Source organism: Sphingobium terrigena, from assembly GCF_003591655.1.
Taxonomy (GTDB): Bacteria; Pseudomonadota; Alphaproteobacteria; order Sphingomonadales; family Sphingomonadaceae; genus Sphingobium; species Sphingobium terrigena.
In genome coordinates, this window is sequence record NZ_QVRA01000001.1 from 230,687 (window position 1) to 343,397 (window position 112,711).

At 62.4% G+C, this 112,711-nt stretch carries 103 protein-coding genes, 1 tRNA gene and 6 pseudogenes (1 of these 110 only partly in view); 51 read left to right on the top strand and 59 right to left on the bottom strand.

Going from position 1 to position 112,711, the window contains the following annotated elements; genetic code table 11:
- Positions 1-6 precede the first annotated feature (6 nt).
- From D0Z70_RS01125 to D0Z70_RS01135, 3 genes are read right to left on the bottom strand one after another with little or no spacing between them, the layout of a single operon-like run.
- Positions 7-1,431, bottom strand: a complete 1,425-nt coding sequence (locus tag D0Z70_RS01125) for an efflux transporter outer membrane subunit (RefSeq protein WP_119743579.1) — start codon at positions 1,429-1,431, stop codon at positions 7-9.
- Positions 1,428-2,615, bottom strand: coding sequence for an HlyD family secretion protein (locus D0Z70_RS01130; protein ID WP_119743735.1), 1,188 nt, complete (start codon positions 2,613-2,615; stop codon positions 1,428-1,430). Before D0Z70_RS01130 ends, D0Z70_RS01125 begins: the two co-directional genes overlap by 4 nt.
- Before the next feature lie 5 nt (positions 2,616-2,620).
- Entirely contained in the window at positions 2,621-4,195 is a 1,575-nt protein-coding gene (locus tag D0Z70_RS01135) for an MFS transporter (protein WP_239018766.1), read from the bottom strand.
- A gap of 205 nt (positions 4,196-4,400) precedes the next feature.
- On the opposite strand from D0Z70_RS01135, the gene D0Z70_RS01140 reads away from it, so the two are divergent.
- Complete coding sequence (locus D0Z70_RS01140) at positions 4,401-4,955, top strand: TetR/AcrR family transcriptional regulator (protein WP_182913798.1); 555 nt, start codon at positions 4,401-4,403, stop codon at positions 4,953-4,955.
- Between the two features lie 119 nt (positions 4,956-5,074).
- On the opposite strand, the gene D0Z70_RS01145 is transcribed toward D0Z70_RS01140, so the two are convergent.
- A complete protein-coding gene (locus D0Z70_RS01145; protein ID WP_119743581.1) occupies positions 5,075-6,415 on the bottom strand; it encodes an ATP-binding protein in 1,341 nt (446 codons plus the stop codon).
- A complete protein-coding gene (locus tag D0Z70_RS01150) occupies positions 6,412-7,128 on the bottom strand; it encodes a response regulator (protein WP_119743582.1) in 717 nt (238 codons plus the stop codon). The genes D0Z70_RS01145 and D0Z70_RS01150 overlap by 4 nt, the downstream gene beginning before the upstream one ends.
- A gap of 157 nt (positions 7,129-7,285) precedes the next feature.
- On the opposite strand from D0Z70_RS01150, the gene D0Z70_RS01155 reads away from it, so the two are divergent.
- The 5 genes and pseudogenes from D0Z70_RS01155 to istA (D0Z70_RS01175) all read left to right on the top strand — a co-directional run.
- Positions 7,286-7,768 carry a hypothetical protein gene (locus tag D0Z70_RS01155; protein WP_119743583.1) on the top strand — a complete coding sequence of 161 codons (483 nt, stop codon included), beginning with the start codon at positions 7,286-7,288 and terminating at the stop codon, positions 7,766-7,768.
- A 78-nt stretch (positions 7,769-7,846) separates the two neighbouring features.
- Complete coding sequence (locus D0Z70_RS01160) at positions 7,847-8,272, top strand: EF-hand domain-containing protein (protein ID WP_119743584.1); 426 nt, start codon at positions 7,847-7,849, stop codon at positions 8,270-8,272.
- 1 nt (position 8,273) lies between these two features.
- The gene (locus D0Z70_RS01165) at positions 8,274-9,101 is read left to right on the top strand and encodes a sterol desaturase family protein (protein WP_119743585.1); all 828 of its coding nucleotides are present in this window, start codon (positions 8,274-8,276) and stop codon (positions 9,099-9,101) included.
- Positions 9,098-10,021 carry an alpha/beta hydrolase family protein gene (locus D0Z70_RS01170; RefSeq protein WP_119743586.1) on the top strand — a complete coding sequence of 308 codons (924 nt, stop codon included), beginning with the start codon at positions 9,098-9,100 and terminating at the stop codon, positions 10,019-10,021. Before D0Z70_RS01165 ends, D0Z70_RS01170 begins: the two co-directional genes overlap by 4 nt.
- A gap of 332 nt (positions 10,022-10,353) precedes the next feature.
- Positions 10,354-11,520: pseudogene (gene istA, locus D0Z70_RS01175) on the top strand (IS21 family transposase); the annotation flags it as partial.
- 84 nt (positions 11,521-11,604) lie between these two features.
- Here istA (D0Z70_RS01175) and D0Z70_RS01180 read toward each other — a convergent pair.
- The 6 genes from D0Z70_RS01180 to D0Z70_RS01205 form a co-directional block, all read right to left on the bottom strand.
- Positions 11,605-12,444, bottom strand: a complete 840-nt coding sequence (locus D0Z70_RS01180; protein ID WP_119743737.1) for a tyrosine-type recombinase/integrase — start codon at positions 12,442-12,444, stop codon at positions 11,605-11,607.
- Between the two features lie 252 nt (positions 12,445-12,696).
- A complete protein-coding gene (locus D0Z70_RS01185) occupies positions 12,697-15,279 on the bottom strand; it encodes a TonB-dependent receptor (protein WP_119743587.1) in 2,583 nt (860 codons plus the stop codon).
- A 161-nt stretch (positions 15,280-15,440) separates the two neighbouring features.
- Positions 15,441-15,749 (bottom strand): hypothetical protein, encoded by a 309-nt coding sequence (locus tag D0Z70_RS01190; protein ID WP_119743588.1) that lies wholly within the window; start codon positions 15,747-15,749, stop codon positions 15,441-15,443.
- 208 nt (positions 15,750-15,957) lie between these two features.
- Positions 15,958-17,601, bottom strand: coding sequence for an AMP-binding protein (locus D0Z70_RS01195; RefSeq protein ID WP_119743738.1), 1,644 nt, complete (start codon positions 17,599-17,601; stop codon positions 15,958-15,960).
- Between the two features lie 188 nt (positions 17,602-17,789).
- Positions 17,790-18,800: a cupin domain-containing protein gene (locus tag D0Z70_RS01200; protein ID WP_220475607.1), complete on the bottom strand. Its 1,011-nt coding sequence runs from the start codon at positions 18,798-18,800 to the stop codon at positions 17,790-17,792.
- Between the two features lie 94 nt (positions 18,801-18,894).
- The gene (locus tag D0Z70_RS01205) at positions 18,895-19,404 is read right to left on the bottom strand and encodes an antibiotic biosynthesis monooxygenase family protein (RefSeq protein WP_119743589.1); all 510 of its coding nucleotides are present in this window, start codon (positions 19,402-19,404) and stop codon (positions 18,895-18,897) included.
- A 188-nt stretch (positions 19,405-19,592) separates the two neighbouring features.
- Here D0Z70_RS01205 and pdxR point away from each other — a divergent pair, with 188 nt between their 5' ends.
- From pdxR to D0Z70_RS25295, 3 genes and pseudogenes are all read left to right on the top strand, one after another.
- Positions 19,593-21,077 (top strand): MocR-like pyridoxine biosynthesis transcription factor PdxR, encoded by a 1,485-nt coding sequence (gene pdxR / locus D0Z70_RS01210; RefSeq protein ID WP_275402201.1) that lies wholly within the window; start codon positions 19,593-19,595, stop codon positions 21,075-21,077.
- Positions 21,078-21,238: 161 nt separating this feature from the next.
- Positions 21,239-22,645, top strand: a complete 1,407-nt coding sequence (locus D0Z70_RS01215; RefSeq protein WP_119743591.1) for an aldehyde dehydrogenase family protein — start codon at positions 21,239-21,241, stop codon at positions 22,643-22,645.
- 28 nt (positions 22,646-22,673) lie between these two features.
- A pseudogene (locus D0Z70_RS25295) lies at positions 22,674-22,969 on the top strand (TraU family protein); the annotation flags it as partial.
- 640 nt (positions 22,970-23,609) lie between these two features.
- On the opposite strand, the gene D0Z70_RS01220 reads toward D0Z70_RS25295, so the two are convergent.
- The 15 genes from D0Z70_RS01220 to D0Z70_RS24770 form a co-directional block, all read right to left on the bottom strand.
- A complete protein-coding gene (locus tag D0Z70_RS01220) occupies positions 23,610-25,850 on the bottom strand; it encodes a TonB-dependent receptor (RefSeq protein WP_119743592.1) in 2,241 nt (746 codons plus the stop codon).
- A gap of 124 nt (positions 25,851-25,974) precedes the next feature.
- Complete coding sequence (locus tag D0Z70_RS01225) at positions 25,975-28,335, bottom strand: TonB-dependent receptor (protein ID WP_119743593.1); 2,361 nt, start codon at positions 28,333-28,335, stop codon at positions 25,975-25,977.
- A 254-nt stretch (positions 28,336-28,589) separates the two neighbouring features.
- Positions 28,590-30,203 (bottom strand): acyl-CoA carboxylase subunit beta, encoded by a 1,614-nt coding sequence (locus tag D0Z70_RS01230; protein ID WP_119743594.1) that lies wholly within the window; start codon positions 30,201-30,203, stop codon positions 28,590-28,592.
- On the bottom strand, positions 30,200-30,691 hold the full coding sequence (locus D0Z70_RS01235) for an acyl-CoA carboxylase biotin carboxyl carrier protein subunit (RefSeq protein ID WP_119743595.1): 492 nt from the start codon (positions 30,689-30,691) through the stop codon (positions 30,200-30,202). Before D0Z70_RS01235 ends, D0Z70_RS01230 begins: the two co-directional genes overlap by 4 nt.
- Positions 30,691-32,169: an acetyl-CoA carboxylase biotin carboxylase subunit gene (locus D0Z70_RS01240; protein WP_119743596.1), complete on the bottom strand. Its 1,479-nt coding sequence runs from the start codon at positions 32,167-32,169 to the stop codon at positions 30,691-30,693. Before D0Z70_RS01240 ends, D0Z70_RS01235 begins: the two co-directional genes overlap by 1 nt.
- The gene (locus tag D0Z70_RS01245; RefSeq protein ID WP_119743597.1) at positions 32,166-33,701 is read right to left on the bottom strand and encodes an AMP-binding protein; all 1,536 of its coding nucleotides are present in this window, start codon (positions 33,699-33,701) and stop codon (positions 32,166-32,168) included. Before D0Z70_RS01245 ends, D0Z70_RS01240 begins: the two co-directional genes overlap by 4 nt.
- Before the next feature lie 142 nt (positions 33,702-33,843).
- Positions 33,844-34,602 (bottom strand): enoyl-CoA hydratase/isomerase family protein, encoded by a 759-nt coding sequence (locus tag D0Z70_RS01250; RefSeq protein ID WP_119743598.1) that lies wholly within the window; start codon positions 34,600-34,602, stop codon positions 33,844-33,846.
- Between the two features lie 6 nt (positions 34,603-34,608).
- Positions 34,609-35,781 carry an acetyl-CoA C-acetyltransferase gene (locus tag D0Z70_RS01255; RefSeq protein WP_119743599.1) on the bottom strand — a complete coding sequence of 391 codons (1,173 nt, stop codon included), beginning with the start codon at positions 35,779-35,781 and terminating at the stop codon, positions 34,609-34,611.
- Positions 35,778-37,082: an enoyl-CoA hydratase-related protein gene (locus D0Z70_RS01260; protein WP_182913800.1), complete on the bottom strand. Its 1,305-nt coding sequence runs from the start codon at positions 37,080-37,082 to the stop codon at positions 35,778-35,780. The genes D0Z70_RS01255 and D0Z70_RS01260 overlap by 4 nt, the downstream gene beginning before the upstream one ends.
- A gap of 76 nt (positions 37,083-37,158) precedes the next feature.
- Positions 37,159-38,082: a 3,5-dioxohexanoate:acetyl-CoA acetone transferase gene (gene kce / locus D0Z70_RS01265; RefSeq protein WP_119743601.1), complete on the bottom strand. Its 924-nt coding sequence runs from the start codon at positions 38,080-38,082 to the stop codon at positions 37,159-37,161.
- Positions 38,079-38,846, bottom strand: coding sequence for an SDR family NAD(P)-dependent oxidoreductase (locus D0Z70_RS01270; RefSeq protein ID WP_119743602.1), 768 nt, complete (start codon positions 38,844-38,846; stop codon positions 38,079-38,081). The genes kce and D0Z70_RS01270 overlap by 4 nt, the downstream gene beginning before the upstream one ends.
- A 30-nt stretch (positions 38,847-38,876) precedes the next feature.
- Entirely contained in the window at positions 38,877-39,659 is a 783-nt protein-coding gene (locus tag D0Z70_RS01275; protein ID WP_119743603.1) for an SDR family oxidoreductase, read from the bottom strand.
- Entirely contained in the window at positions 39,649-40,524 is an 876-nt protein-coding gene (locus D0Z70_RS01280; RefSeq protein ID WP_119743604.1) for an SDR family oxidoreductase, read from the bottom strand. Before D0Z70_RS01280 ends, D0Z70_RS01275 begins: the two co-directional genes overlap by 11 nt.
- The gene (locus D0Z70_RS01285; protein WP_119743605.1) at positions 40,521-41,711 is read right to left on the bottom strand and encodes an acyl-CoA dehydrogenase family protein; all 1,191 of its coding nucleotides are present in this window, start codon (positions 41,709-41,711) and stop codon (positions 40,521-40,523) included. The genes D0Z70_RS01280 and D0Z70_RS01285 overlap by 4 nt, the downstream gene beginning before the upstream one ends.
- Positions 41,712-41,883: 172 nt before the next feature.
- Positions 41,884-42,498, bottom strand: coding sequence for a MarR family winged helix-turn-helix transcriptional regulator (locus D0Z70_RS24770; protein ID WP_182913801.1), 615 nt, complete (start codon positions 42,496-42,498; stop codon positions 41,884-41,886).
- A gap of 138 nt (positions 42,499-42,636) precedes the next feature.
- Here D0Z70_RS24770 and D0Z70_RS24775 point away from each other — a divergent pair, with 138 nt between their 5' ends.
- Together D0Z70_RS24775 and D0Z70_RS01295 are read left to right on the top strand one after the other, a co-directional pair.
- A complete protein-coding gene (locus D0Z70_RS24775) occupies positions 42,637-43,365 on the top strand; it encodes a nuclear transport factor 2 family protein (RefSeq protein ID WP_182913802.1) in 729 nt (242 codons plus the stop codon).
- Positions 43,366-43,457: 92 nt separating this feature from the next.
- The gene (locus D0Z70_RS01295) at positions 43,458-44,066 is read left to right on the top strand and encodes an NADPH-dependent FMN reductase (protein ID WP_119743607.1); all 609 of its coding nucleotides are present in this window, start codon (positions 43,458-43,460) and stop codon (positions 44,064-44,066) included.
- Positions 44,067-44,170: 104 nt separating this feature from the next.
- Here D0Z70_RS01295 and D0Z70_RS01300 read toward each other — a convergent pair whose 3' ends face one another.
- Positions 44,171-45,385, bottom strand: a complete 1,215-nt coding sequence (locus tag D0Z70_RS01300; RefSeq protein WP_119743608.1) for an acyl-CoA dehydrogenase family protein — start codon at positions 45,383-45,385, stop codon at positions 44,171-44,173.
- Between the two features lie 177 nt (positions 45,386-45,562).
- Positions 45,563-46,267 carry a glutathione S-transferase family protein gene (locus D0Z70_RS01305; RefSeq protein WP_182913803.1) on the bottom strand — a complete coding sequence of 235 codons (705 nt, stop codon included), beginning with the start codon at positions 46,265-46,267 and terminating at the stop codon, positions 45,563-45,565.
- Positions 46,268-46,384: 117 nt separating this feature from the next.
- Between D0Z70_RS01305 and D0Z70_RS01310 the strand changes: the two genes are divergently transcribed.
- Genes D0Z70_RS01310 through D0Z70_RS01335 form a run of 6 tightly spaced genes read left to right on the top strand, consistent with a single transcriptional unit; the run spans position 46,385 to position 51,919 of the window.
- The gene (locus D0Z70_RS01310) at positions 46,385-47,161 is read left to right on the top strand and encodes an enoyl-CoA hydratase/isomerase family protein (protein WP_119743610.1); all 777 of its coding nucleotides are present in this window, start codon (positions 46,385-46,387) and stop codon (positions 47,159-47,161) included.
- Positions 47,162-47,189: 28 nt separating this feature from the next.
- The gene (locus D0Z70_RS01315; protein WP_119743611.1) at positions 47,190-47,642 is read left to right on the top strand and encodes a MaoC family dehydratase; all 453 of its coding nucleotides are present in this window, start codon (positions 47,190-47,192) and stop codon (positions 47,640-47,642) included.
- Positions 47,639-48,532: an HpcH/HpaI aldolase/citrate lyase family protein gene (locus D0Z70_RS01320; protein WP_119743612.1), complete on the top strand. Its 894-nt coding sequence runs from the start codon at positions 47,639-47,641 to the stop codon at positions 48,530-48,532. Before D0Z70_RS01315 ends, D0Z70_RS01320 begins: the two co-directional genes overlap by 4 nt.
- The gene (locus D0Z70_RS01325) at positions 48,522-49,925 is read left to right on the top strand and encodes a coniferyl aldehyde dehydrogenase (RefSeq protein WP_119743613.1); all 1,404 of its coding nucleotides are present in this window, start codon (positions 48,522-48,524) and stop codon (positions 49,923-49,925) included. The genes D0Z70_RS01320 and D0Z70_RS01325 overlap by 11 nt, the downstream gene beginning before the upstream one ends.
- Positions 49,926-49,952: 27 nt before the next feature.
- Complete coding sequence (locus tag D0Z70_RS01330; protein WP_119743614.1) at positions 49,953-50,753, top strand: hypothetical protein; 801 nt, start codon at positions 49,953-49,955, stop codon at positions 50,751-50,753.
- 11 nt (positions 50,754-50,764) lie between these two features.
- Positions 50,765-51,919 carry an epoxide hydrolase family protein gene (locus D0Z70_RS01335; protein WP_119743615.1) on the top strand — a complete coding sequence of 385 codons (1,155 nt, stop codon included), beginning with the start codon at positions 50,765-50,767 and terminating at the stop codon, positions 51,917-51,919.
- A 95-nt stretch (positions 51,920-52,014) separates the two neighbouring features.
- Here D0Z70_RS01335 and D0Z70_RS01340 read toward each other — a convergent pair whose 3' ends face one another.
- Positions 52,015-52,278 carry a hypothetical protein gene (locus tag D0Z70_RS01340; RefSeq protein ID WP_220475608.1) on the bottom strand — a complete coding sequence of 88 codons (264 nt, stop codon included), beginning with the start codon at positions 52,276-52,278 and terminating at the stop codon, positions 52,015-52,017.
- Positions 52,279-52,605: 327 nt separating this feature from the next.
- Between D0Z70_RS01340 and D0Z70_RS01345 the strand changes: the two genes are divergently transcribed.
- On the top strand, positions 52,606-53,283 hold the full coding sequence (locus D0Z70_RS01345) for a nitroreductase (RefSeq protein WP_119743740.1): 678 nt from the start codon (positions 52,606-52,608) through the stop codon (positions 53,281-53,283).
- Between the two features lie 183 nt (positions 53,284-53,466).
- Here D0Z70_RS01345 and D0Z70_RS01350 read toward each other — a convergent pair whose 3' ends face one another.
- Positions 53,467-54,027: a TetR/AcrR family transcriptional regulator gene (locus tag D0Z70_RS01350; protein WP_119743616.1), complete on the bottom strand. Its 561-nt coding sequence runs from the start codon at positions 54,025-54,027 to the stop codon at positions 53,467-53,469.
- A gap of 105 nt (positions 54,028-54,132) precedes the next feature.
- On the opposite strand from D0Z70_RS01350, the gene D0Z70_RS01355 reads away from it, so the two are divergent.
- From D0Z70_RS01355 to D0Z70_RS01380, 5 genes and pseudogenes are all read left to right on the top strand, one after another.
- Positions 54,133-54,774, top strand: coding sequence for a glutathione S-transferase (locus D0Z70_RS01355; RefSeq protein ID WP_220475609.1), 642 nt, complete (start codon positions 54,133-54,135; stop codon positions 54,772-54,774).
- A 132-nt stretch (positions 54,775-54,906) separates the two neighbouring features.
- Positions 54,907-56,079: an ATP-binding protein gene (locus tag D0Z70_RS01360; protein WP_119743617.1), complete on the top strand. Its 1,173-nt coding sequence runs from the start codon at positions 54,907-54,909 to the stop codon at positions 56,077-56,079.
- A gap of 584 nt (positions 56,080-56,663) precedes the next feature.
- Complete coding sequence (locus D0Z70_RS01370) at positions 56,664-57,455, top strand: DUF2231 domain-containing protein (RefSeq protein ID WP_239018768.1); 792 nt, start codon at positions 56,664-56,666, stop codon at positions 57,453-57,455.
- Positions 57,456-57,629: 174 nt separating this feature from the next.
- Positions 57,630-58,767, top strand: a pseudogene (locus D0Z70_RS01375) (IS3 family transposase).
- Between the two features lie 267 nt (positions 58,768-59,034).
- The gene (locus tag D0Z70_RS01380) at positions 59,035-59,502 is read left to right on the top strand and encodes a YybH family protein (protein ID WP_037472261.1); all 468 of its coding nucleotides are present in this window, start codon (positions 59,035-59,037) and stop codon (positions 59,500-59,502) included.
- Between the two features lie 301 nt (positions 59,503-59,803).
- Here the strand turns inward: D0Z70_RS01380 and fliE are convergent, their stop codons facing one another.
- Positions 59,804-60,253: a flagellar hook-basal body complex protein FliE gene (gene fliE / locus D0Z70_RS01390; RefSeq protein ID WP_037472259.1), complete on the bottom strand. Its 450-nt coding sequence runs from the start codon at positions 60,251-60,253 to the stop codon at positions 59,804-59,806.
- Between the two features lie 533 nt (positions 60,254-60,786).
- Here fliE and D0Z70_RS01395 point away from each other — a divergent pair.
- Both D0Z70_RS01395 and D0Z70_RS01400 read left to right on the top strand, forming a co-directional pair.
- Positions 60,787-61,353, top strand: a complete 567-nt coding sequence (locus tag D0Z70_RS01395) for a polysaccharide deacetylase family protein (RefSeq protein ID WP_052027594.1) — start codon at positions 60,787-60,789, stop codon at positions 61,351-61,353.
- Positions 61,350-62,549: a carboxylate--amine ligase gene (locus D0Z70_RS01400; protein ID WP_088181955.1), complete on the top strand. Its 1,200-nt coding sequence runs from the start codon at positions 61,350-61,352 to the stop codon at positions 62,547-62,549. Before D0Z70_RS01395 ends, D0Z70_RS01400 begins: the two co-directional genes overlap by 4 nt.
- A 394-nt stretch (positions 62,550-62,943) precedes the next feature.
- Here D0Z70_RS01400 and istB read toward each other — a convergent pair whose 3' ends face one another.
- On the bottom strand, positions 62,944-63,753 hold the full coding sequence (istB, locus tag D0Z70_RS01405) for an IS21-like element helper ATPase IstB (protein WP_020818758.1): 810 nt from the start codon (positions 63,751-63,753) through the stop codon (positions 62,944-62,946).
- Positions 63,753-65,258 (bottom strand): IS21 family transposase, encoded by a 1,506-nt coding sequence (gene istA, locus D0Z70_RS01410; protein ID WP_020818759.1) that lies wholly within the window; start codon positions 65,256-65,258, stop codon positions 63,753-63,755. The genes istB and istA (D0Z70_RS01410) overlap by 1 nt, the downstream gene beginning before the upstream one ends.
- A gap of 463 nt (positions 65,259-65,721) precedes the next feature.
- On the opposite strand from istA (D0Z70_RS01410), the gene D0Z70_RS24780 reads away from it, so the two are divergent.
- From D0Z70_RS24780 to D0Z70_RS25810, 3 genes are all read left to right on the top strand, one after another.
- The gene (locus D0Z70_RS24780) at positions 65,722-65,997 is read left to right on the top strand and encodes a hypothetical protein (RefSeq protein ID WP_182913804.1); all 276 of its coding nucleotides are present in this window, start codon (positions 65,722-65,724) and stop codon (positions 65,995-65,997) included.
- Positions 65,998-66,114: 117 nt separating this feature from the next.
- Positions 66,115-66,615, top strand: a complete 501-nt coding sequence (locus D0Z70_RS01415; RefSeq protein WP_119743618.1) for a DUF4172 domain-containing protein — start codon at positions 66,115-66,117, stop codon at positions 66,613-66,615.
- 85 nt (positions 66,616-66,700) lie between these two features.
- Positions 66,701-66,859 (top strand): integrase core domain-containing protein, encoded by a 159-nt coding sequence (locus D0Z70_RS25810; RefSeq protein ID WP_220475610.1) that lies wholly within the window; start codon positions 66,701-66,703, stop codon positions 66,857-66,859.
- A gap of 124 nt (positions 66,860-66,983) precedes the next feature.
- On the opposite strand, the gene D0Z70_RS01420 is transcribed toward D0Z70_RS25810, so the two are convergent.
- Positions 66,984-68,093, bottom strand: coding sequence for an alcohol dehydrogenase catalytic domain-containing protein (locus tag D0Z70_RS01420; protein WP_119743619.1), 1,110 nt, complete (start codon positions 68,091-68,093; stop codon positions 66,984-66,986).
- 133 nt (positions 68,094-68,226) lie between these two features.
- Here D0Z70_RS01420 and D0Z70_RS01425 point away from each other — a divergent pair, with 133 nt between their 5' ends.
- The 3 genes from D0Z70_RS01425 to D0Z70_RS01435 all read left to right on the top strand — a co-directional run bounded on the left by D0Z70_RS01425 (position 68,227) and on the right by D0Z70_RS01435 (position 70,886).
- Positions 68,227-68,580: a DoxX family protein gene (locus D0Z70_RS01425; RefSeq protein WP_119743620.1), complete on the top strand. Its 354-nt coding sequence runs from the start codon at positions 68,227-68,229 to the stop codon at positions 68,578-68,580.
- A gap of 87 nt (positions 68,581-68,667) precedes the next feature.
- Complete coding sequence (locus D0Z70_RS01430) at positions 68,668-69,855, top strand: cytochrome P450 (RefSeq protein ID WP_119743742.1); 1,188 nt, start codon at positions 68,668-68,670, stop codon at positions 69,853-69,855.
- A complete protein-coding gene (locus D0Z70_RS01435) occupies positions 69,855-70,886 on the top strand; it encodes an amidohydrolase family protein (protein ID WP_119743621.1) in 1,032 nt (343 codons plus the stop codon). Before D0Z70_RS01430 ends, D0Z70_RS01435 begins: the two co-directional genes overlap by 1 nt.
- Here the strand turns inward: D0Z70_RS01435 and D0Z70_RS01440 are convergent.
- From D0Z70_RS01440 to D0Z70_RS01470, 7 genes are all read right to left on the bottom strand, one after another.
- The gene (locus tag D0Z70_RS01440) at positions 70,862-71,464 is read right to left on the bottom strand and encodes a TetR/AcrR family transcriptional regulator (protein ID WP_119743622.1); all 603 of its coding nucleotides are present in this window, start codon (positions 71,462-71,464) and stop codon (positions 70,862-70,864) included. The two genes, D0Z70_RS01435 and D0Z70_RS01440, sit on opposite strands and share 25 nt — an antisense overlap.
- Positions 71,465-71,552: 88 nt before the next feature.
- Positions 71,553-72,464 (bottom strand): ABC transporter substrate-binding protein, encoded by a 912-nt coding sequence (locus D0Z70_RS01445; protein ID WP_119743623.1) that lies wholly within the window; start codon positions 72,462-72,464, stop codon positions 71,553-71,555.
- 82 nt (positions 72,465-72,546) lie between these two features.
- Entirely contained in the window at positions 72,547-73,398 is an 852-nt protein-coding gene (gene purU, locus D0Z70_RS01450) for a formyltetrahydrofolate deformylase (protein ID WP_119743624.1), read from the bottom strand.
- A gap of 31 nt (positions 73,399-73,429) precedes the next feature.
- Positions 73,430-74,296, bottom strand: a complete 867-nt coding sequence (locus tag D0Z70_RS01455; protein ID WP_119743625.1) for a methylenetetrahydrofolate reductase — start codon at positions 74,294-74,296, stop codon at positions 73,430-73,432.
- Positions 74,297-74,368: 72 nt separating this feature from the next.
- Entirely contained in the window at positions 74,369-75,739 is a 1,371-nt protein-coding gene (locus D0Z70_RS01460; protein ID WP_119743626.1) for an aminomethyltransferase family protein, read from the bottom strand.
- 92 nt (positions 75,740-75,831) lie between these two features.
- Entirely contained in the window at positions 75,832-76,539 is a 708-nt protein-coding gene (locus tag D0Z70_RS01465) for a TetR/AcrR family transcriptional regulator (RefSeq protein WP_220475611.1), read from the bottom strand.
- A gap of 119 nt (positions 76,540-76,658) precedes the next feature.
- Positions 76,659-77,369: a 4-carboxy-4-hydroxy-2-oxoadipate aldolase/oxaloacetate decarboxylase gene (locus D0Z70_RS01470; RefSeq protein WP_119743628.1), complete on the bottom strand. Its 711-nt coding sequence runs from the start codon at positions 77,367-77,369 to the stop codon at positions 76,659-76,661.
- 286 nt (positions 77,370-77,655) lie between these two features.
- Between D0Z70_RS01470 and D0Z70_RS01475 the strand changes: the two genes are divergently transcribed.
- The 4 genes from D0Z70_RS01475 to D0Z70_RS01490 all read left to right on the top strand — a co-directional run bounded on the left by D0Z70_RS01475 (position 77,656) and on the right by D0Z70_RS01490 (position 82,773).
- On the top strand, positions 77,656-80,103 hold the full coding sequence (locus D0Z70_RS01475; protein WP_119743629.1) for a TonB-dependent receptor: 2,448 nt from the start codon (positions 77,656-77,658) through the stop codon (positions 80,101-80,103).
- A gap of 63 nt (positions 80,104-80,166) precedes the next feature.
- Complete coding sequence (locus tag D0Z70_RS01480) at positions 80,167-80,700, top strand: cupin domain-containing protein (RefSeq protein ID WP_119743630.1); 534 nt, start codon at positions 80,167-80,169, stop codon at positions 80,698-80,700.
- Positions 80,701-80,943: 243 nt separating this feature from the next.
- Entirely contained in the window at positions 80,944-82,014 is a 1,071-nt protein-coding gene (locus D0Z70_RS01485; protein WP_119743631.1) for an aromatic ring-hydroxylating oxygenase subunit alpha, read from the top strand.
- A 66-nt stretch (positions 82,015-82,080) separates the two neighbouring features.
- Positions 82,081-82,773 carry a GntR family transcriptional regulator gene (locus D0Z70_RS01490; RefSeq protein WP_119743743.1) on the top strand — a complete coding sequence of 231 codons (693 nt, stop codon included), beginning with the start codon at positions 82,081-82,083 and terminating at the stop codon, positions 82,771-82,773.
- Positions 82,774-82,780: 7 nt separating this feature from the next.
- On the opposite strand, the gene D0Z70_RS01495 is transcribed toward D0Z70_RS01490, so the two are convergent.
- The 3 genes from D0Z70_RS01495 to D0Z70_RS01505 are packed head-to-tail and all read right to left on the bottom strand — an operon-like array spanning position 82,781 to position 85,618.
- Positions 82,781-83,821 (bottom strand): Ldh family oxidoreductase, encoded by a 1,041-nt coding sequence (locus D0Z70_RS01495; RefSeq protein WP_119743632.1) that lies wholly within the window; start codon positions 83,819-83,821, stop codon positions 82,781-82,783.
- A gap of 20 nt (positions 83,822-83,841) precedes the next feature.
- Positions 83,842-84,723 (bottom strand): alpha/beta hydrolase, encoded by an 882-nt coding sequence (locus D0Z70_RS01500; RefSeq protein ID WP_119743633.1) that lies wholly within the window; start codon positions 84,721-84,723, stop codon positions 83,842-83,844.
- A gap of 52 nt (positions 84,724-84,775) precedes the next feature.
- On the bottom strand, positions 84,776-85,618 hold the full coding sequence (locus tag D0Z70_RS01505) for a fumarylacetoacetate hydrolase family protein (protein WP_239018770.1): 843 nt from the start codon (positions 85,616-85,618) through the stop codon (positions 84,776-84,778).
- A 184-nt stretch (positions 85,619-85,802) separates the two neighbouring features.
- Here D0Z70_RS01505 and D0Z70_RS01510 point away from each other — a divergent pair, with 184 nt between their 5' ends.
- The 4 genes from D0Z70_RS01510 to D0Z70_RS01525 all read left to right on the top strand — a co-directional run bounded on the left by D0Z70_RS01510 (position 85,803) and on the right by D0Z70_RS01525 (position 89,393).
- On the top strand, positions 85,803-86,339 hold the full coding sequence (locus D0Z70_RS01510) for a VOC family protein (RefSeq protein ID WP_119743744.1): 537 nt from the start codon (positions 85,803-85,805) through the stop codon (positions 86,337-86,339).
- A gap of 25 nt (positions 86,340-86,364) precedes the next feature.
- A complete protein-coding gene (locus D0Z70_RS01515; protein ID WP_239018771.1) occupies positions 86,365-87,492 on the top strand; it encodes an alcohol dehydrogenase catalytic domain-containing protein in 1,128 nt (375 codons plus the stop codon).
- Between the two features lie 12 nt (positions 87,493-87,504).
- Positions 87,505-87,921, top strand: a complete 417-nt coding sequence (locus tag D0Z70_RS01520; protein ID WP_119743635.1) for a nuclear transport factor 2 family protein — start codon at positions 87,505-87,507, stop codon at positions 87,919-87,921.
- An 86-nt stretch (positions 87,922-88,007) separates the two neighbouring features.
- The gene (locus tag D0Z70_RS01525) at positions 88,008-89,393 is read left to right on the top strand and encodes an aminomethyltransferase family protein (protein WP_119743636.1); all 1,386 of its coding nucleotides are present in this window, start codon (positions 88,008-88,010) and stop codon (positions 89,391-89,393) included.
- Here D0Z70_RS01525 and D0Z70_RS01530 read toward each other — a convergent pair.
- The gene (locus D0Z70_RS01530) at positions 89,374-90,306 is read right to left on the bottom strand and encodes a LysR family transcriptional regulator (RefSeq protein ID WP_119743637.1); all 933 of its coding nucleotides are present in this window, start codon (positions 90,304-90,306) and stop codon (positions 89,374-89,376) included. The genes D0Z70_RS01525 and D0Z70_RS01530 overlap by 20 nt on opposite strands.
- A gap of 100 nt (positions 90,307-90,406) precedes the next feature.
- Between D0Z70_RS01530 and D0Z70_RS01535 the strand changes: the two genes are divergently transcribed.
- From D0Z70_RS01535 to D0Z70_RS01545, 3 genes are read left to right on the top strand one after another with little or no spacing between them, the layout of a single operon-like run.
- A complete protein-coding gene (locus D0Z70_RS01535; RefSeq protein ID WP_119743638.1) occupies positions 90,407-91,591 on the top strand; it encodes an acyl-CoA dehydrogenase in 1,185 nt (394 codons plus the stop codon).
- Positions 91,591-92,730, top strand: a complete 1,140-nt coding sequence (locus D0Z70_RS01540; protein ID WP_119743639.1) for a CaiB/BaiF CoA transferase family protein — start codon at positions 91,591-91,593, stop codon at positions 92,728-92,730. Before D0Z70_RS01535 ends, D0Z70_RS01540 begins: the two co-directional genes overlap by 1 nt.
- On the top strand, positions 92,727-94,169 hold the full coding sequence (locus D0Z70_RS01545) for an aldehyde dehydrogenase family protein (protein WP_119743640.1): 1,443 nt from the start codon (positions 92,727-92,729) through the stop codon (positions 94,167-94,169). The genes D0Z70_RS01540 and D0Z70_RS01545 overlap by 4 nt, the downstream gene beginning before the upstream one ends.
- A gap of 183 nt (positions 94,170-94,352) precedes the next feature.
- On the opposite strand, the pseudogene ligD reads toward D0Z70_RS01545, so the two are convergent.
- The 5 genes and pseudogenes from ligD to D0Z70_RS01570 all read right to left on the bottom strand — a co-directional run.
- Positions 94,353-94,763, bottom strand: a pseudogene (gene ligD / locus D0Z70_RS01550) (non-homologous end-joining DNA ligase LigD); the annotation flags it as partial.
- Positions 94,759-95,142: a TonB-dependent receptor plug domain-containing protein gene (locus D0Z70_RS01555; RefSeq protein WP_119743641.1), complete on the bottom strand. Its 384-nt coding sequence runs from the start codon at positions 95,140-95,142 to the stop codon at positions 94,759-94,761. The pseudogene ligD and the gene D0Z70_RS01555, both read right to left, overlap by 5 nt.
- An 82-nt stretch (positions 95,143-95,224) precedes the next feature.
- Complete coding sequence (locus D0Z70_RS01560; RefSeq protein WP_119743642.1) at positions 95,225-95,563, bottom strand: aldehyde dehydrogenase family protein; 339 nt, start codon at positions 95,561-95,563, stop codon at positions 95,225-95,227.
- Positions 95,560-95,724: pseudogene (locus tag D0Z70_RS25775) on the bottom strand (Arm DNA-binding domain-containing protein); the annotation flags it as partial. The pseudogene D0Z70_RS25775 and the gene D0Z70_RS01560, both read right to left, overlap by 4 nt.
- A gap of 123 nt (positions 95,725-95,847) precedes the next feature.
- Positions 95,848-95,934: transfer RNA gene (locus D0Z70_RS01570), tRNA-Leu, on the bottom strand.
- Positions 95,935-96,064: 130 nt separating this feature from the next.
- Here D0Z70_RS01570 and D0Z70_RS01575 point away from each other — a divergent pair.
- Positions 96,065-96,820: an alpha/beta fold hydrolase gene (locus D0Z70_RS01575; protein WP_119743643.1), complete on the top strand. Its 756-nt coding sequence runs from the start codon at positions 96,065-96,067 to the stop codon at positions 96,818-96,820.
- On the top strand, positions 96,820-97,680 hold the full coding sequence (locus tag D0Z70_RS01580; protein WP_119743644.1) for a tetratricopeptide repeat protein: 861 nt from the start codon (positions 96,820-96,822) through the stop codon (positions 97,678-97,680). Before D0Z70_RS01575 ends, D0Z70_RS01580 begins: the two co-directional genes overlap by 1 nt.
- A 58-nt stretch (positions 97,681-97,738) precedes the next feature.
- Here the strand turns inward: D0Z70_RS01580 and D0Z70_RS01585 are convergent, their stop codons facing one another.
- Positions 97,739-98,446, bottom strand: coding sequence for an SIMPL domain-containing protein (locus D0Z70_RS01585; RefSeq protein WP_119743746.1), 708 nt, complete (start codon positions 98,444-98,446; stop codon positions 97,739-97,741).
- 102 nt (positions 98,447-98,548) lie between these two features.
- Between D0Z70_RS01585 and D0Z70_RS01590 the strand changes: the two genes are divergently transcribed.
- From D0Z70_RS01590 to D0Z70_RS01600, 3 genes are read left to right on the top strand one after another with little or no spacing between them, the layout of a single operon-like run.
- Positions 98,549-98,983, top strand: coding sequence for a VOC family protein (locus tag D0Z70_RS01590; protein WP_119743645.1), 435 nt, complete (start codon positions 98,549-98,551; stop codon positions 98,981-98,983).
- Between the two features lie 5 nt (positions 98,984-98,988).
- On the top strand, positions 98,989-99,711 hold the full coding sequence (gloB, locus tag D0Z70_RS01595; protein WP_119743747.1) for a hydroxyacylglutathione hydrolase: 723 nt from the start codon (positions 98,989-98,991) through the stop codon (positions 99,709-99,711).
- Positions 99,712-99,763: 52 nt separating this feature from the next.
- A complete protein-coding gene (locus tag D0Z70_RS01600; protein WP_119743646.1) occupies positions 99,764-100,165 on the top strand; it encodes a hypothetical protein in 402 nt (133 codons plus the stop codon).
- Between the two features lie 90 nt (positions 100,166-100,255).
- Here the strand turns inward: D0Z70_RS01600 and bla are convergent, their stop codons facing one another.
- Entirely contained in the window at positions 100,256-101,152 is an 897-nt protein-coding gene (gene bla / locus D0Z70_RS01605) for a subclass B3 metallo-beta-lactamase (protein WP_239018772.1), read from the bottom strand.
- A gap of 8 nt (positions 101,153-101,160) precedes the next feature.
- A complete protein-coding gene (locus D0Z70_RS01610) occupies positions 101,161-102,903 on the bottom strand; it encodes an AMP-dependent synthetase/ligase (protein WP_119743648.1) in 1,743 nt (580 codons plus the stop codon).
- A gap of 407 nt (positions 102,904-103,310) precedes the next feature.
- On the opposite strand from D0Z70_RS01610, the gene D0Z70_RS01615 reads away from it, so the two are divergent.
- Positions 103,311-104,342, top strand: coding sequence for an IS110 family RNA-guided transposase (locus D0Z70_RS01615; RefSeq protein ID WP_119743649.1), 1,032 nt, complete (start codon positions 103,311-103,313; stop codon positions 104,340-104,342).
- Between the two features lie 299 nt (positions 104,343-104,641).
- Here D0Z70_RS01615 and D0Z70_RS01620 read toward each other — a convergent pair.
- From D0Z70_RS01620 to ruvA, 4 genes and pseudogenes are all read right to left on the bottom strand, one after another.
- Positions 104,642-105,945 (bottom strand): annotated as a pseudogene (locus D0Z70_RS01620) (IS701 family transposase).
- Positions 105,946-106,025: 80 nt separating this feature from the next.
- Positions 106,026-107,048, bottom strand: coding sequence for a Holliday junction branch migration DNA helicase RuvB (gene ruvB, locus D0Z70_RS01625; protein WP_119743650.1), 1,023 nt, complete (start codon positions 107,046-107,048; stop codon positions 106,026-106,028).
- A 37-nt stretch (positions 107,049-107,085) separates the two neighbouring features.
- Positions 107,086-107,412, bottom strand: a complete 327-nt coding sequence (locus D0Z70_RS01630) for a GIY-YIG nuclease family protein (protein ID WP_119743651.1) — start codon at positions 107,410-107,412, stop codon at positions 107,086-107,088.
- A gap of 72 nt (positions 107,413-107,484) precedes the next feature.
- Positions 107,485-108,093 carry a Holliday junction branch migration protein RuvA gene (gene ruvA, locus D0Z70_RS01635; protein ID WP_119743652.1) on the bottom strand — a complete coding sequence of 203 codons (609 nt, stop codon included), beginning with the start codon at positions 108,091-108,093 and terminating at the stop codon, positions 107,485-107,487.
- Between the two features lie 127 nt (positions 108,094-108,220).
- On the opposite strand from ruvA, the gene D0Z70_RS01640 reads away from it, so the two are divergent.
- Complete coding sequence (locus D0Z70_RS01640) at positions 108,221-108,796, top strand: Clp protease/crotonase-like domain-containing protein (protein ID WP_119743748.1); 576 nt, start codon at positions 108,221-108,223, stop codon at positions 108,794-108,796.
- Positions 108,797-108,803: 7 nt separating this feature from the next.
- Positions 108,804-109,454, top strand: coding sequence for a DUF1345 domain-containing protein (locus D0Z70_RS01645; RefSeq protein ID WP_119743653.1), 651 nt, complete (start codon positions 108,804-108,806; stop codon positions 109,452-109,454).
- 6 nt (positions 109,455-109,460) lie between these two features.
- On the opposite strand, the gene D0Z70_RS01650 is transcribed toward D0Z70_RS01645, so the two are convergent.
- Positions 109,461-109,778 carry a hypothetical protein gene (locus tag D0Z70_RS01650; protein ID WP_119743654.1) on the bottom strand — a complete coding sequence of 106 codons (318 nt, stop codon included), beginning with the start codon at positions 109,776-109,778 and terminating at the stop codon, positions 109,461-109,463.
- Positions 109,779-110,072: 294 nt separating this feature from the next.
- On the opposite strand from D0Z70_RS01650, the gene D0Z70_RS01655 reads away from it, so the two are divergent.
- On the top strand, positions 110,073-111,374 hold the full coding sequence (locus tag D0Z70_RS01655) for a methyltransferase family protein (RefSeq protein ID WP_119743655.1): 1,302 nt from the start codon (positions 110,073-110,075) through the stop codon (positions 111,372-111,374).
- Positions 111,375-111,425: 51 nt separating this feature from the next.
- Here the strand turns inward: D0Z70_RS01655 and D0Z70_RS01660 are convergent, their stop codons facing one another.
- On the bottom strand, positions 111,426-112,711 hold the 3' portion of the coding sequence (locus D0Z70_RS01660) for a glutamate--cysteine ligase (RefSeq protein WP_119743656.1). The gene runs 88 nt beyond the window's last position; the window shows 1,286 of its 1,374 coding nt (coding positions 89-1,374); the start codon falls outside the window, past its right edge; its stop codon occupies positions 111,426-111,428.

Genomic DNA, 112,711 nt, shown 5'->3' on the forward strand with positions numbered 1-112,711 from the left:
CATTGATCAACGGAGCGCGCGGACGCCCAAATCTTTGGCCTGAACCTGTATGTCCCGATCCTCCCAGCCGCCGCCGAGTGCAGCCCAGAGCTGCACCAGATTGTTTAGTTGCGCCTCGCGGACGGCGATCGCGTCGAGATCGACCTGGAAAAGGTTCCGTTGCGCGTCGAGCTCCTCGATATAAGCGGCGTAGCCGCCGCGATACCGGTCACGCGCCAGCACCAGTGATCGCTGGAGGATCGCACGCCGCCGGGTAACGCGGTCGAACTGCTCGCGGAGTCGGCGCTCGCCTGACAGTGCGTTCTCGACCTCGCCGAAAGCGGTCAGCACCGCGCCACGATAGGCAAAAGCAGCCTGATCGCGCTGCGCGGTGGCGACGTCGAGCTGCGCGGTGAGCCGCCCGCCAGCGAAGATCGGGGCGAGAATGCTCCCGCCGATGTCCCACAGCGTCACGGGGTCCCAGCCGAGCGCTTCGACGAACAGCGCACCCGCCGAGCCGGTCAACTGGACGTTGGGGAGGAACTCGGCACGACGAGATGCGATCTGCCGGTCGGCAGCAACGATCGCATATTCGGCGCTGAGCAGGTCGGGTCGCCGCCTCAGCAGGGTGGAGGAGAGGCCTGTTGGCGGTGACGGCAGCGCCATAGTCTCGAGCGTACCACGGGCGACAACGCCCGGCAGATCGCCGGTCAGACGACGCAGCGCATTCTCCTGCACGCGATAGGCCTGCTCGATCCGCGGGATCGTCTGAGCCACCGCCTCGAACTCGGACTGCGCCTGGGTCAGTTCCAACTGCGAGCTGTAGCCCACGGTGGCACGGTCGGTGGCGATGCGCAGTGCCTCCTGCCGGCTGGCCAGCGTATTGCGGCTGACCTGCAGTTGTGCGCCGAGCGACAGCAGGGTGACGTAGCTGCGGACCGTGGATGACACGACCGAAAGGCGGGTTGCGTCGCGATCGGCCTGGCTGGCGACATATCGCGCACGCGCGGCGCCCTCCAGGGCGCGGACCCGTCCGAACAGGTCTAGGTTCCAGGCGCCCGCAAGCGCCGGCTGCGCGAAGACGGTCTCGGCTCCGGCGCCAGTCAGCTCATTGAGTGCGCGCTGCGCGCCGGCCGCACCCTGTGCGTCGAGCGTCGGCAGCCGACCTGCCCGGGTCTGGCGGATCGCGGCCTCCGCTTCCTCGACCCGCGCCACTGCGACCAGCACGTCGGTATTGTTGGCAAGCGCGCGTTCGACCAGCGGCACCAGGGCAGGATCGCTCAGCCGGCGCCACCACTGGGTATCCGCCGCGACGGCGTTCGCAGGCACCGGCTCACGCCAGTCGATGGGCGAGGCGACTGCGGCGGCGAGCGGGGCGCGACGGACCGACGGCGCACAACCCGCCACCAGCGCGGCGACGCTCAGGCCGACAATCAGGCTTACGCGCCTCATCGCTCCTGCTCCCGGGGCGAGGCCACGTCGGCAGTGTCGACCTCGGCCACCACCGACATGCCGGGGCGCAGCCGTGCGGCGAGTGGCTGGTTCTGGTCAATGCGGATGCGCACCGGAATGCGCTGCACGATCTTGGTAAAGTTGCCGCTGGCGTTGTCCGGGCGCAGGACGCTGAACTCCGACCCGGTGGCCGGCGCCAGTTGCTCGATACGCCCGGTCAGTTGCGCGTCGTCGAGCGCGTCCACCCGGAAGCGAGCGGGCTGGCCGATCCGCATCCGCGCGATCTGCGTCTCCTTGAAGTTAGCTACGACCCACAACTCGTCGGGCACCAGGAACATGAGCTGCGAACCTGCCGCGACATATTGGCCGAGGCGCACCGATGCCTCGCCGATCTGGCCGTCGCGTGGCGCGCGGATCAGCGTGTTGGCGAGATTGATGCGAGCGAGATCGACCTGTGCCTGCGCCTGCTGCACCTTGCCTTCCAGCGAAGCCCGCGAAACACGGGTCGATAGGATCGTCTGCTGCTGGCTGTCGATGTTCGCCTCGGCGCGGGTCACGCTGGCCTCAGCCGCAAGTTCGGTCGCGCGGACCTGATCGCGTTCGCGCAGCGACACCGATCCGCGCGCCGCCAGTTCGCTGACGCGCGCCAGGTCGGCGCGGGCGCGGATCAACTCGGCCCGCGCCTGGCCGCGATCGGCGACGCGGGTACGCAGTGTGGCCTGGTTCAGCGCCACCGTCTGCTGCCAGTTGGTGAGATCAGCCTGCGCCTGCTTCAACTGGGCGAGCGCCTGATCAAGCTGCTGGCGATAGATGCGGTCGTCGATCCGCATCAGCAGCTGGCCACGCTTCACGCGGGCAAAATCGCGAACCGTGACCTCGACGACATAGCCGCTGACCTGCGGCGCCATGGCGGTGATTTGCCCACGGACATAGGCATTTTCGGTCCTCCTGTCGTCCCCGGCAAAGGGCCACAGCTTCCAGGCATAGAGCACCACCAGCGTGCCGATGACGAAGACGAGCGCCATTATCAGCACGACGTTCCTGGTCGGCTTGATAGTCTTGGGCGGCGCTTCCGGCTCAGCATCCGGCGGCGGGGCGGTCTCCTCCGCGCGGGTCGATATCGCCGATGGGGGAGCATCGGTCGTCTCACGGTCAGGTGCCAGGGGTTCGCGTGTGTCGGTCATTGCATTCATACCGCGGCTGCGCCGGCATCCTGGCCGGCTGGTGGAGGCTGGTTGCGTGCCGCTCGCGCGGCCAACGCCACGCGGAACACCGACCAGACGAGGAAAAGGCCGGCAAGGATCGCGTTCAGCGTGAAGATGTCGTTGTACGCGCGGACGTTCGCCTCGCGCGTTGCGGTCCGCGCAAGCAGGCCGACGCCTTGCGCCTGGCGACGAACCGGATCGGTGACCTGCGCGGCGTAAACCTGGCCCTGCTGCGCGAGACGCTGAGCAACGACAGGGTCTCCGGGGTCGAGATTTGCGGTGATCTGGGCCGAATATTCATGCTCGCGCACCTGCTGGAACGTGCCGTAGATGGCAGAGCCGGCCAGGCCGCCGAGCGACTGGGTAACGGCGAACAGCACCGCAAAGGTGACGATATGGTCCGCGCCCTTCGACAGCGCCTTCATTACCCCGATCAGCAGCAGCGGTCCCATGAACAGGCCCGACGCCATCGCCAGCAGGAACTGGCTCACGATCATGGTGTTCGGCCGCGTATCGCTGGTCGCATCGTTGTCGAGCAGCGAACCGATCACGATCAGCGCTACCGAGCCGAGCAACTGCACCATCAACCCCTTCGGTCCAAAGGTAAGCGCGGAGACCGCAAAGCCGAAAACGATCCCGGCAAGGATCACGGCGTAGAAGAACTGGAGCTGGTCCGGCCCCATGCCCAGCGTGCGCAGCAGCCCGGCGGCGGCAAAAGTTTGCTCGGAGAGCAGCATCCGCATGCCGAATGCGCCGATGGCAAAGCGTATCGTCTCGCCCGTTCCCAGCCAGCGTGTCATGATGAGCGGATTGCTGCGGTGATGCTCGATCAGGAACGCGCCGAGAAATAGCGCCAGCGCGACGATCAGCGCCACCGCCATCCACAGCTGTTCCGTCCACCACTGGATACGTCCCTGCGCCAGCACCGCGCCGATCAGCGCAAATGCGGGGGCGAGCAACGCGAAGGTGAGCAGGTCAGTGCGCTCGAATACCTTGATCCGGATGCCGGGCGGGAGCTTCAGGACGACGCAAGCAGCGAGCGTACAGGTCGCCAACCCGAACTCGAATAGATAAAGGGTTTGCCAGTCGCCGAGATCGAGCAGCGCGGGCGACATCAGCCAGGCGACCGGCGTCCAGACCTGTGACAGCCCGAGCGCGACGCACAATCCTTGCCCCAGTTTCGCTTTTGGAAACACCTGCAGGATGTAGAACACCGATAGCGCGCTCATCGGCGCGGCTGCGAAGCCCGCGATCGCGCGCACTGCTACCGCCGCCTCATAGCTCTGGACCAGCAGGTAAAGTGCCGTGACAAGCAGATAGGCGAGCAGACCTGCCTCGGCGAAGCGGCGAATGCCGAACTGCTGGCGGCATTTGAACAGGATCAGGTTCGAAGAGACGTTGACCATGACATAAGCGGTGGGCAGCCACGCGCCCTGGACCGGCGTCAACCCAAGAGAGCCTTGAATCTCGGGCAGGTTCGCAGAGACGATGGCGTTGCCTAGGCCGCTGGTCGCGCTGACCAGCAGGCCGACAGCCAGATAGGCGATCCGCAGGCGCACGCTGTGCCGCGGCGTTGCGGGCGATCCCGGGATCGTCGGCTTCTCGTCCTCTTCCCAAGCGGGAAGCGGCTCGAGCGGCTGAACGGCGGCACTCACCGCGAGGTTTCGGCGGACGATGTCATTAGAAGAGAAATCTCTTACACTGAAGGCTGGAAACGGACATATAGTGTCCACTTCCAGCCTTGGATACCCATGGAGCGAAAAATTGCGAAAGGATGCCGCCGCCCGGCGAGACCGGCTGATCAAGGCTGCCGCCGACCTGTTCGAGCGTGACGGCTACGACATCGCACTGGAGGCGGTCGCAGCCGCTGCAGGCGTGGGACGGGCGACGCTATACCGCAACTTCCCCCACCGGGGGGGGCTGATGACGGCGGTCTTGACGTACAAATTGGAAGCGATGGAGCGCTTCGTCGCAACACACGACGATGACACGACACTGCTGCCCAGTTTTCTTCGACGTCAGGGTCTCGTCGCAACCGTTCACGGTCCGGCAGTCGCCCATCTTCTTGCCGACCCGGCGCAGCGCCAGGCGCTGCAATCATTGCGCGACCGCACGTCCAAACTGGTCCAGCAGATCGTCATGCGAGCCCACGCGGTCGGTAGGCTGCGGCCCGATGCTAATGTCGAGCATCTGCGGCTTGCCACGCGGATGTTGATGGCGGCGCGTGCCTGGCCGCACGATCCGGATGTCGGCAGCCTCGATATGGCTGTCGATATCATCGTCCGCGGCTTATTGCCGAGCAAGGGCGCAACCGGGTGAATGGCGGGATGGACTTGCTGCGTCCGCTCCCATCAGCAGCTTGGTTGCCACCATCCTTCGCGAACACGTTGCGGAACAGGGTAAAGAGCCGCGTGGCGGCCGCACACAAGCTGTCGCCATCAACCCTGGACGCGGGGATAGCGGATCATCACGCGCAGCCCCGCGGGCGATCCCGGCGTGAACATTACGTCAGCCTGGTCGCGGCCCGCGAGTGCGCGCACGATCGCGAGCCCAAGACCCGCGCCGCCCGTCTCGCGGCTACGAGAGGGATCGAAGCGTTGAAAGGGTATTCCAAGCTGCGCCAATGCGTCGACCGGGACGCCTGGCCCGTCGTCTTCGACGACGATGTCGACCGTCTCCCTGGTCGCATGGGCCGAGACCGCCACCGCGTTGCCGTGACGGAGGCCGTTCGCGATGAGATTGTCGAGGATGCGTCGCAGCGAGAGCGGCGTGGCGGCGATCGCGAGATCGTCGGGCATGGGCGCCAGCGTCACGGTTTCGCCGAGCTCGCGATGCGCGTCGACGATCTCGGCGAGCGCGTGTGCGACGCCCACGTGCTCGGGATGGCTCGGCGGGGCGGAGTCGCGGTCCGCCAGCAGCAGCGTATCGTTGATGAGCGCCGTCATCTCGTCGAGATCGCGCACCGCGCGGGCTTGATGATCGGGATCATCAATGAACTCGGCGCGTAGCCGCAGCCGCGTCAGATAGGTCCGCAGGTCATGCGCGATCGCTGCAAGCACGCGCGTCCGCTCGCCAATCAGCGCGCGGATCTGCCCCTTCATGTCATTGAACGCGGTGGCGAGTTCGCGCACCTCGCGCGGGCCGACGACCGGGAGGTCGGGCGTATCGAGATTGCCGGCGAACCGGCGCACGCCGCGCGAGAGCTGGCTGAGCGGGCGCGTGGTCTGGCGTACCGCGAGCATGAGAGCGATGAGCAGCACCAGTCCGCCCAGGGCACCGATCACCGCGCGGCCCTGCAGATAGGCGCGCGCAGAATCCGAAGGTTGGCTGGTGATCAGCAGCACGCCGCTGCCGTTCAGGCCGATCGCCACGCGGATCGGCGCGAAAAAGCGCGCGGGCCGCGCGGCGGAGCCGATCCAGCGACCGAGCCGTGGCCGCCGTCCGTCCACGTTCACCCGACGGCCAGGCATCGCCGCATCGTAGCTTGCCTCGAGATCCCGCAGGTCGTCCGAGCGGCGGCCAGGCGCCGGCGGCACCGGGACGAGCTTGATCGAATAAAGCGCGCCGTCGAGTGCATCCGCAAGACCCAAACGCTCGCTTTCAGGCGCCCGGTCGAGCGCGCTCGCGATTGCGGCCGCCTCCTCCGGCCTCGGGAGATTATAGGGCCGGCGGGCGTCGTCCGACGAAGGCAGGACAACGGCAAGCAGGAGTTGAAGCGCAATGAACCCGACCAGCAGGATGGCGGCGAGGCGCAACGACAGGTTCGATCCGATCGTCATACCCGCTCCACCTTCAGCGTGAACTGATAGCCGCCACCCCGCACGGTTTTGATGATCGTCTCGCCGCGAGGTGTTGCCGCCAGCTTGCGGCGCAGCCGACTGAGCTGGACGTCGACCGCGCGATCGAATGGCCCGACGCTGCGTCCGCGCGTCCAGTCGAGGAGCTGGTCGCGGTTGAGCACGCGCTGCGGATGGGTGACGAAGCAGAGCAGCAGATCGAATTCGCCCCCGGTCAGCTCCACGTCGTTCCCGTCCGGACTGGAGACCGCACGGGCGCCGACGTCGAGCGACCAGCCGCCGAAGCGATAGCGCTCGTTGGTGATCGCCGGGACCGCGCGGTGCTGATCACGCGTTCGCCGCAGGATCGCGCGGACGCGCGCGACCAGCTCACGGGGGTTGAACGGCTTGGGAAGATAGTCGTCCGCACCCACTTCCAGGCCGACGATACGGTCGATGTCGTCGCCCTTGGCGGTCACCATCAAAACCGGCACGTCGCCGGTGGCGCGCAGCCGGCGACAGAGCGACAGCCCGTCCTCGCCCGGCAGCATGATGTCGAGCACGGCGAGATCGATACGCCGCCGTTCGTTGAGCTGGTCGAACTCGCCCGCCGTTCGGCACCCGACCGCCTCGAAGCCTTCGCGGTTGAGCAAGTCGACGACAAGCGCGCGGATTTCTCGGTCGTCCTCGACCACGGCGATGCAACTGGTTTCCATGCATGCTGAATAGCGCCTGCGGCGGCGCCGGCGAAGGGCCCGCGTTGGCCGGATACACTCTGTTACGCTTCGTCACCCTCCCGACGCAGCCAGATTACCGCATACCTGCATAAGCCCGATGCGACGGCTGGACCGCCGTCTGTGCAAGGAGTGAGATATGTACAAGGTTGTTTTGAGTCTCGCCGCGCTCACCGCCGGACTGGCGGCGACCGCGGTTCCCGCCGAAGCGCAGGTGCGTCGTGGCCACGCTGCGAGCGTGCAGGGCGCGCGCGGCCACGGCTACACACAGTGGCGCTCGGCATCCCGCCAGCGCGGTTCCGCGACGATCAGCCGCGGCCTGCAGACTAATAGCGGGCGCGGCTATGAAGCTTCGCGCAGCCGCGACTATGGCCCCGGCCATTATTCGAGCGACCGCAGCGTGCAGGCGAACAACGGCCGTGGCCTGACCAACTCGCGCGATGCGAACTGGGGCGACGGCGCGTACAACGGCAGCCACACGATCGCCGCCAATGACGGCCGGACCCGCAACCGCACCACCTCGGCCGTCAACAATGGCGAGGGCACCGCGAGCTACAACAGCACGCTCACCCGCGCAGACGGCAGCTCGCGCAACGTGTCGGGCACGGTGCCGCGGCCCTGAACTTCCCCTGCGGCCGCGCTCCAAGCCCCCTCTCGTCCCACGGAGCGCGGCCGCACCCCCAAAGTCAAAGGAAGTGCGATGAAGAAGATGATGCTCGCCGCCGCAGCACTGCTCGCCGCGCCGGCTGCCTACGCCCAGTCGCAGGGCGACGGTATGAAAATGCTCGCCGCTGCCGATTCCAATGGCGACGGCGTCGTCACGCGCGATGAATATGCCCGGGCGCGCGCCGCCAATTTCGCCCGTATGGACCGCAACAGGGACGGCGCGGTGAGCAAGGCGGATTTCAAGCGCCTCGCGCGCTTCAAGCCGGAGGCTGCCAGTCGCCTCGATACGCTGATCGCCGCGATGGACGCCAACAAGGACGGCCAAGCGACGCGTGCCGAGTTCGAGGCGGCGCCGATGCCGCTGTTCGACAGCGCCGACGCCAATGGCGACGGTCGGATAGACGCCAATGAGATGGCCGCCGCCAAGGCGCGCATCGACGCGATGAAGCAGCAGCGTTGAGATGAACGTCGAGCGCTCCCCGTTGTGGCTGGCGGCGATGCTCGCGCTGGTGCTGGCCGAGGCCGGCTGGCGGATAGGGCGCGGGCGCGGTTATGACGGGCGCGCGGCGCTCACCACGCTGGGGCTGGTGCTCGGCAACCTGCCCTTCGCGGCAATGAACGCAGCCGTGTTGAGCCTGCTGTTCGGCGCGGTCTGGGCAGCGGCGCCGATCCATTGGTCGGCGGACCATTGGGCGACCTGGGCTGGCGGGTTCCTCGCGGTCGAGTTCGCCTATTACTGGTTCCACCGCGCGAGCCACCGGATACGCTGGATCTGGGCTTCGCATTCGGTGCATCATTCGGCCGAGCAGATGACCTTGCTCGCGTCGCTGCGGCTCGGCTGGACCAATCTCTTCTCGGCGGGCTGGGTGTTCTACGTGCCCCTGATCTTCGCGGGATTGCCGCCCTTCGTGCTGGTCGCGCTGCTGGCGCTCAACCTGCGCTACCAGTTCTTCCTCCACACCGAGGCGGTGGGAAGGCTCGGGCCGATCGAATTGGTGTTCAACACGCCCGCGCACCACCGGCTGCACCACGCCTCCAACGACGCTTATATCGACAAGAACTATGGCGGCGTGCTGATCCTGTTCGACCGGCTGTTCGGCACTCTCGCGCACGAAAAGGCCGGCGAACCGATCCGCTATGGGCTCGCGCATCGTCCGGCGACCGCCAATCCTTTGCGGCTCGCCTTCCGCGAATGGGCGATGATGCTCAGCGACGCCCGGCGCGCGCGGGGATGGCGCGCGAAGGCGCATGCGCTGCTCGCGATGCCGCAAATCAGGGAATTGCCATGACCAAGACGATGTTCCTTGCCGCAATGCTCGCGGCACCGGCCGCGGCGCATGCGGCGCTGGCCGACGCCATCACGACCTGCGACGCGGCGTGGCGCGACGATGCGCGCAACCGAAACGTGCCGGTGCGCATCCGCATGCCGGCTGGCACCGGCAATGCGCCGGTGATCCTGTTCAGCCATGGCCTGGGCGGCTCGCTCGAGGGCGGCACCAACTGGGCAGTGGCCTGGGCAAAGGCCGGCTTCATCGTCGTCAACCTCCAGCACCCGGGCAGCGACCGCTCGATCATCGGTTCGGGCCGGGTCGCCGCGGCGATGGCGCCCGCGCAGCTCGTTGCGCGCGTCGACGACGTACATTTCTTGCTGGATGAACTCGGCCGGCGCTCGCGCGAGGGCGCGTGCGACCTGCGCCGGGCCGACCTCGCCCATGTCGGCATGTCCGGCCACAGCTTCGGCGCGCACACGACCCAGGGGATCGCCGGCCAGCGCTTTCCGGTTGCGGGGATCGCCGCCGATCCAAGGGTGAAAGCAGCGATCGCGTTCAGCCCCTCGCCGCCGATGCGCGGATCGGATGATGCCGCGTTCCGCGCCATCGCCATCCCCTTCTTCTCGGTCACCGGCACCCAGGACGCGGCGCCGATCACCCCGAACGTCACCGCCAGAGATCGTGAGCGCCCGTTCCGCGCGATGCCGCCGGGGGACAAGTATCTGCTCGTGCTAGAAGGCGCCAACCACATGATGTTCAATGCCCAGGACGGACTGCGGGGGCCAACTTCAACCGCCACGCCCCACATCCGCGATACCGTGATCGCCGCGACCACTCTGTTCTGGCGCGCGACGCTTCCCGGCGACGTCGAGGCGAAGCGGCGGCTCGACGCATTCGCCAGGACGCTTCCACTCGGGGACCGCTTCGAGGCACGCTGACCGGCGGCCTCGGCGATAGTATCGCGGCGCGCGCCAGCGGCTTATTCGGGAAGAGCCCATCGACTCGGAGAAGGCGCCATCGAACTCCCATTCCGCCACTGGCCGCCCGGCCCACTACTTCAGCGTAGGCGGGGCGGCGTTAGAATAGAGAATGGTGGGAGTCGGCGGTATTTGGCGCGCCCGACGGGATTCGAACTATTTGTTGGTCGCGAGCCTATCAGAGTGAAGTTCGTCCGCTTATGGGTGCCAGTGCTTCAAGCCTGAACGACCGAGATTAGCCTCACTGGCCGGCAACTGCCAAAATTTGCGAATGGCCGGTTCCGGCGTGAGCCGAGACGTTCGTGCCGCTGGCGCACCCGCCAGGACATGCACAGGTGGATTTTGGCGAAGCGGTGGGTGTGATCGATGGTGTCCGCCGGAAGATGCACTTCTTCTGCATGGACCTGCCGCAATCGGATGCCTGCTTTGTGAAGGCCTATCCCGCGGAGACGACCGAGACCTTTCTGGACGGGCATGTATCGGCATTCGCCTTCTTCGGCGGCGTGCCGCTGTCGATCCTTTATGATAACACGAAGATCGCGGTTGCCAGAATCTGCGGGGATGGGAAGCGCGAGCGAACACGCGCGTTCACCGGGCTCGTCAGCCATTATCTTTTCACCGATCGCTTTGGTCGGCCTGGAAAGGGGAACGACAAGGGGAAGGTCGAAGGCCTGGTCAAGCACGCCCGATCGCACTTCATGGTGCCGATCCCGCATACGCCCAGCTTCGATGACTTCAATGATGAGCTGTTGGACCGCTGCCGGGCCCGGCAGGAAGAGCGGGCTGGCCGACATAGCGAGACGATCGGCACACGGCTCCTGGCCGATCTGGCGGTGATGCGGGCATTGCCAGCAGGGCAGTTCGAATCGTGCGAGACCAGGGCCGCTCGCGTATCGTCGACCGCCCTGGTGCGCTACCGGACCAACGACTACTCGGTGCCGACCCGGTATGGCTTCCAAGATGTCATGGTGAAGGGATTCGTCGACACGGTGGTCATCCTATGTGGCAATGAGGAGATCGCCAGACATCCGCGCTGTTATGGTGAGGCCATGTTCGTGGCGAACCCGCTGCATTATCTGGCGCTGATCGAGACCAAGCCCAATGCGCTCGATCAGGCCGCCGCGCTGCAGGACTGGGCTCTGCCGCAAGCGTTCCAGCATATGCGTCACCTCCTTGAGGCGCGTATGGGCAACAAGGGCAAGCGCGAGTTCATCCAGATCCTGCGCCTGTTGGAGGCGATACCGATTGAGATCGTCACCTTCGCGGTGAACGAGGCGATCTGTATCGGCGCAATCGGCTTCGATGCGGTCAAGCAGATCGCGCTGGCGCGCATCGAACGGCGGCCCGCCCGCTTGGACCTGGCAGCCTATCCCCACCTGCCGAATATGGACGTGAAGACGACGCGTGCCGCCGACTATGCAGCGCTCGTGCCCCAAACATCTCAGGAGTTGGCGGCATGAACCGGGGCACAGAGGACAAGATGCCCACCGGCACCATGGCGGGCCCTCTTCATATCGTCAGGCCCGCATCACAATGGCCTACTTTTACTCCGCCCCGATGGCCTGGAATCTGACCGCCGTTGTCACCGCCCGCATGGTCTTGCTCGACACCTGAGTGTAGATACCGGTCGTGTTGATGTTCACGTGTCCCAGCAAGACCTGGATGACGCGGATATCGACACCCTGCTCGAGCAGGTGGGTGGCAAACGAATGCCGCAGCGTATGTGGGCTCACCCGCTTGTGGATCTCGGCGCACTCGGCCGCTTCCTGCACGACGCGGTGCAGCTGGCGCGCTGAGATCGGGTCCGTGCCGTTGCGGCCGGGGAACAGCCAGCCATGTGGCAACATCACCCCGCGCCGCTTGCCTTCGCGCCACCATTGACGGAGCAAATCGAGCAGATGCGGTGAGAGCATGGCGTTGCGATCCTTGCGCCCCTTGCCCTGCTCGACACGGATGATCATGCGCTCGCTGTCGATGTCATCGACCTTGAGGTGGGCAACCTCCGAGACGCGCAGGCCCGCGCCATAGGCCACGCTGAGTGCTGCTTTGTATTTGATGCCTGGCGCAGCCTCGAGCAGCCGCGCTGTCTCCTCGACGCTCAAAACCACACGCAACTTGGGCGCGTAATGCATGACGACAAGCCCCAGCGCCATCTCCGGGCGCTTGAGTGTTATACCGAACAGGAAACGCAGTGCAGATACAGCCCCATTGATTGTTGCCGGACCAACGGCGCGTTCATGCTGATCAATCTGAAAGCGCCGGAGGTCTTCGATCGTGGCCGTATCGGGAGGCCGACCGAGAAACGCGGCAAATGATCGGACGTGCCGGATATAGTCCTTCTGCGTGTGCTCCCCAAAGCCACGCATCGTCATGTCCTGCAACATAAGTCCGGGGGATGCCGCAAGTTCGATCGGCGCACGCCGGCCAAGTGATACCCGAGGCCGCATTTCATTATGCTCCAGCCGCCAAGCTTTGAGCCTGTCGCGCTCGACGGCATGCGACAGGGACGCTTGCACGTGTCTTCACTGCTTACTCCAGATCATCAATCAACGGTTGTCGCCAACGGCTGGCCCTCATTCCCTTTTCAGCGGGGCCGAAAGGAGGAGGGGAGGCGGAGCCTCCCCTCCCAGTCGCCTTCAGAAGCGCAGCGTGACTTCGATCCCATAGGTGCGCGGCAGCGCGCGTACGATGTAGCCCGCACCGGTGATGCCCTCATTGGGATATCCTGCCGGGAAGTAGAGCTTGTCGGAGAGGTTCTTACCCCAGACAGACAGGGTGTAGCGGTCCGTCACGAAACTGATGCGACTGTTGAACACCCAATAGTCGCCTTCGCCTTGCGTATACCGCCCACTCGCGAGATTGGGCAGCACACCGCGGCTGTAATCCTTGAAGGTGTCGTAGTAGAAGCGCCCTGTATAGGCGGTGTCGCCATGCACCTTGATCTTGCCTTCGCCGATATCGATCGCATCCCAGTCGAAGGCGAGATTGACCGATGTCTTGGGTGCATAGGGGAAGGGGTTACCGCCCACGCTGACGTTGCCGGCCCCCGACTGCACACATGATCCGTCCTGCGCCGGGAATAGGCCGCTCAGATTGAGGCCGACGCACTTCGCCTGATCATAGCCCTTGTACTTGCTGTCCAGAATACCAAGTGATGCGCTTAACGTGAGGCGGTTGGTTGCGGCGAATTCGACGTCCAGTTCGAGTCCTTTCATCGTCCCGTCGAGGGTGATGATATTGGCGGTCACGCTCGGATCGACCACCTGGCTCTGCTGGTTCTTGTAGTCATAGTAAAAGAAACTGCCGTTGATCTGAAGCCGGTTGTCGAGGAAGCGGGTCTTGAAGCCGACCTCGAAGGCGTTAACCTCCTCGGGCTTGACGAAATAGACCTGCGGCGAGCTGATATAGGCGAGGCCGTTGAACGTGCCGGCGCGATAGCCACGGCTGTAGCTGCCATAGAACATCACGCCATCGATCGGCTTCCAGTCGAGGATCGCTCGGCCCGAGATGCGGCTCGTCTTGCCGCTCTTGTTGATGCCGCCCGGATTAGGGCCCCCAGTCGCGGGGATTACCACGTTCCCGCTCTCATCATAGACAGGCGCCAGGAAAAAGGGCGCGCCATACGCCGACACCGCAAGCATACGCGGATTGCCGGCATCGTCATAATAAGTGGTGAGGCCGTCCTTATAGTCAGTCGTGTCCGTGGTATACCGAAGGCCCGCGGTCAGCTTGACCGTAGGCGTGATCTCGTAGCTGCCTTCGCTATAGACGGCCCAGCTTTCCCGGTTCTGCTTGAAATGCTGTTTGCCGCGAACGCCGGTCGGAACCGAGCCGGCCGAGAGCGCGGTGCTGTTGAAGCCGCCGGCTGGGTTGAACCAGGTCGCGGGCAGGCCGACCGCAGCGCGCACGTCGCTCAGGAAATTGAAGATGTCGATGTCGTTGTCTGAGGTTACCCTGTCCCAACCATAATAGGCGCCCACGATCATCTTGAACGGCCCGCTGCTATAATCAAGGCGCAGGTCCTGATTGAAGGCCTCGAAGGACGAACGGTAGCCGTTCGAGCACAGACGCAGCGGGCTGCTGTCGCAATCTGTCGCTGTCTGGAGATAAAGGCCGGAATCATAGCCTGTGATCGAGGTCAGGTTGAGCTTGTCGGCAAGCTCGGTCTTCACGGTCAGGACGACACCTTCGGCGCGCGTCACTGCGCGGCCAATCGTATCCTGCTCGATTTGCTTGTCGGACAGACCCACGCGACTGTAGGTGCTGGGCAGCAGCCCGGTGCCATTGTCGCCGAGTAACTGGAACAGCGGCGCCAACGGGAAAGCCGGGTTTTCGTAGTTGATTACCCCTGGGTTGGCACGCGAGGGGCCCGCGCCCAGTGACGCGGCAACGCCGCCGGTCGACTTGGCTGCATAGCCTTTCAGGGTGACATCAAGGGTGTCGGACGGCGCGAAGCGCAGAGTTCCGCGGATGCCATAGCTCTCATCGCCATTGGGATCGCGCCCGGTTGCGTAGTTGAGGCCGGACGCGCCGCCGGCAGCCGTGGTGTTGAGCCCGGCGAGCATCAGATTATGGATATAGGGATCGGATTTGACATAGGTGCCCGCGATGCGGATGCCGAGTTGGCCTTCCACGGGCGTCAGCTCGATCGCGCCTTCAGCACTCTTGCGGTCGTAATTGCCATAGCCGAGCGTCAGATAGCCATTGGCGCCTTTCATCTCGGGCTTGCGAGTAATGAAGTTGATCGCGCCACCCGTCGTGTTGCGCCCGTAGAGCGTGCCCTGGGGACCGCGCACCACCTCGACCTGTTCCAGATCGTAGAGTTGCTGCCCTTGGCTTGCCCGAAAGGTCTGGTAGACCTCGTCGACATAGACGCCGACCGGCGAGGCCGCGCTGGCGCTCAGCTCGGTGCCCACGCCGACGCCGCGCAGCGTGAAATTGGGCTGCTGCGAACCATAGGCCGACGACACCTGGAGATTGGGCATCGAGGCATTGAGGTCCGATGTGTCGAACACCCCCTTGGCGGTGAGCGCTGAGGCGGAAATGGCCGATACGGCGACCGGCACATCCTGTAGATTCTCAGATCGCTTGGTCGCCGTGACGACGATCTCTTCCAGACCGCCCGATTGCGCCTGCTGCTCGTCGGGCTGCTGAGCGAGCAACGGCGCGCCAAGACACGCCGCGATCGCCAGAACGCTTGTGGATACAACCCTTTTCATACGGACCTCCCTGTTCGGACCACTGCATCCCAGTGCATTTCGTGGGCCAGTTTCGCCTGGACGCCGGCTTTGCGAGGGTGGGCGCTTCCCTTTGCCCTCGACTCCATCGTCAAGGTCCAAGGTGCCGGAGAACTGATACTCCTCTTAGTGCCTCTTTCTCGCTAATTGATGGTGCCAGATGAGATGTTCGGCTGGAAGCACCGGCCTTGGATTGCGGGCGCGCAACAGCGCGCGGGGCAGGTCGATCTGTGCCGCCTATCCTTCCCGGTTCGCCAGAAGCCGAGTTGCAGCGACCCGCTGGTGTGGTCGAAGGCCACCGGCGCGACCTCGCCTTTCACCTGAGGGCCGAAAAGCGGATCGTCCCAGGCGAAGGGCGCCCACTGCGCGGGATTGCTGTTGCGGTTGCCAATGCCCAAAGACCGGGGTGCGGCCGCATGGGAATTGCCCTGGATGTTCGGATCGCTCGCCATAGAAAAGCTCCTCGCTCGCTGCTGTCTCCCGGCCCGCTTCAAGGTGGCGCACATGCGCCCATACGGAAGCTGGAAGCCGTGATCAGGAGCCTATGGAGCAGCCGCGAGTGGCCCTAGAGCCTGACTGGGCGTTTGCGATGGTGCCAGTTTTCGCCGCGGGGCTTTTTGAGATATCGCGACAGCTTGTGTGAGCCTGCGTATGTGCTCCCTACAGGGTGCGCAGGATGAAGCGCTGGATCTTGCCGCTGGGTGTTTTGGGCAGTTCGGTCACGAACACGACGAGCCGGGGATAGGCATGCGCCGACAGGCGGCCTTTTACGTGGCGCTTGAGATCCTCCGCGAGATCGGGCGAGGCCTCATATCCCTGATTGAGAACGATGAACGCCTTGACCAACTCGGTTCGCTCCGGATCCGGCACACCGATGACCGCCGTTTCCATCACTGCCGGATGCTCGACCAGGGCGCTTTCGACATCGAAAGGACCGATCCGGTAGCCCGAAGAGGTGATGACATCGTCCGCCCGGCCGATGAAGCTGATGCTGCCGTCGCTTTCCCATTCTACCGTGTCACCGGTTCGGTAATAGCCGCCTGCGATCGCCGGGGTTTCCTGCTGCCAATAGCCGTCGAACCAGAGGAGAGGCGAGTTGGCGATATCGATGGCCAGTTCGCCGGGCTGGTTTGGTCCCAGTTCGCGGCCCGTCTCATCGAGCACTGCGATGCGGTACCCCGGCATGGGAAGACCCGCCGACCCGATGCGGATGCGATGGGTCAGCCCATGATGATTGTTCACCACCATGCCCATTTCGGTCTGGCCGTAATGATCGTGGATGGGGACAGCCAGATGCCTGTCGAACCAGCGGATCACTTCGGGGTTGAGCGGTTCGCCCGCGCTGCTCACCACGCGCAGGCTGCCCTTTGCCCGCGCGGCCGCCTCCGGTCCCGCCGCGATCAGCAACCGGTAGGCGGTCGGCGCCCCGGCGAGGTTAGTGATCCCTAGCCGGTCGATCACCTCATAAGCCACCTCCGCCGTAAACCCGCCATCATAGAGCGTTGTCGCATGACCAAGCAGAAGCGGCCCGGTGATGCCGTAATAGAGGCCATAGGCCCAGCCTGGGTCGGCAATGTTCCAGAAGCGATCCTGCGGCCTTAGATCCACCGCCCCGCGCATATAGGCACCGATGGCAAGGAGGCCGCGTAGCGGCACCCCCACGCCCTTGGCAGGGCCGGTCGTGCCCGACGTCGACATCATCAGGAAAAGGTCGTCGGGGTTGCGCAGAACCGGTTCGAACACAGCGCTGCGCGCATCGAGTTCGGCGCGGAAGTCGAGATCGCCATCCCGCAGCGTATCGCCGGGCGCTAGGACGGTCGCGATGCTGGGGCAATCCGCGATTTCGTCCAGCTTTGAACGATTGGCGCTGTCCGTGACGATGAGCGTCGCGCTGCTGATGCTCAATCGGTGCTGGATGGCCTTGGGGCCGAAGGCGGTGAAGAGCGGCTGGTATACCGCACCCGCACGCCACACACCCAGGATGGTCGCAAGAAGCTCCGGAATGCGGGGGAGGAGGCCTGCCACGCAATCGCCGGGACGTACTCCCGAAGCGACCAGCATGTTCGCCACCCGCGCGGAAAGGTCGCGCATTTGGGCGAAGCTATAGTCTTCTTGTTGCCCAATGGCCGACACCCAGATGAGCGCGGTTCGATCGTCGTCGGCATATCGGTCGCAACATTCGATACATGCGTTGAAACCTGCCTCGACGCTGCCTGATAGCCGCGCGCGTTCGGTCTGGATGGCGAAATTAACACGCGCAGCCCCATAAGACTGGGGTGTGGCGGATACCGGTCTGCCGGTCATGCCTTCATGGTCCTCTTTCGTGCTCGCGACTTTTACGCGATGCATTGTCTGTTGATCGAAAGCTCGATGATCGGGCGCTCGGCGATCAACATGAACGTGTCACGACCATAGCTGCCCAGACATGGTCGTGATCAGTCAGGTGGAGGAGCGGCACCTTGTACGGAAAGGGCCGCTCCGACGGCGCGCGCTTACTCGGGCAACACGTCGCGCGTGATGACCCAGAGCTTCTTGCTGAAAGGCCCCTTGGACGTCCACGTGACGTGCATACCCGAGGAAAGACCTATCACGTCTCCCGCCTTGAAATTATGCAACTTGCCGCTCTCGGTTTCGGTGACCTCGACCTCGCCTTCGAGAAGCAAGATAGTCTCGTCGCCCAGCACCCCGGTATAGGGTGTCGACATGGTGCCCTTGTCATCGACATCGCTTCCGGCAATTCCCTTGCCAGAACGCCATACGCCGCTCAGCATCGTGCCGGTCGAGCCGCCGGTGCGAATGAAATAGAGCTCGCCGGCAACCAGGGCACCTTCCGCCGGCTCGGTGAAATGATATTCCTGCCATTCCTCAGGATTGTCGCTGACATGCGTGATCAGCAGATCCTGCGGCGGATTGGCGGTGGGTTCGCTGCCGTTCCAGATACACCAGTATTTCTTGAACGCAGGACCCTCGATGTCCCACTGGACTTCGAGCCCCTTGGGCGAGCTGATGATCGAGCCGGGGCCGACTTCATAGCGCTTGCCGGTGGAGATGACGGTGAGGACGGCCGTCCCGTCGATCACGCAGGCGGTTTCATCGCCGAGCGGCGAAGAATAAAGAATCGTATGCGACCCGTCGGATGCTGCTCCGGGCGCGGTCGGCCCGCTCCGCCATAGACCCGCCGAAAGCGATCCGGAGACGCCCTCGGGCCGGATCACGACATATTCGCCATGCACCTGCGCGCCGAAGCGCGGTTCGAGCCATTCGAAGGGAGCCCATTTCTCATTGGGCTCATTCTGAACCCCGCCATGTACGGCGCTGCGGACAAGAACTTCCGACGTCATCCCCATGTCTCCTTTTCCCCGGCCGTGCCCGCTGGCTGAAAGCCGCTCGGACAAGGCTATCGGCCATATGCTGAAATCTGCGGTAGAACTGTCACAGCCACTAGCGCCATTACCGCTCTTTTTGATGGTGCCAGATTTGCGGTTGTTTCCCGCCATCATCATTTGCTTATGTGGTGTCCCTCCTGCGGGACCGCGCACGACGCTCCGCCTGTCTTCGCGGCATTTTAGTGCTGGCGCGCCGCTCGCGGTCGGGCGATCAGGTGGGTGACGGTAAATCTGCCTCCGCGCCCGATTCCTGCAGAAGCTTTGGCACGTCTTTGAAGACAGCGAAGCTGCTCGGCGTGTTGGGCATCACCGGAAAGTGGAATTCGCACTGTGGGCAGGGTTCAGCGAGCACCTTCTGCTCTTCCTGAAGGTCGAACGCCTTGTCCTCGACCAGGCCGCAGCAAGGGCAGACGCGCAGCAGCCGCGCGAAGGTCAGTTGGAAATTGGTGATGATGTCTTCCATGATGGCGCCGCGGGCGGCCCATTCCTTCGCATATTTATGGTAGACATTCATATGCCAGTCCTTGATCGATGCTCGATCGACCCAGAAGCTGACTTCGTTGAACCAGCCCGGGTCCTCGGGATGTTCCCACCATGTCAGATGCAGAAAGCCGGGCATCTTCATGAGATGGTTGCGGGTGTCGGCGAAGATCACCTTGAACTTTTCATAGCCGTCCGGACTGGAAAAGCGCACGCGCTGCATGCTGAGAAAGACGGACATTTTTTGTACTCCCCTCGATGAGTCCAGCCCTGCGAGCTGCCGTGAGAGGATTAGGTACGGCGTGGCCGTCCGGTAGGACCAAAACCCGGAAACTTTATGGTGCCAGAGCGCGACAGCTCTATCATTGAGCCGGGCAGGCGATAGGATGCGTTGACCTGCTCTCGAGAGGCATCCCGATCATGATGTCGATGAACCTCATCATCACCGTCGATCGCAACGACGAACGGTCGTTGCAAACGCAGCTTTATGAAGCGTTGCGCGAGCAGATCCTCAAGGGAAGCCTGCCTGCCGGCAAGCGCTTGCCATCCACCCGCAGCATGTCCGAGCAGCTTGGCATCGCCCGCAACACTGTCATGCTGGCCTATGAACGGCTGGCCGCCGAGGATTATATCACCTCGCGCGCCAAGGCCGGGATATTCGTCAATCACAAGCTTCCTGACGCAACGGTGCTGCTGCGCAACGGTCACGGCGCCGCGCAGCCTCTCCGCAAACGGCTTCGTCTGGGCAAGAACCCGACATTCACAGGTCGTTCGCCCCAGCTGTGGCATGAAAAGCGCACGCGGCCGCAATTCGACTTCTTTGTGGGTCGCCCCCATCCCGCCGGTTTCCCCACGACGTTCTGGCAGCGAGCCGTAACGCGCCACCTGACCTATGCGCGCGGCACCCAGACCGAATATGGCGACCCCCAAGGCCTTGCGGCGCTCCGCGAAGCGATAGCGGCCCATCTGGCGGAGACCCGCGGCATCAGCCCCGGCGCAGATCAGATTATGATCACGTCGGGCATCCAGGGCGCGCTGAATTTGCTCGCGCGGATATTCCTTGCCGGAGCGTCCAAGGCCAGCGTGGCGGTGGAAAATCCCTGCTACCAGGGCGCCGCCTATCTCTTTGGCAGCTACGGCGCCAGTATTTGCCCGATCGATGTCGACGAACAGGGCATCATCGTCTCGCAACTCGAGGGTTTCATGGGGAACCTCGTCTATGTGACGCCGTCACACCAGTTCCCAACGGGATGCACGCTCAGCCTCGACAGGCGGCTGCATCTGCTCGACTGGGCCTATCAGACCGGCAGCTATATCATCGAGGACGATTACGACAGCGACTTCCGCTATGACGGCCCGCCGCTGACGGCGCTCGCCGGGCTGGACCGCAACGGTCACGTCATCTATCTCGGCACCTTCTCCAAGTCGATCGGCGCAGGCCTGCGGATCGGCTATGCGGTACTCCCCCGCCACCTGATCGATCCGGCGCGAATTGTGAAAACCCTGACGGACAATGGCGCGCCCTGGCTGGAACAGGCTGTTATCGCTGATTTCCTGAAGGAAGGCGCCTTTCTGCGTCATCTGCGGCGCATCCGCCGGTCCTACATGGGCGCGAGGGACGCGGTGGTCGAAGCCGTTGCGAAGCATTTCCCGGGCGGCGAGCTTCTAGGTCAGGAGTGCGGCATGCACATGATGTGGACACTTCCACCCAACTTACCATCAGCCAACGAGATGCACCGTCTTGCCAGGAATTGTGGCGTTGGCCTGTATCCTTTTGCCGGAGCCGCCGTGCACGAATATGGAACGCCCGGGCGCTTTCGTGAGCGATCGCTGGTGCTCGGCTATACGGGTCTCGGCCAGGAAGACATTCGTGAAGCCTTCGGGCGCGTTGCGGATATTCTCGCCCTCAGCTGATCCTCAGCATCGTGACTGGCACCATGAATAAGGGGTCAAATGGTCCTATGTTCCCGACAGAACCGGGCTTAGCATCCGACGTCACCAAGAAATGACTGGTGCTGATCGCTGCCTTGTACCCACATGGCCTGGCGATTGGCGAAGCTCCCGGGAGGATGGCAATGGCGGAATATAAGCTTCTCATCGATGGCAAGCTGGTTGATGGCGCGGCCGTCATGGACGTTCTCAATCCGGCGACCGAAGAGGTTTTGGCGCGCTGCCCCCGCGCTTCCACCGAGCAGCTCGATGAGGCCGTCGCAGCCGCGCGGGCGGCCTTTCCTGCATGGTCACGGACGTCTATCGCCGAGCGCCGCGCGCTCATTCTCAAATTTGCCGACAACATCGAAGTCCATGCCGAGGAACTGGCGCGGCTCCTGACGCAGGAACAAGGTAAGCCGCTAAGCGAGGCAGGTGCCGAGATCGGCTATAGCGTTGCCTTCATCCGTCAACTTGCCAGCTATGACCTGCCTGTGCAGGTTCTTGAGGACAATGATACGCGACGCGTCGAACTGCACCGGCGCCCGCTGGGCGTTGTTGGCGCGATCATACCCTGGAACTTTCCTGTCCTGATCGTCGCCTTCAAGCTGCCGTTCGCGCTGCTGGCTGGCAATACGCTTGTGATCAAGCCAGCGCCCACCACACCGCTGTCCACCCTGCGTCTGGGCGAACTGATGGCGGGGATTTTCCCGGCGGGTGTCGTCAATATCATTACGGATCAGAACGACCTTGGGGCGCAGCTCACGACGCATCCGGGCATCGCCAAGATCAGCTTTACCGGATCCACCGAGACGGGTCGCAAAGTGATGGCCAGCGCGGCCGCCTCGATCAAACGTCTCACACTGGAGCTGGGCGGTAATGATGCCGCGATCGTGCTTGCCGATGCGGACCCCGTCAAAGTGGCGCCAGGCATTTTCAGCGGCGCTTTTATGAACGCCGGTCAGATCTGCCTTGCGATCAAGCGCGTCTATGCTCATTCCGATATCTATGACGCGCTCTGCGCCGAACTGGCGCGACTCGCCGAAGAGGCAGTGGTCGACGACGGCCTCAAGCAGGGGGCCCAGATCGGTCCACTGCAGAACAAGGCGCAGTATGAGAAGGTCAAGGCGCTTATCGAGGAAGCACGGGCAGACGGGACGATCATTGCTGGCGGCCGGCCCCTGGATCGCCCGGGCTACTTCGTTCGGCCAACCATTGTACGCGATATCACCGATGGCACGCGCTTGGTAGACGAAGAACAGTTTGGTCCCGTGCTTCCAATGATTCGCTTTGACGACCCCGAAGATGCGCTAACGCGCGCTAATTCATCAGATATGGGACTTGGCGGCTCCATCTGGTCTGCCGACCGAAATGCTGCGCATGAGCTGGCCACACGCATGGAGGCGGGCACGGTGTGGATGAACAAGCATCTCGATTTTGGACCGACGATGCCGTTCGGCGGCGCCAAGCAATCCGGTTTTGGCGTCGAGTTCGCGCAGGAGGGCTTGCACGAGTTTACGCAGGTCCATGTGATCAACGAAGCGAAAGCGTGACCAAACAGAGCTTTGTCGCTGCGGGTCGTGGGAATTGTCCTTCTCGATCACGATCAGCAGTATTCGGGTCTGAAGTTTCGACAAACTCGACAATGGCCTGGACGCTCAGTCTGCGTCCAGGCCATTTTGTGCCTGTCGCAAGGGAGCGACTTTATGGTTCGGCGTGCAGGTCAGCGTTTGGTCGCCCAACCGCGTGATCGATGTGGCGGTCGGGCCGGGTTACACGATAGCGCCGCGCGCTGATCTCCTACCGATTGGCGGTAAGCTCCAAGGGTACCCAGTCTTCGTACCAACAGTGAGAAGATGTTCTCCCACATGCATTACATTCGCCGGTCCTGCTCAATAGGATGGGAACGGCGGGTTTCAGTAGGAGCGACCATTCGCGCCCCCTGATCGAGGAACGGCTTAAGTTGGTCGCGTGCTGCTGGAAGGGGAACGCCGCATCGTGGGACTTTTCCGTCGTTCCTGGCGACAGTGACGAACGACAGTTTTCGACAGTAGCAGACCATCCAGGCGTTCACTGGGCTCGCAGCTTCGGACGGGAATGACTGGCCGATTCCGACTGGCGGCTTTCGGAGAGGCAGGCGCCAGCCGCCGCTGCCTAGCGCGCTCGGCCTTCCCGATTGTGATGGTATTGCGGGAATATGCCGATGTTGTATCGATGGATCTATCAGCGGGTGGCTATACGGCACAATAGCGATGACCGGTCGGCGCAGATTGATGATCGGACATACTGATATTGCAGTTATTCACGTGTCCGGATTTGATGTGTCTTTGAAGACGCGCTGCAGCCGAACCCGATGGATCATGCCGGACCGATATCTATAGAAAACGCTCTGATATGTGAGGAAAGCGCCGGGAGCGCGCTTGCAGTATCGGCCGGCGATGTGTCCTAAGCCTTCGTGAAGTTGCTCGCCGATAGCGCATCTTCGTCGACAAGGCGCTACCGGCGTGGTGTCGCAGACTAGAGCGACCAGCCGACTGAAACACCGTAGGTCCTCGGCGCGCCGGCATAGCCGATGAGTTGACCCGGTAGAGCCAAGACCGTCCGCCGGTAATATTGGTCCGTCGCATTGTTCACAAAGCCGCTGACGCGGAATTGACCCGCCCGGACCGTCGCACGGAGGTCCAGCAGCCCATAGCTCGGCTGTATAGTGAGCGGCGTCGTATTGCCGTAGATCGCCTTGCCCTCGCCAGGTTCAAAATAGAACTTGCTGAGCAACGCGTAATCGGCCCGCAACTGCAGCGAACTGCTGCCGATCGGAATCGTCCATTGTCCGCCAGCGTTGATCGAATGGACGGGCGCACGAACCAACCTGGTGCTTGAAAAGTCGGTCGTCGCGTTGAACGGGAATTTCTTATATTTTGCGTCGGTATAGGCGTAGCTCAGATTGAACTCGAGCGTATCCGAAGGACGGGCGACGAACTCGAGTTCGAAGCCCTTAACCTCGCTGCTCGCGGCATTGGTGATGAGCGTCGCCGCACCGCCGCCTGCCACCGCGACAACGCGCAACACCTGCAGATCCTTGTAATTATAGTAAAAGGCTGCGCCATTGAACGTCAGACGCCGGTCGATGAGCTGGGTCTTGAAGCCAACCTCATAGGCGTCGAGGCTCTCCGGCTGGAAGATCACGCTCGCTTGCGCCGCGGTAAACGGCACATATTGGAAGCCACCGCTTTTGAAGCCCTGATTATAGCTCGCATAGAAGTTCAGATCGCGGGTAGGCTGGTAGGAAAGGGTGATCCGCGGATCGAACGAGCTGAACTTGTCCTTGAGTGTTGGTGTCACGAAGGGCGCAGAAACCAGCGGCAGACCCGGGGCCGTCGTTGTTCCGAGAGAGATGGCCCGCTTGCGATCCTCGGTGTAGCGACCGCCGAGCGTCAGATCGACCGTTGGGGTGATGTGCCAGGTCGCCTGGGCAAAGCCGGCAATGCTCTTGGTGCGATAGCGGGTCGAGGCGACGTCGACCTGGCCGGGGCCGCGCGCAGCGGTGATGACGCTGTCGGCGCCAAAGGTGAAGGTGTCCACGCGCAGACTGCGGTCATCATAATAGAAGAGACCCGCAATCCAGTCGACTGCGCCGCCGAACGAAAGAGGCCCATTGGGGTCCGACGTGAAGCGCAGCTCCTGGGTGAACTGCTTGCTGCGCTCGTCGCTGCGCTGCCGCAGGACATCGAGCGACGTATTATCGAAATCCCGGTCGTCGATCGCCCGATTATGACGATAGGCGGTGATCGACGTCAACGTGCCGCCACCGATGTCGAGTTCGGCCTTGCCGCTGAACGTCTCGACGTTGCGGTCCAGGAGATTGTCGCCATTGATGAATTCGCCATAGCGGTCCGAAGATCGAGCCGGCGTGAGTCCGGCGCGGGCAAGGAACACGGCGTACGGGTTGGCAGTCGTGCCTTGGGTCTTGCCGGCGAAGGAGAAGCCGTCGTCTCGCAGCACTTCCGCGATCAGGCCTATCCGGAACGTAGAACTGGGTTCGATGTCGACGCGTAGTCGACCGCCATAATTGTTGATACCCTGCGCATCGTTGCCGGTCTGGAGGTTGCGCATATAGCCGTCGGTAAAGGTCCGCCAGCCTGCGAGCCTTACCATGACGACATCGCCGAGGACAGGTCCCGAGACGGCTCCGAACAGATTATAGGCGTCGAAATTACCGATACCGGCCTCGGCCTCCATCGCCAGATGGTCGGTCGGGGCCTTCGTGATCACGTTAATGGCACCTGCAATCGTATTGCGGCCATATAGCGTGCCCTGGGGACCTTTGAGCACTTCCACCCGCTCGATATCGCGTAACGCGCCAAGCGTGCCTGCAGTGCGGCCCAGATAGACATCGTCGACGAAGACGCCGACCGACGCTTCCGAGCCGGCATCGAATTGGCGACTGCCAATACCGCGGATGTAGAGCTGCGGGCGCGTCGCGCCAGCGCTGCCGCCGTAGAAGCCGGGTACCCGCGGTGCAATCTGGGTAAGATTGTTGATGCCGCTGCCTTCAAGCTGCGCAGCGCCGAACGCGGAAATCGACACCGGGACATCCTGCAGGCGCTCTGAGCGCTTCTGTGCTGTGACAATGATATCGCCAATGGTGTCAGGCGCTGCGGTATCTTGAGAAACCGTCGTTTGCGCGAAAGCCTGATGCCCGCATGATGCCGCCAGGGCGACCATCGACAGACGTGTCAAAGTGCTGAATTTCGGCATGCTTTGTTCCTCTCCCGTTCCGACGTTTTCGTCGTTGAATCCAGCGTCACGTCAGCGGTGCGGCTGAATCAGACGCTATCCGCAATCGACGCGGAGCGTGTCCCCGCTCCGCATCGACCGACCCTTAGAAATTGAACGAGGCGCTGACGCCGTAGGTCACCGGCATCGCCGCATAGCGTCCGATCACGTCTTGGGTGACGAACTGGTTGGTCCAATAATAGCTGTTCGTCACGTTGCGGCCCCAGACGGAGACCGACCATTTGTCGTCAGGCGCGTTGACGCCGGCACGCAGATCGAGCGTCGCGAACTTCTTGATGGCTGAACTGGCCGGATCGCCGACGGTCGAATTGGTGCGGCTGTTGAACAGGACGTTGCCGCCGACGAACGCGCTCAGGCTGCCGCCCAGATCGAAGCGATATTCGGCATCGCCCACGAACTGCCATTTCGGCGAGAAGGGCAGGGCGGATCCACGATAGTCACCCGTCACGCGGTCATTGTTGATGCCGACGAACTCGAGCACCTTCGAGTCCACATAGGTGCCCGCCGCGCGCAGCGTCAGACCGCTGACAGGCCGCACCGTGACGTCGATCTCGGCGCCGTTGATCCGCGACTTGGGGATGTTCACCAGCTTTTCGAGCTGGTTGAAGATCGGGTCGATGACGATGCCGCGGATCTGTTTGTCGTCATAGACATAGTGGAAAATGGCGGCATTGACCTGGAGCTTGCGATCCAGGGCTGTCGCCTTGATGCCTGCCTCATAGGCCGTCACCGATTCCTGCTTCACGGGTGCGAACTGGAAGGTTGTCGAGGCCGGGACCGTCGGGAAACTGCCCGATTTGAAGCCGCGAGAGGCGAGCGCGTAGAGCAGCAGATCGTGGTTGGGCTTATAGTTGACACCCGCGCGCCAAGAGAAATTATGCTCCTTCAGCCGGCTCTCATCTGGCGTCCCGATGAGCAGGAAAGTCGTCTGGTCGAGATTGACGCACGTGTTGGCATCGGGCGCCGGCTGCGTCACCCCGCTGATCAGCTGCGAAAGCTGCCAGAAGGTGAAGCGGTGACCGGGCGCGCCGCGCATGCACCCTGTAAAGTCGTTGCGGCTGTCGGTGTAGCGGGCACCGGCGAGCAGCGAGAGCGTGTCAGTCACCTTATATTCGACGTTGCCGAAGGCAGCGATGTCCCGAATGTCTTGTGTGATCGTGGTCGTCGCGCTCTCGATACCGATGCCGGGCAGGATGGCGGTGTTGGTTGAGTCATTGACGAGGAAATTGTCGGCACTGATGACCTTGTTCTTCGCGTAGTTGCCGCCGACGACCCAGTTCAGCCGATCGCTGTCGCCCGACAGGCGCAATTCCTGGTTGAAGCTCTTGACGTTACCACGAGATTCGACGCCGGCATTCTGTAGTGTCGTGCCGTCGCGATCGAGATTATATTTCTGATGGAAGCGCGTGTAGGCGGTCAGCGAGGTGAGCGTGATGCCCCCGCCAAGCTCGAGATCGCCGCGCAGCGAGAACTGATACAGGCTGTCGTCGCGGCTGAGATCACGGCCCGTATCCCAGTCGGCTGCGCGGGCATTGTCGGGTGCCAGCGGATAGGCCCGGAAGGCGGCGATCCGCGGTAGCGTTGCCACCGGATCGTAAAGTCCGGGGGCTGACGCGTCCTGCTGCAGCTTGATGCCGACGAGTTGGGCGGCCTGCGTGTCGGACTTATTGCGCCAGCCATTGGCGCTGAACAGGAACGATAGCGTGTCGGTCGGCTTCCAGTCGAGCAGGAAGCGACCGCGCAATATGTCCTGGCCGCCAAGCGAATCCTTGCGCGTATAGCTATATTGCCAATCATCGGACTGGGTGGTGCTACCGGCCAGACGGAAGCCGAGATTTTCGCTGATCGGGCCGCTGATATAGGCTTCGCCATCGAAGGTGTTGAAACGGCCGTAGGACGCCTTCACGCCAACTTCGAAATCCTTCGTCGGCTTGGCCGCGATATAGTTGATCGCGCCGCCGGTCGAGTTCTGACCGAACAGGATGCCCTGCGGGCCCTTAAGCACTTCGACCCGCTCGAGATCGAGGGTCGCCCCTTGGGTATAGGCGCTGTAGGTGAGCGGAACCTGGTCGACATAGACGCTGACGGCCGGGCTGGCGCCGAGCGTATAGTCGTTGAAGCCAACGCCGCGAATTGTGAAGAGCGGCGTTCCGTCCTGGCTTTTGGTGAAGGTGAGGCCGGGCGCAATCTTGACCAGGTCGCCTGTGTCCTTGACGCCGAGCCGGGTGAGTTGGTCGCCGTCGGCGGCATTTATCGAGAGGCCAACATTGTTGAGCGACTGCGACCGCTTCTGCGCCGTCACGATGATGTCGCCCAACTGGGCATCATTCTGCGCCGCAGGCTGAGGCGCGGTCTGCGCGACCGCCGGCGACATAAGGCCAGATGCCAGCAGCAGCGCGCCAAGCGAGCCGGACAACAGGTGATTCTTCAGAGACGGCGCTTTCATATGATCCTCCTCCTCCCGGCAGACAGCCGCTCAAAGGCCGTCCGCGGTTCTTAAATTTTGCCGGGCTATTCCGTCGAAAGAGGTTCGACTTCCCGATCGTCGATCAGCATATTACATCACAAAGGGAACAGTGCAATATAGAAACCGTTCTCATAGTGCATAATATTTGCATGGCGTGGCTGCTATGTCACGCCTCTAATCAGCGCTGGTCGGTCGTTCGCCTGGGCTTGGTCCGTTGTTTGCGCCTGGCGGCGTTACATACGGAAAACCCCATAATGCGGGTCTTCGATCGGCGCATTGAGCGCCGCGCTGAGCGCGAGTGCCACTGTCTCGCGGGTCGCCAGCGGATCGATCACGCCGTCGTCCCATAGCTCCGACGTCGCGTGCCAGGCGCTCGATGCGCGCTTGTAATCGGCAATCACCGGATCGCGGATTGCGGCGATGGCTTCGGCCGACAGTTCCCGGCCCTCGCGCTCGAACTGCCGGATCTTGACCGATGACAGCACGTCGGCCGCCTGTTCCGCGCCCATCACGCCGACCTGCGATCGCGGCCAGGAAAACATGAAGCGCGGATCGAACGCCCGGCCGTTCATGCCATAGGTGCCGGCGCCGAAGGACGCACCGCAATTGATCGAAATCTTGGGCACCGAGGCGCCCGCGACGGCCATGATCATCTTGGCACCGTCCTTGGTAATGCCCCGCCGCTCATATTCGCGGCCCACCATGAAGCCCGTGATATTCTGGAGGAACAGCAACGGCGTACGGTTCTGGTCGCACAGTTCGATGAAATGCGCGCCCTTGAGCGCGCTGTCGCTGAACAGTACGCCGTTATTGGCAAGGATGCCCACCTGCTGACCCCAGATATGCGCATAGCCGCATATCAGGCTACTGCCATAGGCGGGCTGATATTCGTGGAAGCGGCTGCCATCGACGATCCGTGCGATCACCTCGCGCATCTCGAACTGCACCCGGCTGTCGGCCGGCAGGATGCCGTATAGCTCTGCTGGATCATAAGCCGGCGGCTCGGGATCGATCGCCGCATTGCCGGCCTTGGGACGCTGGCGCCACTGGCTGACAATCTCGCGCGTGATAGCAATGCCCTGCATCTCATTGTCGGCCGGATAGTCTGCGACACCCGAGATTGCGGTATGCATGTCGGCGCCGCCCAGTTCCTCGACCGTCACCTCCTCGCCGGTCGCGGCCTTGACCAGCGGGGGCCCTGCGAGGAAGATCGCCCCGGTGCCGCGCACGATCACTGAATAGTCGCTGAGCGCTGGGATATAGGCGCCGCCAGCGGTACAGTTGCCGAGCACCAGTGCGACCTGCGGAATGCCCTTTTTCGAGAGGATCGACTGGTTGCGGAAGATGCGCCCCGCCCCGTAACGATCGGCGAAGAACTGGTCCTGCAGCGGCAGGAAGCCGCCGGCGCTGTCGCACATATGGACGACGGGCAGATTATTCTCGATCGCGATGTCGAGCGCGCGGACGATCTTCTTGACCGACAGCGGATACCAGGCACCGCCCTTCACGCTGCTGTCGTCGGCACGGATCACGACTTCCTTGCCCGATACGATCCCGATACCGACCATCTGGCCCGCCCCAGGCGCGTCGGCAGCGTAAGAGGACTCCCCTGCCGCCAGCGTCGACAGTTCGAGGAAGGGCGTGCCCGGATCGAGCAATTGCTCGAGTCGCGCCCGCACCGTCATCTTGCCCTGGCGCTCCAGGCGCTGAAGATCGCGTTCGGGCCGGGCGAAGCGCGCGGCCTGCTGGCGCTCGTCGAGTTGTCGCGCCAGGGCCCGGTTATGTTCGACATTGGCGAGGAAGGCAGGATCGCGGGGATCGAGCCTGGAGTGGATGCGCCGTGTCATGCCTGTGCCTCCAGCGGCGCGAGGGAAATGAGCGGGGCGTCGCGTTCGAACGATTTTCCGACGGCGAGATGCGCCGTCTCGATAACACCATCGCGCGGGGCGCGAATGGCAGTTTCCAGTTTCATGCTTTCGATCACCAGCAAGATATCGCCTTCCTTGACCGCCTGTCCCTCTTCGACCGAGAGCGCGACGACGACGCCAGGCATCGGCGCATGGAGCACGTCCTGCGAGCCCCTGCCGGCGCCCGCGGCGTGGTGTGCGACCGGATCCTGGTAGAGGAGTTCGTGCGAGTCGCCGCCGATGTGAATGAAGAGCCTGTCGCCCTCATGCGCGACATGGATGGACGTCTCGACGCCGTCGATCCGCAAACGTCCGTTGGCGAGCGCGATCGTCGCTTCGCCGCCATCCAGATGAAGTCTGTAGCCTTCGCCCGAGCGGGCAAGCCACAGGCGGTGCTCGACGCCGCCAATCTCGAAAATATGTTGCATCAGTTCCTCCAGCCGCCGATGGCGGCGTGAAGCGCTGGCACCACATCGGCGGCATCGACTACGGCGCGGGTCGAGAGCGCGGCAGCAGCCAGCACGCGGCGAAGGGAGCCGTCATCAGGGACCGGATCGGCCGCCAGATCGGGCTTTTCGCCGATAAGGCCGGTGTGGATAGCCCCCGCGCGAACGTCCGGGTCGCGCAGCAGACGTCGCAGGTAGCCAATATTGGTGCGGCAGCCGAGAATGACGAAATCGGCAAGGGCTGCGTCCGCCTTGTCCAGTGCTTCCGCGCGACTCGGCGCGTGAACGATCAATTTGGCGATCATCGGATCGAACGCGGCGGTCACCGCGCCGCCCTGCTCGACGCCTGAATCGATCCGGATGCCATCGCCCGACGGCGGGATCATCACAAGGAGCGGCCCGGTGGTCGGCACGAAGCCGCGAGCGGCGTCCTCGGCATAGACGCGCACCTCGATGGCATGGCCGCCGATGGCGAGATCATTCTGGCCGTAACCGAGCGGTTCGCCGGCCGCGACCCGCAGTTGCTCTGAGACAAGATCGACGCCCGTGACTTCCTCGGTCACCGGATGCTCCACCTGGATGCGGGTGTTCATCTCGAGAAAGAAGAACTCGCCGCGACCATAAATGAACTCCACCGTCCCGGCGCCGACATAGCCGGCCGCGCGTGCGATGCCCGCCGCGACCTCGCAGATCCGCGCGCGCTCATCGGGCGGAAGGGTGGGCGACGGCGCTTCCTCGACCACCTTCTGGAAGCGCCGCTGCAGCGAGCATTCGCGCTCGAACAGATGGACGACATTGCCATGCGCGTCGCCCAGAACCTGGACCTCGATATGGCGCGGACGTTCGACATAGCGCTCGGCGAAAAGCCGGCCGTCGCCGAAATAGCGCAGGCCTTCGTTCCGTCCGCGCTCGATTTCCTCTTCGAGCAGTGCCAGATCACGTACGATCCGCATGCCCTTGCCGCCGCCGCCCGCCGATGGCTTGATGAGCAGCGGCGCACCCACCGCGCGCGCGCGTTCCACGAAGGTCGCCGGGTCGTTATCCTCGATCGCCGAAGGAGCGACGGGGAAGCCGCGACTCTCGACGAAATTGCGCGCGCGGACCTTGTCGCCCATCAGGTCGATAGTCTCGGCGCGCGGGCCGATGAAGACGATTCCGGCCGCGTCGCAGGCCCGCGCGAACTCGGCATTCTCGGAGAGGAAGCCGTAGCCCGGATGGATGGCGTCGGCGCCGGCCGCAAGAGCGGCGGCGACGATCTGGGGTCCGTCGAGATAGGCAGCGACCGGGGTCGAGCCGGATATCGGCACGGCTTTGTCGGCCATCCGGACCGCCGGCGTGTCGGCATCGACCGCGTGATGGACGATGACACCGGTAAGCCCGGCCTTTCGAACCGACCGCAATATGCGCACGGCGATTTCGCCACGGTTGGCGACCAGAACGGATGAGATCGGACGGATCATGCGGCTGCCGCCTTTGCGAGATAGGCGGCGCGCAGCACCTTCTTGTAGAGTTTGCCATTCTCCTGGCGCGGAAGCGTCTGGCTGAGATCGAGCGAGCGCGGGACCTTGATCGCCGACAGATTTTCACGGCAATAGGCGATCAGCGCCTCTGCGAAAGCGGCCTCATCGGCTGGCCACGCGCGCGGCTGGACCACCGCCTTCACCTCCTCGCCAAAGTCGGGGTTGGGTACGCCGAATACGGCGACATCCTCGACATCCGGGTGCATGGCGAGCAGATCCTCGACCTCCTTGGGATAAACGTTGACCCCGCCGGTGATGATCATGAAATCCTTGCGGTCGCTCAGGTAGAGATAGCCCTCTTCGTCGAGGCGACCGACATCGCCGATCGTGATCCAGCCGTTGGCGTGCGTGACCGCAGCGGTCTTCTCCGGATCATTATGATAGGCGATTTTGGGGCCGTTGGCGAAGTAGATTTCGCCAACCTCGCCAATCGGCAGTTCCTCGCCATTCTCGCCCACGATATGGATTTCGCCCATCACGCACCGGCCGACCGATCCGGGATGCTGCAGCCATTCCTCGGACGTGATCGCGGTGAAGCCGATCGCCTCGGAGCCTGCGTAGAATTCGTGGAGGATCGGTCCCCACCAGTCGATCAACTGCTGCTTGAGCTCGGGCGGGCAGGGCGCAGCGGCATGAACCGCGGCCTTGTGGCTCGACAGGTCATATCTGGCCTTCACCTCGTCCGGCAGGCGCATCATGCGGTTGAGCATGGTCGGAACCCACTGGCTCTGCGTCACTTCATAGCGATCGATCGCCGCGAGCGCGCCCTCGGCATCGAACCTGGTCATGATCACATTGGTGCCGCCAAAGCGGTGGATCGCCATGGTGAATTTGAGCGGTGAGCCATGATAGAGCGGGGCAGGGTTCAGATAGACCGATCCCGCCTCGAAGCCGTAGAGTCGTGCCAGCAGCATCGAGAGCGGATCGGCCTCATCGCGGGTGCGGCCGAGCCGGGGCAATATGCCCTTGGGGCGCCCGGTCGTTCCGGACGAATAGAGCATGTCGGATCCGATCGGAGCGTCCGCAGCGACCTCCAGCGGTTCGGCGCCATCGATCAGCGACTGGATCGGCGCAAAATGCTCGTTGCCGGGCCCTGTCGTATACCAGTGCCGGACATGCGGCAGCGCCGCCTTCACCAGCGTCATCAACGGCTCATATTCCGGGGCGGTGACCACCAGCGTCGAGCCGCTGTCGGTGATGATATGCTCGACCTCGGCCTGCTGGAGCCGAGTGCTGATCGGGCTGAAATAGAGGCCTGCGAACCAGGCCCCCCAGCAGACGGGGTGATACCAGAGGCCATTGGGCAGCATCAGCGCGATGTGATCGCCATGGCGTAGGTCCAGGGCTCGCAAGCCCGCAGCGAGGCGCCGGCTTGTCAGATCGAGCTTGGCATAGGACATCGTCTCGCCGGTCTCGGCGATGATCGTGGCCGGCGCCTCGGGCCGGCTTTGGGCGATCACAAATGGATTCATCGTTTCGCTCTCCCAGGAGCCGCGTCTGTTGCTTCGATGGTCGAAGGCATCATGTCCGAGCGACTCCTCTCCATTATTTGATTGTGCATTATCATCACTATGCACTTTTTGCAAAGTGTCAGAATCATGAGCGGCGGCGGCATCACGGGCTTCTGCGGGCGTCCATCGATGCGAGCACCGCCTTGAAGTCGTCCGATTTGCCGGCCCGATCCTGGGCCTCCGCTTCGGCCGCCAGCAAGGCGTCGAGGTCCAGGGATTCCGCCTGTACGAGCAACTGCTTGTTGAGACCCAGCGCGAAGGCAGGTTGCGAGGCGATGCCATGGGCAACGGATAAAGCCGTCGGCGCCAGCGCTTCGACCGACACCACGCGTTCCACCATGCCGAGCGCCAAAGCCTGCTCGGCGCCGATGTGGCGGGCGCCCAGCAGGATATGCCTTGCCCGGTTGCGTCCGACGATCCGCGGCAGCAGCCAGGCAAGACCGCAGTCGGGCACGAGACCGATCCGCGTGAAGGCGAAATCGAACACGGCGTCTTCAGCCGCGATCACAAGATCGCAGGCCAGCACCAGCCCGCACGCGCCGCCGACGATCTTGCCGTTGACGGCGCAGATGACCGGCATCGGCAGGTCTAGCAGGGCGCGCAATGTGGGGTGATAGGCGTCCTCCAGCAGCGATGACAGGTCGCCGGCACGGGTTGATGGATCGGACAGGTCGCCCCCGCTCGAAAAGGCCCGCCCTTCCGCCGACAGGACCACCGCGCGCGCCGCTTCGGCCCGCGCGCGGTCGAAGGCCTCGATCAGGTCGGCCAGCAGCTCGCGGCTGAGGACGTTCAGCTTTTCCGGATGGGCCAGGACGATGGAGGCGATGCCATCATCGATCGTGAAGCGGAGGCGGTTGAACATGACGCGTCAGAGCGCTTCTACGATCGTCACGTTCGCGATGCCGCCGCCTTCGCACATGGTCTGGAGGCCATAGCGCAGTCCGCGCTTTCTCAATCCATGCACCAGCGTTGCCATCAGCTTGGTCCCGCTGGCACCCAGCGGATGGCCAAGCGCGATCGCGCCGCCATTGACGTTGAGCTTGTCCGGATCCGCGCCCACCTCGCGCAGCCAGGCGAGCGGCACCGGTGCGAATGCCTCATTGACCTCGTAGAGATCGATGTCGTCGATCGACAGGCCGGCTCGCGCGAGCGCCTTGCGTGTCGCGCGGATCGGCTCCTCGAGCATGATGATCGGATCGCCGCCGGTGACGGTCACATTGTGGATGCGCGCGAGCGGTGTCAGGCCATAGGCCTTGAGCGCCGCCTCGCTGACGACAAGCACCGCCGATGCGCCGTCGCAAATCTGGCTGGCATTGGAGGCGCTGATCACGCCGCCCTCCTGCAAGGTCTTTACCGACCCGATCGATTCAAGCGTCGCATCGCGCCGGATGCCCTCGTCGACGATATGAAGCCGTTCGTTACCTTCGGCATCGACAATCGTTACGGGCACGATTTCCGCGTCGAACGCGCCGGCGTCGACCGCCGCGGCGGCACGGCGATGGCTCTCCAGGGCGAAGCTGTCGAGCGTGAGCCGATCGAAGCCATATTTGTCGGCCATCATCTGCGCGCCGGTGAACTGGCTGAATTCTTCGACGCCATAACGCTGCTTGATCCGGTCGGCGAAGGGGGTGCCGAGGCCAGCTTGCGCGGGCAATGTTGTCGGGGTGAACATCGGCACGCGTGTCATGCTCTCCACCCCTGCGGCCAGCACCACGTCCTGCGTGCCCGACAGCACCGCCTGGGTGGCGAATTGAATCGCTTGCTGTGAAGAGCCGCACTGGCGATCGATGGTGACGGCGGGCACGGTTTCGGGCAGGCGGGACGCAAGAACGGCATGGCGGCCGATCTGGAAGCTCTGCTCGCCAGCCTGGCTTACACAGCCCATGATCACGTCTTCGATGACCGCAGGATCGATGCCCGTACGGTCGAGAGTCGCGTTGATCACTTCGGCAGCCAGTTCGACCGGATGCCACCCCGCGAGCGCGCCCTTGCGCTTGCCGCCAGCCGTTCGCAGCGCGCTGACGATATAGGCCTGGGTCATGGTCGAATCTCCGTTTCAGAGGAAGGATTGGCGTGCTCAAGCCGTTCCAGCCAGGCGATCGGGCCGCCCGACCATGCCGGGAAGCCGTGGAACCGAATGGCGGCGTGATCGACAAGAGCATGATCACGTTCGGGGAGCGCCTGCCGAAGAGGCCGGTAGGCGGCGGCGGCGGCGTTCATGAGGACCCGCGCGATCCGCCCTTCAGGACCGGCGCCGGCACGTTCGAACCAATAGTCTTCGCCCGCCGCCCGCTCGTCATTGGACCAGCGTGGCAGGGTCGAATCCGTAGATGGCGGCGTGTTGGCGAACCCGAGCCGCTGTCGCACCCTTTCGAGGGTTTCGGGAGAAATCCCGGCGACCAGGAGCCCTGAGCCGGCGGCGGTCAGCATGTTGGCGAGCGCATCGCCCATCGCGTCGATGCCCGACGGAAGACTGTCCGCTTTCCGCCGTTTGCCATAATCCTGGGCTCCGACGAACAGCGCCCGGATCATGTTGCGCGGCTCGGGCCGCTGGATCAGCGCCGCAAAAGCCTCGATCTCCAGGGCAATGCCCTCATCGATGGAGGCCGTGAGTCCCTTGTCGAGGCATTCGAAGACCGCGATGGGGGCGGGGAAATTGCCCCCCGTGCGCGACAGCATCGCTTCTTGCACGGACGTCAGGGTGGCGCGCCAGCTATCGGCATCCGGAAGCATCCAGCCGGGTCTGGTCCAGGGCTGGGCCGCAGAAGCGTTCTTCAAGACCCATGCCCGAGCAGCCTCGATTTCGGCGCCGGGCGTGACAAGCTCGTCCGCGATGCCTGTTTCGAGCGCGCGGGTCGAGGACAGGTTCACGCCATCGAGCAGAATCGGCAGCGCGACCTCTACTCCGATGAGCCGGGGAAGGCGCTGGGTGCCGCCCGCGCCCGGCATCAGGCCGATCGGAACTTCCGGCAATCCGAGCGCCGCCGACGGGACATCGACGAGAACCCTGTGGTGGGCCGCAAGGGCAAGTTCGCAGCCACCGCCAAGCGCCAGCCCCGCGATTGCCGCCGTCACGGGCTTACCGCAGCGCTCGAGCCGCAACAGATGGGCATTCATCGGTGCGAAATGGGCGCGGGCGGCCGCGGCACGTTCTGGCGGCGGAAGCGCATGGATGCGATCATAGGCCGCCCCGAGTTCGCCCAGGTCTCCGCCGGCGCAGAACACCTGCTTGGCCGATCGCAGGATCAACCCGCGGACATCGGCGGTCTCGAACCAGTCGACCACTCGTCCGATCTCGCCGATCGTTGCCTGGGACAGGACGTTGACCGGCGAACCCGCCATATCGAAGATCAGATGCGCAATGCCATCCGCGTCGATCTCGACGCGGAAATGGTCGAGAGCAGGCGGCGTCCGGGAATCAGAATCCGACATTGTCGCCTCCCTTGAGGGCGAGAATTTGTCGGGCTTCGGCGGGCGATGCGATATCGAGGCCGAGGCCTTCGAGGATTTTGCGTACCCTGGTGACCTGGGCGGCGTTGGTGGGGGCGAGCACGCCCTTGTCGAGCCATAGATTGTCCTCGAGCCCGACCCGGACATGGCCGCCCATCGCGGCCGCTTGCGCCGCCACCTTCATCTGCGATGCGCCAGCGCCCAGCACCGACCAGCGGTAATTATCGCCGAACAGCCGGTCGGCGGTGCGTTTCATGTGCAGCACCTCTTCCGGATGCGCGCCGATCCCGCCGAGCAGGCCAAAGCAGGTCTGGATGAACAGCGGCGCCTGCACCAGCCCCTCGCTCCAGAAATAATGGAGATTGTGGAGGTGGCTGGTGTCGTAGCACTCGAACTCGTAGCGCGTGGCCGTCGGGTTTAGCGTTTCGAGCGCGTAGCGGATATCCTTGAAGCTGTTGCGGAAGACGAGGTCATGGCTGCCTTCGAGCATCGCCGGCTCCCAGTCGTGCTGGAAGCTCTTGTAGCGCTTGAGCATCGGGAACAGGCCGAAGTTCATCGAGCCCATGTTGAGGCTGGCGACCTCGGGCTTCCACACCGCCGCCGGGCGCACCCGCTCCTCGACGCTCATATAGGGCGAGCCGCCGGTGGTCAGGTTCACCACCACGTCCGACGCCTGCTTGATCACCTTGAGGAACGGCTCGAACGCCTCAGGGCTCTGGTCCGGCCGGCCGTCCTGCGGGTTGCGCGCATGCAGATGGACGATCGCCGCGCCCGCTTCCGCCGCCCCCAGTGCAGACTCCGCGATCTCCGCCGCCGTCACCGGCAGATGTGGCGACATCGACGGCGTGTGAATCGAGCCCGTCACGGCACAACTGATGATGACCTTGGTCACCGCGGCTGCATCCGGATCGCGCCGTCGATGCGCACGACTTCGCCGTTCAGCATGTCGTTGTCGATCATGTGGAGCGCGAGCTTGGCGAACTCGTCGGGCTCGCCGAGACGCGGCGGGAAGGGAACCGAAGCGCCGAGCGAGTCCAATGCTTCCGGCGGCAGAATCTTGAGCATCGGAGTCATGAATATGCCTGGCGCAATTGTCAGCACACGAACTCCGATCTTGGCAAGTTCACGAGCAGCGGGGAGGGCGAGGCCGACCACGCCGGCCTTTGAAGCTGCATAAGCCGGTTGACCGATCTGGCCATCGAACGCCGCGACCGAGGCTGTGTTGATGATCACGCCCTGGGTCTGCTTGCCATCGCCCGGTTCCAGGTTGCGCGACACGGCGTAGGCCACGAGCCGCAGCATGTTGAAGCTGCCGACGAGGTTGATGCGCACGATCTTCTCGAAGGTGGCCAGAGGCAGCGGGCCGTCGCGACCAAGGATCTTGGCGGGGGTGCCGACGCCCGCGCAGTTAACGAGGATTCGGGGCGTACCCAGTTCGGCTTCGATCCGCGCGATCGCGGCTTCGGCCGCATCGCTATCCGCAACGTCGAAGCTGAGGCCTAGACCACCGGCGCGAGCGGCAACGTCCTTGGCAGCATCCGCGTTGAGGTCGACAACGACCACCTTGGCGCCGCCAGCCGCGAGTTGAAGCGCCGTTGCCTCGCCAAGACCCGAACCGCCGCCCGTGATGATTGCGACCTTGCCCTGAATGTCCATGATATGCTCCTGAAGTCTGAAGTTTTGCGCTCAGTCGGGCGCGTAGAGATTGCCGAGGCGCATGCCGCCGTCGCAGTCGATCGTGGTGCCGGTGACAAAGCTCGCACCCTCGCTGCACAGCCAGGCGACCGCGTTGCCGATATCGGCACGTGTGCCGAAGCGCGGCAGTGCGAGCGCATCGAGGATCTTTCCGGCCAAGGCCTCATCGGTCGCGAGGCGCGCCAGGCCCTCGGTGTCGGCGATCGGGCCCGGCGATACCGCATTGACGCGGATGCCTTCCGGTCCCCATTCGAGCGCGAGGCAGCGGGTCAGCATCTCGATCCCCGCCTTGGCGGCACAGGCATGCGCCTGCTTGGGCGTCGCGCGTTGCGCTTGCGGCGCGGTGATGTTGATCAGTACGGCGCCGGGGCGCCTCAGGTGCGGATAAGCCGCGCTCATCACATTGAAGGTGCCGATCAGATCGATGTCGATGATCGTCTTGAAGGCATTGGGCGACATTTTGGCCGCCGACACGAAAAAATTTCCCGCCGCGCCAGACGAGACGATGTCGATCGGACCCTTGGTCGCCGCGATCTCGGCCATAATCGCCTGCATGGCAGCGGCGTCCCGGACGTCGCCAGAATGGGCGGTGACATCAAGCCCCTCGGCCGCCAAGCCGGCAGCTGCGGCCTCGATACGCTCAGGCGTGCGGCTGACGATGGCAAGCCGGGCGCCGAGCGACCCGAGCTTGTGCGCAATTCCCAGATTGATGCCGCTCGAGGCGCCGACGACGACCGCGACACGGCCGGAAAGACTATTTGGATCAAGAGACATGGTCAGCGGCTTCCTGCTGGGTATCGGAGAAAAAGACGGGGCGCTCGATGGTCCAGAGGTCACCCCATAGAGCGCCTCCGCCATCGGCGGTGAGGGTCGCGCCGGTAACGTAGCGAGCACTGTCACTGGCTAGGAATCCAATGATCTGCGCCATATCCCAAGGATGGCCAACGCTTCGCTGGGGATTGGCCCTGTGAAAGCCTGCACGCGCTTCGGGCGGATAAACCGAGAGCCCGCCACTATCGACAAGGCCCGGCGCCAGACAATTGATCCGGATACCATATGGAGCCCATTCGACGGCCGCCGTCCGACTTGCATTGACCACTCCGGCGCGCGCGGCCGAACTATGCGCGATACCGGGCATCCCGCGCTCATTGGCTGCGGTCACATTGACCACCACGCCGCCACGGGAGGCTGCGATCCACCGCTGCGCGGCGGTTTGCATCATGAGCCAGGTGCCGGTCAGGTTGGTTTCGATGACCGCGCGCCATCCTTTCGGCGTGATCTTGTCGGCGGCCAGAGCGAACTGACCTCCCGCATTGTTGACGAGGATGTTCGGCAGGCCAAAACGCGCTTCGACCGCGTCGAACAAGGACTCCACAGCCTGTTCGTCACGGATGTCGCAGGTCTGCGCGAGCAGTGGCCAGCCACGGTCGCGAAAGGCGGTTTCGACGCCGAGGAGGCGTTCAGCTGTCCGGCCGCAGATCGCGACCTTGGCGCCCAGGCGCGCCATCATCCAGGCGGTCGCCTTGCCGATGCCGGATCCTCCGCCCGAGACCAGCACGACGCGGTCGCGGAAAAGCCCGTCAGCCAAGGTCATCGGCGCATCGTCGAGACCCGCCTCGCTCACTGGCAGCGCCGTCATTTCAGGAGCTCGCCGGCAATGATGAGCTTGCGGACTTCGGTGGTGCCAGCACCGATCTCCATCAGCTTGGTCGCACGGAACAGCCGGTTGATCTCGGACTCCCAGATATAGCCCGACCCGCCATGGATCTGGACCGCGTCGTCGAGGACCTTGTTCATGCTGTTGGCGGCGTAGAGGATAGAGGCGGCGGTGAGCGCGTGGATCTCGCCGCGGCCACCTTCGCCATGTCCGAGTTCGGCGCAGCGTGCGAGCACCTGATAACTGAAGCCGCGCAGCGTCTCGACCGCGACATACATGTCGGCCAGCCGCGACTGGATCATCTGGAACTCGCCGATCGGCTTGCCGAACTGGACGCGTGTCTTGGCATAGTCGATCGACAGTTCCAGCGCGCGTTCGCAAATGCCGAGGCACAGCGGGGAGATCATCGCGCGTTCGAGGTCGAGGCCGCTCATGACGACGCGGACGCCGCTATTTTCCTCGCCGAGGCGATTGGCGGCAGGCACCCGGCACTCGTCGAAGACGAGTTCGCCGGTCTGGCTGCCGCGCCAGCCCATTTTCTCGAGCTTCTGGGCAACGCTGAAACCCGGTGTGCTCGTTTCGACGACGAAGGCCGAGATCCCCTTGGGCCCCTTCGCGGGATCGGTCTTGGCATAGACAAGCACGATGTCAGCAACTGGACCGTTGGTGATGAAGATCTTGGTGCCGTTCAGGACATAATCGTCGCCGTCGCGGCGCGCCGTCGTGCGCATCGAGCCAAGCGCATCCGAGCCGGCGCCCGGTTCGGTCAGCCCGAGTGCGCCGATCCATTCTCCAGAACAGAGTCTGGGCAGGAAGCGCGTGCGCTGCTCGTCATTGGCGTTGGCGAGGATATTGTTGAGGCAGAGATTCTCATGGACGACCCAGCTGAGCGCCAGCGCGTGGTTCCAGCGAGCGAAGGCCTGCGCAATGAGGCCGGCGGTGAAAACATCGGAATCGAGGCCGCCGAGCTGGCTCGGCGTGGTGATCCCGAGATAGCCGGCTTTCCCCAGTCGCTGCATGATGTCGAACGGCCACCATTCCTCGGCGTCCATTCGCTCTGAAAGCGGATAGAGTTCGGCGCGCGCATAGCGATCGGCAGAGTCCAGGATTTCGCGGCGGTCAGCGCTCAGGCTGTGGGACCAAGCCGTGCTTTCGTCATTGTTACCCATTCTTGCGTAGTCCTCTCTTCCCCCGTTCGGCGAGGCTGAATCATCTCCTATCAAAACTGTTCATTTTGGCAAGTGTTCATGCATGACATCGTTCTTGCACAGTCTCGCGCGCCCGTCCGCACGTGCCGAATGCCGAAATCAAGGAGCGGAGAGGAAAATCAATAGCGAGAGATCAGGACTTGGTGGGAAGCGTCCGCTTGTTCGTGCCCTCGATTTCGCCCGGTGGTGGTGCGAGATGCGGCACCTTCCCGTTGAGACGCGCTTCGCGCGCAGAAGTGCGGAAGGACAGGGCGAAGAAGTCGACGCCCCAGCGCAACTCGTCACTGGTGATGTGGGATAACTGTCCCGCCAGATAGTCGACCGACGCCTGGACCATGCCATTGACGAACTCTTCGCCAAGCTCCGTCAGGCGGACCACTTTCTCTCGGCCTGAGTCGGGATTCTCGACCTGCGAGACGAGCGACAGTGGCGGCTTCGACAATTCACGCAACAGCTTGGACACGTTCGAGTTGCTCATCTCGAACCACGTCGCAAGGCGCGTTTCGATTTCCTTGCGGCGGACCCATCCATCGGCCTCTGCCCGCGAGTGGATGAGCCAGAGAATGGCGGCCTGTTTGCGCGAGATGCGCCCCTGGCACATCACCGTCTCCAGATCCATGCCGATGCGATAATGGATCGGATAAAAGAAGTTGAGCAATTCGCCGACGAGTGCGCGCGGCGGCCCCTCAACGCCCTTGGCCGCCGCCTTGCCCCGTTTCTTGCGCTCGGTCGCGATGTCGATCGTCATGGACTTCCTCAACTGGTCAGCGCCCAACGATAGGGCATTCATCGGCTTTTGAAAACAATGCAATATATGGACTGTGCTATTATTGCATAAAATAGCGATCGGAACTATGCTTATCCGAAATCGCCAGGAGGATGACCGATGGACGCAATCAACGCAGCTGCTCATAAGCCCGCGGGCGGGCTGATGTCCCCTTCCCGCCGGGCCGCCTTGGGAATGGGCGCGGCGGCCGCCAGCGCGCTCATGCTGCCATCGGCGGTCATGGCAAGTGGCTTCAAGGGTACCGGGCCGATGAGCTTTTCGACCGCGCAGGATTGGATCAGGACTTTTTTCAACAGCGCCGAAGAGATCATCGATTATTATGCCGATCCGTTCGTGTTCGAAGATACCACGCTTTATCAGACCATCACCGACCGCGATGAGCTCTATGCCGCATTCCTGCCCTTCGCCAACAAGGATCCCAGCAGTCCGATCGGCCTCCATTATTTCGATGTGATCCGTTATGATGGCGGCAAGTCCTGGCCCGGCCGCGGGCAACTGCGCGAGGGCAAGCCTGCCGAATATACCGACGCCGAATATGCGCGTGAGGCAGCCCCCATCCTGCTCGGTGGCGACTATGAATATGACGAATGGGGCATGATGCAGTGGATCTGGAAAGCGGTCCACAAGGCCGACTTCCTCGGCATGCCGGCGGCCGGCAAATCGACCGTGACCCGCGGCACCACCTTCCATCTCTATCGCGATCGCAAGATCGTGCGCGATTCGACCATGTGGGATTTCCGGCATGTCGCGGTCCAGCTGGGTGTCGTGCCGCCACCCCAGATGTTCTGGAAGAATCCCAAGACCAAGGCGCCGGCGCGTAAGCGCTAGTCCCATAGCGCTCCGTCTTATCAACATGACGCTAGGGGAGCCACGCACGACCCGCGTCGAGCGGGTGTGCGTCGAAGCCAAACGGAGAGTGAATGCCTGATACTAGCCCCCGTAAGCCCGTGGTCATCGGCATCGGGGGCACGGCCTCCGCCGGGTCATCGACCGAGCAGGCTCTCGCACTGGCATTGGCATCGGCCGAACGGCAAGGTGCACAGACCCGCCTGTTTGGCAGTGCCCATCTTCTTGCCTTGCCGCACTATCTGTCTCCGGGAACCGGTCAGTCGCCGGAAGGACAAGAGTTGGTGGCAGCGATCAGAGCCGCGGATGGCGTGATCATCGCCAGCCCGGGCTATCACGGCTCGATCTCGGGGCTGGTGAAGAATGCGATCGATTTTATCGAGGAAACCGCCAAGGATCCTCGCGTGTATCTCGACGGCGTGCCGGTCGGACTCATCGCGACTGCCTATGGCTGGCAGGCGACCGGATCGACGCTCGCCACGCTGCGAGCCATCGTGCACGCTCTTCGTGGCTGGCCGACGCCGCTTGGCGCTGCAATCAACAGTTCGGGCGGCATCTTTCGGGACGGGGCTTGCTCGGACCAGGCAGCGGCAAACCAGCTTGAACTCGTCGGGCGCCAGGTCAGCTATTTCGCGCAGCTGCGCCTGGGTGATCCCGATCTACTGGAGACCGAGCAGGTGTGATCGAGCGGCGCTTTCTGGCGCCGCAAGTTGCCCCCCCAACAAAGAAGCTCTGCCGCCGCTGGATGGACCAGCGGCGGCAGAGCCAGGGGAGAGTCAGGAGAGGATCAGTCCAGCACGCCGAGCTGCGACTTTCCGAGAAGCTCGTAGACAGCGTCGCCGGATAAAGGATGGTAGATGCCCGCGCGCGCGTCGCGGAACGCCCGCTCGAGCGGACCGCCGCGGCGGATCGCGCCGCCGCCGGTGAGGCGCATCGCGATATCGGTGACTCTAACCGCCGCTTCGGTCGCTGCGATCTTGGCGATCGAGATCCGAGCGGGGCGCTCCGCTGCGCTCCAGGCGGCGTCGCCGCCGGCTGTCATGATCGCTGCCGTGCCCTGAACGACGCGCTCGGCCATCTCCAGTTCGACGAGCGCCTGGCCCAGCTGATGCTGAATATGTCCGACATCGCGCACCATGACATTGTCGCCCGAAACCGTGTGTCCCAGCGACTTCTTCGCAAGCGAATCGCGGACGAGGCGGAACGCCCGGTCAGCGATGCCGAGATAGACGCCGGCAAAGGGAAAGGTCACCCATTCCATCTCGCCGATGAGACCGGTACGGAAAGGGCCACCATAGCCTTCGGCCGGAACCGGCACCTTGTCGAACACGCAGGTCTGGGTACCCGAGGCGCGCATGCTGAACGTGTCCCAGGTGCGCTTGATGCTGATGCCCGGCGCGGTCATCGGCACCATGAACACGGACTCGCGGGCGGCATGTTCCTTATAGTCTTCGGGAATCTTGCCGTCGGCATCGGTGATCGTTGCGTTGAACGTTACGATGTCTGCGCCTTCGATGAAGGTCGCCCAGTTCTTCTTGCCGCTGACGAGCCAGCCGCCTTTTCCGTCGGGCACGGCAACCGTATCGGCGATCGTCGAGAAGCCGGCGCGCTCCTCGCTGAAAGGACCTGAGAGGAGCGCGCTATTTTCGACCACTTCCTTGAACAACCGGACACGCGCGCTCTCCTCGAGCAGATCGCGGAAAATGCCCACCATGACATGGTGCATGTTGAACGACAGGGTGATCGCCGGATCGCCGTAAGACGCCAGCTCCTTTTCCACGAGCGCGACGGTCCACAGGTCTGCGCCGAACCCGCCATATTTCTTGGGGACGATGAGGCGAGCGAGACCACTCTCCTTGTAGAGCGGCACCAGTTCGAGCGGCAGCTCGTTCTTCTCGTCGGCAGACGGCCCCAGCTCGGCGAATTTCTCGGCGAGTTTGCGCGCGCGCGCGATCAGTTCGTCCCGTTCCGCCGGGGTGATCTCGATATCGTGTTTGGCCATGATGCTCTCCTTCGCTGTTGGGCCAGACCGTGGGCTAAGCAGCGCTTCGCGATCCTCGATCGTTCTGAGATGGCCTTCTAATCTGATTGTGCATTTTGGCAAGTGTTTAAAGAATGCAATATTCGTAATATGACGGAGGAGTAGCTGCGGCCTTTCCGCCATCTCACCGACATCGTGTTAGCGCAGTGCCGGGCCGCCCGTCTGCGACTCGACGCGTTCCATCCACGCGACCACGGCCGGCTGCCTGCCGACCGCAGCGAGCCCCTTGCCGGACCCGGCGACACATTCGAGCTGCGAAACGACGGCGATATCGGCGAGCGTCAGTGCGCCAGCGACCAGGTAATCGGCCCCATTCAACAGCTGGGCAAGCGCCGCGAGGTGCCGGTCGAGTTCGCGCAATATGTCGGCCTCGGTCCGGCGCGCGAGTCCCTGCTGGACGCCCTGCTTTCGCGTCAGAAAAGGGACCAGCGGCCGCGCCAGGCGGCGCATGACGGGACTATCATATTTCAGGATCTGGGTGACCCAGCGCTGACGATCATAGGGCCATGTGAAACGCATAGTCATCTCGAAGAAATAGAGGCTCTCGTCGGCCCAGTCCTCCAGGATATCGACCTGCGCGCGCGCGTGGGGATCCTCCGGGAATAGCGGCGGGGAAGGAGCAGTCTTGTCCAGAGCCCGGCATATGTCGCTCGAGTCGTGCAAGACCGCGCCGTCCAGTTCGAGGATCGGAACCTTGCCGGCCGGCGACAGCCGCCTGAGCTGGCCGAGCTTGGCCATCGGGACATTGCACACGCGATAGGCGAGGCCCTTGTACGCAAGCACCCGGCGCACCTTGTCGCAGAAGGGCGAAATTTCCAGCTGGTGGAGGACGATCTCCGGCATATCGCTCCGATCATGTTGTTCTAAACCGTGCATTGACGACACAGTTTATTGACGATAGGGTTTGCTCGAACTCAGGTCAATCCCGGACTACGGGAGCAAGCAGCAGAGAGCGATGTCATGAGCCTTGTCGAATTTCAGCAAACGGCCGATGTAGGGCGCATCATCCTCAATCGGCCAGAGGCTGGAAATTCCGTCAATCCCGCGCTGATCGCTGATCTTGGCAAGGCCGTAGACGCCGCTTGCGCGGCACCGGTGCGAGCCATCCTGATAGAGGCGCGCGGCGCGAATTTCAGCTTGGGCGGCGACGTTCGGCATCTCGCGGCGGTCGGAGACGGCGTGGCGGCGGAACTGCACGACATGGCGACCGGATTCCATATCGCGCAGCTGCGTCTCTGCCAGTTCCCCGTACCCATCATTTGCGCCGTTCGCGGCAACGCGATCGGAGGTGGTTTCGGTCTCGCCTTGTCGGCCGACTTCCTCATCTGCAGCGATGCCGCCCGCTTCTCGACCGGCTATTCGCGGCTTGGCCTCAGCGCCGACGCCGGCGTCAGCTATTTCCTGACGCGTGCCGTGGGTGCGCGCCGCGCCGCCGCGCTGCTGATCGATGCACGGTTCGTGTCGGCGGACGAAGCGGTCGCGACCGGGATCGCCGATCGCCAGGTGGCCGACGCTGAACTGGATGCCGCAGCGGAGCAATGGGCGACCGAACTCGCCGCCGGGCCGACGTCCGCCATTGCGGCGATCAAGCGCCTGTCCGACGAAGCACGCACCAATAGTCTCGCTCAGCAGCTCGATCGTGAAACCGCCGAGATCACGGCATTGGCCGGGCGCAAGGATGTTATCGCAGCGATCGGCGCGATCGCCGCCCGCGCGAAGCCCGTTTTCGAGGGCTGAAGACCATCACGAGGAATTTGGACGCATCATGGCTGGACTCTATTTCGAACAATTGCTGCCGGGCCACGCGATCGAACATGCGATCCGCCGCACGGTCACCGAAACCGACAATGTGCTCTTCACGACGATGACGATGAACCCGGCGCAGATCCATCTTGATGCCGATTATTGCGCGGGGACCGAGTTCGGCCAACCGCTGGTCAACAGCATCTTCACGCTCGGTCTGATGATCGGCCTCTCGGTCGGCGATACCACCCTCGGGACGACAGTCGCCAATCTTGGCATGACCGACGTGACATTTCCGGTCCCGGTGTTCGTTGGCGATACGATCAGGGCGCGCACGACCGTCGCCGGGGCGCGACCGAGCAAGTCGCGTGCCGACGCCGGCATCGTCACCTTCGAGCACCAGGCCTTCAACCAGAAGGATCAGCTGGTGGCCCGCTGCCTGCGTGCCGCGCTCATGCTGCGCGCACCCGCATGAGCCTGCGCTCGCTTCTTTTCGTCCCCGCCGACAATGAGCGCAAGATCGCAAAGGCTGAGGCGGCTGGCGCCGATGCGCTGATCTTCGATCTTGAGGATTCGGTGGCCCCCGAGCGCAAGGCCGAGGCGCGCTCGATCCTGCGCGATTATCTCTCGCGGTTGGAGACGGATCGCAGCTGGCGGGCCTTTGTCCGGATCAACCCGCTCGACAGCGCCGAAGCGCTCGACGATGTGCTCGCGGCGGCGCACCTGTCGGTCGCGGCCATCGTTCTTCCCAAGGCGACGGGCGTCGCGGATCTGCAGCGTTGCGCGCATTATCTCGACATCGCCGAACGTGCCGCCGGATTGGTATCGGGGAGCATCGCTATCCTGCCGGTCGTTACCGAGACGGCCGCCGCCGTCTTGCGACTGCCCGAACTCGCGTCGCCGCTGCCGCGGCTGGCGGCGCTGACCTGGGGCGGGGAGGATCTCTCGACCGTCCTGGGTGCGCTCGGCAACAAAAGATCGTCGGGCGAGTGGGACGACAGTTTCCGACTTGCCCGCGCCCTGGCGTTGCTTGCGGCCGCTGCCTGCGAAGTTCCGGCCATCGACACGCTGCACGCCGATTACCGGGACGGGGAGGGACTGGCCGCAGCCTGCGCAGCGGCGCGCCATGCGGGCTTTTCCGGCAAGATCGCGATCCATCCCGATCAGGTGCCGATCATCAATGCCGGCTTTTCGCCGCAGCCGGACGAACTGGAGCATGCCCGCAAGGTCGTAGCGGCGTTCGCGAACGCCCCGGGCACAGGGACGGTGGGACTTGATGGCCGTATGCTCGACCGCCCCCATCTCATCGCCGCCAGGCGGCTGCTGACATCCGCTGGTGAAAAGGTGTTGCCCGATGCCGACTGATCTTGAATCGGTGCTGCAGCGCCAGCGCGGGGCCTCGCGCGATCCGTCGCCGGCGACGGCGGCGATCCGGAAGGATCGGCTGCGCCGTGCGATCGACCTGCTGGTGACGAACGAGGCGGCGCTCACCGCAGCGATGGCCGAGGACTTCGGTGTTCGTGCGCGGGAGCAGTCGCAGCTCTATGACCTGGTCGCATCGATCCAGACGCTGCGCCACGCGCTCAAGCATGTCGATCGCTGGATGAAGCCGGAGCGCCGTCCGGTCGATCTTGCGCTGCGCCTCTTCGGCGCAACGGCCTGGATCGAATATCAGCCCAAGGGCGTGGTCGGGCTGCTGTCTCCGTGGAATTTTCCCATCTATCTCACCTTCACGCCGCTGGCAGGCGTTCTCGCCGCCGGCAACCGCGTGATGATCAAGCCGTCCGAGCACACGCCTGCCACGTCGGAAGCGCTGAAAAAGGCTTTTGAGGCTGGTTTTGATCTCGAAGAAGCCGCCGTGGTCACGGGCGGCGCCGACATGGCGGCCGCTTTTTCGGCGTTGCCCTTCGACCATATCATCTTCACTGGCTCGACCGCAGTCGGCCGCCATGTCATGCGTGCCGCCGCCGACAATCTCGTGCCCCTGACCCTCGAACTGGGCGGCAAGTCGCCGGTGATCGTGGGGACGAACCCCGATCATGCCTTGATGGCCGACCGTATCGTCACCGGCAAACTGCTCAACGCCGGTCAGATCTGTCTGGCGCCCGACTATCTTCTGGTTCCGCAGGCGCAGGAGGAGCGGATCGTTGCTGATCTGGTCGCTTCCGCCAACACGCTCTACCCAAATCTCGCCACCAACGCCGATTATGCAGCGGTGTTGGGGGACCGCAATCGCGACCGCCTCGGCCGCTATGTCGAGGAAGCGCGCCAACGCGGCGCCCGCGTGACCGAGGTTGGCACCCGCAGCAATGACGGGCGGTTGCCGTTCACGATCCTGCAGGATTGTCCACCCGATGCGGCCGTGATGACCGACGAGATTTTCGGGCCGGTGCTGCCCGTGGTGTCCTATCGTTCGCTCGACGAGGCGATTGCGTTCGTCAATGCCCGGCCCAGGCCGCTCGGCCTCTATTTCTTCGGACGTGACGATCAGGAGACACGAGCGGTCCTCTCACGCACGGTGTCGGGTGGCGTCACCCTCAACGACGTCGTTTTCCATGTGACGGTCGAGGAACTGCCGTTCGGCGGCGTCGGCGATTCGGGCTTTGGCGTCTATCATGGCGCCGAGGGCTTCCGCGAATTCAGCAACGCGCGATCCATATTCCGCCAGTCGAGGTTCGATGTGGCGAAGATTGCCGGCCTGCGCCCGCCCTATGGCGCGAAGCTGAGGAAATTCATCGCGAAGGGCCTGAAGGCCTAGGGCGATACGTACAGCCAGGAGAACGTCATGAACCCGCCGGTCGATCATCCGCTCAATCTTGTGACGCAGGCAGTCCTGACGTGGGGAAGCTGGGGGCTGACGTTCGTCACCCTGGCGGCGGCCGTGCGGCTCGGGATTAGGGAACGGACACCCTTCTATATGCTAGTCATTCTCGCGGCCATGGTCGGCGCTTTTGCGGAGCCGCTTTATGACGAAGGCCTGATGCTGTGGTTCTATGCGCCGGGCATGTGGTCGCATTTCTCGGCGTTCGGCATTCCGCAGCCGAACTGGACGCATAGCGGCTATGCGGTGCTCTACGGGAGTGCTGCGATGCTCATCGCGCGTCAGATCCACGCAGGGACGCTGACCCGCAACGGCCTGTTTGCCTGGGCCGGAGTCGAGCTTGCGATGTCCTGCACCTTCGAGATGGTCGGGATCAACGGCGGGGCCTATGAATATTGGGGGCCGCATGTCCTTCGCATTTTCAACTATCCGATCATCATCGGCATATTGGAGGCATGCCAGGTGACATGCTTCGCGGTCGCCGCCGCCGAACTGCGGCGGCGCAGCAGACACCCGGTGGCACTTCTCGGTCTATTCGCGATCTTCCCGATGACCTTCTATCTTGCCAATTTCGGTGCCGGCGCGCCGGTGATCATCGCGCTGCATCTCGACACGCCCTCGCCGACGCTCGTCGTGCTGGCTACGCTCGTCAGCATCGCCTTTGCCCTCGCCGCCGTTCGAATGGCCGCGAGTCTCGTTGCAGCGGCGCCGGGCGAAGCAGCGCTCAAAAGCCCGGCGCGCAACCGCGCTGCCGCTGCCCTGTAAGGGAAAAGCACATGTCCGCGACCGCCAATTCCGAACAGGTCGAACCCTTCATACTGGACGTGCCAGAGAGCCAGCTCGAGGATCTCCGCCGTCGTCTGGAGACCATCCGCTGGCCCGATCAGGAACTCGTCGACGATTGGTCCCAGGGCGCACCCCTTGCCAAGGTCTGGGCCTTGGTCGACCACTGGCGCGGCCCTTATGACTGGCGACGCTGCGAGCGGATCCTCAACGGCCTGGGGCAGTACCGCACGCGGATCGATGGCGTCGATATTCATTTTCTGCACATTCGGTCGCCCCATCCCGACGCGTTGCCTCTGATCCTGTCGCATGGCTGGCCTGGCTCGGTGATCGAGTTCCTGAAATGCATCGGCCCTTTGAGTGACCCGACGGCGCATGGCGGAAGCGCTGCCGATGCCTTCCATCTCGTCATTCCGTCCCTTCCCGGCTACGGCTTTTCGGGCAAGCCGCGCGAAACGGGTTGGACCGTGCAGCGCATCGCGCGGGCATGGCATGTTCTTATGGGCCGGCTCGGCTATAGCCGTTATGTCGCGCAGGGCGGCGACTGGGGCGCGGCGATCACCACCGCGATGGGCGCGCAGCGGCCCGAGGGGCTCGCGGCCATCCACCTCAATCTCCTCTTCGTCATGCCGGCGCAGATTGACGGGAATCTCGATCCTGCCGAGGCCGAGATGATGACCGCCCTGGCATATTATCAGCGCTGGGGATCGGGCTACTCGACGCAGCATGCGAGCCGCCCGCAGACGCTCGGCTATGGGCTGGCGGATTCTCCGGTCGGGCAGGCTGCGTGGATCTACGAAAAATTCAAGGAATGGGCCGATTGCGATGGCGCGCCGGAGAACGCGCTGTCCCACGATGAGATGCTCGACAATATCATGCTGTACTGGTTGCCGAACACGGGGACCTCGTCGGCTCGGCTCTATTGGGAGAGTTTTCACGGTGCCTTCGGGGCCACCGAACTCGACCTTCCCACCGGTTGCAGCATCTTTCCCAAGGACATTTATCGTGCTCCCAAAAGTTGGGCCGATCGATGCATGCGGCAACTCATTTATTGGAACGAGGTCGACCGCGGGGGGCATTTCGCGGCCTTCGAGCAACCGAGCCTGTTCGTGCAGGAGATCAGAAAATGCTTCCAGCTCATGCGCTGAAGAGGCAAAAAATCGGTGCTTTGACGGACGCTCAGATTCGATTTCAGATTGATCGAATCGATTGGGGATCGAATATCCGCCGAAGCTCTGGCGCATCATCGCTTGTCCTCGAAGGTCGGAATGCCGAGCATCCTTTGCGACCCATCCGCCTTGGGTATGTAGGTCCGTCGGACCGGCGGCGCACGATAACGGCCGGACTTGATGCGCTCCAGAAGGTCCAGAAGTCTGGCCTCCAGGTTAACCTCATAGTCCGCCGCCGTGACGCCGTCGATGCCGGGGGCACCATCCTTGCGGGTCAGCCGGTAGGCCTCCTTCATCCAGTCCAGATCGATGACATGGTGGAGCGAGCACACCGCCACTCCCCGTTTGCTTCTCGCCAGATTGGCTATCCGTTGTCGGTTCGTAGACAGGTTTGTGGGGTTCAGAGTCCCCTCCCATGTTTCAGGTCAACGGTTCTCTACACATGACGCCTCCCTTCGCTCCGTCGGGTCCCGGTGAGCCCAGTTCCCCGTCTTCGCCGCTACTATGAAGGCGCTACGACTTCCCGCTCACGCAATCCTGGTCCCGCTTGCAGCCCGATTAGCCAAATCAATCCGGGCGCAGGGTACTGAATGGTGTGCAAGACATCAAGTAGGGGATGACAATCCGATGTGCGTGGTCTCGCTTTTGTCGATGGAGAGTTGAACGTGTCTGAAGACAAGTCCTTCCATGAAGTGGTGCGTGCGCGCCACTCCGTGCGAAGTTTTCTGCCTGATCCTGTGCCCGAGCCGGTGATCCGTGCCGTGCTTGAAGACGCGCGACTTGCTTCCTCCAACTGCAATACCCAGCCGTGGGAAGTTCACATCGCGTCCGGCGTGGTCCGGAATCAGCTCAGCGATGCAATTCTTGCCGCCAATGGTTCAGGAAAGGTGACGCCCGATTTCAGCTTCTCGCTTGGCGATTATCATGGCGTCTACAGCGAGCGCTCCAAGGCGCAGGGCGCCGCCTATCACCAGGCGATCGGCGTAGCGCGCGCCGCTTTTGACGAACGGCGTAGCGCATCAGAGCGCAACTTGAAGTTTTTCGATGCGCCACATGTCGCAATGCTATTCATGCCCGTTACGGGGGATTGCGTGAGGGTCGCGGGCGACGTTGGCATGTATGGCCAGACGTTTCTGCTCTCGTTGGCAGCGCATGGTCTTGGCGGCGTTCCGCAGACGACGCTTGGTTTTTACGCGGACACCATCCGTGAAGTGCTCGGCATCGGTCCAACGCTTAAGTTGCTGTTCGGTATTTCATTCGGCTACCCGGACCCGTCGCATGCCGCCAACAGATATCGGATCGACAGAGCGCCGGTTGAGCAGAGCGTGTCGTTTCACCGCTGATCTCGTTTGGCGGTGATGTGGCCAGCGCAGCCCGCCGAAGTGTAATATAAGGCGCCGCATTGATGTAGCGGGTTGAACTCCGGCACCGTAGTGATCGCGCCGGCGGTGAATTCTGACGTGACCCCTGGTTTCCACCAGCACGGGTTGAGCCAGGCAGCTTTTTGACGTTCCTGCCTGTGCTCTTTACGGAAGCAGTCCTGACGCGCGGTAACTCCGGATGATGGTGTCATAGAGAGAGATGTCGGATCGCCCTCTTGCCATGAGCTGGGCACCGGTAATGGCAGCGAAGATAGCACGGGCTCGTCCTTCGTCCATCGCGACGCCGTAGACGCATGCCTCAGTAAGCTGCTCGTCAATCCAGGCAATGTTGGCGTCGGAGAACGCGGTTATCTCCAGCTTCACAATATCCGGCAGGCTGTCGAACTCAGCTGCCATGAAGCTGGCCAGACACATTCGACATTCGTCCTGAAGCGCGGCCTGGAATATCGTTGGATAATGGCGGAGCCGTTCGATCGGATCCGCAATCTTATCTGACAGTGCAGCCAGGAACGCTGTCGCATCCTCGCGATATCGCCTTGCCACGGCAGCGCCGAGATCTGCCTTACCAGGAAAATGGTAATAGATGCTCGCCGCCTTGATCCCGACCTCCTTCGCGAGGTCTCGGAAGTTCAGGCCGGCATAGCCATGCGCCTGCGCCGCACGGCGCGCTGCGGCCAAAATGAGCTCCTGAGTGGTAGCAGTCATATTCAAACCTCAATCGGCATGTCTGCCTAGTGGCAGATAGGCATTGACCTGGCGCTTCTGGATGGGATAGCCCCCTACCAACTGGCAGGCAATCGGGAATGAGGCATGATGAAGATCTATGATACTGCTTTGGGGCCATTTCCCGCGCGCGTACGTATCGCCATTGCTGAAAAAAGCCTGGAGCCGCGCATCGAATTCGTGCCGATCGATCTTCTGAAGGGTGAGCATAAGACCGCTACGTTCCGAGACAAGAATTACTCCGGCACCGTACCGGTCCTTGGGCTTGAGGATGGAACCTTCATCTCCGAATGCGTGGCTATAACCCGGTACCTGGACGTTCTTGACGGAATGCCGACCCTGACCGGCACGACGCCGAAAGAGCAGGGCGTCATCCACATGATGACCAAGCGCGCCGAGATGGAGTTCATCGAGGCCATCAGCATTTATTTCCACCATGCGACACCTGGGCTCGGGCCCCAGGTCGAAAAGTACCAGAACTGGGAGTGGGGCATCTACCAGCGAGACAAGGCTTTTGCCGGGATGCGGTATTTCGATAGCATACTGAGGCAGCAGCCGTTCGTAGCCGGAGATTTTTTCTCGATGGCAGACATGGCCGTGCTCGGCGGGCTCATTTTCGTCGATCATCTGGATGTTGAAGTTCCGACCGAGTGCTACACGCTGTCCTCATGGTACAAAGCAATGCAGGAGCGTCCGAGCGTCAAGAACCGGGTGACCATGTTCAAATAAGCGGAAACCTAACAATAGCAAGCGAAGCAGGTCATGCCAGAGTACACGATCGAATAATGTGGATCTTGCGCGGGTATCCAAGGGACGCAGAATAACCTTGCAAAACTGGAATTTCAATCCATAAATGCAAGGATGATCGAACGCAGAATCGCTGCCCAATTAACCGAGCGATTGGACACCACACCCGCCGTTGCCCTTCTGGGTCCGCGGCAGGTCGGCAAAACTACCCTGGCGCGCGTGATCGGCGAGCAGCGACCATCGCTCTATCTCGACCTCGAATCCGATGCGGATCGGGCGCGGATGGCAGACCCCGAACTCTATCTCGCAGGCCATGAGGACAAGCTCGTCATCCTCGATGAGGTTCACCGTCTCCCCGGCTTGTTCCAGATCCTGCGCGGCCTCATCGACGAGGGCAGGCGCAAAGGACGCCGGGCCGGCCGCTTCCTGCTCCTCGGATCAGCCTCGCTGGATCTGCTCCGCCAATCCGGGGAAAGCTTGGCTGGGCGTATCAGCTATCTCGAAATGGGGCCGATCGATGGATTGGAGGTTCCGGCCGAAGATTTGTCCAGCCTGTGGAACCGTGGTGGTTTTCCGGACAGCTTCCTTGCGGCCGACGATCGTCTCAGCCAGCGCTGGCGCCAGGATTTCGTCCGCACCTATCTTGAGCGCGACGTACCGATGCTGGGGCCGCGCATTGCTGCCGAGACACTCCGACGCTTCTGGACCATGCTGGCGCATCACCAGTCTGGTCTGCTCAATGCCGCCGAGTTCGCGCGTTCGCTCGGCGTCGACGGCAAGACCGTCGCCGCGTATCTGGATCTGCTCGTCGATCTGCTGCTGGTCCGAAGGCTAGAGCCGTGGCACGCCAACGCCGGTAAGCGACTGGTCAAGTCTCCGCGCGTTTATGTGCGCGACAGCGGTCTCGTCCACACGCTGCTTGGCCTAGCCACATTGGAAGACGTGCTTGGTCATCCGGTAGCCGGCGCAAGTTGGGAAGGGTTTGTTCTCGAGACGATGATCGCAGCCGCGCCAGAAGGGACGCAGGCGAATTTCTACCGCACTGCGGCCGGCGCCGAGATCGATCTGCTGCTGACCCTGCCGGGGGGGGCGCTCTGGGCGATCGAGGTCAAACGGAGCTTGGCACCGACTTTGGAGCGGGGCTTCCACCAAGCCTGCGCAGATTTGAATCCTCAGCAGCGAATTGTCATCTATCCGGGGACTGAGAGCTATCCATTGCGGAAGGGCATTGAGGTCATGCCGCTTCAAGTCGCAAGCACGGCTCTGGACGAGGCCGGACGCATATGAACATCTACGGACTCAGAAGAGCTTTCGGCCGGGCGACCTAAGCGATTGATTTCGCAATCAAATCATAGACTTGCGAATTCGCCGAGAGCATTATTAGCACGATCTGTATTCGTGGAAAAGGCTGGATGTGCCTGGATGCTCGGCTCAGGCCCGGGTCGAGCGCCAGCCAATTCTAGACCATGCGCGCGCGACGAGCTTCCATGCGTCGAGCAATAGCCTCAATTTTTATGACCGAGATAAGCTCATGGTATATTCATGGCATAAAATCCAAGATCATTCGGACGCTGGACATAAATCGACGGACGTGTAGCGCGACGATTACGGAGTCCGGTCGGCGTCAATTTTGATGGCCGATAGGTGGCCGCGCCGGTTGGTGAATTCTGGCTACCATTTGCTGTTGCGAGGAGCAACCGTCGAGCGACAATTACNGCACAGGCCTATGACGTGGTCGCCTTCGGCCCCGGGGGGCGCCGCCTGTTCGCCCGCCACGGCAGCTGATCGGCGGTTTTTTCAGGCTGGGGCGGCAGATGCGGTCGCCGCAGCTGGTGTAGCTCCACGGCCCAGTTCGTCTTGAAGAGCGGGCGATGGGTTTCACGAAAGGATTTGGCCGGGTGAGGCAAACGGGCATTGATGAACACGAAACAAGGGGTTGGGTGATGCGCGGTAAACGAAGCGGAGCCTTCGCTTTGCTCCTTGCGGTTGCAATGTCAGTAAGCACATCGGCAGCGGCGCATGAAGATCACGATGCGCTCGGGGCCGGGCCAGGTGCTAACAGCGCAGTCGAGACTCAGAAAAAGGATGGAGCAGACGCTGGCGACGGCCACATGGGCATGGGCTCTATGTCGACCGTGGACATGAACATGGGCGGCCGCGACATCGCCGGCGACGACATGGACATGGGCGGCATGCACGAGGAGACCGCCAACAAGAACAAGAGTTTCGGTGAACGGCTTGTGAGCTGGCTGGGCCGGCTGCACACCATGGTCATTCATTTTCCCATCGCACTGTTCATCGGTGCGTTCGGGGTGGAGCTGTTCGGGTTGTGGCGCCGCAACCGGGACTATCGGCATGTCGCACATATAATGTTGGTCGTCGGAGCGCTGGGAGCAATCGCGGCGGCGTTCCTGGGCTGGTTCGCGGGCGGGTTCTACCTGACCGACCGCAACCCGATCCTGATGACGCATCGCTGGCTCGGGACGTTGATCGCGGTCTTCGGCGTCGCGCTGGCTTGGATGGCAGCGCGCCACGGTAAGGTTCCCGAGCGGTCGCGGACGTTGTACTGGGTGGTGCTTGGCCTGATGACGCTCGCTATCTCCATCCAGGGGTTCCTTGGCGGAACCTTCATGCACGGCGGATTATACCACTTGGCATTCTGAACGGGTCCGTCTGTGCGCATAAAGCGGTCGTTTTCTGAACAGGGACGGCCGAGGGCGCGTCTTCACCGAGGACGCGCCTTTGACTGATCAGAGGTGGCCTGGCAAAACTGCACATCGGGATAAGTGGATTTTCTGCCTGCCGGCGGCCAGGATGGCCGCGTGACTGGAGTAGAGATGAGCAAACGACCACGCCGGAATCACAGCCCGGCATTCAAAGCGAAGGTGGCATTGGCCGCCGTGAAGGGCGAGAAGACGCTGGCGGAGCTGGCGCAGCAGTTTGACGTGCATCCGAACCAGATCACGCAATGGCGCGGGCAGCTTCTGGAAGGGGCTGCCGGTGTATTCGGGAGCGAGACGCGGAGCGAGGCTGCCGAGCCAGTGATCGACGTAAAGACGCTGCACGCCAAAATCGGTGAACTGACGTTGGTGAACGATTTTTTGTCAGGGGCGCTCGGGAAGGCGGGACTGTTGCCGAGCGCAAAACGATGATCGACCGTTCGCACGCACTGCCGTTGGCGCGGCAAGCCCGGGAGCTTGGGATCAGCCGGGGCAGCATTTATTATCTGCCCAGACCGGTGCCGCCTGCCGATCTCGCCATCATGCGGCGGATCGACGAACTGCACCTGGAGTTTCCATTCGCCGGGAGCCGGATGCTGCGCGACCTGCTCCGGCAGGAGGGCTTCAAGATCGGCCGCCAGCATGTTGGCACGCTGATGAAGACGATGGCGATTGAGGCGATCTACCGCCGCCCGAGCACATCGAAGCCCGCGCTGGGGCACAAGATCTATCCCTATTTGCTGCGCAAGCTGGCGATCGTGCGTCCCAACCAAGTCTTGGCGACCGACATCAGTTACATTCCGATGGCGAGGGGCTTTGTATATCTCGTTGCCATCGTGGACTGGTTCAGCCGCAACGTTCTGGCCTGGCGGGTGTCGATCACGATGGAAGCCGATTTTTGTGTTGAGGCTCTGGAAGAAGCACTGGCGCGCTTCGGCAAACCGGAGATTTTCAATACAGATCAGGGCAGCCAATTCACGAGCATGGCCTTCACCAGCGTGCTGCTCCGAGAAAAAATCGCCATAAGCATGGACGGCAGGGGCGCGTGGCGCGACAATGTCGTTGTCGAGCGCCTGTGGCGCTCAGTCAAATATGAGGAGGTTTACCTCCGGGCCTACGGCGGGTCAGCGAAGCCCGCGCGTCGATCGGTCGTTATCTGAACTTTTACAATGGAAGGAGGCCACATTCGAGCCTCGCCGCCAGGACGCCGGATCAGGCGTATTTTGACAACCTGCCGGTAATGATGGCAGCATGAATTTGGCAACCGATACGGGGCGTCACTCCGATCGGGCTACGCCCTCCCTGCATGACGCCCCGTATTGGCAAGGCAAGGAACCCGGCAGACGATCCACTTAACCATTGCCGATCCCTGTTCAGACAAACCCGGCCACCTCTCTTACCTCTCTTGTTCAGGTAGCAGGATTTGCTTGGTTTGATAATACTAGCGATATCGGTACAAGAATTCCTGAGGGCACCTTATGAATGGTGGCCTCAACCATCTTGCGGTATCAAAGGGGGAAACATGATTTTGGTATTGAGAGTAGCAGTAGCCACAGCGTTGGCCATGCCGATCGCAGTCACCGCGCAGCCTGAGCGAGTCGCGGATACAGGGGCCGTGGAGGCGGTGCTGTCACAGTACAAGGCGGCGATCAAGAAGCTCGACGCAAAGGGTACCGAGGATCTCTTCGCGGTCGACTCGCAGATATTCGAAACGGGTGGCTACGAGGGAACCTACACAACATACCTTGCCCATCATCTTGCGCCAGAGCTGGCGGCGTTCAAGTCGTTCACATTTTCTGACTACAAGGTCAGCGTTCGCTTTGAGGGACCGGTTGCACTCGCTACTGAGACCTACCGCTATCGGATCGAACCCAAGAACGGAGCCGTTGCCGAGCGTATTGGCGTCGCGACCAGCGTCTTAACGCGCGTGGGAAATAGCTGGAAAATCGTCAGCATGCACAATAGCGGTCGCAAGCCGAAAGGCTCCTGATCGGTCTGTGGCCGCTACTGCTTCTTCGCTGGATTTGGCGTAGGCGAGTGCGCTGTCGCGTTTGTAGAGTTCGTCGGGTGATCGTGCTCCGCTATGCCGGCATAATGGTTCATCTGATCCTCGGAGATGTCCGACGTTTTTTCGCTGCTGCCACAAGCCGTTACGGCTAGGGATAACAGAAACATGGCCGCGATAAGCGCCCTCGATCTTCTCATAACATAATACCCTTCGATGCCGAGCTGAACCATCATAGCTGATCCGGTGCTTGACTTGCTTACAATGATACGGTCGACAGCTTGCGCTAGACCGGCATGCTCATGATGTCCTTATACGCGGAAAGCAACCTATTGCGAACCTGCAGCGTCGCTTCGAAGGCGATCGACGACTCCTGCCGCGCGAGCATGACCTTTGCAATATCGACCTCTTCGCCGCGCTCATAGGCGACTGTCAACTGGCCGGCGCGAGCGTTGATGTCATTAATCTTTTGAAGCTGTGTTTGCAGTGTAGAGGTAAAGCCGCCTGGTTCCGTGCGTTCAGTCCCCAAAATCCTTTGGTTTGAGCCAGGGCCTGCAAGCGAGTCTGCACCGTCCGCCTTTCCAAGCACGGTATCCATCGCTGCTTCGAATTTTGCTCCCGCACCCCCGGGGCTACCAACAGAACCCGCGCTGCTTGCTACATTTCGAAGCGCCGCATTCCTGTCGAGGATGGCGCTTCGCATAGCCAAGAGGTCGTTGATGGAGATGCTGCTCATGTTCACCCCGGTGCGATTTTTAGCATTGCCATATAATGGCATCGCAAGCGTTAGAGGATAGTTAACGACGCTTAGGAATGATTGCTTGATCGTAAAAGCCGCGTGCCGATTCTCATAGGTTGTCCACCGTCAGCACCAATGGCACAGATTTGAGGTTGTGAATTAAGGAGGGTTGGGGCTTCGTCTTAATGACGAAGGAACGAAGATGAAGTCCAAACCCTCCTTGAAAAAATCGTCGCTGAAGGCCCCCTGTCCGCGATTTAGTGAAATATCTGTCCGGGATTTTCCGAAACACGCAGATCAAGCGACAGACCCTCGAGCATCGGCGCTTGCAGCACCGTAAGCTCGCCGCCTAAACATCAACCCCTGACGAGGCCCGCACTCCGCTAATTTACGCCGCGAGTTGCACCAAATGTTCTGACGACGGACAGACCGGCTATCGAATTTGTCGATGCACACCCGAACGTGATTCAACATCAGTGCGCCTTGGTATTGGCTAACAATTGGTAAGGCTATGATGCTATGCCCGGCGGATGACGCGCGCGCCCACTACGATCGACACGGCATTGCCCGCCAGCCGGCTGGCAACGGAAATCACGGCGGACAAGAATTTGCGGCTGTCCGTCACCGGCGAGCATGGAGTCGGCTGGCTGATGAAAAGGATGGAAGCGCGCGGGATCACGAGCATGTTCTTCGATCCCATGCCCGGCGTCGTCCGTGGCCCCGATCGTGTGACGCGGATGCTCGAGCCGATCATGGCGCGTGGGCATGGGGTACAGGTGCATTTCCACACCGAACGGCTGGAATGGTTTTCCGACTCGCCCGTAGACGGATGCCTAGGACGGCATATAGGCGATTTCGCGCTAGAGGGTCTGACGTTGCTGACCGGAAGGGCGCAGAATGCGCTGATCGAGGCGGAGGCGGCCGCAGGCCTGCGGTTCGCGGCCAGTCAAGGGCAGCATAGCTTCGTCGTGGCGACCCATAGTTTCGAGATGCTGTCGCATGACCGGCTCGCGCCCAGCCGGGTCCGCACGGACCCACGCATGGTTCAGCTGGCGTGGGCGGCAATCCGCTATGAAAATGCGCTGCAGTTCGCATGACCTTGCCCGTTGCCATCGTTCTGGGCGTGGACAGCGCCATCGGGCTTACGGTCGTGCGCGAGCTTGGCCGCCTTGGCGTGCCGGTTGTCGCCATCGGCAGGAGCGTAAAGGCGATCGGGCGCTATTCGCGACACACCGCGCGCTTCGTCGTGCGGCCTAGGGCGCGCGATCTGGCCGACTGGTTGCCCAAGGTGATTCGAGAAACGGGCGCGGCGGTGCTGCTGGCGATCAGCGAGGGCGATCTGATCGCGCTCGCTGATCTGCCGGAGGTTATCGAAGGCTGCCGCATCCTGACCCCGCGCGCCGACCGGCTGGCGGTGGTGCTCGATAAGACGCGCACGCTGGAAGCGGCTGCAGCTGTGGGGATCGCCGGCCCGCCAAGCTGGCAGCCGCTGACGGGTGAGGATTTCGCCGCGAAGGCCGCGACTCTGCCCTATCCTGCCATCCTGAAATGGAGCGATCCGCCCGCGATGTGGGCCGCGCTCGATGCGGCGGGCCTGCCGTTCGAGAAGATTGCCTACGCGACCGACGCCACCGACCTGCTGGCGAAGCTGGTACCCTATGATGCGCTGGCGGTGTGGCCGCTAGTGCAGGGCTGGTGCGGCGGTTACGGCTTCGGGCAGATGCTGATGATGGCGGGCGGGGAGGCTCGGCTGCGCTTCCAGCATCGCCGACTGCGCGAATTTCCCGCGAGCGGCGGCGTGTCCACCCTGTGCGCAACCGTTCCCCTGTCGGACCATCGCGCACAGATGGCGAAGTCCGAGGCACTGCTGCGTTATATCGGTTGGGAAGGGCCAGCGATGGTGGAATATCGCCATGATCCTGCGACGGGTACTTACTGGCTAATGGAGATCAACGGTCGCTTTTGGGGCAGTTTGCCGCTGGCCAGCCAGGCGGGGGCGCAATTCGCCTGGGAACAGTATCGCGCGGCGGTGCCCGAAGCTGGCGATGCCGCGCCGCCTCTCTATAGCAATCGCCGCGCCCGCTACGCGATCCCGGATGCCAAGCGGCTCGTACAGATATTGCGCGCACCCGCTGCCGTGTCCGTGCCGGGGCAGAGGCCACCGAGCCGTCTGCGGGAGAGCATCGCCTTTGCGGTGGAGTATCTCCATCCGCGCACCGGCTATTATGTGTGGGACTGGCGCGACCCGATGCCGCTGGTCGGTGACATCATTAGGATTTTGCGGGGACAGTAAGCATGAATCTTCCCCTGCAAGTGGAGAATTTATGCTTGAACAGTCCTCTCGATCAGCCCGCCGCCCAGCATGGGCCGTGTCCACGGGGTTCTCTAATCGCCACCGTCAACAGCTGATCCTTAGCGTTTCAGCGGGTGTAGCGCGACGATTACGGAGTCCGGTCGGCGTCAATTTTGATGGCCGATAGGTGGCCGCGCCGGTTGGTGAATTCTGGCTACCATTTGCTGTTGCGAGGAGCAACCGTCGAGCGACAATTACGACGCTGGGTAATTGTCGCTGGCGCTGGCCGGAAGCGAGGGTTTGAAGCGCATGGGATGGTTGGCATGTAATTGCCGCTGGCGACAATTACCCGTTGCCTCAGCAAGGGTGCTCCCGAGCGCGAAGCCAGCGACAATTATGATGGCCGGTCCGGGGCGCCATTGGGCGGGTCGTAATCGCCGGCGTTGATGCGGGCGACGGCGGAACGCTTGCGGTAGCTTTCGCCGTTCATCTCGATGATGGTCGAGTGGTGCACGAGGCGGTCGATCGCGGCGACAGCCATGGCGGGATCAGGGAAGACGTTGTCCCATGCCGAAAATGGCTGGTTGGCGGTAATGGCGAGCGAGTGGCGTTCGTAGCGGTGGGCGATGAGCTCGAACAAGGCGCTGGTTTCGACCTGGTCCTTGCGGACGTAGGACAGATCGTCGAGCACGATGAGATCGAACTTGTCGAGCTTGTCGAGCATGGCGGGCAAGCTGAGGTCGCGGCGCGCGGACTGGAGCTTCTGGACCATGTCGGTGGTGGAGCAGAACAGGACGCGCCGCCCCGTGTCGATGAGGGCATGGCCAATGGCGGCAACTGCGTGCGTCTTGCCGGTCCCGCTCTGGCCGAACAGCAGCAGGTTGCCGCCGTTCTCGATCCAGTCGTCACCGGCGGCGAGGGACAAGAGGTGCGGTTTGCGGATGCCGGGGGCGGCGTCGAAATCGAAGGTGGCGAAGGTCTTGCCTGCGGGCAAGCCGGACTGGTCGCGATGGCGCTGGATGCGCCGGGAGGAGCGATCAGCCATCTCGATCTCGAGAAGCGAGGCCAGCAGGTTGGCGGCCGGCCAGCCATCGCGATCGGCGGTGTCGGTGAGGTGCTTCCAGTTGCGGTTGATGCTCGGCAGGCGCAAGGCCTTCAGCAGGGTAGGCAGTACGGCGGCGGCCTGATCCTTGGTGCGGGTCATCAGTGCACCTCCCCGCTGGCGATCAGGCTGTTGTAGCTGTGCAGATCGGGTGGCGGGATAGCGACATCGCGCTGCGATCTTGCGGTTGGCAGGAACTCGTCCCTGAGCGCATCGACATCGGGCAAGCGCCCGCTGTCGAGAGCCTCATCGATCCGCCGGGCCAGCACGTCGACACAGTCGCCCCTGGCGGCGATATCGAGCAGCGCGACGGCATCGCGGCAGGCCTGCCGTCCATCGAGTTGGGCATCGAAGGCTTGCCAGGCCCGCCGGTAGGCGTGATCGGGGAAGAGGGCTTCGCGGTAGACGAGGTTGCGCAGTGCACCGGGCTTGCGGCGCAGGTTACCGATCATGTGCCGGAAATCGATGCTATGCCCCCGGTGGGGATGACTGATCCGCACACGCGGCGTGGACATTACCCTGTCCGGACCGAGGAAGAGCTCGATGCGATCGTCAAAGAGATGCGCGTTGAGGCGCCGTCCGACGAGGCGGGAAGGCACCGAATAGGTAACCCGATCGATGGCGACGGTGCCGTTGCGGGTGACATCGACGGTGACCATGGCGAAATCGGTGGTTCGCCTTGCGGGCAGCGCCTTGAGTACCCTGCGTTCTGCATCGATGCGCGCAGCATGTCGCCGGTTCTGTCTGGCGACCTGCGCCTCAACGAACTCGCGCCAGGCCTCGATGCTGACGAAATCGCGGCTGCCCCGCCGGCGTAAGGCCTGATCGAGCCGTCGCTTGAGATGGGCATGGGGACCTTCGATCGATCCGTTCTCGTGCGCCTCGCCGCGGTTGTTGCGGGTAGCAAGCATGCCGTAATGACGACACAGCTCGTCATAGCTTCGGGTGAAATCCCGCTGCGCATCGGCGTTGAGGTTTTTGTAGGCGGCTGACAGGGAATCGCTGCGGTGTTCGGCCGGCGCACCGCCCAGCTTCCACAACGCATCCTGCAGGTGCTCCGAAAGGGCGGCAAAGCTCTCCCCGCCCAGCACGACAGCCGCATGCTCCCAGCCACTCGCCGCCAAGCGGAAGTGGTAGAGGCGATAGGCCAGGGTCTCGCCGGCAACAGTGACCTTGAGACTGTCGCATACCGTGAAATCCGACAGGCCCTGCCGACCGGGCTCATGATGCTGCGGGAAGAAGATCTCCTTCTCGCCGCCGTGCAGTGCCCGCCAGCGGGCGATCCGGCGTTCCAGTGTTCGTCGTATCGCATCGGGAACAGCATCCTCGCCGAACTCGTCCTGGAGCGTCTCGAAGACCGTGACGGCAATGATACCGTCGATCTGGAGCAACTCCTCTATACGTGGCCAGAATGGCTCGAGCGGATCGGCGCGGGTGCGCCAGTGGCGCTCCTTCTTCTTCTGGGACGGAAGCTGCGGATCGTTCTCGATCCGGCGTGCGCTGCGTTCGCTGATACCGGCCTTGGCAGCCGCGACGGCCTGGGTGTGTTGGCGACGATGGGTCATGAAGAGAAATACCTGCTGATCGGAAATGTGGTGGCCCGGCATCGCAAACCCATCGCTCGTTGTTCGATGAGTGTTCCGATACCACCGCCCGCCACAGCCCCGATCTGCCCCCCGAAAGAAGGGGAAAAAGATCGCCACCGGTTGTCTGGTCCGCTCTCCGGTCGGGGCTGCGCCCCTCCCTACGATCAGACCAGACAACCGATCCTACCGGCCATCATAGTCGCCGCTCAACCGGCCATCGTAGTTGTCGCCGCGCAGGACGGATCGTATCTGTCTGGGCATTGGATTGGCCGAAATATGGCTACATATTTCGGCCAACTGAGGGGGATCATCGCACCCGCTGAACCTGATAACCTAAAAATCGTGCAGCAGAAAAACCTAATGGCTGCGCATGACAAGGTGAACGTGGCGACCACTCCCAAAGGAGCTTCGTCGACGCACTCTTTGCGCTTCGCGCGGTCCGGAGAGCAAGGCGCGGTGTGGGTGATATCGACAGAGCAATGCCGTGCGTGATGATCATGCGGCCGGTTGGTTCGACGAGCGCTGGAGCGCTTCGACGGTTGCGAGGACGTCATCGCGGTCTGACAGATTGCAAAGCTTATTTGTCAGATTCATGATGCATTTTTCTGACAAAATTTGCGCCGGACAGGATGAAGATAGCAGGATTCTGGAGAGGGGAAACCTCAAGGACCCTCTTGAAACCCTAGTGACGCCCTTTGAGACCGAACGCATGGATTGCTCGGCTTATGTATCGCCCAACGACGCAAAACGGGATGCATGACCCACTTGCCCGAGCGAACTGCAGCGCGACTGACGCGCTCAAAACTGAGCGATAAAAAGAGCTTTTATAAATCAAATTTGGTAATATCATGATCGATAGAAAGGTAGTCTATCGATCATGCGTTGGAACTGGCAGCAACCCGACTGGCCCAACTTCACTTATGACGCGCAGCGTCTGAAGAGTCGCGAGGACCGGTTCCTGAGAGGCGCAGGCGTCCTCATCGGTGTCTTGTCCCATCTCGACACCGGGGATCGTCAGGATTTGTCCATCGAACTCTTGGCTCAGGAAGCTGTCGACAGCTCAGCGATCGAGGGTGAGATTCTCGATCGGGCGAGCGTGCAGTCATCGGTTGCAAAGCATCTCGGAATCAAAACGGACAATCGGCGCGCCAATGCCGCAGAAGCGGGAGCGGCCGAGCTTATGGCGAACCTGTTTCGCGGCTATCGCGAACCACTTAGCGACGCCCTACTGTTCAACTGGCATTCCCTGCTCATGAACGGCAGGCGAGATATTGCAAACATAGGCCAATATCGAAGTCATGCCGATCCGATGCAGATCGTCTCAGGCGCACTACATGCGCCCAAGGTACATTTCGAAGCTCCCGCGAATCATGCCTGATTCCAGGCGAGCAACGCTCATGCGGCCAACGGAATCGCGCTCGCGATCACTTGTGGGTAATTGAAAGCCTCAGGCCCCGCTTACGTTGAGCCATGCCCTCTCGGTACTGAGCCGCTGGCGCCTTGACTACAACCATTCACGACCGCGTAGCGGGACAGGCGGGCTGACGCCCACCGATGCTGCTGGACGGGTTTTGCAACCTCGCCCGCAAGGGCACGATGACAATCTTGGACTCCAGTTATGACCGGAGGAGAAATGGGGAGCACGTTAAAGTTGGCAGACAATTCATTTAATCGTTGCCGATCCCTGTGCAGACCAGCCGGCCACCTCCTAATACCCAAATTCACCTGCGACGCTCCGCTACAAATTCACAGCGTCACCAGATAATTGGTGAAGCCGCCGTCGCCCGACGCTGCGCCGTTGATTGCTTCATTGATCGCCGCCAGCGGCCACATTCTGGGTTCAAAGACGGACAGATCGACAACCTTATTGGCAAACAGGCTAGCCATTTCCAAACCATCGGCGGCCGTGAACCAGACCGATCCGATCAATTCCATCTGCTCGTCCATCCACCATTTGACATCGACCGGCAGATCGCCCGCTGCGCCTCCGATATTGACGATCCTGCCGCCGCGCCGGACCCCCTGCATGGCATCCTTCATCGATTCCAAAGGTGCCTTGGCCCCCATCGTGTCGAGCATCAGGTCTACGCCGACCCCGTTGGTCAGGCTCTTGACCCATTGCGCGGTTGAACCATTGCGGTTCGAAAATGTTTCGATCCGGTCGGGGGCCAACTGCTTCAGCCGGGCGAGCAGATCGTCACCGCGTGCGACCGCGTAAATCTTGCCGATTCCCAAAGCGAGCGCGAACAATGTCGCGCCGACACCCAGCGTCCCCGTCGCCCCGTTGATGATGATCGACTTGCCGGTCAGCGAGCCGCATTTTTTGAGCGCCGCATAGGACGTCCCCAGATAGCCAAAGCGCGTCGCCTGACCCAGTGTAACAGTGTCGGGCAACCGCACCAGCGCATCCTGCGGCGCCCGCATATATTCGCAAAAGCCGCCTTCGGGATAGAGACGAAACATCTCCAGACTATTGGGATTGTAACCGAAATAGCCGCCGAGCGTCCAATATTGGCAATGTTGCGGTGTCCCCGACAGGCAGGCATGACAGGTGCGGCAAAAACGGCCGGGATTCACATAGACCCGGTCGCCCGGCTGGTATCCGACCACCCGATCGCCGACCTGATGGACGACCCCTACCGGATCAAGGCCGAAAATGGCGGGCAGCGGCGGCAGGGGCATTTGCGGATACCATGTCTGCCAGTTCGCCAGCACATTGGCGAGATTGGGCACCATGCCGCATCCCTGCACCTGGATGACGACGTCGGTTCCGGTGGCGACTGGTTTTTCGACATTATCGATCGTCATCGGCTGCCCCACCTTATGGAGCCGCGCGGCTTTCATGCTTTCTGCCATATTCTGATCTCCTCATCCCCCACGTCACAGAAAACCGCGATTTCGCAGCGCGATATGCGACTTGACGTTCCGACTGATATTCGGATACCTATTAGTATGTCAATGATAATGGCGGTGTTCAGGGGAGAAGCGCATGACGAATTTCGATGATCCGCAGACGATCCTGCGCATATTGTGCGGCATCTGGTTCCTGCCGCATCTGATCGGCAAACTGCGCCATGCGAATCTGGCGTATCTCACATTCGAGAAAGTGGGCTTCAAACCGGGCAAGCTGTTCCTCTACCTGACGGCGGCTGCCGAAGGCCTGGCCATGTCTGGGTTGGTGTCCGGTTTCATGCCCCATCTGTCCGCCGCGCTGGCCGTTTTCGTCCTGGCGGGCGCTGGATTTGCTGTGGTCAGGATCAATGGTTGGAACTGGCGATGGCAGAAGCAGGGGCCGGAATACATCCTGTTCTGGGCAATATGCTGCGTAATTTCCATAATTTAGCAGGCGGGGCAACGATCGGCCCAAGCCGGTCTGCACACCCCGGACAACAACAAAACTGCCCCGGCGGCACAAATGGGAGTGATGGTGATGGCCAATGATGATCTGACCGGCGACAATCTGTTCAACGATCCCTATCCGGTTTACGCCCGGCTGCGGAAGGAAGCGCCGGTCGCCTTGTTCGAGGCGTCACACGAATATTTCGTGACCCGCTGGGCGGACTGCCAGACCGTGGGCGCCAATGACGCGGTGTTCGGCCCGTCGGATTCAGAGCTTCGCCCCGAAGCGCGGGTTTTCGGTATGCCCAATGTCCTGTCGATGTCCGGCCCGGAGCATCAGTCGCTGCGCGCAGGCATCGACTATGAAGTCCAGCAGGCAAGGGTGGACACTTATGTCGAGGATCTGGCCCGCCCCATCGCCAACCGCTATATCGACGCGATCCTGGCGCGGGGCGAGGCAGACCTGACGCAGGAACTGTTCGAACCGATCAGCGTGCGTCTGATCGGCGACCTGATCGGACTGGGGCATGTCCCCAACGACACGCTGCAAGGCTGGTTTCATGCGATCAATGGCGGCTTGCAGAATATCGTCGCGCAAGACCCGGCGATCTGGGCGCGATGCGATCAGGCCATTGCCGACATCGACGATGTGATGGGCAAGATGTACGAAGCCGCTTGCGCCACGCCGGACAAATCGCTCTTCTCGCACGTCATCCATGGCGGCCTGCCGGACGGCCAGCGTCGCGCTTTTGCCGACATCATGCCCACCATGCGCGTGATCATTCTGGGCGGGTTGCAGGAGCCGGGCCATGGCGCGGCCAATGCGACCTTCGGCATATTGGGCGATGCAAACCAGACCGCGATGATGCGATCCGATCCAGCCGGACGGGCGCTCAAAGCCTATGATGAAGGGCTGCGCTGGATCGCGCCGATCGGCGTCACCCCGCGCGTCGCCTATCGGGATTTCGAACTGGCCGGCACGAAGATCGCCGAAGGTTCATCCGTCGCCATCGTCCTTGCTTCCGCCAATCGCGATGAAAGCCGCTGGGACAATGCGGAAGCCTTCGACATGGATCGCAAACGCAAAAGCCACGCCGCGTTCGGCTATCGTCCGCATTTCTGCTCGGGCCATTATCTCAGCCGTGCTGCCGGCCGGATCGCGCTGGAGGAAACATTTAATCGCCTGCCCAATCTGCGTCTCGACCCCGAAAAGCCAACGTCGAGCAAGGGCTGGCGCTTCCGTGGCGTCACCAGCCTTCCGGCGCGGTGGGACGCCTGATGATCATCGACTGTCACGGCCACTATACCACCGATCCGCACAGCCATGGCGCGTTTCGCACGACGCAACTTGACAGGTTTCGACAGGGCCTTGGAACGCCCGCTTATGCCGCGATCAGCGATGATGAGATCATAGAGTCGATCGAGATCAACCAGTTGCAGGCGATCCGGGAGAGGGGAGCGGACATGACGCTCTTCTCCCCCCGCGCCGTCGGCATGGGCCATCATGAAGGTGACGCGGCGACCAGCGCAATCTGGACGCGCCATTGCAACGACTTGATCAAGCGCGTGGTCGATCTGTTTCCGCGCCATTTTGCCGGTGTGTGCCAATTGCCCCAATCGCCCGACATATCCATCGCTAACGCCATTGGCGAACTGGAACGGTGCGTGCTGGAACTGGGCTTTGTGGGCTGCAACCTCAATCCCGATCCATCGGGTGGCCATTGGAGCGGTCCGCCGCTGACCGATCGCGCCTGGTATCCCTTTTTCGAGAAAATGGTCGAGCTGGACGTTCCCGCCATGGTCCATGTGTCGGGCAGCTGTAATCCCAACTTCCATGCGACCGGCGCCCATTATCTCAACGCCGATACGACTGCGTTCATGCAATGTCTGGAAGGGGATCTGTTTCGCGACTTTCCCGACCTGCGGCTCATCATTCCCCATGGTGGCGGGGCTGTGCCCTATCATTGGGGCCGCTTTCGGGGCCTTGCCGATCGGCTGGGCAAGCCCGATCCGCGTCAGCATCTGCTGGGCAATATCTTCTTCGATACCTGCGTCTATCACCAGCCCGGCATCGACCTGCTGTTCCGGGTTATCCCGGTCGAAAACATCCTGTTCGCATCGGAAATGTTCGGCGCGGTGCGCAGCGCAGACCCGGATACCGGTCATCCCTATGACGACACCAAACGCTATATCGACGCGCTGGACCTCAGCGAGGCAGACCGGCATCTGGTGTTCGAGCGTAACAGCCGCCGCGTCTATCCCCGACTGGACGCGCTGCTCAAGTCTCAGCTAGCGGATGGTACGCCATAAGCCAGGTGAATGGAGGTCAGCGCCAGACGGACCAGATCACCAACGCTCGGTCCGTTACCCTGATTGAAGGCGGAGGCGGCGCCATAGGTCAGTTCCAGCACCATCGCGCCCAGCAGTTCGTGGTCAGCATCGGGCCAGCGCGGGGCCAGCGGCATCAGCAATGCGCCAACGCCGCGCCACTGTTCGCGAAACAGGTTGGCGTGCCGGGCGGTGAAGATCGAATCCCGTCTGGCCTGACGGAACAGTTCCAGCGGCAATATGCCCCAGGTCGGGTCGGACGCCTTGTCCGCCGCCCATTCTGTCACCCGGTCGATAATATCATTCGGGATAGACACATCGCCCAGCAATTGCGCGATTTCGACCACATCCTGCCCGGCATGACGTTCGAGCAGCTCCAGGAAAAATTCATCCTTGCTGGCAAAATTGGAATAGAAAGCGCCTTTGCTATAGCCCGCCGCATCGGCGATCTTGTCGATCGACGCGCCCTCATAGCCTTCACGCGCCACGACTTGCGGGGCGGCCGCCAGCAATCGCTCGCGTGTCAGCGCCTGGCTCTCTTCCCTGGTTAGTCGCGCCAAAGGCTGCTCCTGTCGCCATATCGCGTTGTCATCGCTGGCTGATATGACAGCTGAGCCGTGAAACCAAGCCCGCGTTCCCAGCCCGCGCTTATTCGGCCAGGGCAGCGAGGCTGTCAGGCTGAAAAACGCCCATTGCAGCCGCGCTCTTGTCCTGCGCCAGCAGACCGGCGCGGACCATCAGGTCGACCGTTGTCGCCAGCGCTGTGTGCGGCACCGCCATATGGCGCGGCCACATGCCCAGATCGCGCATGTAGATATAGCCACGGCGGGCGAGATCGCGGCTATCCTTGGTCGTGATTTCCTGAAAAATATCGATATTTTCCGCTTCATGCGCCGGATCATTGACGAAATCATAGGCCTGATCGAGCGCGCCCAGCAGCCGCGACAGGACAGGCCGGTGTGCGTCGATCCATGGCTGGCGCGCGATCAGGGCAGCGAACAGGATTTCGGGAATATAATCCGATACTTCGCCCAGCAGCCTATAGCCCTGATCCTGCGCCAGAAAATTCCAAGGGGCGGGCTGCGGTGCGGCGGCGATTTCGCCCTTTTGCAAGGCGTCCCACCGGGTGGTGTGGATGCCCGCCAGCGCAAATTCATAATCGCCCGGATAGGCCAGTCCATGCTCGGCGAGCATGATCTGGGTATAGATGGCGGTGCCCTCCGTCAGGGAGGATGTGCCGATTTTCTGGCCCCGCAGATCGGCGATGGTGCGGATTTCGGGCCGGGCCACCAGCGACATCGGCAGCCGGTTGGAATTGGAAGCGACGATCCGCAGCGGCCCGCCTGACACGAAGTTCGTAACCGCGCCTTCGGGCGGGGTGATGGCAAGGTGGGCCTCGCCCTGGGCCACGGCGGCCGTCGCCTTGTCCACGCTACCCAGACGTTCCAGTTCGACTTCGATGCCTGCGTCGGCGAACATCCCTTTTCGGATGGCGACAAAGACAGGGAGCCAGTTGAAACCCTGCGCTCCGCCTACGAGCTTGATCTTGTCAGCAGCCATGGCTCAAATCCTGTCGAAAATTCCAGATACCTATCGGTATTCAAATTAGAAGGCCGGGTCAAGATTACTTCGACGCCGCACTTCAGTCGAACACGACTGTCCGCTGGCCATTGAGCAGGACGCGATCCTCGATATGCGCCATGACCGCACTTGCCAGCACGCGGCGTTCCACGTCGCGCCCCTTGGCCACCAGCTCGTCGGGCGTTTCGCGATGGTCGCACCGTTCTACATCCTGATGGATGATCGGCCCTTCATCCAGATCGGCCGTGACATAATGGGCGGTCGCGCCGATCATCTTGACCCCGCGCTGGTGGGCCTGATGATAGGGTTTGGCCCCCTTGAAGCCGGGTAGAAAACTATGATGGATGTTGATGCAGCGCCCGGAAAGGAAGCCGGCCAGATCGTCCGAGAGGATCTGCATATAGCGCGCCAGCACCACAAGGTCGGCACCCGTTTCCTCGACCAGCGCCTTGATGCGTGCTTCCTGTTCGGAACGGGTGGCGGCAGTTATCGGGACGTGATGATAGGTTATGGTATCGGGCAGGGGAATGGACAGCGCCGATGCCGGATGATTGCCGATGATACCGACGACGTCCATCGCCAGTTCGCCGATGCGATGGCGATAGAGCAGGTCGCCAAGACAATGGTCGAATTTGCTGACCATCAGCAAAACCTTCATCGGCGTGTCGCCGCAGCGCAATTTCCAGTCCATGTCCAACTCGGTGCCGAGGGGAGCAAAGGCATTGCGCCACGCCGTGACGGACAGGGCCGCTGGCGCAAATTCTATGCGCATGAAAAAGCGGTCGGTCAGCGTGTCGTTGAACTGCTGGGCATCGATGATATTGCCACCATTGGCAGCGAGCAGTCCGGCGACACGGGCGACCAGACCGGGACGGTCGGGGCAGGACAGGCTGAGTATGCAGATAGCCGACATGATGGGCTCCGTCAGGCGGGGAGGGCACGCGTCATGGCTGACGCGCGTTGATCCAGTCGGCGGTCTTGTCCAGGCCGCCGAACGGGTAGAAATGCAGCGTGACCCGGCCGCCAGCGTCGGCGGACAGGCCCGATGACAGCCTGTCCACCATCCGATCCGGTCCGCTGGTTCGCATCAGTGCGGTCAGCGACAGGCCATATTTGCGCAGCACGCTGGTCGACGCGCCGACCCCGCACCGCGCGGCAAAGGCGATCAGCTTGCGGGCCGATGTCGGCCCCGGCACGCCCAGCGCCACCGGCACGCTTATGCCCATGCCGCGCAACCGATGCAGCCAGTCGAGCATCGCGTCGGCATCGAAACCGAACTGGGTGACGATGTCCGGTGCCATGCCGCGCAAGACGATCGCGTCGATCTTGCGCGCCAGCCAGTCGTCGCAGCCATGTTGGTCCATGGCCGGATGCCCTTCCGGGTGGCCACCGATCGACACCCGGTCGATGCCGCTGGCTTCCAGCAATCCGGTCTGGATGACCGACAGCGCATCGGCAAACGGCCCGATCGGAACGTCGGCATCGCCAGCGATCACCAGCACCTGTTTCAGGTCCGCCGTCTCGGCCAGAGCCTCCAGCAGGCGCGCCAATTGCGCTTCGGACTGGATACGCCGCGCGGGCAGATGCACCTTCGGCTCTAACCCCAGCGACCGGACGTAGCCGGCGACCGCGATCCTGCTTTCCAGCGCTTCGCCGGGCAGGAAGGCGATGGCGACGCTTGTTCCGGGGACCAGATCTGCCGCCACCGCATCCAGGGCGGCACATTCCTTTATGGTCATTTCCAGCGAGTAGCCATTGAGCAACGATGGCCTGCTGGTGGCGTAGACGAGGGTCCGCTCCGTAGCAGTCATAAACGACTCCTGCGTGTGAAGGGTTGAGGCCGCCCGTTTCGAGGGGGGCGATGAGATCAGGCTTTGGCGCGATCAGGTCTGGGCGCGGTAATCGCGGCGAATATCCTCGGCGATTGGCCAGGGAGCCACGGTGCAGCCAATCGAAATCTGGCGATGGCGGTGGACCGAGGGTTTCGCCGTCCCGCCATCGGGTTCGCCCCACAGGATCGACAATTGCCCACCATGCGCGGCATGATCGGGATCGACCACCGCCACCGACAACCATGCGCGCTGGTTGACGCTGTAAAGCGGATAGGTGGAAATACCGACCAGTTGTCCGTCCTTCTCCACCCGGTCATAGGGGTGGATGGCATAGTCGGAGGATGGAAGGTCCATCCACATGCACATCTCGCCTTCTTCCATCAGGCTGGCGAAAACCTTCAGCACATCTTCTTTGCTCCACACCAGCGTGACCTTGGTGCGATGGGGCTTGTCCTTCATCGCCCACAGGGCGTCGCGACCCAGAAAATCATGCTCCCAGTGGATCAGCCGACCATAGTCGAGTTCGAACGGAGTCAGATAATAGTCGCGCACATCTTCCGGCTGGAATGATCCGCCGACCGAACAAAAGCCCTCGAAATGATGGTCGGTCAACCATTCGCGATAGGGGCGCATCTCCTCGCCATCATAAATTGCCGGGAGCGGGGCAGCCAGCCAGCCCGATTCCGCTGCGGTGATACCATAGGCGCGCCCGCCACCGCGCACCAGGTCATGTTTGCGGCCGACTTCCAGCAGCTTTGCCTCGACCCGCGCCTTGTCGGCATAAGGCCCCCAGATTTCCAGCCCCTTCGCGCCGCCCATCGCGTGGACCAGCGTGTGGGCCTTGCATCCCGCGATCGTGATTTCGCCCATGCCGAAAAAGCGGGTGGTCAGCGGTGCGCCTTCATTCACCTCTTCCAGCAGGGCCATAGCGGTCGGTCCCTGCACCTCGAAACGGTAATGGGGTCTTTCATTATTCGGATCGTAACCGCGCAGATGGTCGATATGGGTTTCGACATCATAGCCGCCGGTTTCCGCGTTAAACTGGAGCCAGTTGGGCACAACCGGTCGCCCCACCACCAGCACCTCGTCATCGGCATAGCCAAAGATGATCGCGTCGCTGATCAGATAGCCGTCCTTGTTGCAGCAGACGATCTGCTTGGCCTTGTTCGCGCCGAACCCGGCAAAATTATTGACGGCAAAATCGCTCAGCAGCCTTTTGGTATCCGGCCCCTTGATGCGCAACTCAGTCATGTGAAAGGACTGATCGAACAATATGGCGCTTTTCCGCCATGCCTGCCCTTCGTCGATCAGGTTGGAATGCATCGACTGTACCGGAAATTCGAAGGCGCCAACCTGCGCATTTTGCAGCAGCCGCGCCGGTGAACCGGCATGTTGGATCATCTGCTCAAGCGATTGAGACATCCCACTCTCCTTGTGATGCGATCATTGATCGATCGTCTGGAGATGTGAATATCAACGATTCGTCAAAATGACAATATGTTTAATTCGATTTGCTAATTGAGCAGACCGAACTCATCCGCAATACCCATTTCTGGGGCTGCACCGTGATTTGCCAGAAAGTCGAATGGGTCGGGCAGCGCTGGACTGACGCATTTTGCGATCAGCGGTTCGTTCACCCCCAGGCCGCGCAATATCTGGCCGACGACCGCTTCGGGATAGTCCTGACCCGGATCGCCCCGGACGATCGTGATCATGGCTGACAAGGTTGCGCCCATCATCAGATCCCGCCCGATATCCAGGCTTGGGATGTTGAACTGGCCGGTGATCATCCCTTCCTGGATGGATTGAGTCGCGTAACTATAGGTTTCCTCGCCGAAAATCGGCCCGCCCGCGCTCAGATTGACCATCGCCCATCCCCATTCGCGGTCGGCATAGGCCTTGTGCAGATAATAGCGCAGGGCGAAGGCGGATCGGATGGCCCCGGCCGGCACCCGGCGAATCACGGCGCGAGTCGCGTCGTTGAAATCATGACTGATGTCGAAGGTCAGCGCCTTGAACATTTCATCGACGCTGGTGAAATAATTATAGAATGTGCCGCGTGCGACATTGGCGGTCTGGCATATCTCCTCGATCCGCGCCGAACGCCCGCCTTCCTTGCCCAGCAGCTCGAACGCGGCCTTGAGAAGCGTCACGCGCGTTTTCGCGCGTCTGGCGCGCCCGATTTCGGCGCGTCTCTCCAGATTTACCTTGCTGCCAGCCACCGCCATCTCTCCGATCCCATGCACCCCACGATTAGCGCGGATATTGCCTTGCCCGCAACCTTTCCGGGCCGCTCGTGTCAATCGGCTGTTGCGCCATGTCGGCACGGGCGTCGAGTCCATCAGGGATTTTCGATATTTTCCGCGCGATGACCAGTGCGCACATAGCGTAATCCGGCGTCGTCCAACTGTTTACGCATGGCGTTGATGTCCAGACTGAGTTCGCCGCGCGCATAACACAGACGCTTTTCCTCTTCATTGGCGGCCCGCGCCAAAGCGCGGTCTAGAACGCTGGGAATTTCAAGACGCGGCACGATGCAAATGCCATCCTCATCCGCCACGACCGCGTCGCCGGGATGGATAAGTCCACCCGCGCACAGCAGCGGGAACTGGACTTCGCCCAGCGTGGCCTTGACCGTACCCTGCGCGAAGATAGCGCGGGACCAAACCGGGAAGCCCATCTCCCGCAGCGTGGCAACATCGCGCACGCCGCCGTCGATCACAAGGCCGACGATCCCCCGTGCCATGGCGGACGTGGCGAGAAGATCGCCAAAATAGCCGTCACTACAGGGGGATGTCGGGGCTACAACCAGTATATCACCCGGCTGCGCCTGTTCCAGCGCGACATGGATCATCCAATTATCCCCCGGCGCCACCGAACATGTCAGCGCCGCGCCCGCGATGGCGGCAGGAAAAAGCGGGCGCAGGGCAGGCAGGAGCAACCCGCGCCGACCCATGGCTTCATGAACGCTCGCGGCGCCCAATCTGCCCAGCTGGTCGATCGAAGCCCTGTCGCCACGTTCGATGTCGATCGCCACTTGTCCTGCCGCCATAATCCCCGCCTCACTTCCATTTGACACATATCTTCATTTGAGATACCTATCGGTATTCCAATAATGAGCGGTCCGTCAAGCAGCGAGGTCGCCAGTCAGGGAGGAAGAAGGGCTGTCAAAACAGCATTGCGCCCCGATCAGCGGCCTTCGCGCCCGCCATCGTTCAGCGCTGCGCCCCTGAATTTGGGCCGCAAAAAGCCGTTCACAAAAAATTACGAAAATTCTTGTTGCGAACTTGCTGTTGTCGTGGATATAAATTTCGAAAATAACTGTAGGGGAGAATGTCATGTTCAGAAATGCGCTTTCACTCGCGTCGGCATGCTATCTGGCTATCGCCACGCATGGCGTCGCTGCCGCGCAAGAGGCTCAGGTCGGTGCCGACCCGTCGCTTGACGCGGCGATCATCGTAACCGCCAATCGGCGTGCCCAGAATGTTCAGGATGTCGGCGCGGTGGTCGCGCAATTTTCGGGCAATGAGTTGCTGGCGCGCGGCGCAACCGATTCCACCGACATCGCCCAGCTTATTCCCGGCGTCTATGTGTCGGGTGCGTATGGCGGGCAGAGCCAGCAATATACCATCCGAGGCGTGACCCAGTCGGACTTTCTCGACACGATCGAAAATCCCGTCGCCTTCTATATCGACGATGTCTACATCACCTCCGCGCAAGGCCAGACCATGTCCTTCATGGACATTGAACGGGTCGAGGTGCTGAAGGGACCGCAGGGTACACTGTTCGGCCGCAACGCGACCGGCGGCCTCGTTCATAATGTCGTCGCCAAGCCAAAGCTGGGCATTGTCGAGGGCTATGGCAACCTGACCTATGCGCGCTTCAACGAATTGAATGCGCAGGGCGCGGTCAACCTGCCTCTGGGGGACAAGGCGGCGCTGCGTGTGTCGGGCCTGTACACGCGCATCGATAATTTCTGGAAAAATGCCTATCCCGCCGGCGCGGCAGGCAGCAAGTCGATCCTGTCCTTCGATGGACCACAAGGCAATACGCAGGGCGTTGGCGTCAGTCCTCGCGGGCAGGATCTGGGCGGAACTGAGACGGCCGCCGTCCGGGGCCAGCTGCTGTTCGAGCCGACGGAAAATCTGACGATCCGCCTGACCGGGGGCTATTCCAAGACCCGTCTTTCGACAGCGCCCTACACGCAGGAAGCGACCATCGCCATCCTCGACGCCAACGGCCGGGTCATTGGCTCCGAACGGGTCGGACCCAACGAAACGCGCATCGCGATCGGCCCCGGTGGTGCCAACGTCCCCGAATTTGTCGCGCTCGCCAATGGCGTATTCGTGCGCCCGGCTCCAGGCGGCAATTATTTCGGCTACGTGCCGCTTGACCCCGGTTCACTGACCCTGTCGGAAGATTTCGCGCGGTCCGATCATGGTCAGGTGTCGGCGCAGGTCTATGCCGGCCATGTCACCTATGATCTGGGCGGTGTGCAGTTCCATTCGGTGTCCTCCTACCAGAAATATGGCAAGGAAACCTATCTGGGTGACGGTTCGCCGGTCAACATATTGGGCTTTGCCTCCAGGTCTGACACACGCGCATGGTCGCAGGAACTGCGCCTGAGTGGCGAAAGTGATCGGGTGCAGTGGCAGGCCGGCCTTTATTATCTGGATAACAAGGTCGACGTTCTTCAGGGAATTCTGGAACCAAAGGGGTCGGCGCTGGCCAATATCCCGGCTTTCTTCGGCAATTTCCTGGCGGTCGAAGCGGGCAATGATCTGGTGGCGACAGTTGCCTTCCGTTCCAGGTCCATATCGGGCTTTGGTCAGGCGGAATTCAAACTATCCGATCAGTTCACCGTCATCGCCGGTGCGCGCTACATTTATGAGAAGCAGACCAACGCTTATCGCCATTTCAACGCCCGCAATCTTGATGACTACAGGGTGGAAGGCACCTTCGTCTCCCCCGCGTTCCAGCCCGACTTTAATAACCGCCGCTCGTTCAACCTTTGGACTGGCAAGGTGCAACTGGAATATCGTCCGGTGGACGATCTGCTCGTCTATGTCGGGGTCAATCGCGGCGTCAAAGCGGGCAATTACAACGCCCCCTTCACCTTCAGCCCGGCCGATACCGTGGCCACGGCCGACATGTCCTACGCGCCAGAGAAATTGCTGAGCTATGAGGGCGGTTTCAAGCTGACCACCGGTCCTCTCCTGCTCAATGCCTCGGCCTTCTATTATGATTATAAGGATTTTCAGGCTTACGTGTTCAACACGGCCAGCGGCGTCGTGCGGAATGTGGACTCCAAAATCTATGGTCTGGATCTGGAGGCATCGCTGCGCGCGACCGACGAACTGCGTTTCGGGGCTAATTTCGGCTATTCCCATGCAGCGATCAAGAATTTCGCTGTCGCGCCGGGCGTTCTGCGCACGGTGCGTCCGCCCTATTCGCCGCGCACGCAGATAACCGGCACGATCGATTACAGTATCCGTAGTGTTGCCGGCGGCAATGTCGCCCTCAACGCCACGGTCAGCTATGCCAGCGCGATCTACCATAATATCCGCAACTTCGAATCCCATCGCTTTGCGGGCCGCACGCTGGTCAATCTTTCGGCCTCGTGGGAAAGCGAAACCAGTGGATTGTCGCTGTCGATCTTTGGCAAAAACGTCTTTGACAAGCGTTATGGCCAGATTGGATTCGACAATACGACGGTGTTCGGTGGGCAAAACGTATCCTATGGTAAACCGGCCAGCTACGGTGCCACAATCGGCTACAAATTCTGATAATCTAAGAGGCGCGGGGCAGGCTGGTTCGGCCTGCCCCGATGCCGCCAGAGGATAGGTGCGATGCGTCGAGTCATTACCGGAGTTGTGGGCGGCAATGCGGTTTTTCTGGCCGATGGCGAACCGTCCAACCGCCACGAATATGCGGGGTGGCCGGGGCATATGACGTCCGTGATATGGGCCACGGCTGCCACGCCCGCCTTGCCGGTCAGTTTGGGGGGTGAACCAAAGCCCGGCATCGTCGTCAGCCCGGCGCCCGGCGAAACCCGGCTGATGCTCGTCCGCTTCCCGCCCGACAGCATCTTCGCCGACCCGCGTTTCGACGGGCCGGGCTATGCGGCCGAAGCGGGTGTCCACCTCAAGGGGCTGATCGACGCATTCGAACCCGACGGCAACGGGATGCACCGCACGGACAGCATTGATTATGACGTGGTGATCGATGGTGAAATCTGGCTGGAACTCGATGACGGGGTCGAAACATGCCTCAGGACGGGCGATGTCGTGGTGCAGGGCGGCACGCGCCACGCCTGGCGCAACAAAAGCGCGAAGGACGCCGTGATGCTTTTCGTGCTGGTCGGCGCGAAGCGGGCCGACTGACAATGTAGCGACACAATGTCCATCTCCAACCTCTCTGACGACCGGCGCAGGCATCTGCGCCGGTCTTTTTTCATATGAGCGACCATCCCGCCACGCGGTATGGACTTCGGGATTAATATCGAAAATATATGGAGTGTCGGGCCGGAAATGTCGCTGACATCTCTCATAAAGCCGACCTTCCCCTTGCGCGTTGTTGCGATATGCGATAATTTCGAAATAATAAGAACAGGGTGAGGTATTTGCATGTTTCCGCGTAACAGTTGGTATGTCGCAGCTATGTCGCATGAACTGGTCGATGGGGGCGTGCTGGCGCGCACCGTCTGCAACCTGCCGCTGGCGCTGTTTCGCAAAAGCGACGGCACGCTTGGCGTCGTCATCGACCAATGCCCGCATCGCCTCTATCCCCTGTCGAAAGGCACCGTCGTCGATGATGGCCTGCGGTGCGGCTATCATGGTCTGGTTTTCGGTACGGACGGGATATGCCGTGAGATTCCCAGCCAGACGGAAATCCCCGCTCGCGCCTGCGTCCGCTCCTTCCCCGTGCGGGAAGCGCATGGCCTGGTCTGGATATGGCCGGGCGATGCCGCCCTGGCGCAAAGCGCGCCGTTGCCGGCCTTCGATACCGGTCCGGGCTATCAGGCGGGTCTGGATTTCACCTGTCTTGAACCATCCGCGACCTGGGGCGTGGCCGGGCCGCACCATATCGCGATCAACGCCAATTATATGCTGGCCGTCGATAATCTGCTCGACCTGACGCACACCGCCTTCGTCCACGCGGCGACATTCGACAATGCGGGCGTTCTCGATTCCGAACGGACGATCAAGGCGCTTGGCGACCGGCAGCTGGTGGATTTCTTCGGCTTCAAGAACAGCATGTCGGCGCCGCTGCGGACCGGCTATATGCTCGACGACGCCGTGCCGTTGTTCGACAATTATCTCGAAACCTATTGGTATGCCCCCGGCATCATGATCTTGGTCCATGGCGCCGTGGCGCAAGGCGGCGATCGCGAGACGGACGGTGCCATCGTGCTGAACACCAACATCATCACGCCCGCGACGGAAACGAGCTGCCACTATTTCTGGGCGCAATCGGTCTATCGCAACCGGGGTGAAGGGAAAGTGCGCGATCTGTGGGATGTCATGACCAGAGCGGCATTTGCCGAGGATGAAGAAACGCTGCGCAATCAACAGGCTAATCTTGAAGCCTTTGGCTCGGCTTCCCTCGACGACGATGTGGCATTGGTATTAAAGGCGGACAAGGCTATTGTCCTGGCAAGAAGGATCGTGTCCCGGTTGACAAAGCTCGAAGCCTGATCCGTTCAGGCTAGCGGCGTCGCGCATCGAAGGAATTGCGGATTGAAGAACGGTTCGGAAGGCAATTTGCGTTCCCAAAGCCTGGTGGGCGGAACATTGGCGAACGATGTCCTGCATCGACTTCGCGAGGATATTATCAGCTGTATCCTCAAGCCCGGCGAAAAACTGCGGTTCGAAGCGATGAAGGATATTTACGGCGTCAGTTTTTCGACGCTGCGCGAGGCGCTGTCCCGCCTGTCGTCCGAACGGCTGGTCGTTTCGGAAGGGCAGCGCGGTTTCAAGGTCGCACCGATTTCGAGCGAGGATTTGGGCGACCTGACCAATGCGCGTGTGCTTATCGAGAAGGAATGTCTGCTGCGCGCGATGGAGCGCGGCGACGACGAATGGAAATCACGGATTCTCTCGACTTTTCACCGGCTTGACCGGCTGGAAAATGAGCTGGAAGGGCAGCGCCGCGTCACCCCGGAATGGGACCAGTTGCACGCCGAATTCCACGAGGCGCTGGTGGGCGCGTCCGCGTCGCCCACGCTGGCCGAGATCCGCGACCGGCTGTTCGAGCGATCGCGCCGCTACCGCCGCATTTCGGCGATGGTCCGCAAGACCCCGCGCGCCAAGACCGACGAGCATCGCATGATCATGGAAGCCGTGCTAAGCAACGATGTCGATCATGCGATGACCCTGATCGAGCGCCATGTCCGCGAAATTGCCCAGAATATCATGGAAAATGGCCTGGAGGTCACGCCCGTACAGGCCGCCTGAGCGCACTTCACTCAGCCAGACCTGCGGGCAGTTCCACGCCCAGACCGCGCGCGCAGTCGATCAGCCGATCGACCGTGCCAGAAGGCAGCATTATGCCGTCCCTCTCGCGCAGTCGCCGCGTTTCATACCCCCGCTCACCCGGCAGGCGGACGCGATCGAACCCCGGCGCCGGTTCCAGTCCGCCGATCGCGGCCATCAGCGCACCCACATCCTCGCGGAAAATCTGCGGATCGCCAAAGGCGCGCGGATCGATAGCTAGGACCATGCCGTTAAAGCCGCCGGCCTTGCCGCCGGTCAGGGCAGGAGCGATGGCCGGATTCCCGTTCAGCACGCTGCATAGCATTTCGATCATCAGCGACAGGCCGCTGCCCTTGGCACCCGCCATCGGCAGCAAAGCAGCGACCTTGTGCGGATCGGTGGTTTCAGCGCCATCGGCGTCGATCGCCCAGCCCAGCGGAATGGGCCGGTTGGCGTCCTTCGCACTCATCACCTTGCCCAGCGCCACCGCCGCCGTCGACATGTCCAGAATCAGGGGATCGCCGCAATCGGGCGACGGGATGCTGATCGCCAGCGGATTGGTCGACAGCGCTTCGCCCTTCGCACCGAAATAGCTCATCAACGGCTTGGATGCCGTCATCGCGATGCCGATCATGCCCGCACGGGCCACCTGTTCGACGAAATAGCCGACCGCGCCGGCGTGGCTGGTCCGCCGGACCCCGCACCAGCCCAGCCCGAACCTCGTGGCCATCGCCATCGCCTCCGTCACCGCGCGGTTCATCGCGACCGCGCCCGGTGCCATGTCGCCATCCACGACGCGAATCGCGCCAAAGGCATGGGCAATGCTGATCTGGTGGTCGGCCTTGACCTGACCCAGCGCCAGCATTTCGATGTAACGCGGAATACGCAGGACGCCATGCGAGTCGGCACCCCGCAAATTGGCCCACACCAGCAGGTCGGCCATGGCATCGGCGTCCTGATGGACAAACCCCCCGCCCGTCAGCAGAGCGGAGGCAAAACGGCGCAGGGCCGGGGCGGAAATAGCGGACATGGTTCGACTCCCTTGGCTGGTTACGCCGCGCCGATGGGCGAGGGGAAGAATTTGTCGAGCCAGCCCTTCATCATCGCCTTGGTGCGCGGCGCATCCGCTGGCGCCAGCGGGAAATGCGCGGTGGTGTCGATCAGCATCAATTCGGTCGGCTGGCCCGCTTTCTCGAACATCCGCACCGATTCGATGGTGGGGGTGATCGTATCGTTCGCCGTGTGGAACAGCAGCAGCGGGCGGGGGGCAATATTGCCGACCACATCGTCCGCCCGGAAATTCATCATCGACCAGGCCGTTTCGGTCGGAATTTCCATGATCGCCTTGGGCGACAGATTCTGGCGCAGCGCTTGCGGGATCGGCACCGCGTCGAAGCGCGACATCCACAGGCTTTCGCCTGTTTCCTGTTTGTGGCGCCGACCATTGTCGAGAATCCCCATAAACTTGTCCCAGCTTTCCTGCGTCGGATGCTGGCCCCGGAACTTGCGTTCGCCATTACCCCAGCCGCACGATGACAGGCAGCAGGCAATGCGATCATCCACACCGGCGGTATAGACGGATACGGCCGCGCCGAAACTATGGCCGGTAATACCGATCCTGCTGCCATCGACCTCCGGCCGTTTCGCCAGCCATGTCACGGCATTTTTCGCGTCGGCGACCTGATCGAAGCAGCGCACCTGCGCCCGCTCCCCTTCGCTTTCACCACAGCAACGAAAATCGAAGCGCAGCGCGACATAGCCGAAATTCTCCATCATCTCGGCCTGGATCTGGGCGTGGCTTTCATCCTTCGATCCGACAAAACCATGGCAAACAATGAAAGCGGGCAATGGCTCCCCGGCATAATGGTCAGGGACATGCAGCACGCCCGACAATGTCAGCCCATCGGATTCAAACGTAACTTTTTCCTGCATCGAACGCCTCCAGCGAATATATATCTGCATGCCCGTTTGCGGGGGGAGGGCGTTAGCCCGCATCCTGCCGCACAATATTGGTGAGGGTGCCAAGCCCCGAAATTTCGACATCCACCCTGTCGCCATCGACCAGAAATTCCGGCGGCGTGCGGGTCGATCCGAAGCCGGACGGCGTCCCCGTGGCGATGACGTCGCCCGGCGCTAATGGGGTGAAGGTCGAAAAATAGCTGACCAGCCAGGCGACATCGAAAATCATCCTGGCCATGGATATGTCCTGTTTCACCACGCCGTTGACCCGTGTGCGCAGTTCGATCGCGGCGAAATCGTCGATCTCGTCAGCGGTCGTCAGCCATGGTCCCATGCTGCCGCTGCGATGGAAATTCTTGCCCGGAATGAACTGGCTGGAATGTTTCTGCCAGTCGCGTACGCTGCCGTCATTGAAACAGCTATAGCCCGCGACATGGTCTAGCGCCTGTTCGCGCGCGATTTTATGGCCCGGCTTGCCGATGATGACGGCCAGCTCGCCTTCATAATCATATTTCTGCGACACCGCAGGTTTCAGCAGCGGTTCGCCATGCCCCACGATCGTGTCGGCAAAGCGGGTGAAGGTCAGCGGAAATTCGGGATCAGGCTTGCCCTCGCGAAAATTGGTGGCGACGCACAATATCTTGCCCGGTGCCGCAATGGGCGGCAGCAGTCGCACGGCGTGCAGCGGGATTTCCTCGCCCGAAACAGCGGTAGGCCAATTACCGCAATGGCGGGCGATATAGCCGCACAGGTCGACGGGCGCACCCGGCGTCTGGTCGAGCCGAACGACATGGTCGCCATGAACCGCGCCATAGGCTGATTGATCTGCATGGACGAAGCTTGCCAGCCGCATTGTCGAACCCTTCATCGTCTCGGCCGCGTCAGCGCCTCTTCGGCGGGTTGTAACGGCCTGCCCATCCTTTGCCTGCTGTTTTTTCGAAAATCAACCATCTAAGAGAAAATTGTGCGAATAACGCCATTCTTTGGCGTATTGGGCTTGACCTTTTTTTCGAAATAATAAATCAGGAATGATGAATGAAGCGGAGAGAGCCATGCCCAATGATCGCCCGTCGCTGGCGCACCTTGGTATTTTTGTGACCGACATCGCGCTCATGGAGCGCTTCTATACCGACGTGTTCGGCCTGCTGGTGACCGATCGCGGTGTCGGCAAAGTGTTTCGCAACCAGCTTGTTTTCCTGTCCGGCGCGCCAGACCAGCATCACCAGCTGGTCCTGTCATCCGGCAAGGCACCCGAAACACCCAGCACGGTGATGCAGCTTTCCTTCAAGGTGCCCTCGCTCGATGCCCTGCGCGCACGGCGGCAGCAGGCGCAGGATCATGGTGCAAAGGACGTGATTTGCCTCAATCATGGCAATGCCTGGTCGGTCTATTTCAACGACCCGGAAGGCAATCGCATCGAGCTCTATCTCGATACGCCCTTTCACACCCCGCAGCCCTGCGGCGAGCCGCTGGACCTCGACCTCAGCGACGACGCCATATTGCAGGAAACCCGGATTTTGATCGAGTCGCTGTCCGGCAGCATGTCCAGCGAGGCTTTTGCCGCGCACATGACCGAGCGGCTGGCTTGAACGCGATACTATAATAGACAGGAGAATGATGATGCTTCCGGCCAAGATGCGCGCCGCGCGTATGTATGATGTGGGTGCCCCCATGGTGATCGAGGAAGTCCCGACACCCCGGCCCGAAGCCCTCGATGTCATCGTCAAGGTTCATGCCTGCGGCATCGTGCCCAATCTCGGCAATGTCCTGAAAAACTGGACCAACTGGTTCCCGCGCCTGCCTTTGCCGACGTTGCCGGCCACATTCGGCCTCGATCCGGCCGGCACCATCGTGCAGGTCGGCAGCGCCGTAACGGGGCTGAAGGTCGGCGACCGCGTCTATGTCAATCCGGGCCGCGCGTGTGGCACCTGCCGGGCCTGCCGGGCTGGCAATCCCACCGGTTGCACATCCATGATCCTTCAGGGCTATTTCGGCTATTCGGAATCGTCGCAGCAGACCTTCGATCGCTACCCCTATGGCGGGCTGTGCGAATATATGGTCGCGCCCGCCAATGGCTGCATCAAATTGCCCGATAATGTGACGTGCCAGCAGGCCACGCGCCTCGGCTACACCGGGACCGGCTATTCGGCGCTGCGCAAGGGCGGGGCCGGACCCAACGTCACCACCCTGATCAACGGCGCGTCAGGGACGTTGGGGCTGCCGACGGTGATGTGCGCGCTGGCGATGGGCGCAACGAAGATTCTGGCCGTCGCGCGCAACCGCGACTTGCTCGAAGAAGTGCGCCAGCTCGCGCCGCGCCGCATCCATACCCATTCCACGCTGGACGGCCCGGTGCGGCCGTGGGCGATCGAAATGACCGATGGGGAGGGCGTGGATCTGGCCGTCGATTGCGTCGGGCCGGGCGGCACGGGCGAACAGATGCTGGAATTGTCGCGCTGCCTGCGGCGGACCGGGCTGCTCGTCAATGTGGGCGCGGTCGCCCAGCCAGTGCCGTTCAATGTCCACAAGATGATGGACTGGAATCAGGGTTTCCAGGGGTCGGTCTGGTTCACCACCGCCGAAGGCATGGACATGGCAGAGATGATCCGCGCGGGCACGCTCGATTTCGACCTGTTCCGGCAACAATCCTATCCTCTCGACAGCATCAATGACGTGCTGGCGGGAATCGAAAACCGCCATGGCGGCTTTTCCAATTTCACGGTCGTGCCCAACCCCGAATAGCGGCGCGCCACTATGCGCCGTAACACCCTGAACAAGAAGGATCAGCCCTTGACCCAGAACCGTATAGAGCGCGTGCTGGCCAATGAAGATCGGCGCTTTGCCGCCATGGCCGCCAGCGATCTCGACGAACTGGCAAACATGCTTGCCGACGACCTCCATTACACCCACGCCAATGGCATGGTAGAGGACAAGGCGGAATTCATCCGCAAGATCGCCAGTGGTGAACGGCGCTATCAGGCCGTCCGCCTGCTCGATCGCACAGTGTCGGCCCAACCCGGATTCGTCGCCATATTCGGGCAGGTGGATGTGGAGGTCATGCGCGCCTCCGGTCTTTTGACCAACCGGCTGGATTACACCGCCATCTATCGCGATGACGACGCGATCCTTTTTGCCTGGTCGGCAGTGTTCGCACTTCGAATTGAACATTAAGTCCAACTTGACATTCGGTTTAATCCGAATAAGACTCCTGTTTGAAAATTCCGAACGGAATCACATGTGGGAGAGTGACCTTGGCAATGAATTTTGGTGCCGCACAGCAACGGACTTCGCTGGAAACCCTGATCGACAATGCGGGCGGCGCGGTGCCGCTGCTGCGCGGATCGTCGATCGGGCCTTATGTTTTCCCCGGCATCCCGCCGGAATTTACCAACTGGCAGGAGGAAGTGCGCGCCTGGCACCACGGCGTCGCGCTGCTCGAACTCTCCTACCATATGGCCGAACTGCATCTGCGCGGCCCTGATGCGCTGGAATTGCTCAAGCGCGTCGCCATCAACAAATTTGATCCCTTCCGGGTGCTGCGCGGCAAGCAGGTCGTTGTCACCAGCCCCGAAGGCTATGTCATCGGCGACGCCATATTGTTTCGGGAAGAAGAGGAATTTTTCCGCGTGGTCGGCGCGCCGTTCGCCGCCGACTGGATCGAATATCAGGCATCGATCAGCGGCCTGCAGGTCGAAGCGACCCGGCATCTGTCCTGGTCAGTGGTGCAGGCGCCGCGTGACGTATTCCGTGTCCAGGTGCAGGGACCATCGGCGCTGGCGCTGATGCGCGAAGTGACGCAGGGCAGCCTGCCGGAGATTTCCTTCTTCGGCATCGGCGAATTTCAGATTGCTGGCGTCGATGTCCGTGCCCTGCGCCACGGCATGGCAGGCGAACCGGGTTTCGAAATCTATGGTCCGTGGGACAAGCAGCAGGCGGTGCGCGACGCGCTCGAAAAGGCGGGCGAAAACTACGCCATGCGCAAGGTCGGCGCTTTGGCCTATTCGACCACCGGCACGCAGTCGGGCTGGATGCCGATGCCGCTGCCTGCCATTTATGATGGCGACGGGACAAAGCCCTATCGCGAATGGCTCGATCAATATTTCCTTGAAAGCGTCGCCTCGCTCGGCGGTTCGTTCCAGTCGGACCGGATCAGCGACTATTATGTCGATCCGGTCGAACTGGGCTATGGCATGTTAGCCGATCCCAACCGCGACTTTATCGGTCGCGACGCGGTGCTGGACCGCGTTGCCAACCCCCGTCGCAAGAAGGTGAGCTTCGTGTGGAATCAGGACGATGTGATCTCGGCGCTCCAGTCCGGCCTGTTCGAAGGGCCGGAGACGCGGGCCAAATCCATCGCCATTCCCAATCCCATGTATTCCACCTTCCAATATGATGCGGTGATGAAGGGCGGCGACGTGGCCGGCATTTCGCAATGGTGCTGCCACACGCCCAACGGCCCGACCTTCCTGTCGCTTGGCACGGTCGACATCGCGCACGCCGCGCCGGGAACCGAACTCACCTTGCTCTGGGGCGATCCGGGCAGCAAACGCCGCACGGTCGAAGCCCATAATTTGCGCGAAATCCGTGTCACCGTGGCTCCGGCCCCCTATTTCGACAAGGTCATCAAGTCGGGCCAGCAATAGGATTGCGCGCCGGCGGGGACAGGTCGATCGCCCGTTCCCGCCACGCTTTCACCGCCGTTCGCACGGGCATCGGCAGGTCGGCGGCTTCAACCAAGACAAGGTCTAGCAACGCATCATAGTCCGAAATGCCCAGATAGCGGATATTGGGCAGGTCAAGCGCTGCCAGTGAAGCGGGCACCGGCGCCACGCCCATGCCCGCTGCGGCAAGGCCAATGCTGGTGATGAAGTCGGCGGTGGGGATCACATCGGGCAGAGGGAATTGCCCGATCCGTGCGATCGCCCCGATCACGTCGATCAGCCCCACCTGCTCGTGAAATTGCGGGATGATGAAGCGATAATCCCGCAACTGGGCGCATCCTATGTCGCCCCTGTCGGCCAGCGGACTGGTGTCCGCCACCGCCAGCAGCACAGCTTCGCTATGGATTGCCCATATCGACGCCCCGACCGGATAGCTTGGGCGCGGGCGAATGAAGCCGATGTCCATCCGGCCGTCGGCGATCGCCGCAATTTGTTGTGGCGATTCCATTGCTTCGGCGGCAATATCGACGTCCGGCAAATGCGCGCGCAAATGGCTGACCAATTGCGGCATCAGCCCCGTCATGATCGCGGAAAAGACGAAACCAACGCGCAGCCGTCCTGCCTCGCCTTGCAGGATTTTCTGCCCGTGCCGTTCGGTCGCTCTCAGCTCGGCCAGTAATTGCCGGGCCAATGGCAGAAATTGCGTGCCTTCGCGGGTCAGCGCAATCCGGCTGCGCTGGCCCCGCGACAACAGCCTGCCGCCCAGCTGATCCTCCAGCCGTTGCAGGCGCTTGCTGACCACCGACTGGGTGCAGCCCAGCCGGTCGGCCGCGCTGACGAAATGCTGCTCCTCCACCACGGCGACGAAGGCTTCCAGGCAATCAGGTTCCAGCATGGCTTATCAATTCCAAAATGCGATTAAAAACAGCATAGAAACCTGTTTTCTGGAATGAAACAACTATGCATCATCGGCCGCGAAAAAGGGGAGGCTTCAGGTGGCAGATATTATCGGATTTGATTGGGAAGATGCGCTCGGCCTCGATGCGGCCCTGAGCGAAGATGAACGGCTGATTGGTGCTGCGGCGCGGGCCTTTGCACAGGATCGGCTCCAGCCGCGCGTGACCGATGCGTTCGAACGGGAATATACCGATCCCGATATTTTTCGGGAAATGGGCGCGCAGGGGCTGTTGGGCCTGACCCTGCCGGAACGTTTCGGCTGTGCCAATTCGACCTATGTCGCCTATGGCCTTGTCGCTCGCGAAGTCGAGCGGGTCGATTCCGGCTACCGGTCGATGATGTCGGTCCAGTCGAGCCTCGTCATGTATCCGATTTTTGCCTATGGCTCGCCGGAGCAGGCCGACAAATATCTGCCGGGACTGGCCAGCGGTGAGCTGATCGGCTGCTTCGGCCTGACCGAACCCGATGCCGGATCGGACCCCGGCGGCATGAGGACGCGTGCCGAGAAGGTTGAAGGCGGCTATCGGCTGAACGGCAACAAGACCTGGATCAGCAACGCACCGATCGCGGATGTGTTCGTGGTCTGGGCCAAATCGGACGCGCATGGCGGTGCCATTCGCGGCTTCATCCTCGAACGCGGCATGAAGGGGCTGTCGACGCCGAAGATCGAGGGCAAGCTATCGCTGCGCGCCTCGATCACCGGCATGATCAATCTGGACGATGTGATCGTCCCCGATGACGCGCTGCTGCCCAATGTCGAGGGGCTGAAAGGGCCGTTCGGTTGCCTCAACCGGGCGCGCTATGGTATTTCGTGGGGTGCGATGGGCGCGGCCGAAGCCTGTTTTGCCGCCGCGCGCCAATATGGCCTCGACCGCAAGCAATTCGGGCGACCGCTGGCCGCGACCCAGCTCTATCAGAAGAAGCTGGCCGACATGCTGACCGAAATCACGCTCGGCCTCCATGCGTCGCTGCGGGTAGGGCGCGTCCTCGACGAAGGCAGTTTCGCGCCGGAGATCATCAGCATGGTCAAGCGCAACAATTGCGGCAAGGCGCTCGACATTGCGCGGGTCGCGCGCGACATGCACGGCGGCAACGGCATTTCCGCTGAATATCAGGTCATTCGTCACATGGTGAACCTGGAAACGGTCAACACCTATGAAGGCACGCACGATGTCCACGCCCTGATCCTGGGCCGTGCCATCACCGGCATCGCGGCCTTCTGATGGATCTGCCCCCGTTGCATGGCGTCAAGGTCGTGGAATTTGCGCGCATATTGGCCGGTCCCTGGGCTGGCCAGATCCTCGCCGATCTGGGCGCGGATGTCGTCAAGGTCGAAAGCCCCGCCGGTGACGACACCCGCCAATGGGGGCCACCCTTTATCGACAATGGCGACGGGTCGCGCGATGCGGCCTATTTCCATGCCGCCAATCGCGGCAAATCGTCGCTCGTCCTCGATTTTCGCACCGAACAGGGCCAGCAGGCCGCCCGTAATCTCGTTGCGCAGGCCGATGTGCTGATCGAAAATTTCAAGGTCGGCAATCTCGCCCAATATGGGCTGGATTATGCCAGTCTCGCCGCCATCAATCCCCGGCTGATCTACTGCTCGATCACCGGCTTCGGGCAGGACGGTCCCTATGCGCAGCGGGCGGGCTATGACTTCATCGTGCAGGGCATGAGTGGCATCATGGATCTGACCGGCGACCCGGACGGCCCGCCGCAAAAGATTGGCGTCGCCTATGCCGACATATTGACCGGCCTCTATGCCGTGATCGGCATCCAGGCCGCGCTGGCAGATCGCGCCCGCACCGGGCTTGGCCAGCAGATCGACATGGCGCTGTTCGACGTCATGACCGGCACGCTCGCCAATCAGGCAATGAACTATTTCGCGTCCGGCCTATCCCCCCGGCGGCTGGGCAATGCCCATCCCAACATCGCCCCCTATGAGGCGTTTCCGACCGCCGATAGCTGGTTCATCCTGGCTGTGGGCAATGACGCCCAGTATCAACGTTTCTGCCGCGTCGTCGGCATCGATCCGCCCGATCATCACGCCACCAATGCGCAGCGCGTGGCCGATCGCGCCGCCGTCAGCGCGATGGTGTCGGCCGCCACGCGGCAGTGGCAGCGCGACGCTCTGCTCGCCCAATTGGAGGCGCAGGGCGTTCCCGCCGGTCCGATCAACACGGTGGGTGAATGTTTCGACGATCCCCAGATCATCCATCGCGCCATGCGACAGACGATCGACCGCCCCGATGGACCGCCGGTCGCAACGGTGCGGCTGCCCATCACCTTCTCGCGATCCCCGCTCGCGCCGCCGCGTCCCTCGCCGACGCTGAACAATCATGCGAAGGACGCAGGCCAATGAGCGAGCGCCATTATATCGGCGGCACCTGGGTCGCCGGGCAGGATCATCAGCCTGACGTCAATCCCTCCGACACGCGCGATAGTGTCGGGCTTTTCCCGTCAGGCGGCGCGGCGGAAGTCGATGCCGCCGTGGCAGCCGCCACCGCCGCTGCGCCGCTTTGGGCGCGCAGCAATATCCAGCAGCGCCACGATATGCTGCGCCGGATTGCCGACGGAATCGCGGCCGCCGCGACTGAAATCGGCACCATCCTGGCGCGGGAGGAGGGCAAGCCGCTGGCCGAAGCTGTGGCCGAAGTCCAGCGCGCCAGTCAGATATTCGGCTTCTTCGCGGGCGAATGTCTGCGCCAGACCGGCGACAGGCTCGCCTCGATCCGCGATGGCGTCGATATAGAGGTGACGCGCGAGCCTGTGGGCGTGGTCGGCATCATCACGCCTTGGAATTTCCCGATCGCCATCCCCGCCTGGAAGATCGCGCCGGCGCTCGCTTATGGCAATGCGGTCCTGTTCAAGCCTGCCGACCTGACCCCTGCCACGGCGCTGTCGCTGGCCCGGATCATCGATCAGGCAGGGGTTCCGCCGGGCATATTCAACATGATTTTCGGCAAGGGGCGGGTGGTCGGCAACGCCATCCTGTCCCACCCCGGCGTCGACGCGATCAGCTTCACCGGCTCCGTCAATGTCGGCAGGACGATCGCCGCCGCCTGCGTTGCATCGTCGCCGATGAAGAAGTTTCAGCTGGAGATGGGCGGCAAGAACCCGTTCGTCATTCTCGATGATGCCGACCTCGACCTTGCTGTCTCGATCGCGGTCAACGCCGCCTATATGTCCACCGGCCAGCGTTGCACCGCGCCCGAACGGTTCATCGTCACCAATGCCATTCACGATCGCTTTGTTGCGCAACTGATCGAACGACTGCGGCACCTGAAGGTCGGCCACGCGCTTGGCTCCGACACATTTGTCGGACCAGTCGTCAGTCAGGCGCAACTAGACAGCAACCTCGCCTATGTCCAGCGCGGCTGCGACGAGGGTGCGACCCTGGCCTTTGGCGGGCATCGCGTCGCATGTGATACGCCCGGCTTCTACATGGCGCCCACCCTTTTTACCGATGCGACCAACGATATGGCGATCGCGCGCGAGGAGATTTTCGGTCCTGTCGCCTGCGTCATCCGGGCCAAGGATTATGCCTACGCCCTGGCGCTGGCCAACGACACGTCCTTCGGCCTGACCGCCGGTATCTGCACCGCCAGCCTCAAATATGCCGCTGATTTCAAACGGAACAGCCGCGCGGGCATGGTGATGGTCAATCTGCCGACGGCCGGGGTCGATTATCATGTCCCTTTTGGCGGACGCGGCAGTTCCAGCTTCGGTCCAAGGGAGCAGGGCCGCTATGCGGCGGAGTTCTACACATCGGTCAAGACCGCCTATGTTGATTCGGGGTAGCCTCCCCATGATGATCGGATGCGCCTGTCCACTCTTGCATGAATGAACGAACCCATCATTGACCCTGCCCCTCGCTTTCCGGCCTCTCTGTGGTGCTGGCGGCGTGAAGGGATGGATGCGACACAAGCGGCCATTCAACGTGACGAGGGAACGGCGTGAGTTGGTCGTTACGTCGAATTCGGATTAAATCTCAGGCAAAGCCTGCGTTGCGAACCCCCAGCCGTTAAGCCCTGCGCTCCTCTTCATGAGCGTTTCGAGATGCTCGATCGAGAGGGGATGTGCGTCCTTCATTCTGTCCAGTTCATCCCAATCCATCGGGACGGCGACTGGAGCACCGGGGCGGGCGCGGACGGAATAGTGTATAGCGGTACTGCCGCGCTGATTGCGCAGCCAGTCGATTAAGATGCGATCCTAGCGCTTGGCCTCGCTCATCGTCGCGGTAAAGCGGTCAGGCTCCGCGGCGCTCAGGGCCTGGGCAAAGCGGGATGCGAAATCCTTGTGCGTGTCCCAGTTGTGACCGGGCGTCAGCGGCACAATGACATGCACGCCCTTGTTCCCCGAAAGCATCGCGAAGGAGAAGAGGCCGATGTCAGACGGGGATGGCCCAGAAAGATGCCATCGACGAACAGGCCGATGGCCTGTTCGAAGCTGTTGGGCTTGAGCCTAGACCGCGCATCATCGGGTTGACCAAGCCGGCAGGTGCATTCTGGATGCGGACACCGGGCACGATCGAAGTCAATTGCTCGATCGACGCTACGTTGGCCGTTGCCAGCGCATCGCCGCCCACCACCGACACGGTGGTCGGCACGGTTTGCAAGGACTGGTTGCGCTTGAGCGCGGTAACGATGATCTCATCCGACACCGGCGCTTCGGCCGAAGCCGTATCCTGTGCCCATGCGGCTGAAGGACTGGCCAGCAGCGCGGTCCCAAGCATGAAGCGCGTGGCTGCATTACGATTATGCATTTCGCTCATTTTGAGACCTCCCTTTTTAGACGCAAAAATTCGTCGTCGACCCCGGCGGGAGCGACGTTGGGCAATCTCAAATTCGCGTTGGCTAGGCGGCTTGGCCGATAGCCCACGAATTGGTCACGATCGTCTGGGCATTGGTGTATTCCGCCAGCCCCTCCAGCGCGTTTTCGATGCCGAGCCCCGATTGCTTGTGCCCGCCGAACGCCACGTGGGGGGAAAAGCTGTGGATATCGTTGATCCAGACCGTGCCGGCCTCGATCCTCTCCGCCACCGCGCGTGCGGCCGCAATGTCCTTGCCCCAGACCGAGGCCGCCAACCCGTATTGGGTCGCGTTCGCGCGGGCGACGACATCATCCAGATCGGTGAAGCGCCCCCGAGATGAAGCTTCTTCTGCTTGTCCAGAAAACGGTAGTTGAAGCGCCATAGCTTCGAACCGTTGGGCTGGATGACGAGATAGAGGTTCTGTGAATCGGTAAGGTTCCAGGCCTTCGCTCTCGGCTTGGCGGCATTGATCTGGATGTAGGTCAGCATGGTCGTTTTCCCAGCAAGGCCGGGTCGATCCGAGGGCACCAAAAAGAGCAGCATTTTGTGGTCGCTGCTGGTGCCCTTAGACGGATTTCGCCGGACGGTGTCTGGCGATTTTCGGTCAAGAAATGCTGTGAAACCAGCCGCTTACTGGACTTATCTGGACGCTGCCAGAGCCAGTATTGGTGCCCAGAAGAGGACTCGAACCTCCACGACCTTGCGATCGCCAGCACCTGAAGCTGGTGCGTCTACCAATTCCGCCATCTGGGCACGGGGTAGGAGCGCGCAACTAGCCGCTGCCCTTGGGGCTGTCAACGCAGGAAAGCGGATAATTTTTGTGGTTCGGGCAAAAAGCCGGGTTATGGGCGATCACGCCCTTTGCCCAACAGGAAGCCCTGCCATGACCCATGCCGATTTCGCGCCGCCCGCCCTGTTTGTCCGGCCTGACGGGTTGCGTCTGACCTATCGGCAGCGGAGCGGGGTGGGACCAACGATCGTCTTTCTGCCGGGCTATATGTCCGACATGGAGGGGGGCAAGGCGGTCGCGCTGGATGCTTGGGCGGCGCAGACCGGGCGGGCGATGGTGCGGATGGACTATGCCGGGTGCGGGGCGAGCGAGGGGCGCTTTGTGGACGGGACGCTGGCCAGTTGGCGGGACGATGTGCTGTTGCTGATCGATGCGCTGGTCGAGGGACCGGTGGTGCTGGTGGGATCGTCCATGGGTGGCTGGCTGGCGCTGCTGGTGGCGCTGGCGCGGCCGGAGCGGGTGGCGGGGCTGGTCGGCATCGCCGCCGCGCCGGATTTTACCGACTGGGGCTTTACCGACGCGGACAAGGCATTGCTGATGACCGAGGGGCGGATCGAGGAGCCGACGCCCTATGGCGACCAGCCCTATGTGACGACGCGGGGTTTCTGGGAATCGGGGCAGGCGCTGCGACTGCTGGATGCGCCGATCGCGATCGACTGCCCGGTGCGGTTGCTCCAGGGGCAGCGGGACGATGATGTGCCGTGGGAGACGGCGCTGCGGATCGCGTCGCAACTGCGTTCATCCGATGTGCAGACGCTGCTGGTTAAGGACGGCGACCACCGCCTTTCCCGCGACGGCGACATCGCCCTGCTGATCCGCACCGTCGCCAGCCTGCTGGATAGTCTCTGATGCCCCTTTTGCTGCCGCTCCTGCTGTTGGCCCAGGCCTATGACCCGGAAATCGAGGCGGTGATGAACCGCAGCCGCAAGGAGAAGCAGGAGGCTGCTGCTGCGGCGGTTGCGGCACCCAGGGCGACGGCGGCGCGGGAGGATGGGCGGATTCCGGTCCCGGCCAAATTTGCCGCGCCTTTTCAGGCCTGTCTGGATCAGGCGGTCGAATCGCCCGATGCGGCGGTGGCCTTTGCGCAGAAGTGGCGGATCGAGGGCGGGAGCTTCTATGCGCGCCACTGCATGGGCTTTGCCTATGCGCGGGCGGAGCGTTGGGCGCCGGCTATCGTCGCGTTCGAGCAGGCCGCCGAGGAGGCCGAGCGCAGCGCCGAGATGGCGCAGAGCGCAAGGCTGTGGGCGCAAGCGGGTAATGCGGCGCTGGCCAGTGGCGATGCGGCCAAGGCGCGGCAGGATTTTGACGCGGCGCTGGCGCGGGGGTTGCCCGACGGCATGGAGAAGGGCGAGGTGCATCTCGATCGGGCGCGGGCGCTGGTGGCGCTGGGTGACGGGGCGGCGGCGCGGGAGTCGCTGGATGTGGCACTGGCGCAGGCACCCAGGGATCCGCTGGGCTGGCTGCTGTCGGCGACGCTGGCGCGGCGGTCGGGTGAGATGTCACTGGCGCAGGCACATATTGCCCGCGCGGTGCAACTGTCGCCTGATGATGCGTCGGTGGCGCTGGAGGAGGGCAATATCGCCGTCCTGACTGATCATGAAGATGTGGCGCGGTCGGCCTGGCAGCGGGCGGTCAGACTGGCCCCGACGGCCACGGCGGGGAAGGCGGCGGCGGACAATCTGTCGCGATTGCCCGCCGCTGGCCGATAAAAGCCGACACTGAGCCGTACATATGTAGCGGTTTTATCTTGATATATTTAAGTCATTGTTATTTAAGGTAAAAATCTACAGTTGTGACGACACGGACCTTTTTATAGGGGGTGTCGCTTGATCCGTCGCCGCCTTCGCCGTCGCGCGCCTCGATCGAGAAATAGCCCTGGGTTGCGCTTTTGATGCTGCCGACGCTGATGCCGCTGTCCTGCGCAAATTGTTCGGCGGCGTTGCGCGCGTCCTTGGTGGCGGCGGCGACCATGGGCGGCTTGAGGTCATTCAGCTTGGTAAAGCTGTAGCGCATCCCCGACCCTTCCTGGAGCGTCACGCCGCGACGCACGAGGTCGAATTGTTGCGCCACGGCGCGCTGGGCGCGGGCGATGTCGGTGGTGCGCAGCAGCATCCGCTGGGTGATGGTGATATTGTTGACGCCATTGTTGAGATATTGGTTCACCCCCGCGCCGACCGGGGTGAGCGCTTCGGGCTTGAAGCCCAGGCTGGCGAAATAGGCCTTGAGTTCGCGGGTGTTATTGTCGATTTCGGCGCGGACCGAGGGCAGGTCGAAGCCGGTCGCCGAATAGCTGATCGACCAGGTGGCAAGGTCCGCCGTCACATCCTTTTCAGCCAGGCCGCGGACAGTGACCGATCGGTCCGCCGCCTTGGCGCGCTTCAACCCGTCGCCCAGCAGATAGCCGCCGCTCATCACGCCCAACGCCAGCAGCGCGGCGCTGCCCAGAAGAACCTTGTCCCGCAATTCCAATGCCATCATGCTTTCCTCTTCCTTCGGGAGATGCGCGACCTTATCTATAGGGCTGTCCTGCCAGTCCTGAGATGAACCGTTGCTTTATGGCGACGAATGGAGTGACCTTTGCCCAAATATCTGCATAGCATGATCCGCGTGACCGATATCGACAAAACGGTCGCATTTTTTGCGCTGCTGGGCCTCCAGGAAATGAAGCGCATCGACAGCGAACAGGGCCGCTTCACTCTGGTCTTTCTGGCTGCGCCGGGGGATGAGGAGGCGCAGGTCGAGCTGACCTATAACTGGCCACCGACCGATGGCAGCCCGGCGGAAGTCTATGATGGCGGGCGCAATTTCGGCCATCTCGCCTATCGTGTCGAGAATATCTATGAGACCTGCCAGCGCTTTTTGGATGCGGGTGTGACGATCAACCGGCCTCCGCGTGACGGGCATATGGCGTTCGTGCGCACGCCGGACGGCATTTCGATCGAGCTGTTGCAGGACGGGCGGCTCGACCCGGCCGAACCCTGGCTGTCGATGCCCAATATCGGCGCGTGGTGAGCGCGATGCTGGAAGTGGTCCGCATCCCCGTGCTGAGCGACAATTATGTGTGGCTGATGCATGACGCGGCGAGCGGCGAGACGGTGGTGATCGACCCGGCGGTGGCCGATCCTGTGCTGGCGGCAGCGGCAGAGCGCGGCTGGACGATCGGGCAGATCTGGAACACTCACTGGCATGGCGATCATGTTGGCGGCAATGCGGCGATCAAGGCGGCGACGGGTTGCACTATCACCGGCCCGGCGGCGGAGGCGGAGAAGATCGGCACGCTCGACCGGACGGTGGGCGAGGGCGACAGGGTGCGGATCGGGACACATGTCGCGACCGTGATGGAAGTCCCCGCCCATACCGCCGGTCATATCGCCTATCATCTGGCTGACGAGCATATCGTCTTTGTCGGCGATACGCTGTTTGCGATGGGCTGCGGACGGCTGTTCGAGGGGACGGCGGCGCAGATGTTCGCGAATATGGCGCGGCTGGGCGCGTTGCCGGAGGATACGGCGGTCTATTGCGCGCATGAATATACGCTCTCCAACGGCCGGTTCGCGCTGGGGGTGGAGCCGGACAATAGGGCGCTCGCCGCACGGATGGCAGAGGTCGAGGCGGCGCGCGCGCGGGGCGAGGCGACGGTGCCGACCACGATCGGGCTGGAGCGGGCGACCAACATCTTCATGCGCGCGCGGGACGTGGAAGAGCTGGCGCAGCGCCGCGCCGCGAAGGATGCGGCCTGACGGAACCTGCGCTATGCTGCCGTCCTGTCGGCAGAGAATGAGGAGAGCCGTGATGCGTGCCTGGATATGCCTGACGCCCCTGATGCTGGCTGCCTGCACCGGCAGCTATACGCCCACGCCGCTGACCGACAAGCAGGCCGCAACGCTGGACAAGGCGCTGGCGGGGAAGGTCGCGGGCGAGAAGGTGAGCTGCATCAACCGCGAGCCGCAGACCAATTTGACGGTGATCAGCAATAATGTGCTGCTCTACCGGGTCAGCAGGCGGCTGACCTACAAGAATGAGCTGATCGGCAGTTGCAACGGCCTGAGCTATGGCGACACCATGATCGTGCGCAGTTTCGGGTCGCAACTGTGCCGGGGCGATTTTACCACCAGCGCCAATCTGGTGACGGGGATGACGACGGGTAGCTGTGCGCTGGGGGATTTCATACCCTATCGCGCGCCGGGGAAGTGAGGGTGCTGGCGGGAATCCATGTCTCGTCACGCGATTGGATTGCCGGAGGCGAGCTGGGTCCCCGCCTGCGCGGGGACGACGCAGATGCTGTTACCGCCGTTTTATGGCGGCGGCTTCGCGGGTGAGTCTCTGGCCGAGATTTTGGCGCGCGGTGGCGGCGTAGGTGGCACAGGCCTTGCTGTCGATCAGCGGGGCTTTTCCGGCGAGGCGATCGTAGAGATTGCTGGAGGCGGGATGCGGGGTGATGAGCAGGTCGCAGCGCAGGGTCGCGACCTTGGCGATGGTGGCGCGCAGGCGGGCGACATAGGCGGGGTGATCGGCAAAGCGATAATCGTCCGCCGACACCGCGCTCAGGCTGTCGGCATGGACGATCCTGCGGCAGCTCTTGCCAGCGCAGGCGGTCCAGGACCAGCTGGTGCCGCCCGGCGAATGGCCCGGTGTCAGATGGGCGGTCAGGTGGAGCGACCCCAGCGCGACGGTTTCGCCATCCTTGACGATGCGACCCACGCGCGCGCCGGCGAAGTCGGGGATGGTGCCGCGTTGCGGATCATCGCTGGCCGGGGTGCCGCTTTCCAGCATCGGCCGCGCCGCTGCCGATGCGATCAGGGTTGCGCCGGTGCGTTGCTGGATGGCGTGCAGGCCGCCGACATGATCGACATGTTCATGGGTGGTGAGCAGATATTTGACGTCTGTGGGGCGGAGACCCAGCCGCTCGATATTCGCGATGATCGACGGGACGGCCTGCACGGTGGCCGCGTCGATCAGGATGTGGCCCGTCGACCCGGTGATGAGCAGCACGGTGATGCCGCAACTGCCCACATCATAGACATTGGCGAAGATGCGGACGGGCGGGGCGGGGTCGCTCCAGCCATCCTTGCCCGCGCATTGGCGCTGATGCTCGGCGATGCTGGCCGGGCCGGATGGCGCGGCAGAGAGTGGCGCGCTGGCGATGATCGCCGCCGCTATGGCCATGGGACGCAATGCCATCAATCCCCTCACCCCTTATACAGCGCGTCCATCCGATCGGCATAACGCTTGCGGATGATATGGCGGCGGATTTTCATCGACGGGGTCATTTCCTCATTGTCGATGCTGAACGGCTCGTCGGCCAGGATGAAGCGGCGGACCCGTTCGATCACCGACAGGTCAGCATTGACCCGGTCCACTGCCGCACGCAGCGCCGCCATATAGGCAGGGTTTGCCGGGGCATCGGCGGGCGCGACGCCATTGGCCTGCGCCCATTCGCGGGTCCATTCCGCGTCGGGGACGATCAGGCCGACCAGATAGGGCCGCCGGTCGCCATGGACCATGGCCTGGCCGATCTCATTCTGAAGCGTCAGCATCCCCTCGACCTTTTGCGGGGAGACATTGTCGCCCTTGTCATTGACGATCAGGTCTTTCTTGCGGTCGGTGATGCGGATGCGGCCTTTGGCGTCAAATTCGCCAATGTCGCCGGTGTGGAGCCAGCCATCTTTCAGCACCTTCTCGGTTTCCACCGGGTTGCGCCAGTAACCGTGCATGACCAGTTCGCCGCGCACGAGGATTTCGCCGTCATCGGCGATTTTCACTTCGACCCCTTTGAGCGGCGGGCCGACCGTATCCATCGCGATGCCCGCGCGGGGGCGGTTGCAGCTGACCACCGGTCCCGCCTCGGTCTGGCCGTAGCCCTGAAGCAGAGTGAGGCCCATCGCGTCGAAGAACAGGCCGACATCGGGGTTGAGCGGCGCGCCGCCGGACACGAGCGCCTTGAGCCTGCCGCCGAAGCGGGCGCGGATCTTGGGGATAAGCGTGCGAGCGAGAACGGCCTTCAAGGGCCGGTCGAGGATCGAGGCTTTGCCCTGCTGCTCCTTCGCGCCGATGCGCAGCGCCTGCGCCATCAGCCAGGTCGGGAATTTGCCCTGCTTCTCGATCGATTTGATGATGCGGGCGCGCAGCACCTCAAACAGGCGCGGGACTACCACCATGATGGTCGGCCGGGTTTCCTCGATATTGCTGGCGAGTTTTTCCAACCCTTCGGCATAATAGATTTGCCCGCCCAGCAGCATGGGCAGGAACTGGCCGCCGCTATGTTCATAGGCGTGGGAGAGGGGCAGGAAGGAGAGGAAGCTTTCTTCGCCCCAGCCGAAATCCTCCGCGACGATGGTGCCGGCCCCCTCGGCATTGAGCAGGATCGCGCCATGATGCTGCATCACCCCGCGCGGCGCGCCGCCGGTGCCGCTGGTGTAGATGATACAGGCCTGATCGTTGCGGGTTGCGGTCTGGGCGGCGGCGCAGGTGGCGATGTCAGTAGGGTGGGCGGCGATCAGATCGTCCCACAAATGGCAGGTCGCCTGTCCCTGCGCGCCGCGCAATGGCTCCATGCCGATGACGAAGCTGGCCTGCGAGCGGACGACGGCGGGCATCAGCGCCTGCGCCAGCTTGGCGGTCGAAACGATGACGGCGCGGGCGCCGCTGTCGGTCAATATATGCTGGTGATCGCGGGTGGTGTTGGTGGTGTAGGTCGGCACGGTGATGCAGCCCGTCGCCATGATGGCAAGGTCGGCGATGCAGAATTCCGGGCGATTTTCGCTGACCAGCATGACCGGGTCGCCGGGTTTGAGGCCGAGGGACCGGAGCGCGGTGGAAAGGGCGGCGACTTGCGCGGCGACCTCATTCCAGCTCAAGGGATGCCATATGCCCTCGCTCTTGCGCCACAGGAAGGGCTTGTCGCCCTGCTCCGCCGTGCGGGCGAAGAACATGGTGACGAGGTTGGGAAATGTCTCGATGGCCCGCAAGGCTCGACTCCTGGGTTTTTGGCGCATCTGTCGTGCGCCTAGTCTTGGCCATGACTATAGCCGCGCCATGCCGTAGGGGCCAAGGTTTTCTAGTGTGGTGGATTTGAAATTCGCCACATTTTTCGGCAAGGTGGGGAGCGAATTTCAAATCCCTAAACCACACTAGAATCAAATATTTGCTAGTGACCCTTATGAATCTGAAGTTCGTTCAATGCCTGCCAGACAAGGTGACGAACTTCAGATTCGGGTCACTAGATGCCGTAATGGGCCGGCGTTTCAAGAGTAGCCAAGTTGGGTGGCTGTCCCTCAGAATGATGGTGTTGGAAACGGGGTCCGAGTGATCGGCCCCAAGCATCATGAGAGGAACAGCCATGGAGTATTATGCCGGAATCGATGTCTCTCTGAAAGAGAGCAGTGTGTGCATCGTGGACGCAAAGGGTAAGATCGTCCGTGAGGTTAAGGTCGCCAGCGAGCCCGAGGCGCTGGTGCGGTATTTCGACGATCTGGAATTGCCGGTGTGTCGGATCGGGCTGGAGGCGGGGCCGCTATCGCATTGGTTGCATGCTGGGCTTGTTGCCGCTGGTCGGGACGTTGTTTTGCTGGAGACGCGACACGTGAAGGCGGCCCTTTCCGCGATGACCGTGAAGACCGACCGAAAAGATGCCCGCGGGATTGCCCAATTGCTGCGGATGGGCTGGTATCGGCCGGTTCATGCAAAATCGGTGGCATCGCAGGATACCCGCGCCGTACTCGTCGGTCGCAAGCTTCTGCAGAGCAAGCTGCTCGACGTCGAACTCAGCATCCGTGGGATCCTACGCGGATATGGACTGAAGGTCGGCGAGGTCAGCCGCGGTCGGTTCGAAGCGCGTATAGAGGAACTGATCGTCGGGCACGCCACTCTGGAGACGGTGATCGGCGCGATGCTGGCGGCACGGGCAGCGTTGTGGGGGGAGTTCACCAGGCTCCACCGGGAGATGCTGAAGATCGCGCGTGCTGACAAGATTTGTCACCGGTTGATGAGCACTCCCGGGGTCGGTGCGTTGGTCGCCCTGACATATCGGTCGGCGATCGACGATCCGACACGCTTCGGAAAATCGAGTACGGTCGGCGCCTACTTTGGGCTGACCCCCAAGAAATATCAGTCCGGCGAGACCGACCGGGATGGAGGTGTCAGCAAGGTCGGCGACGCGATGGTCCGAACCGCGCTCTTCGAGGCGGCGCATATCATGCTGACGCGAGCGACGCGGTTTTCCAGCCTGAAGCGCTGGGCGCTCGAAGTGGCGAAACGTCGCGGCATGAAGCGCGCCAAGGTTGCCCTGGCGCGCAAACTCGGCGTCGTGCTCCATCGCATGTGGATGGACGCCACCGACTTTCGCTGGGGGGCAACCGCAATGGCCGCTTGAAGGGAAAAATGCTGATCGAGGCGCGTCGGGAACGACACGCTTCTAATGAGGTCCCGTCGCTGGGACGAGGGCTTGGCAAGATCGTGTGTAGTGCTGTGAATGCTTCGGCAAACCACGCTTCCTAGATTGATCTGCCGGTTCTGGATCTGATGGCATGGTGTGGCGGTCTTCGTGCTGACCACGGACAGAAGCATGATCCTGGCGACGAGATAATCATTCGGAGGGACTTGACGAACAAAGGCCCATTACAGAAGCACTACTTTGGCACTGTAAGATCGACTGGGTCGGAGAGAGGCTTCCTACAGTGAGGGCAGCGCGTTGGTGGGGGCTGGGCGAAGAGGTTGAGGATCGCCTGCCTGATGGCTGGCATGGTCGGTTGAGGCGGCGGCCCACTGGCTCTTTTTTTTCCGTCCCGCCGCCTTGAGGCGGCGGGATTGGAGGAAAGCGTAGGCGATCATTGTCATCAAGGTGTGTCGATGTAATCCTGTCCAGGATCTGCCTTCGAAGTGATCGAGACCTAGCTCCTCCTTGAGCTGCTGATGCGCCTGCTCGCAGATCCACCGCCCCTTGATCGCGGCGGCGAGTGCTTTGAGCGTGGCGTCGGCCGGCAAGTTCGACACGTAGTATTTCTGCTCTCCGGTCGATCTCCGCTCACCGACGAGCCAGACCTCGTCGCCCGGCATGCATTGCATGCGGTTGTCGAGCATTCGGTGCTTATGTCCTTCCGCGATGCGGACCCGTTGGGCCGCAAAGAGGCAGGTCAGCCGGCCTTTGGTGCCGCGCCGCCAACTGATCTTCCGCCATTTTTGGCCAGACAGCATCGCCTCAGCTGAGACCGGGGGTCGGTCGGGCATGTGGTACTGGCGGCGCCTGCCAGTCCTGGCGACCGGGAAGATTAAGCCAACATCGGCTGGATAGAAGTTCTGGCGGCGCGATAGCCGACCGCCCACAGCAGGCCGCGCTCGCTCAGTGCCTGGCGGAAAGGGCCGCTCGATCCATATCCCGCATCGGCAAGTACGCAGCCAAAGCGCACTCCGCAGGCGATGACGCGGTCAATCTCCTCTATCGCGATCTCGGGCTTCGTCAGAGCCTTCTGTCGATCCACGGGGACACCCGCCCGCTTCATGCGCTCGGCATCGTCCGTCCAACTCTCGGGCAAGAAGAGCCGCAGACCCACCATCACCGGCACTTCTCGCGAGGCCAAAGTCACCGACACCAGCGATTGGCAGTTGGACGTCTTGCCGAGCGACGATGCATATTGGGGCGCGACACCAACAGAGTGCTGCCCCTTTTTCGGCAGCGCCGTGTCGTCGATGACCAAAAATCCCGACGGATTACCGACCAGGCGATCCGCCTCTTTCAACAAGGCCACCTCGAGCGGAACGCTATCCCACACACCGGCGGCAACAAAATGATGCAGTTGATCGTAACCAACATCGCCAGCCCGCGCGGCCATCGGCTGAACGCTCTTACGGTCCCCCGGTCCGATCAAACCAGCAATATAGAGCGGGCACATCCTACGTCGTGCTGGATGAGACAGCCCCGCCAAAAACGGCTCAAACCATCGCTCCAGATCAGTCCGCCAGCTCTCGTCCACCACCATCGTCGTAAGTCCGTCAGCCTATACTGACAAACGGGAATCAACGACGATTCCAGTCGGTTCCCTAACCTGCCAAAGTAGTGCTAGTCGAAAAGCGTGTTTTGGATGTCCTGCGGCGGGTTGAGGCCCAGATGCTTCCAGCCCGGCCCATTGAGGCAGCGGCCACGCGCGGTGCGGGCGATCAGGCCTAGCTGGATGAGGTAAGGTTCGATCACTTCCTCGATCGTGTCACGCGCTTCGGAGAGGCCCGCCGCGAGGGTTTCGACGCCGACCGGGCCGCCGCGATAAATGTCAGCGATCATCATCAGATAGCGGCGATCCATGAGGTCGAGGCCCAGCTCATCGACCTCCAGCCGGCGGAGCGAGGCGTCGGCGACCTTGGCGTCCACTGCCGGGACGCCCGCGACATTGGCGAAATCGCGCACCCGGCGCAGCAGCCGCCCGGCGATGCGCGGGGTGCCGCGCGAACGGCGGGCAATCTCCATCGCGCCGTCTGGGGTGATGGCAAGGTCGAGCAGGCGCGCGGCGCGGCGCACGACCAGTTCGAGTTCGGCGACGGTGTAGAATTGCAGGCGCACCGGGATGCCGAAGCGATCGCGCAAGGGTGTGGTGAGCAGCCCCTGCCGTGTGGTCGCGCCGACCAGGGTGAAGGGCGGCAGGTCGATACGGACCGAGCGGGCGGACGGGCCTTCGCCGATCATCAGGTCGAGTGCGCGGTCCTCCATTGCGGGGTAGAGGACTTCCTCTACCGCAGGGTTGAGGCGATGGATTTCGTCCACGAACAGGACGTCGCCCTCGTCCAAGTTGGTGAGCAGGGCGGCCAGATCGCCCGACTTGGCGATGACCGGGCCGGACGTGGCGCGAAAGCCCACGCCCATTTCCTTGGCAACGATCTGCGCCAGCGTGGTCTTGCCCAGACCCGGCGGCCCGAAGAAGAGGACATGGTCGAGCGCCTCGCCCCGCGCTTTCGCCGCCTCGATAAAGACACGCAGATTGCCGCGCGCGGCCTCCTGCCCGATAAATTCGTCGAGCGACTTGGGGCGCAATGCGGCGTCGACATCCTCGACGCGGCGGGCGGGGGTGAGGAGGCGGTCAGGTTCGGTCATTGGCGACCCTCACCAACTTCGTCATGCTGAACTTGTTTCAGCATCCATCGTGCGTCAAACGCTGATGGATCGGTGGCAAGCCGAGGTTGACTGCCAGATCGACCCAATCGGGATTTTCCGCCTCGATAAGATTGATCTTCCACTGACGATGCCAGCGCTTGAGCTGCTTCTCGCGCAGGATGGCCTGCTCCATCGTATCGCACATCTCGAAGCGAACGAGGCGATGGACGCCATATTGGCTGGTGAAGCCGGGGATTGCCTCTGTCCGATGTTGTATCAGCCGAGCGATCAGGTTGGACGTCACGCCGATGTAGAGCGTGCCGTAGGGCTGGCTGGCGAGGATATAGACGCATGGTTGCTTCATCGACACCCCCCTTCGGCTTGTGCGGCCCAATGGATGCTGAAACAAGTTCAGCATGACGGGTGGAGGCGCACATCACTTCGCCGCCTTCCGCAGCGCCAGCCGCACCAGTGCGTCGAGGCTGGCGCTGTCGCCGAGATCTGCTTCGGCGGCGGCGACGGCGGTGCTGGCTTCATGGGGTTTGAAGCCGAGATTCTGGAGCGCGGAGAGGGCATCGGCGGCGAAGCTGCCGGTGGGGAGGATGGCGATGCCGCCTGCGCCGACCGGGCCGCCAGCCGGGGCCGCGCCGATTTTGTCCTTCAGTTCGTTGACGATGCGCTGGGCGAGTTTGGGGCCGACGCCGTTGGCTCGCGCGATCATCGCCTTGTCGCCCATGGCGACGGCGCGGTGGAGTTCGAGCGGTTCGAGCGCGGACAATATCGCCAGCGCCACCCGCGATCCCACGCCCTGCACATGGGTGAGCAGCCGATACCAGTCGCGTTCCTCCGCGCGGGCGAAGCCGACGAGGCGGATCGAGTCGGCCGCGACCAGCATTTCGGTGTGGATCGTCACCGCTTCGCCGATGCTGCCCAGCGCCGCGAGCGTGCGCGAGGAGGCGCCGACGAGATAGCCCACGCCCCCGACATCGATGATGGCATGGTCCAGCCCGGTGCTGTCGAGCCGTCCTTTCAATTTTGCGATCATGTCCGCTGCCCCATGGTCATGATCTGTTCTTTACAGCCTCCCGCGCGCGGCGCCAGCGCAAAAGCGCGGCACCTTTTGCCCGCCCATGCGTAGTGCAGCGCGAAACCGCAATTTTAGGGACGTGATGATGTTGATGACTGCGCCGATGCTTGGCCCCAGAGATTTTGAATATCCGTCGATCATGCTGTCGGGCGTGGTCGATCATGGCATGTATCTGCATTTCAAGAATTGCCTGGCCAATGCGCCGCAGCAGGGGCTGGTGGTGGTGGAGATTTCCACGCTGGGCGGCGACCCGGAGATTGCCCGGCTGATGGGCGAGGATATCCGCTTCCATTCCGACCTCTATCCTGAGCGGCGGCTGGTGTTTCTGGGGCGCACGGCGGTCTATTCGGCGGGCGCGACCTTCATGAGCTTTTTCGCGACCGAAAATCGCTATGTGACGCGCGGCACGCGGATCATGATCCATGAGCGGCTGATCACGAAAAATATCCAGCTGGCCGGGCCATTGTCCACCTGCATTGCGACATTGAAGGCGACGCTGAACGAAATCCAGTCGTCGATCGCGATCCAGAATGAGGGGTTCCAGAATCTGATCCTGGGATCGGACATCACTATGGAGGAGCTGCTCGAAAAAGCGCCGGAAAACTGGTATATGGAGGCCAATGAGGCGCAGGCGCGCGGATTGATCGCCGCCGTGCTATGATCGGGGCATGAGCCGCACCCGTCCCCGCCAACCGATCTTCCCCTGGCGCTATGGCATGTTCCTGGCGCTGCTGGCGATGGCAGCGCCGCTGGCGCTGTGGCTGCGCTGGCATGAGGCGGTGATGGCGGGGTTCGATATTGCGGCGCTGGCCTTCATGGCGTCGGTCGTACCGCTGATCCGCGCCGATCCCGACGCGATGCGGGCCAAGGCGAAGGCCAATGACGCCAATCGCGAACTGATGCTGCTGCTGACCGCGATCGTCAGCCTGGTCATATTGGTCGCGGTCGGCGTGGCGGTGAGCCAGCATGGCGGGCCTAAGACGGCAGTGGTCGCCTTGCTGCTGGTGACGCTGCTGATCGCCTGGCTATTCTCCAACCTCGTCTATGCCATGCATTATGCCCATATCTTCTACCGGGCGGACAGGTCTCAGGCGGATGGGGGCGGCGGCGATTGCGGCGGGCTGGATTTCCCGGAGACAAAAGAGCCGGGCTATTGGGATTTCCTCTATTTCGCCTTCACGCTGGGGATGACGTTCCAGACGTCGGACATATCGGTCACCGACAGTGGGGTGCGGCGCACCGTGCTGTTTCAGTGCCTCGCCGCTTTCCTGTTCAACCTTGGCATATTGGCCTTCACCATCAACGTGCTGGGCGGCTGATCGGCCCTAGGCGGCTGTGTCGATGGGGCCGCGGCCTTGCGACTGGCGCTGTTTGCGGGCGCGGGGCGTGCCGTCGTCCATATTCATGTGGCGGACGGTCCGCCACCATTCGGGCAATATGGGCTTGAGCAGCGAAAGGCTGCCGCTGCGGGGCGTGGCATACCAGTCGTCGCCGACGCGCTGAAAACGCCAGACCGGATCGCAGTTGAGCGGCACGCGCTCAAAGCCGGGCTGGCCATCGGGGCTGGCAGGGTTTGGAATTTCCTTCAGCTGGGCAGGGATGTTGCGGACGCTGCCATCGGGAAATCGCACCGCAATCGTCATCTCCTGTCTCCATTGTCGAAGGTTATGCAATGGGTAACGCACTGAGATACAAAGGGTTCATCGCCTTGCTATAGGTTAAGATGATTCTTGTCGGATGCAATCCAACGTCATGCTGAACTTGTTTCAGCATCCATTTCTCGTCACGAGCGACGGCTTTTGGGGCACGATGGATGCTGAAATAAATTCAGCATGACGAAGGAAAGCGGGGTAGCGTTTCATATGCGATCCTCCCTGTCGGATGGGGCGAGGTCAACCTTCACCGCTTGCTTACCCTTTTGCGCTAGAGCGAGGATCATGCGCGATTCTGCCGATCCCTGCCCCCCATCCGCCGTCAGCCATGGCGTGGGCATTGCTGGCCTTGTCGGCCTTGGCCTGTGGACGCTGGTGGCGCGCCATTATGGCATGGACGGACCCAATGCCGGGCTGGCCGCCGTGGTCGCCTGCGGCCTGCCGATGATATTATGGTCGCTGGTGGTGGACAAGGTGCATCGCAACGCATCGACCGGGATCGACTGGCGCGGCCCGGCAAGGCCAGTGCGCGACGTGATCGACATCAGCATCGTCAAAATCGCCGGGCTGTGGGCGACCTGGCTGACCATCGCGATCTTCTATTGCATCGCCCGCTGGTACTGGAGCGGCAACTATCGTTTTTCGATGGACCTGTTCACCGCGGCTGCGCCGTGGCTGCTGGCATTGTCCATCCCTTACATCCTCTGGATCGACCGGCGGCTGGTACAGCCCAAGGATGCCAGTTACAGCTTTGGCCAATGGGTGATCGGTGGCGCGGCGGGCGCGCCCGATATGGCACAGGTCGCGCACCACGCCCGCGCCTGGACCGTGAAGGGCTTTTTCCTGGCCTTCATGGTCTCGATCGTGCCGGGCAATTTTGCCAGCGTGGTCAATTGGCGGATCGAGGAGGCCTTTGCCAATCCGGTGGCGCTGGCCGGTTTCCTGATCGCGGTCATGTTCATGATCGACGTCTGTCTGGCGACGGTCGGCTACATACTGACCTTCAAGCCGCTCGATTCGCACATCCGCACTGCGAACCCCTATCTGGCGGGCTGGGTCGCGGCGCTGATCTGCTATCCGCCCTTCGTGCTGATGGGCGGTGGCGGGCCGCTCGATTATCATGCGGGCGGGGCGGAATGGGACTATTGGACGCAAGGGTCCGGGGTGCTGCAATGGATGCTGGGAGGGTGGCTGGTGCTGCTGACCGGCCTCTATGCCTGGGCAACGGTGGCGTTCGGCCTGCGCTTTTCCAACCTGACCCATCGTGGGATTTTGACGCACGGGCCGTATCGCTGGACCCGGCATCCGGCCTATCTGGCGAAAAATCTGTTCTGGTGGTTTTCGGCGCTGCCTTTCCTGAGCGTGTCCGGTTCGATGGCCGACATGGTGCGCAATTGTGCGATGCTGGCGCTGACCAACGCGGTCTATTATTGGCGCGCGCGGACGGAGGAACAGCATCTGTCCGCCGACCCGGACTATCGCGCCTATAGCGACTGGATGGAGCGCAACGCCCCGGTGCCGCGCTTCTTTGCGTGGGTGACGGGGCGCAAGCGGGCGGTAGCACAGGTGATTCAGGCGGCTGAATAACTCTAAATCCTCCCCTTAAAGGGGAGGAATTTCGCTTGATCCAATGCGACTCTAAAAACTTTCTTCCGCATAGACTTTGCTGACGTCGCCACCCCATTCGCCATGATAGCGATCGAGCAGCCGTTCGGCATGGGTCTTGCCGGACGAGACGACCTCTTCCAGATCGGACAGGTAGCCGGTTTCATTGTCGCCTGCCGCATTGAGGCGACCGCGTGCCGCGAGGCCTGAGCGCGCGATGTCGAGCGCGGGGCGGGCGATGTCGCGCAGGGTGCGGCCCTTGCCGATCGGTGCGTCGAGGCCGAGCTTCGGCACGGAATCGCGCAAGATCTGCCGATCTTCCATGCTCCAGTCCTTGACCAGATCCCAGGCCGCATCGAGCGCGCCCTGATCGTAGAGCAGACCGACCCAGAGCGCAGGCAGGGCGCAGATGCGACCCCAGGGGCCGCCATCGGACCCGCGCATTTCGAGGAAACTTTTGAGCCGGACTTCGGGGAAGGCGGTGGAGAGATGATCCTCCCAATCCTTCTCGGTCGGCTTTTCGCCCGGCAGGACCGAGAGTTTGCCATCGAGGAAATCGCGGAAGGACAGGCCGGAGGCGTCGATATATTTGCCGTCGCGATAGACGAAATACATCGGCACATCGAGCGCATAGTCGGCATAACGCTCGTACCCAAAGCCTTCCTCGAACACGAAGGGCAGCATACCGGTACGCCCCGGATCAGTGTCCGACCAGATATGGCTGCGGTAGGAGAGGAAGCCGTTGGGCTTGCCTTCGGTAAAGGGCGAATTGGCGAACAGCGCCGTGCCGAGCGGTTGCAGGGCGAGGGAGACGCGGAATTTCTTGGCCATGTCCGCTTCGCTGCCATAGTCCAGATTGGTCTGGATAGTGCAGGTGCGCAGCATCATGTCCAGCCCCATGGAGCCGACGCGCGGCATGTGCCGCAGCATGATCTCGTAGCGCCCCTTGGGCATGATCGGCAATTCCGCGCGCGTCTTGTCGGGCCACATGCCCAGGCCGAGGAAGCCCAGGCCCAGCATGTCGCCGACATATTTCACCTGTTCCAGATGGCGACCGGTTTCAGCGCAGGTCTGGTGAATATTGTCGAGCGGCGCGCCGGACAGTTCCAGCTGACCCGCCGGTTCCAGGCTGATCGTGCCGTCGGTGCCGGACAGGGCGATGATATTTTCGCCCTCAAACACCGGGTTCCAGCCATAGCGGGTCAGGCCGATCAGCAGCGTGTGGATGCCGCCCTTTTCCTCATAGGAAGGGGCGTGATGATCCTTGCGGCTATAGACGAATTTTTCATGTTCCGTGCCGATGCGCCAGCGATCCTTGG

What these genes read in the sequence shown, in the direction of transcription:
- D0Z70_RS01125 (WP_119743579.1), bottom strand. Translation starts at nt 1,431, where the DNA reads ATGAGGCGCGTAAGCCTGATTGTCGGCCTGAGCGTCGCCGCGCTGGTG.
- D0Z70_RS01130 (WP_119743735.1), bottom strand. Translation starts at nt 2,615, where the DNA reads ATGACCGACACACGCGAACCCCTGGCACCTGACCGTGAGACGACCGAT.
- D0Z70_RS01145 (WP_119743581.1), bottom strand. Translation starts at nt 6,415, where the DNA reads ATGACGATCGGATCGAACCTGTCGTTGCGCCTCGCCGCCATCCTGCTG.
- D0Z70_RS01150 (WP_119743582.1), bottom strand. Translation starts at nt 7,128, where the DNA reads ATGGAAACCAGTTGCATCGCCGTGGTCGAGGACGACCGAGAAATCCGC.
- D0Z70_RS01155 (WP_119743583.1), top strand. Translation starts at nt 7,286, where the DNA reads ATGTACAAGGTTGTTTTGAGTCTCGCCGCGCTCACCGCCGGACTGGCG.
- D0Z70_RS01160 (WP_119743584.1), top strand. Translation starts at nt 7,847, where the DNA reads ATGAAGAAGATGATGCTCGCCGCCGCAGCACTGCTCGCCGCGCCGGCT.
- D0Z70_RS01165 (WP_119743585.1), top strand. Translation starts at nt 8,274, where the DNA reads ATGAACGTCGAGCGCTCCCCGTTGTGGCTGGCGGCGATGCTCGCGCTG.
- D0Z70_RS01170 (WP_119743586.1), top strand. Translation starts at nt 9,098, where the DNA reads ATGACCAAGACGATGTTCCTTGCCGCAATGCTCGCGGCACCGGCCGCG.
- D0Z70_RS01180 (WP_119743737.1), bottom strand. Translation starts at nt 12,444, where the DNA reads ATGTTGCAGGACATGACGATGCGTGGCTTTGGGGAGCACACGCAGAAG.
- D0Z70_RS01185 (WP_119743587.1), bottom strand. Translation starts at nt 15,279, where the DNA reads ATGAAAAGGGTTGTATCCACAAGCGTTCTGGCGATCGCGGCGTGTCTT.
- D0Z70_RS01190 (WP_119743588.1), bottom strand. Translation starts at nt 15,749, where the DNA reads ATGGCGAGCGATCCGAACATCCAGGGCAATTCCCATGCGGCCGCACCC.
- D0Z70_RS01195 (WP_119743738.1), bottom strand. Translation starts at nt 17,601, where the DNA reads ATGACCGGCAGACCGGTATCCGCCACACCCCAGTCTTATGGGGCTGCG.
- D0Z70_RS01200 (WP_220475607.1), bottom strand. Translation starts at nt 18,800, where the DNA reads ATGATGATGGCGGGAAACAACCGCAAATCTGGCACCATCAAAAAGAGC.
- D0Z70_RS01205 (WP_119743589.1), bottom strand. Translation starts at nt 19,404, where the DNA reads ATGTCCGTCTTTCTCAGCATGCAGCGCGTGCGCTTTTCCAGTCCGGAC.
- pdxR (WP_275402201.1), top strand. Translation starts at nt 19,593, where the DNA reads ATGAACCTCATCATCACCGTCGATCGCAACGACGAACGGTCGTTGCAA.
- D0Z70_RS01215 (WP_119743591.1), top strand. Translation starts at nt 21,239, where the DNA reads ATGGCGGAATATAAGCTTCTCATCGATGGCAAGCTGGTTGATGGCGCG.
- D0Z70_RS01220 (WP_119743592.1), bottom strand. Translation starts at nt 25,850, where the DNA reads ATGCCGAAATTCAGCACTTTGACACGTCTGTCGATGGTCGCCCTGGCG.
- D0Z70_RS01225 (WP_119743593.1), bottom strand. Translation starts at nt 28,335, where the DNA reads ATGAAAGCGCCGTCTCTGAAGAATCACCTGTTGTCCGGCTCGCTTGGC.
- D0Z70_RS01230 (WP_119743594.1), bottom strand. Translation starts at nt 30,203, where the DNA reads ATGACACGGCGCATCCACTCCAGGCTCGATCCCCGCGATCCTGCCTTC.
- D0Z70_RS01235 (WP_119743595.1), bottom strand. Translation starts at nt 30,691, where the DNA reads ATGCAACATATTTTCGAGATTGGCGGCGTCGAGCACCGCCTGTGGCTT.
- D0Z70_RS01240 (WP_119743596.1), bottom strand. Translation starts at nt 32,169, where the DNA reads ATGATCCGTCCGATCTCATCCGTTCTGGTCGCCAACCGTGGCGAAATC.
- D0Z70_RS01245 (WP_119743597.1), bottom strand. Translation starts at nt 33,701, where the DNA reads ATGAATCCATTTGTGATCGCCCAAAGCCGGCCCGAGGCGCCGGCCACG.
- D0Z70_RS01250 (WP_119743598.1), bottom strand. Translation starts at nt 34,602, where the DNA reads ATGTTCAACCGCCTCCGCTTCACGATCGATGATGGCATCGCCTCCATC.
- D0Z70_RS01255 (WP_119743599.1), bottom strand. Translation starts at nt 35,781, where the DNA reads ATGACCCAGGCCTATATCGTCAGCGCGCTGCGAACGGCTGGCGGCAAG.
- D0Z70_RS01260 (WP_182913800.1), bottom strand. Translation starts at nt 37,082, where the DNA reads ATGGCGGGTTCGCCGGTCAACGTCCTGTCCCAGGCAACGATCGGCGAG.
- D0Z70_RS01270 (WP_119743602.1), bottom strand. Translation starts at nt 38,846, where the DNA reads ATGGACATTCAGGGCAAGGTCGCAATCATCACGGGCGGCGGTTCGGGT.
- D0Z70_RS01275 (WP_119743603.1), bottom strand. Translation starts at nt 39,659, where the DNA reads ATGTCTCTTGATCCAAATAGTCTTTCCGGCCGTGTCGCGGTCGTCGTC.
- D0Z70_RS01280 (WP_119743604.1), bottom strand. Translation starts at nt 40,524, where the DNA reads ATGACGGCGCTGCCAGTGAGCGAGGCGGGTCTCGACGATGCGCCGATG.
- D0Z70_RS01285 (WP_119743605.1), bottom strand. Translation starts at nt 41,711, where the DNA reads ATGGGTAACAATGACGAAAGCACGGCTTGGTCCCACAGCCTGAGCGCT.
- D0Z70_RS24770 (WP_182913801.1), bottom strand. Translation starts at nt 42,498, where the DNA reads ATGACGATCGACATCGCGACCGAGCGCAAGAAACGGGGCAAGGCGGCG.
- D0Z70_RS24775 (WP_182913802.1), top strand. Translation starts at nt 42,637, where the DNA reads ATGGACGCAATCAACGCAGCTGCTCATAAGCCCGCGGGCGGGCTGATG.
- D0Z70_RS01295 (WP_119743607.1), top strand. Translation starts at nt 43,458, where the DNA reads ATGCCTGATACTAGCCCCCGTAAGCCCGTGGTCATCGGCATCGGGGGC.
- D0Z70_RS01300 (WP_119743608.1), bottom strand. Translation starts at nt 45,385, where the DNA reads ATGGCCAAACACGATATCGAGATCACCCCGGCGGAACGGGACGAACTG.
- D0Z70_RS01305 (WP_182913803.1), bottom strand. Translation starts at nt 46,267, where the DNA reads ATGCCGGAGATCGTCCTCCACCAGCTGGAAATTTCGCCCTTCTGCGAC.
- D0Z70_RS01310 (WP_119743610.1), top strand. Translation starts at nt 46,385, where the DNA reads ATGAGCCTTGTCGAATTTCAGCAAACGGCCGATGTAGGGCGCATCATC.
- D0Z70_RS01315 (WP_119743611.1), top strand. Translation starts at nt 47,190, where the DNA reads ATGGCTGGACTCTATTTCGAACAATTGCTGCCGGGCCACGCGATCGAA.
- D0Z70_RS01320 (WP_119743612.1), top strand. Translation starts at nt 47,639, where the DNA reads ATGAGCCTGCGCTCGCTTCTTTTCGTCCCCGCCGACAATGAGCGCAAG.
- D0Z70_RS01325 (WP_119743613.1), top strand. Translation starts at nt 48,522, where the DNA reads ATGCCGACTGATCTTGAATCGGTGCTGCAGCGCCAGCGCGGGGCCTCG.
- D0Z70_RS01330 (WP_119743614.1), top strand. Translation starts at nt 49,953, where the DNA reads ATGAACCCGCCGGTCGATCATCCGCTCAATCTTGTGACGCAGGCAGTC.
- D0Z70_RS01335 (WP_119743615.1), top strand. Translation starts at nt 50,765, where the DNA reads ATGTCCGCGACCGCCAATTCCGAACAGGTCGAACCCTTCATACTGGAC.
- D0Z70_RS01350 (WP_119743616.1), bottom strand. Translation starts at nt 54,027, where the DNA reads ATGACTGCTACCACTCAGGAGCTCATTTTGGCCGCAGCGCGCCGTGCG.
- D0Z70_RS01355 (WP_220475609.1), top strand. Translation starts at nt 54,133, where the DNA reads ATGATGAAGATCTATGATACTGCTTTGGGGCCATTTCCCGCGCGCGTA.
- D0Z70_RS01360 (WP_119743617.1), top strand. Translation starts at nt 54,907, where the DNA reads ATGATCGAACGCAGAATCGCTGCCCAATTAACCGAGCGATTGGACACC.
- D0Z70_RS01370 (WP_239018768.1), top strand. Translation starts at nt 56,664, where the DNA reads ATGGGTTTCACGAAAGGATTTGGCCGGGTGAGGCAAACGGGCATTGAT.
- D0Z70_RS01380 (WP_037472261.1), top strand. Translation starts at nt 59,035, where the DNA reads ATGATTTTGGTATTGAGAGTAGCAGTAGCCACAGCGTTGGCCATGCCG.
- fliE (WP_037472259.1), bottom strand. Translation starts at nt 60,253, where the DNA reads ATGAGCAGCATCTCCATCAACGACCTCTTGGCTATGCGAAGCGCCATC.
- D0Z70_RS01395 (WP_052027594.1), top strand. Translation starts at nt 60,787, where the DNA reads ATGACGCGCGCGCCCACTACGATCGACACGGCATTGCCCGCCAGCCGG.
- D0Z70_RS01400 (WP_088181955.1), top strand. Translation starts at nt 61,350, where the DNA reads ATGACCTTGCCCGTTGCCATCGTTCTGGGCGTGGACAGCGCCATCGGG.
- istB (WP_020818758.1), bottom strand. Translation starts at nt 63,753, where the DNA reads ATGACCCGCACCAAGGATCAGGCCGCCGCCGTACTGCCTACCCTGCTG.
- istA (WP_020818759.1), bottom strand. Translation starts at nt 65,258, where the DNA reads ATGCCGGGCCACCACATTTCCGATCAGCAGGTATTTCTCTTCATGACC.
- D0Z70_RS01415 (WP_119743618.1), top strand. Translation starts at nt 66,115, where the DNA reads ATGCGTTGGAACTGGCAGCAACCCGACTGGCCCAACTTCACTTATGAC.
- D0Z70_RS01420 (WP_119743619.1), bottom strand. Translation starts at nt 68,093, where the DNA reads ATGGCAGAAAGCATGAAAGCCGCGCGGCTCCATAAGGTGGGGCAGCCG.
- D0Z70_RS01425 (WP_119743620.1), top strand. Translation starts at nt 68,227, where the DNA reads ATGACGAATTTCGATGATCCGCAGACGATCCTGCGCATATTGTGCGGC.
- D0Z70_RS01430 (WP_119743742.1), top strand. Translation starts at nt 68,668, where the DNA reads ATGGCCAATGATGATCTGACCGGCGACAATCTGTTCAACGATCCCTAT.
- D0Z70_RS01435 (WP_119743621.1), top strand. Translation starts at nt 69,855, where the DNA reads ATGATCATCGACTGTCACGGCCACTATACCACCGATCCGCACAGCCAT.
- D0Z70_RS01445 (WP_119743623.1), bottom strand. Translation starts at nt 72,464, where the DNA reads ATGGCTGCTGACAAGATCAAGCTCGTAGGCGGAGCGCAGGGTTTCAAC.
- purU (WP_119743624.1), bottom strand. Translation starts at nt 73,398, where the DNA reads ATGTCGGCTATCTGCATACTCAGCCTGTCCTGCCCCGACCGTCCCGGT.
- D0Z70_RS01455 (WP_119743625.1), bottom strand. Translation starts at nt 74,296, where the DNA reads ATGACTGCTACGGAGCGGACCCTCGTCTACGCCACCAGCAGGCCATCG.
- D0Z70_RS01460 (WP_119743626.1), bottom strand. Translation starts at nt 75,739, where the DNA reads ATGTCTCAATCGCTTGAGCAGATGATCCAACATGCCGGTTCACCGGCG.
- D0Z70_RS01470 (WP_119743628.1), bottom strand. Translation starts at nt 77,369, where the DNA reads ATGGCGGCAGGACAAGTGGCGATCGACATCGAACGTGGCGACAGGGCT.
- D0Z70_RS01475 (WP_119743629.1), top strand. Translation starts at nt 77,656, where the DNA reads ATGTTCAGAAATGCGCTTTCACTCGCGTCGGCATGCTATCTGGCTATC.
- D0Z70_RS01480 (WP_119743630.1), top strand. Translation starts at nt 80,167, where the DNA reads ATGCGTCGAGTCATTACCGGAGTTGTGGGCGGCAATGCGGTTTTTCTG.
- D0Z70_RS01485 (WP_119743631.1), top strand. Translation starts at nt 80,944, where the DNA reads ATGTTTCCGCGTAACAGTTGGTATGTCGCAGCTATGTCGCATGAACTG.
- D0Z70_RS01495 (WP_119743632.1), bottom strand. Translation starts at nt 83,821, where the DNA reads ATGTCCGCTATTTCCGCCCCGGCCCTGCGCCGTTTTGCCTCCGCTCTG.
- D0Z70_RS01500 (WP_119743633.1), bottom strand. Translation starts at nt 84,723, where the DNA reads ATGCAGGAAAAAGTTACGTTTGAATCCGATGGGCTGACATTGTCGGGC.
- D0Z70_RS01505 (WP_239018770.1), bottom strand. Translation starts at nt 85,618, where the DNA reads ATGAAGGGTTCGACAATGCGGCTGGCAAGCTTCGTCCATGCAGATCAA.
- D0Z70_RS01510 (WP_119743744.1), top strand. Translation starts at nt 85,803, where the DNA reads ATGCCCAATGATCGCCCGTCGCTGGCGCACCTTGGTATTTTTGTGACC.
- D0Z70_RS01515 (WP_239018771.1), top strand. Translation starts at nt 86,365, where the DNA reads ATGATGATGCTTCCGGCCAAGATGCGCGCCGCGCGTATGTATGATGTG.
- D0Z70_RS01520 (WP_119743635.1), top strand. Translation starts at nt 87,505, where the DNA reads ATGCGCCGTAACACCCTGAACAAGAAGGATCAGCCCTTGACCCAGAAC.
- D0Z70_RS01525 (WP_119743636.1), top strand. Translation starts at nt 88,008, where the DNA reads ATGAATTTTGGTGCCGCACAGCAACGGACTTCGCTGGAAACCCTGATC.
- D0Z70_RS01530 (WP_119743637.1), bottom strand. Translation starts at nt 90,306, where the DNA reads ATGCTGGAACCTGATTGCCTGGAAGCCTTCGTCGCCGTGGTGGAGGAG.
- D0Z70_RS01540 (WP_119743639.1), top strand. Translation starts at nt 91,591, where the DNA reads ATGGATCTGCCCCCGTTGCATGGCGTCAAGGTCGTGGAATTTGCGCGC.
- D0Z70_RS01545 (WP_119743640.1), top strand. Translation starts at nt 92,727, where the DNA reads ATGAGCGAGCGCCATTATATCGGCGGCACCTGGGTCGCCGGGCAGGAT.
- D0Z70_RS01555 (WP_119743641.1), bottom strand. Translation starts at nt 95,142, where the DNA reads ATGAGCGAAATGCATAATCGTAATGCAGCCACGCGCTTCATGCTTGGG.
- D0Z70_RS01560 (WP_119743642.1), bottom strand. Translation starts at nt 95,563, where the DNA reads ATGGCGCTTCAACTACCGTTTTCTGGACAAGCAGAAGAAGCTTCATCT.
- D0Z70_RS01575 (WP_119743643.1), top strand. Translation starts at nt 96,065, where the DNA reads ATGACCCATGCCGATTTCGCGCCGCCCGCCCTGTTTGTCCGGCCTGAC.
- D0Z70_RS01580 (WP_119743644.1), top strand. Translation starts at nt 96,820, where the DNA reads ATGCCCCTTTTGCTGCCGCTCCTGCTGTTGGCCCAGGCCTATGACCCG.
- D0Z70_RS01585 (WP_119743746.1), bottom strand. Translation starts at nt 98,446, where the DNA reads ATGGCATTGGAATTGCGGGACAAGGTTCTTCTGGGCAGCGCCGCGCTG.
- gloB (WP_119743747.1), top strand. Translation starts at nt 98,989, where the DNA reads ATGCTGGAAGTGGTCCGCATCCCCGTGCTGAGCGACAATTATGTGTGG.
- D0Z70_RS01600 (WP_119743646.1), top strand. Translation starts at nt 99,764, where the DNA reads ATGCGTGCCTGGATATGCCTGACGCCCCTGATGCTGGCTGCCTGCACC.
- bla (WP_239018772.1), bottom strand. Translation starts at nt 101,152, where the DNA reads ATGGCATTGCGTCCCATGGCCATAGCGGCGGCGATCATCGCCAGCGCG.
- D0Z70_RS01610 (WP_119743648.1), bottom strand. Translation starts at nt 102,903, where the DNA reads ATGTTCTTCGCCCGCACGGCGGAGCAGGGCGACAAGCCCTTCCTGTGG.
- D0Z70_RS01615 (WP_119743649.1), top strand. Translation starts at nt 103,311, where the DNA reads ATGGAGTATTATGCCGGAATCGATGTCTCTCTGAAAGAGAGCAGTGTG.
- ruvB (WP_119743650.1), bottom strand. Translation starts at nt 107,048, where the DNA reads ATGACCGAACCTGACCGCCTCCTCACCCCCGCCCGCCGCGTCGAGGAT.
- D0Z70_RS01630 (WP_119743651.1), bottom strand. Translation starts at nt 107,412, where the DNA reads ATGAAGCAACCATGCGTCTATATCCTCGCCAGCCAGCCCTACGGCACG.
- ruvA (WP_119743652.1), bottom strand. Translation starts at nt 108,093, where the DNA reads ATGATCGCAAAATTGAAAGGACGGCTCGACAGCACCGGGCTGGACCAT.
- D0Z70_RS01640 (WP_119743748.1), top strand. Translation starts at nt 108,221, where the DNA reads ATGTTGATGACTGCGCCGATGCTTGGCCCCAGAGATTTTGAATATCCG.
- D0Z70_RS01645 (WP_119743653.1), top strand. Translation starts at nt 108,804, where the DNA reads ATGAGCCGCACCCGTCCCCGCCAACCGATCTTCCCCTGGCGCTATGGC.
- D0Z70_RS01650 (WP_119743654.1), bottom strand. Translation starts at nt 109,778, where the DNA reads ATGACGATTGCGGTGCGATTTCCCGATGGCAGCGTCCGCAACATCCCT.
- D0Z70_RS01655 (WP_119743655.1), top strand. Translation starts at nt 110,073, where the DNA reads ATGCGCGATTCTGCCGATCCCTGCCCCCCATCCGCCGTCAGCCATGGC.